Annotated in this window: 88 protein-coding genes and 1 tRNA gene (1 of these 89 running past the window's edge); 28 read left to right on the forward strand and 61 right to left on the reverse strand. The window is 70.6% G+C overall.

What is annotated here, in order from left to right; translation table 11 throughout:
• Positions 1-71 precede the first annotated feature (71 nt).
• The 13 genes from pgi to AB0G59_RS19045 all read right to left on the reverse strand — a co-directional run bounded on the left by pgi (position 72) and on the right by AB0G59_RS19045 (position 15,354).
• Positions 72-1,733, reverse strand: a complete 1,662-nt coding sequence (pgi, locus tag AB0G59_RS18985; protein ID WP_360912969.1) for a glucose-6-phosphate isomerase — start codon at positions 1,731-1,733, stop codon at positions 72-74.
• 117 nt (positions 1,734-1,850) lie between these two features.
• A complete protein-coding gene (locus tag AB0G59_RS18990; RefSeq protein WP_003957010.1) occupies positions 1,851-2,186 on the reverse strand; it encodes an RNA polymerase-binding protein RbpA in 336 nt (111 codons plus the stop codon).
• Positions 2,187-2,347: 161 nt separating this feature from the next.
• A complete protein-coding gene (secG, locus tag AB0G59_RS18995; RefSeq protein WP_079274375.1) occupies positions 2,348-2,584 on the reverse strand; it encodes a preprotein translocase subunit SecG in 237 nt (78 codons plus the stop codon).
• A gap of 129 nt (positions 2,585-2,713) precedes the next feature.
• Positions 2,714-3,490: a triose-phosphate isomerase gene (tpiA, locus tag AB0G59_RS19000; protein ID WP_360912972.1), complete on the reverse strand. Its 777-nt coding sequence runs from the start codon at positions 3,488-3,490 to the stop codon at positions 2,714-2,716.
• Between the two features lie 6 nt (positions 3,491-3,496).
• Positions 3,497-4,708, reverse strand: coding sequence for a phosphoglycerate kinase (locus AB0G59_RS19005; RefSeq protein ID WP_360912973.1), 1,212 nt, complete (start codon positions 4,706-4,708; stop codon positions 3,497-3,499).
• A 152-nt stretch (positions 4,709-4,860) separates the two neighbouring features.
• The gene (gap, locus tag AB0G59_RS19010; RefSeq protein WP_071964485.1) at positions 4,861-5,865 is read right to left on the reverse strand and encodes a type I glyceraldehyde-3-phosphate dehydrogenase; all 1,005 of its coding nucleotides are present in this window, start codon (positions 5,863-5,865) and stop codon (positions 4,861-4,863) included.
• Between the two features lie 159 nt (positions 5,866-6,024).
• The gene (locus AB0G59_RS19015; protein ID WP_360912976.1) at positions 6,025-8,367 is read right to left on the reverse strand and encodes a M14 family metallopeptidase; all 2,343 of its coding nucleotides are present in this window, start codon (positions 8,365-8,367) and stop codon (positions 6,025-6,027) included.
• Between the two features lie 203 nt (positions 8,368-8,570).
• Positions 8,571-9,578 carry a DNA-binding protein WhiA gene (gene whiA / locus AB0G59_RS19020; RefSeq protein WP_071964484.1) on the reverse strand — a complete coding sequence of 336 codons (1,008 nt, stop codon included), beginning with the start codon at positions 9,576-9,578 and terminating at the stop codon, positions 8,571-8,573.
• Positions 9,569-10,621, reverse strand: a complete 1,053-nt coding sequence (gene yvcK / locus AB0G59_RS19025; protein ID WP_360912978.1) for a uridine diphosphate-N-acetylglucosamine-binding protein YvcK — start codon at positions 10,619-10,621, stop codon at positions 9,569-9,571. Before yvcK ends, whiA begins: the two co-directional genes overlap by 10 nt.
• Positions 10,618-11,556 (reverse strand): RNase adapter RapZ, encoded by a 939-nt coding sequence (rapZ, locus tag AB0G59_RS19030; RefSeq protein WP_071964482.1) that lies wholly within the window; start codon positions 11,554-11,556, stop codon positions 10,618-10,620. The genes yvcK and rapZ overlap by 4 nt, the downstream gene beginning before the upstream one ends.
• A 142-nt stretch (positions 11,557-11,698) precedes the next feature.
• Entirely contained in the window at positions 11,699-13,681 is a 1,983-nt protein-coding gene (uvrC, locus tag AB0G59_RS19035; protein WP_360912981.1) for an excinuclease ABC subunit UvrC, read from the reverse strand.
• Between the two features lie 177 nt (positions 13,682-13,858).
• Positions 13,859-14,725 carry a hypothetical protein gene (locus tag AB0G59_RS19040; RefSeq protein WP_360913148.1) on the reverse strand — a complete coding sequence of 289 codons (867 nt, stop codon included), beginning with the start codon at positions 14,723-14,725 and terminating at the stop codon, positions 13,859-13,861.
• Positions 14,726-14,730: 5 nt separating this feature from the next.
• Positions 14,731-15,354 carry a papain-like cysteine protease family protein gene (locus AB0G59_RS19045; protein WP_360912983.1) on the reverse strand — a complete coding sequence of 208 codons (624 nt, stop codon included), beginning with the start codon at positions 15,352-15,354 and terminating at the stop codon, positions 14,731-14,733.
• A gap of 311 nt (positions 15,355-15,665) precedes the next feature.
• On the opposite strand from AB0G59_RS19045, the gene AB0G59_RS19050 reads away from it, so the two are divergent.
• Positions 15,666-16,607 carry a hypothetical protein gene (locus AB0G59_RS19050; RefSeq protein ID WP_360912985.1) on the forward strand — a complete coding sequence of 314 codons (942 nt, stop codon included), beginning with the start codon at positions 15,666-15,668 and terminating at the stop codon, positions 16,605-16,607.
• Between the two features lie 18 nt (positions 16,608-16,625).
• On the opposite strand, the gene AB0G59_RS19055 is transcribed toward AB0G59_RS19050, so the two are convergent.
• The gene (locus tag AB0G59_RS19055) at positions 16,626-17,060 is read right to left on the reverse strand and encodes a Rieske (2Fe-2S) protein (protein ID WP_360912987.1); all 435 of its coding nucleotides are present in this window, start codon (positions 17,058-17,060) and stop codon (positions 16,626-16,628) included.
• An 85-nt stretch (positions 17,061-17,145) separates the two neighbouring features.
• Here AB0G59_RS19055 and AB0G59_RS19060 point away from each other — a divergent pair, with 85 nt between their 5' ends.
• On the forward strand, positions 17,146-18,063 hold the full coding sequence (locus AB0G59_RS19060) for a carbohydrate kinase (protein ID WP_360912989.1): 918 nt from the start codon (positions 17,146-17,148) through the stop codon (positions 18,061-18,063).
• A gap of 160 nt (positions 18,064-18,223) precedes the next feature.
• On the opposite strand, the gene uvrA is transcribed toward AB0G59_RS19060, so the two are convergent.
• The gene (gene uvrA / locus AB0G59_RS19065) at positions 18,224-21,310 is read right to left on the reverse strand and encodes an excinuclease ABC subunit UvrA (protein WP_360912991.1); all 3,087 of its coding nucleotides are present in this window, start codon (positions 21,308-21,310) and stop codon (positions 18,224-18,226) included.
• A gap of 210 nt (positions 21,311-21,520) precedes the next feature.
• On the opposite strand from uvrA, the gene AB0G59_RS19070 reads away from it, so the two are divergent.
• The 3 genes from AB0G59_RS19070 (at position 21,521) to AB0G59_RS19080 (ending at position 24,307) form a co-directional block, all read left to right on the forward strand.
• Positions 21,521-22,207 carry a maleylpyruvate isomerase family mycothiol-dependent enzyme gene (locus tag AB0G59_RS19070; RefSeq protein ID WP_360912993.1) on the forward strand — a complete coding sequence of 229 codons (687 nt, stop codon included), beginning with the start codon at positions 21,521-21,523 and terminating at the stop codon, positions 22,205-22,207.
• A 10-nt stretch (positions 22,208-22,217) separates the two neighbouring features.
• Entirely contained in the window at positions 22,218-22,874 is a 657-nt protein-coding gene (locus AB0G59_RS19075) for an MBL fold metallo-hydrolase (RefSeq protein WP_360912995.1), read from the forward strand.
• 125 nt (positions 22,875-22,999) lie between these two features.
• Complete coding sequence (locus AB0G59_RS19080; RefSeq protein ID WP_360912997.1) at positions 23,000-24,307, forward strand: MFS transporter; 1,308 nt, start codon at positions 23,000-23,002, stop codon at positions 24,305-24,307.
• Positions 24,308-24,328: 21 nt separating this feature from the next.
• On the opposite strand, the gene AB0G59_RS19085 is transcribed toward AB0G59_RS19080, so the two are convergent.
• From AB0G59_RS19085 to uvrB, 4 genes are all read right to left on the reverse strand, one after another.
• Complete coding sequence (locus AB0G59_RS19085) at positions 24,329-25,348, reverse strand: TerC family protein (protein ID WP_360912999.1); 1,020 nt, start codon at positions 25,346-25,348, stop codon at positions 24,329-24,331.
• Between the two features lie 112 nt (positions 25,349-25,460).
• A complete protein-coding gene (locus AB0G59_RS19090) occupies positions 25,461-27,419 on the reverse strand; it encodes a TerD family protein (protein ID WP_360913001.1) in 1,959 nt (652 codons plus the stop codon).
• A gap of 128 nt (positions 27,420-27,547) precedes the next feature.
• Positions 27,548-28,126, reverse strand: coding sequence for a TerD family protein (locus tag AB0G59_RS19095; RefSeq protein WP_071961667.1), 579 nt, complete (start codon positions 28,124-28,126; stop codon positions 27,548-27,550).
• Positions 28,127-28,331: 205 nt separating this feature from the next.
• The gene (gene uvrB, locus AB0G59_RS19100; RefSeq protein WP_360913003.1) at positions 28,332-30,473 is read right to left on the reverse strand and encodes an excinuclease ABC subunit UvrB; all 2,142 of its coding nucleotides are present in this window, start codon (positions 30,471-30,473) and stop codon (positions 28,332-28,334) included.
• Positions 30,474-30,704: 231 nt separating this feature from the next.
• Here uvrB and AB0G59_RS19105 point away from each other — a divergent pair, with 231 nt between their 5' ends.
• From AB0G59_RS19105 to AB0G59_RS19120, 4 genes are all read left to right on the forward strand, one after another.
• The gene (locus AB0G59_RS19105; RefSeq protein WP_360913005.1) at positions 30,705-31,697 is read left to right on the forward strand and encodes a glycerophosphodiester phosphodiesterase family protein; all 993 of its coding nucleotides are present in this window, start codon (positions 30,705-30,707) and stop codon (positions 31,695-31,697) included.
• A 44-nt stretch (positions 31,698-31,741) separates the two neighbouring features.
• Complete coding sequence (locus AB0G59_RS19110) at positions 31,742-32,314, forward strand: methylated-DNA--[protein]-cysteine S-methyltransferase (RefSeq protein ID WP_360913007.1); 573 nt, start codon at positions 31,742-31,744, stop codon at positions 32,312-32,314.
• A 101-nt stretch (positions 32,315-32,415) separates the two neighbouring features.
• Positions 32,416-33,846: a WGR domain-containing protein gene (locus AB0G59_RS19115; RefSeq protein WP_360913009.1), complete on the forward strand. Its 1,431-nt coding sequence runs from the start codon at positions 32,416-32,418 to the stop codon at positions 33,844-33,846.
• 58 nt (positions 33,847-33,904) lie between these two features.
• The gene (locus AB0G59_RS19120; RefSeq protein ID WP_360913011.1) at positions 33,905-34,177 is read left to right on the forward strand and encodes a DUF6343 family protein; all 273 of its coding nucleotides are present in this window, start codon (positions 33,905-33,907) and stop codon (positions 34,175-34,177) included.
• A 36-nt stretch (positions 34,178-34,213) separates the two neighbouring features.
• On the opposite strand, the gene AB0G59_RS19125 is transcribed toward AB0G59_RS19120, so the two are convergent.
• From AB0G59_RS19125 to rpsA, 8 genes are all read right to left on the reverse strand, one after another.
• Positions 34,214-34,522, reverse strand: coding sequence for a hypothetical protein (locus tag AB0G59_RS19125; protein ID WP_360913013.1), 309 nt, complete (start codon positions 34,520-34,522; stop codon positions 34,214-34,216).
• A gap of 13 nt (positions 34,523-34,535) precedes the next feature.
• Positions 34,536-35,270, reverse strand: a complete 735-nt coding sequence (locus AB0G59_RS19130; protein ID WP_360913015.1) for a hypothetical protein — start codon at positions 35,268-35,270, stop codon at positions 34,536-34,538.
• A 6-nt stretch (positions 35,271-35,276) separates the two neighbouring features.
• A complete protein-coding gene (locus AB0G59_RS19135; protein ID WP_360913017.1) occupies positions 35,277-35,591 on the reverse strand; it encodes a type VII secretion target in 315 nt (104 codons plus the stop codon).
• Between the two features lie 35 nt (positions 35,592-35,626).
• Positions 35,627-36,217, reverse strand: a complete 591-nt coding sequence (locus AB0G59_RS19140) for a hypothetical protein (RefSeq protein ID WP_360913019.1) — start codon at positions 36,215-36,217, stop codon at positions 35,627-35,629.
• Between the two features lie 257 nt (positions 36,218-36,474).
• The gene (locus AB0G59_RS19145; RefSeq protein WP_360913021.1) at positions 36,475-36,846 is read right to left on the reverse strand and encodes a tetratricopeptide repeat protein; all 372 of its coding nucleotides are present in this window, start codon (positions 36,844-36,846) and stop codon (positions 36,475-36,477) included.
• Positions 36,847-36,947: 101 nt separating this feature from the next.
• Positions 36,948-37,541, reverse strand: coding sequence for a dephospho-CoA kinase (gene coaE, locus AB0G59_RS19150; RefSeq protein WP_360913023.1), 594 nt, complete (start codon positions 37,539-37,541; stop codon positions 36,948-36,950).
• Positions 37,542-37,566: 25 nt separating this feature from the next.
• A complete protein-coding gene (locus AB0G59_RS19155) occupies positions 37,567-38,511 on the reverse strand; it encodes a PAC2 family protein (RefSeq protein ID WP_360913025.1) in 945 nt (314 codons plus the stop codon).
• A 175-nt stretch (positions 38,512-38,686) separates the two neighbouring features.
• Positions 38,687-40,192 carry a 30S ribosomal protein S1 gene (gene rpsA, locus AB0G59_RS19160; RefSeq protein WP_360913027.1) on the reverse strand — a complete coding sequence of 502 codons (1,506 nt, stop codon included), beginning with the start codon at positions 40,190-40,192 and terminating at the stop codon, positions 38,687-38,689.
• A gap of 500 nt (positions 40,193-40,692) precedes the next feature.
• Here rpsA and AB0G59_RS19165 point away from each other — a divergent pair, with 500 nt between their 5' ends.
• Both AB0G59_RS19165 and hrpB read left to right on the forward strand, forming a co-directional pair.
• Positions 40,693-41,496, forward strand: a complete 804-nt coding sequence (locus AB0G59_RS19165; protein WP_360913028.1) for a class I SAM-dependent methyltransferase — start codon at positions 40,693-40,695, stop codon at positions 41,494-41,496.
• A 45-nt stretch (positions 41,497-41,541) separates the two neighbouring features.
• On the forward strand, positions 41,542-44,127 hold the full coding sequence (gene hrpB / locus AB0G59_RS19170; protein WP_360913030.1) for an ATP-dependent helicase HrpB: 2,586 nt from the start codon (positions 41,542-41,544) through the stop codon (positions 44,125-44,127).
• Positions 44,128-44,187: 60 nt separating this feature from the next.
• Here the strand turns inward: hrpB and AB0G59_RS19175 are convergent, their stop codons facing one another.
• The 4 genes from AB0G59_RS19175 to polA all read right to left on the reverse strand — a co-directional run bounded on the left by AB0G59_RS19175 (position 44,188) and on the right by polA (position 48,394).
• Positions 44,188-44,379 carry a hypothetical protein gene (locus tag AB0G59_RS19175; RefSeq protein WP_360913032.1) on the reverse strand — a complete coding sequence of 64 codons (192 nt, stop codon included), beginning with the start codon at positions 44,377-44,379 and terminating at the stop codon, positions 44,188-44,190.
• Positions 44,376-45,398, reverse strand: coding sequence for a DUF3068 domain-containing protein (locus AB0G59_RS19180; protein WP_360913034.1), 1,023 nt, complete (start codon positions 45,396-45,398; stop codon positions 44,376-44,378). Before AB0G59_RS19180 ends, AB0G59_RS19175 begins: the two co-directional genes overlap by 4 nt.
• Before the next feature lie 14 nt (positions 45,399-45,412).
• The gene (locus tag AB0G59_RS19185; RefSeq protein WP_360913036.1) at positions 45,413-45,547 is read right to left on the reverse strand and encodes an SPW_0924 family protein; all 135 of its coding nucleotides are present in this window, start codon (positions 45,545-45,547) and stop codon (positions 45,413-45,415) included.
• Positions 45,548-45,736: 189 nt separating this feature from the next.
• The gene (gene polA / locus AB0G59_RS19190; RefSeq protein ID WP_360913150.1) at positions 45,737-48,394 is read right to left on the reverse strand and encodes a DNA polymerase I; all 2,658 of its coding nucleotides are present in this window, start codon (positions 48,392-48,394) and stop codon (positions 45,737-45,739) included.
• Positions 48,395-48,609: 215 nt separating this feature from the next.
• On the opposite strand from polA, the gene AB0G59_RS19195 reads away from it, so the two are divergent.
• From AB0G59_RS19195 to AB0G59_RS19225, 7 genes are all read left to right on the forward strand, one after another.
• Complete coding sequence (locus tag AB0G59_RS19195) at positions 48,610-50,898, forward strand: FdhF/YdeP family oxidoreductase (protein ID WP_360913038.1); 2,289 nt, start codon at positions 48,610-48,612, stop codon at positions 50,896-50,898.
• Positions 50,899-50,965: 67 nt separating this feature from the next.
• Positions 50,966-51,439: a hotdog fold thioesterase gene (locus tag AB0G59_RS19200; protein ID WP_071964018.1), complete on the forward strand. Its 474-nt coding sequence runs from the start codon at positions 50,966-50,968 to the stop codon at positions 51,437-51,439.
• A 342-nt stretch (positions 51,440-51,781) separates the two neighbouring features.
• Positions 51,782-52,999, forward strand: coding sequence for a branched-chain amino acid ABC transporter substrate-binding protein (locus tag AB0G59_RS19205; RefSeq protein ID WP_360913152.1), 1,218 nt, complete (start codon positions 51,782-51,784; stop codon positions 52,997-52,999).
• Positions 53,000-53,119: 120 nt separating this feature from the next.
• Complete coding sequence (locus AB0G59_RS19210; protein WP_360913040.1) at positions 53,120-54,049, forward strand: branched-chain amino acid ABC transporter permease; 930 nt, start codon at positions 53,120-53,122, stop codon at positions 54,047-54,049.
• Between the two features lie 5 nt (positions 54,050-54,054).
• Positions 54,055-55,839 carry a branched-chain amino acid ABC transporter permease gene (locus AB0G59_RS19215; protein ID WP_360913154.1) on the forward strand — a complete coding sequence of 595 codons (1,785 nt, stop codon included), beginning with the start codon at positions 54,055-54,057 and terminating at the stop codon, positions 55,837-55,839.
• Between the two features lie 5 nt (positions 55,840-55,844).
• The gene (locus AB0G59_RS19220) at positions 55,845-56,741 is read left to right on the forward strand and encodes an ABC transporter ATP-binding protein (RefSeq protein WP_360913042.1); all 897 of its coding nucleotides are present in this window, start codon (positions 55,845-55,847) and stop codon (positions 56,739-56,741) included.
• Entirely contained in the window at positions 56,738-57,454 is a 717-nt protein-coding gene (locus AB0G59_RS19225) for an ABC transporter ATP-binding protein (RefSeq protein ID WP_360913044.1), read from the forward strand. Before AB0G59_RS19220 ends, AB0G59_RS19225 begins: the two co-directional genes overlap by 4 nt.
• A 65-nt stretch (positions 57,455-57,519) precedes the next feature.
• Here the strand turns inward: AB0G59_RS19225 and AB0G59_RS19230 are convergent, their stop codons facing one another.
• Positions 57,520-58,170, reverse strand: a complete 651-nt coding sequence (locus tag AB0G59_RS19230; protein WP_071964012.1) for a response regulator — start codon at positions 58,168-58,170, stop codon at positions 57,520-57,522.
• 95 nt (positions 58,171-58,265) lie between these two features.
• Between AB0G59_RS19230 and AB0G59_RS19235 the strand changes: the two genes are divergently transcribed.
• Positions 58,266-58,340, forward strand: a tRNA-Leu gene (locus tag AB0G59_RS19235).
• Between the two features lie 122 nt (positions 58,341-58,462).
• Here the strand turns inward: AB0G59_RS19235 and pyk are convergent.
• Entirely contained in the window at positions 58,463-59,899 is a 1,437-nt protein-coding gene (gene pyk / locus AB0G59_RS19240; protein ID WP_360913046.1) for a pyruvate kinase, read from the reverse strand.
• A gap of 132 nt (positions 59,900-60,031) precedes the next feature.
• Complete coding sequence (locus AB0G59_RS19245) at positions 60,032-60,742, reverse strand: SIMPL domain-containing protein (protein ID WP_360913048.1); 711 nt, start codon at positions 60,740-60,742, stop codon at positions 60,032-60,034.
• Between the two features lie 121 nt (positions 60,743-60,863).
• On the opposite strand from AB0G59_RS19245, the gene AB0G59_RS19250 reads away from it, so the two are divergent.
• The gene (locus AB0G59_RS19250) at positions 60,864-62,660 is read left to right on the forward strand and encodes a 5'-nucleotidase C-terminal domain-containing protein (protein WP_360913050.1); all 1,797 of its coding nucleotides are present in this window, start codon (positions 60,864-60,866) and stop codon (positions 62,658-62,660) included.
• On the opposite strand, the gene AB0G59_RS19255 is transcribed toward AB0G59_RS19250, so the two are convergent.
• The gene (locus AB0G59_RS19255) at positions 62,616-64,046 is read right to left on the reverse strand and encodes a SidA/IucD/PvdA family monooxygenase (RefSeq protein ID WP_360913052.1); all 1,431 of its coding nucleotides are present in this window, start codon (positions 64,044-64,046) and stop codon (positions 62,616-62,618) included. The two genes, AB0G59_RS19250 and AB0G59_RS19255, sit on opposite strands and share 45 nt — an antisense overlap.
• On the reverse strand, positions 64,043-65,461 hold the full coding sequence (locus AB0G59_RS19260; RefSeq protein ID WP_360913054.1) for an aminotransferase class V-fold PLP-dependent enzyme: 1,419 nt from the start codon (positions 65,459-65,461) through the stop codon (positions 64,043-64,045). The genes AB0G59_RS19255 and AB0G59_RS19260 overlap by 4 nt, the downstream gene beginning before the upstream one ends.
• Positions 65,462-65,707: 246 nt before the next feature.
• On the opposite strand from AB0G59_RS19260, the gene AB0G59_RS19265 reads away from it, so the two are divergent.
• Positions 65,708-66,262: a F0F1 ATP synthase subunit B gene (locus tag AB0G59_RS19265; RefSeq protein ID WP_360913056.1), complete on the forward strand. Its 555-nt coding sequence runs from the start codon at positions 65,708-65,710 to the stop codon at positions 66,260-66,262.
• 95 nt (positions 66,263-66,357) lie between these two features.
• On the opposite strand, the gene pepN is transcribed toward AB0G59_RS19265, so the two are convergent.
• The 3 genes from pepN to AB0G59_RS19280 form a co-directional block, all read right to left on the reverse strand.
• A complete protein-coding gene (pepN, locus tag AB0G59_RS19270; protein ID WP_360913058.1) occupies positions 66,358-68,871 on the reverse strand; it encodes an aminopeptidase N in 2,514 nt (837 codons plus the stop codon).
• Between the two features lie 420 nt (positions 68,872-69,291).
• The gene (locus AB0G59_RS19275) at positions 69,292-69,597 is read right to left on the reverse strand and encodes a chorismate mutase (RefSeq protein WP_360913060.1); all 306 of its coding nucleotides are present in this window, start codon (positions 69,595-69,597) and stop codon (positions 69,292-69,294) included.
• A gap of 16 nt (positions 69,598-69,613) precedes the next feature.
• Positions 69,614-70,504 carry an AraC family transcriptional regulator gene (locus tag AB0G59_RS19280; RefSeq protein ID WP_360913062.1) on the reverse strand — a complete coding sequence of 297 codons (891 nt, stop codon included), beginning with the start codon at positions 70,502-70,504 and terminating at the stop codon, positions 69,614-69,616.
• A gap of 133 nt (positions 70,505-70,637) precedes the next feature.
• Between AB0G59_RS19280 and AB0G59_RS19285 the strand changes: the two genes are divergently transcribed.
• Positions 70,638-72,434: a beta-galactosidase gene (locus AB0G59_RS19285; RefSeq protein WP_360913064.1), complete on the forward strand. Its 1,797-nt coding sequence runs from the start codon at positions 70,638-70,640 to the stop codon at positions 72,432-72,434.
• 46 nt (positions 72,435-72,480) lie between these two features.
• Here AB0G59_RS19285 and AB0G59_RS19290 read toward each other — a convergent pair whose 3' ends face one another.
• Positions 72,481-75,549, reverse strand: coding sequence for an endo-alpha-N-acetylgalactosaminidase family protein (locus tag AB0G59_RS19290; RefSeq protein WP_360913066.1), 3,069 nt, complete (start codon positions 75,547-75,549; stop codon positions 72,481-72,483).
• A gap of 221 nt (positions 75,550-75,770) precedes the next feature.
• Here AB0G59_RS19290 and AB0G59_RS19295 point away from each other — a divergent pair, with 221 nt between their 5' ends.
• On the forward strand, positions 75,771-77,042 hold the full coding sequence (locus AB0G59_RS19295) for an alpha/beta hydrolase (RefSeq protein ID WP_360913156.1): 1,272 nt from the start codon (positions 75,771-75,773) through the stop codon (positions 77,040-77,042).
• 71 nt (positions 77,043-77,113) lie between these two features.
• The gene (locus AB0G59_RS19300) at positions 77,114-77,512 is read left to right on the forward strand and encodes a VOC family protein (RefSeq protein WP_360913068.1); all 399 of its coding nucleotides are present in this window, start codon (positions 77,114-77,116) and stop codon (positions 77,510-77,512) included.
• Here the strand turns inward: AB0G59_RS19300 and AB0G59_RS19305 are convergent.
• The 5 genes from AB0G59_RS19305 to AB0G59_RS19325 all read right to left on the reverse strand — a co-directional run bounded on the left by AB0G59_RS19305 (position 77,509) and on the right by AB0G59_RS19325 (position 82,079).
• Positions 77,509-78,222, reverse strand: a complete 714-nt coding sequence (locus tag AB0G59_RS19305) for an MBL fold metallo-hydrolase (protein WP_360913070.1) — start codon at positions 78,220-78,222, stop codon at positions 77,509-77,511. The two genes, AB0G59_RS19300 and AB0G59_RS19305, sit on opposite strands and share 4 nt — an antisense overlap.
• Before the next feature lie 91 nt (positions 78,223-78,313).
• Positions 78,314-79,495, reverse strand: a complete 1,182-nt coding sequence (locus AB0G59_RS19310; RefSeq protein WP_360913072.1) for a histidine kinase — start codon at positions 79,493-79,495, stop codon at positions 78,314-78,316.
• Complete coding sequence (locus tag AB0G59_RS19315; protein WP_360913074.1) at positions 79,462-80,142, reverse strand: response regulator transcription factor; 681 nt, start codon at positions 80,140-80,142, stop codon at positions 79,462-79,464. The genes AB0G59_RS19310 and AB0G59_RS19315 overlap by 34 nt, the downstream gene beginning before the upstream one ends.
• A 149-nt stretch (positions 80,143-80,291) precedes the next feature.
• The gene (locus tag AB0G59_RS19320) at positions 80,292-80,969 is read right to left on the reverse strand and encodes a hypothetical protein (RefSeq protein WP_360913076.1); all 678 of its coding nucleotides are present in this window, start codon (positions 80,967-80,969) and stop codon (positions 80,292-80,294) included.
• Between the two features lie 309 nt (positions 80,970-81,278).
• Positions 81,279-82,079 carry a serine protease gene (locus tag AB0G59_RS19325; protein ID WP_360913078.1) on the reverse strand — a complete coding sequence of 267 codons (801 nt, stop codon included), beginning with the start codon at positions 82,077-82,079 and terminating at the stop codon, positions 81,279-81,281.
• Between the two features lie 194 nt (positions 82,080-82,273).
• On the opposite strand from AB0G59_RS19325, the gene AB0G59_RS19330 reads away from it, so the two are divergent.
• Entirely contained in the window at positions 82,274-83,146 is an 873-nt protein-coding gene (locus AB0G59_RS19330; protein ID WP_360913080.1) for a hypothetical protein, read from the forward strand.
• Between the two features lie 4 nt (positions 83,147-83,150).
• On the opposite strand, the gene AB0G59_RS19335 is transcribed toward AB0G59_RS19330, so the two are convergent.
• Positions 83,151-84,218, reverse strand: a complete 1,068-nt coding sequence (locus tag AB0G59_RS19335) for a hypothetical protein (RefSeq protein ID WP_360913082.1) — start codon at positions 84,216-84,218, stop codon at positions 83,151-83,153.
• A gap of 5 nt (positions 84,219-84,223) precedes the next feature.
• A complete protein-coding gene (locus tag AB0G59_RS19340) occupies positions 84,224-86,059 on the reverse strand; it encodes a polysaccharide deacetylase family protein (protein ID WP_360913083.1) in 1,836 nt (611 codons plus the stop codon).
• A 530-nt stretch (positions 86,060-86,589) separates the two neighbouring features.
• Here AB0G59_RS19340 and AB0G59_RS19345 point away from each other — a divergent pair.
• The 3 genes from AB0G59_RS19345 (at position 86,590) to AB0G59_RS19355 (ending at position 89,797) form a co-directional block, all read left to right on the forward strand.
• A complete protein-coding gene (locus AB0G59_RS19345; RefSeq protein WP_360913085.1) occupies positions 86,590-87,843 on the forward strand; it encodes a glycosyltransferase in 1,254 nt (417 codons plus the stop codon).
• Between the two features lie 98 nt (positions 87,844-87,941).
• Positions 87,942-89,135 carry a UDP-N-acetylglucosamine 2-epimerase (non-hydrolyzing) gene (gene wecB / locus AB0G59_RS19350; protein ID WP_360913087.1) on the forward strand — a complete coding sequence of 398 codons (1,194 nt, stop codon included), beginning with the start codon at positions 87,942-87,944 and terminating at the stop codon, positions 89,133-89,135.
• Positions 89,132-89,797, forward strand: a complete 666-nt coding sequence (locus AB0G59_RS19355; protein ID WP_360913089.1) for a calcium-binding protein — start codon at positions 89,132-89,134, stop codon at positions 89,795-89,797. Before wecB ends, AB0G59_RS19355 begins: the two co-directional genes overlap by 4 nt.
• Before the next feature lie 118 nt (positions 89,798-89,915).
• On the opposite strand, the gene AB0G59_RS19360 is transcribed toward AB0G59_RS19355, so the two are convergent.
• The 14 genes from AB0G59_RS19360 to AB0G59_RS19425 all read right to left on the reverse strand — a co-directional run.
• Entirely contained in the window at positions 89,916-91,376 is a 1,461-nt protein-coding gene (locus AB0G59_RS19360; RefSeq protein ID WP_360913091.1) for a glutamate synthase subunit beta, read from the reverse strand.
• Entirely contained in the window at positions 91,369-95,919 is a 4,551-nt protein-coding gene (gene gltB / locus AB0G59_RS19365) for a glutamate synthase large subunit (protein WP_360913093.1), read from the reverse strand. Before gltB ends, AB0G59_RS19360 begins: the two co-directional genes overlap by 8 nt.
• 308 nt (positions 95,920-96,227) lie before the next feature.
• Positions 96,228-96,959: a VIT1/CCC1 transporter family protein gene (locus tag AB0G59_RS19370; protein WP_360913097.1), complete on the reverse strand. Its 732-nt coding sequence runs from the start codon at positions 96,957-96,959 to the stop codon at positions 96,228-96,230.
• Between the two features lie 247 nt (positions 96,960-97,206).
• Positions 97,207-98,136 (reverse strand): prolipoprotein diacylglyceryl transferase, encoded by a 930-nt coding sequence (gene lgt / locus AB0G59_RS19375; protein ID WP_360913099.1) that lies wholly within the window; start codon positions 98,134-98,136, stop codon positions 97,207-97,209.
• A gap of 56 nt (positions 98,137-98,192) precedes the next feature.
• Positions 98,193-98,741, reverse strand: a complete 549-nt coding sequence (locus tag AB0G59_RS19380) for a hypothetical protein (RefSeq protein ID WP_360913101.1) — start codon at positions 98,739-98,741, stop codon at positions 98,193-98,195.
• 234 nt (positions 98,742-98,975) lie between these two features.
• Positions 98,976-99,578, reverse strand: a complete 603-nt coding sequence (locus AB0G59_RS19385) for an SMI1/KNR4 family protein (protein ID WP_360913103.1) — start codon at positions 99,576-99,578, stop codon at positions 98,976-98,978.
• A gap of 6 nt (positions 99,579-99,584) precedes the next feature.
• On the reverse strand, positions 99,585-109,862 hold the full coding sequence (locus AB0G59_RS19390; RefSeq protein ID WP_360913105.1) for a LamG-like jellyroll fold domain-containing protein: 10,278 nt from the start codon (positions 109,860-109,862) through the stop codon (positions 99,585-99,587).
• A 424-nt stretch (positions 109,863-110,286) separates the two neighbouring features.
• Positions 110,287-111,072, reverse strand: a complete 786-nt coding sequence (locus tag AB0G59_RS19395; RefSeq protein WP_360913107.1) for a thioredoxin domain-containing protein — start codon at positions 111,070-111,072, stop codon at positions 110,287-110,289.
• A gap of 85 nt (positions 111,073-111,157) precedes the next feature.
• Positions 111,158-111,973, reverse strand: coding sequence for a tryptophan synthase subunit alpha (gene trpA / locus AB0G59_RS19400; RefSeq protein ID WP_360913109.1), 816 nt, complete (start codon positions 111,971-111,973; stop codon positions 111,158-111,160).
• On the reverse strand, positions 111,973-113,217 hold the full coding sequence (trpB, locus tag AB0G59_RS19405; RefSeq protein ID WP_360913111.1) for a tryptophan synthase subunit beta: 1,245 nt from the start codon (positions 113,215-113,217) through the stop codon (positions 111,973-111,975). The genes trpA and trpB overlap by 1 nt, the downstream gene beginning before the upstream one ends.
• 259 nt (positions 113,218-113,476) lie before the next feature.
• Positions 113,477-114,286: an indole-3-glycerol phosphate synthase TrpC gene (gene trpC, locus AB0G59_RS19410; RefSeq protein WP_071964047.1), complete on the reverse strand. Its 810-nt coding sequence runs from the start codon at positions 114,284-114,286 to the stop codon at positions 113,477-113,479.
• A 146-nt stretch (positions 114,287-114,432) separates the two neighbouring features.
• Positions 114,433-114,873 carry a DUF2752 domain-containing protein gene (locus tag AB0G59_RS19415; RefSeq protein ID WP_360913114.1) on the reverse strand — a complete coding sequence of 147 codons (441 nt, stop codon included), beginning with the start codon at positions 114,871-114,873 and terminating at the stop codon, positions 114,433-114,435.
• Between the two features lie 112 nt (positions 114,874-114,985).
• Positions 114,986-115,216 carry an HGxxPAAW family protein gene (locus AB0G59_RS19420; protein ID WP_360913116.1) on the reverse strand — a complete coding sequence of 77 codons (231 nt, stop codon included), beginning with the start codon at positions 115,214-115,216 and terminating at the stop codon, positions 114,986-114,988.
• Positions 115,217-115,327: 111 nt separating this feature from the next.
• Positions 115,328-115,343 carry the 3' end of a TIGR02234 family membrane protein gene (locus AB0G59_RS19425; protein WP_360913118.1) on the reverse strand. 632 nt of this gene lie beyond the right edge of the window, so the window shows 16 of its 648 coding nt (coding positions 633-648); the start codon falls outside the window, past its right edge; the stop codon is at positions 115,328-115,330.

Below are 115,343 nucleotides of genomic sequence, written 5' to 3' on the forward strand. Positions count from 1 at the left end.
GCTGCATGTGCAGCCCGTCCGGCGTTTGAGGACAAAGGGGGCCTGGGGGCTTGCCCCCAGGCCCGGCGCGGCTAGCGCCCCCGCAGCTCGCGGTACCGCGACACAAGCGCCGCCGTCGACGCGTCCAGACCCGGCACGTCCGCGCCCTCCGTCAGCGCCGGCTCCACCCGCTTCGCGAGGACCTTGCCCAGCTCGACGCCCCACTGGTCGAAGGAGTCGATGTTCCAGATCGCGCCCTGGACGAAGACCTTGTGCTCGTACAGCGCGATGAGCTGACCGAGCACCGAGGGGCTCAGCTCGCTCGCCAGGATCGTCGTCGTCGGGTGGTTCCCCCGGAACGTCTTGTGCGGGACCAGCTCGGCCGGCACGCCCTCCGCCGCGACCTCCTCCGGGGTCTTGCCGAAGGCGAGCGCCTGGCCCTGAGCGAAGAGGTTCGCCATCAGCAGGTCGTGCTGGGCCACCAGCCCCGGCAGCAGGTCGTCCACCGGCTTGGCGAAGCCCAGCAGGTCCGCGGGGATGAGCTTGGTGCCCTGGTGGATCAACTGGTAGTACGCGTGCTGCCCGTTGGTGCCGGGGGTGCCCCAGACGACCGGGCCGGTCTCCCAGGTGACGCTCTGTCCGTCGCGGTCGACGGACTTGCCGTTGGACTCCATGTCCAGCTGCTGCAGATAGGCAGCGAACTTCGACAGGTAGTGGCTGTAGGGCAGCACCGCGTGCGACTGCGCGTCGTGGAAGTTGCCGTACCAGACGCCCAGCAGGCCGAGCAGCAGCGGCGCGTTCTCCTCCGGCGGGGCGGTGCGGAAGTGCTCGTCGACGAGGTGGAAGCCGGCCAGCATCTCGCGGAAGCCGTCGGGGCCGATGGCGAGCATGAGGGAGAGCCCGATGGCCGAGTCGAAGGAGTAGCGGCCGCCGACCCAGTCCCAGAACTCGAACATGTTGGCGGTGTCGATGCCGAAGTCGGCGACCTTCTCCTCGTTCGTGGACAGCGCCACGAAGTGCTTGGCCACCGCCTCCCCGCCCGCGCGCAGCTCGGTGAGGAGCCAGTTGCGCGCGGAGGTGGCGTTGGTGATCGTCTCGATCGTGGTGAAGGTCTTCGAGGCGACGATGAACAGCGTCTCCTCGGCGTCCAGGTCGCGCAGGGCCTCGTGCAGGTCCGCGCCGTCCACGTTAGAGACGAAACGGAACGTCAGATCGCGGGCGGTGTAGGCGCGCAGCGCCTCGTACGCCATCGCCGGACCGAGGTCGGAGCCGCCGATGCCGATGTTGACGACGTTCTTGATGCGCTTGCCCGTGTGCCCCTTCCAGTCACCCGAACGGACTCGGTCGCAAAAGACCTGCATCTTCATCAGAACGGCGTGCACGGCGGGGACGACGTTCTGCCCGTCCACCTCCACCACGGCCGACTCCGGGGCCCGCAGGGCGGTGTGGAGCACCGCGCGCCCCTCGGTGGTGTTGATCTTCTCGCCGCGGAACATCGCGTCCCGCAGCTCGGCGACGCCCGTGGCGGCGGCCAGCTCCCGCAGCAGGCGCAGGGTCTCGTCGGTGACGAGGTGCTTGGAGTAGTCCAGGTGCAGATCGCCCACGGTCAGCGCGTACTTCGCGGCGCGCTGCGGGTCGCGTCCGAACAGCTCCCGCAGGTGCACCTCCCCGAGTTCGTCGCGGTGCTTGGCCAGCGCGTTCCACTCGGGCGTCTGGTCGAGCCGGGTGCGGCTTCCTGCGTTCTTCTCGGACATCAGCCCACTTCTCCTCGGTAGCTGCCTCGCACAACCAAACCTAAATGATCGAAGCGGCCCGGCCGCACACCTGGTGGGGTGTACGGCCGGGCCGCTTCGATGTTCGATTGTCGCTGCTCAGATCTCCCCGCGGAGCTTGGCGAGCGCCTCGGCGAGGATCGCCTCGCCATCGGCGTCGCTGCGCCGCTCACGGACGTATGCGAGGTGCGTCTTGTACGGCTCGGTACGCGGCGGGTCCGGCGGGTTGTCCCGGTCCTGACCTGCCGGGAAGCCGCAGCGCGGGCAGTCCCAGGTGTCCGGCACCTGTGCGTCGCTGGCGAAGCTCGGCTGCGTCTCGTGCCCGTTGGAACACCAGAAGGAGATGCGGAGGCGCGGTGCCGACTCGCCCCGCTCGGCCTCCCCCATCGGCCCCGCTCCGACCCGGCTTCCTCGGATCGCGTTGCCACTTGCCACGGTCGTAACTCCCTGCGTGATGGTGCTGCACTGTGCCGGAATGAGCGGCTGCGCCGCGGGCGCCCCAGTCTACGTAAGGCCCAACGCGCGTCCAGTGGCAGGAGTTACAGCCCGCCCGGAAGAACGCGCGCCCCATCATAGGCCGCTGATACGACAGTACGTCAGCTGTCGAGCTTCATCAGCAGGCCGAGCGCGACAATGCAGGCGAACCAGAGCAGACCGACCACGATGGTGATCCGGTCGAGGTTGCGCTCGGCGACAGAGGAGCCGCCGACGGAGGACTGCATGCCGCCACCGAACATGTCGGACAGGCCGCCGCCCTTCCCCTTGTGCATGAGCACCAGCATCATCATCAGCAGGCTGAAGACGATGAGGGCGATCGAGAACCCGATGACCACGGCTGGACCAACTCTCTCGGACTGACTCGGATGGAGAACACTGCGGGGCCGGGGGGCGCCATGCGCGCCGGTCCCGGCCCCGACAGGGTACGACGGGGAGCACCCGTCGTCATAGCTGCTGCTGATCGTCTACTGGTCGCGGAAGCGAACGATCTTGACGAACTCCTCGGCGTCCAGCGCCGCGCCGCCCACCAGGGCGCCGTCGACGTCGGGCTGCGCCATGATCGCGGCGATGTTGCCGGCCTTCACGGAGCCGCCGTACTGGATGCGGACCTTCTCGGCCAGCTCCTGGCTGTAGAGCTCGACCAGGCGGGCGCGGATCGCACCGCAGACCTCCTGGGCGTCCTCGGGAGTGGCCACCTCGCCGGTGCCGATCGCCCAGACGGGCTCGTAGGCGATGACGACCGTCTCGGCCTGCTCGGCCGGGATGTCCTTCAGGGCGCCGTCGACCTGCGCGAGGGTGTGCGCGACCTGGTTGCCGGCCTTGCGGACGTCCAGGCCCTCGCCCACGCAGAGGATCGGGGTGATGCCGTGGCGGAAGGCGGCCTTGACCTTGGCGTTGCAGACCTCGTCCGACTCGCCGTGGTACTGGCGGCGCTCGGAGTGGCCGACGGCCACGTAGGTGCACTTGAGCTTGGCGAGCATCGTGCCGGAGATCTCACCGGTGTACGCGCCGGAGTCGTACGCCGAGAGGTCCTGGGCGCCGTACTTGATCTTCAGCTTGTCGCCGTCGACCAGGGTCTGCACCGAGCGCAGGTCGGTGAAGGGCGTCAGGACGGCGACCTCGGTGCCCTCGTAGTCCTTGTCGGCGAGCGCGAAGGCGAGCTTCTGGACGTGTGCGATGGCCTCGAGGTGGTTGAGGTTCATCTTCCAGTTGCCCGCCATCAGCGGGGTGCGTGCACTCACAGTGGTTCAGTCCTCCAGTGCGGCGAGGCCGGGGAGCGTCTTGCCCTCGAGGTACTCGAGGCTGGCGCCGCCACCGGTCGAGATGTGGCCGAAACGGTTCTCGTCGAAGCCCAGGATGCGCACGGCCGCGGCCGAGTCGCCACCGCCCACGACGGTGAAGCCGTCGCAGTCCAGCAGAGCCTGGGCAACGGCCTTGGTGCCGTTGGCGTAGTCGGGGTGCTCGAAGACGCCCATCGGGCCGTTCCAGAAGACGGTGCCGGCGTCGGCGAGCTTCGAGGCGTAGAGCTCGCGGGTCTTCGGGCCGATGTCCAGGCCCTCCTTGTCCGCCGGGATGGCGTCCGAGGCGACGAGCTCGGGGTTGGCCGGGGCCTTGGTCTTCAGGTCCGGGAAGTCGGCGGAGACCAGGACATCGACGGGGAGGACGAACTCCACGCCGCGCTTCTCGGCACGCGCCAGGTACTCCAGGCAGACCGGGATCTGGTCCTCCTGCAGCAGCGAGATGCCGACCTCGTGGCCCTTGGCCTTGAGGAAGGTGTACGACATGCCGCCGCCGATGAGGATGCGGTCGGCCTTCTCCAGCAGGTTGTCGATGACACCCAACTTGTCGGAGACCTTGGCGCCGCCCAGGACGACGACGTAGGGCCGCTGGACCTCGTCGGTGAGCTTTTTCAGGACGCCGACCTCGGTGGCGATGAGGCCGCCCGCGGCGTGCGGCAGGCGCGCCGGAAGGTCGTAGACCGAGGCGTGCTTGCGGTGCACCGCGCCGAAGCCATCGCCCACGTAGACGTCGGCCAGCGCCGCGAGGGCATCGGCGAAGGCGCCGCGCTCGGCGTCGTCCTTGCTCGTCTCGCCCGCGTTGAAACGGAGGTTCTCCAGCAGCGTGACCTCGCCGTCGCCGAGAGCGGCGACGGTGGCCTTCGCGCTGTCGCCGACCGTGTCGGTGGCGAACGAGACGTTCTTGCCCAGGATCTCGCCGAGCCGCGTCGCGGCCGGGGCGAGGGAGAACTGGGGGTCGGGGGCGCCCTTGGGACGGCCCAGGTGGGAGGCGACGATCACCTTGGCGCCCGCCTCGGCGAGCTTGGCGATCGTCGGGGCGACGGCACGGATGCGGCCGTCGTCGGTGATGGTGGTGCCTTCGAGGGGCACGTTGAGGTCGGCGCGGACGAAGACCCGCTTGCCCGCGACTCCGCCCTGGATGAGTTCGTCGATCGTCTTCATGCAGTGACTCCGGTTGGGGGCCCCTCCCAGCGGTGGCCGGGGGAGTCCGTGAGTGTCATGGAACGGGGCTCGTACGACGCTCCATCGCGTCGCACGAGCCCCGTCCCCTACATCCGTTGCCTGCGAACTATGCCAGTCGCGTCAGGCAGCGATCAGAGCTGGCCCCCGACGAAGACGGTCAGGTCCACCAGGCGGTTGGAGTAGCCCCACTCGTTGTCGTACCAGCCGACGACCTTGACCTGCTTGCCCTGGACCATGGTCAGGGAGGAGTCGAAGGTGCAGGAGGCCGGCCAGTTGACGATGTCCGAGGAGACGATCGCGTCCTCGGTGTACTCGAGGATGCCCTTGAGCTGACCCTCGGCGGCCTTCTGGAAGGCGGCGTTGATCTCTTCCTTGCTGGTCTCGCGGTCGAGCTCGAGGACCAGGTCGGTGACCGAGCCGGTGGGGACCGGGACGCGCATGGCGATGCCGTCCAGCTTGCCCTTCAGCTGCGGCAGGACCAGGGCGGTGGCCTTCGCGGCACCCGTCGAGGTCGGGATGATGTTCTCCGCGGCGGCGCGGGCGCGACGCAGGTCGGAGTGCGGGAAGTCCAGGATGCGCTGGTCGTTGGTGTACGCGTGGACCGTGGTCATCATGCCCTTGACGATGCCGAAGCTCTCGTCGAGGACCTTCGCCATCGGCGCCACGCAGTTGGTGGTGCAGGAGGCGTTGGAGATGACGTGGTGGTTGGCCGCGTCGTACTTGTCGTGGTTGACGCCCATCACGATGGTGATGTCCTCGTTCTTGGCCGGGGCCGAGATGAGGACCTTCTTCGCGCCGGCGGCCAGGTGCTTGGCCGCGTCCTCGCGCTTGGTGAAGATACCGGTGGACTCGATGACGATGTCGGCGCCGAGCTCGCCCCACGGGAGGGCGGCCGGGTCGCGCTCGGCCATCGTCTTGAACGTCTGGTTGCCGACGGTGATCGAATCGTCGGTGTGGCTGACCTCCTGCTTCAGACGACCCAGGATGGTGTCGTACTTCAGCAGGTGCACCAGGGTGGCATTGTCGGTCAGGTCGTTGACACCGACGATCTCGATGTCCGCACCCTGCTCCAGGAGCGCGCGGAAGTAGTTACGACCGATACGGCCAAAGCCGTTGATGCCTACGCGGATCGTCACGAACCGATCTCCTCGTTGGTGTGCCGGACTGTCCGCCGGCGGGCTGTATGGGATGTCCCCGACCACCACCGACCCTACCTCTAACAGGGGAGGTACGTGACATTGGCGGCGGGGTTCTCAAACCGTGCTCAGCCGTGCTCGAAGGCGCTCAACTGCAGGTCAGCCGCCGATGGCGCGCAGCGCGGCGCCGACCAGCCCGGCCCGCTCGCGGGGGTCGGACACGTGTTCAAGACCGAAGCCCAGCAGGACGGTGTCGCGGGTGGTGACGGCCGCCGTGGCGCGGGCGGCCCGCTCCCCCGGTTCGTCACCCTGTGTGACCGTCGGGCCGTACTCGCCGGCCGCGGCGCTGCGGAACTGCGGGAAGGCGTCGGGCGGCAGCTGGTCGGAGATCGGACTGTAGGCCCCGGCGAGCGGCAGCGGTCCCCCGCCGGCGCCGAGGGCGGCCGTGGTGCCCGTGAGCTCGCCGGCGCCGGTGAAGCGCGCGGCCCGGGCGAACTGGGTGCGGGCGCCCGCGCCGAGGTAGTACTGGGCGAAGTCGTCGGTGTCGGCCGGGCCGACCCGCGAGCTGCCGCCCGCCTTCACTCCGGCGGTGATCAGCTTGCCGCCCTCGTTGACGAAGTCGCGTACGGCCAGCAGGGTGGCGCCGTCGGGGCGGGAGGTGCCGGAGTACCACAGGACCGTGTCGAAGTGCGAGAGGACGCCCAGGGCCGCGGGAGCGCCCTTCTCGGCGACGTCCCAGAGGGCGGTCCCGCGGCCGTTGTCGGCCAGGGCCTTGGCGTAGACGCCCGCGTCGCGTGCCGGCGTCCTGCCGCCCTCGTCGGCGACGATCAGCGTGTCGGCGCGCGGTGTCCTGGCCACGGTGTAGGTGAAGGGCTCGCTGGCGGTCCGCTTGCCGTCGGCGGTGCGGCCGGTGAACCAGACGCTGACGGTGGAGCCGGGCCGGGCTCCTTCGACGGCCGCGCGGTACTGGTCGAAGCGGATGTTGTCCTCGCCGCCGTAGCGGTCGCCGCCGTCCCAGGCGCGCAGTTCCCCGGTGTGCGTGCGTCCGCCGTCGATGCGGTAGTTGAGGCGCTTGTCGCGGACGCTCTTGCGGGCGGTGACGGCGACGGTCTGGGCCTTGCCGCGGGCGTAGGAGGTGGTGAAGGCGTGCGGGGTGAAGTCGGGGGCGTCGAGGCCGACGGCGGAGGCGGGGCGGTCGCCGCGGGTGGCGGTCTCGGCGACGGACAGGGCGAAGGGGATGTTCTTCGTGAACTCCTGCTGGATCAGCTTCTCGTCGTCGGGGAAGTTGAAGTGGGACTGGCAGTCGGCCGGATTCCAGCGGTCGTCGGGATCGATCCGGGAGACGGTCTGGCAGGTCGACATCTCCGGCGTGAACATCATCGTGCCGTTGGCGTTGGCCGCGTGGCCGTCCGCCTCGCCATTGGTGGTGTAGAGCTCGGAGGAGAGCTGCGGGTGGTAGCCGGGGATCGCGGACTTCTCCGGGGTGCCGGCGAGGGCCTTGTAGAGGACGTCGTCGGGGGTGGGGGTGGCGACCTGCCAGCCGACGCCGTAGAGCAGGAGTTCGGCGGCGGAGTGGTAGTTGACGGCGTAGGTGAAGCGGTGGCGCTTCTCGAAGGCGTCCAGGGCCTTGGTCTCCGGCTCGGAGGAGGCGCTGGGGCCGCGGTAGGTCTCGGAGCCAGGCCGTGGGGAGGAACCCTCGTTGTCGTAGCCCCACTTGTAGGCGTAGTTGCGGTTGAGGTCGACGCCGTCGCCGGGGGTGATCTTCCCGTCGCCGTTGTTGTCCCGCAGGTTCTTGCGCCACAGCCGGTTGGCGGGGCTCTCGAAGGTGAAGTCGTAGCCGTCGGGGTTGGCGGAGAGCACGAACCACAGCTCGGTCCGGTCCACGATCCGGGTGATCCGCTCGTCCTTGCCGTAGCGGTCGAGGTAGTGGTGCATCAGCCGCCGGGTCATCTCCGGGGTGATCCACTCGCGGGCGTGCTGGTTGGACATGTAGAGCACGGCGGGCTTGGCGCCGTCGGGGCTCTTCGCCGCGTCCTTCGAGAGCTTGAGGGCGAGGATGTCCTGGCCGCGCACGGTCTTGCCGATGCTGACGACCTTGGTGAGGGCGGGGTGGGTGCGGGCGGTGTCGGTGATCTCCTGCCGCAGGCCGTTCTTTCCGCTGTACGGGCGGAAGACGCCGTCGCCCTGGGCCTTGAGGTTCTCGCGGACGCGTGGGGAGACGCGCTTCTCGGTGAGGTCGACGCCCTGCCGGCGCAGCTCGTCGGCCTGTGGTGCGGTGAGGTGGAGCTCGACGGATGCCTTCTTGCCGTCGGCTATGCGCTCGCCCAGCTCGTGGCCGTCGACGCCGGCCGCGAGCAGGAGCGGGACCTGCGCGGAGGTGACGTCCGCGGTCCATACGGACATCGTGTCCGGGCCGGCCTGTGCTCGCGCGGTGCCCGTGGCGGGTCGCGCCTGGGCGAAGGGTGCCGCGGCGAGCCCGCCGAGTAACAGCGAAGCCACCACGGCGCCCGTGTATGTCTTTCTCGCCTTGTGTCTCATGAGCCCCCCTTGCCATTGCCTGTCACGTCAGTGGATGCACGCCAGGCTGGTGACGCTGCATGATCATGTCAACGGTGCGTTTTGCGCCCCTCCCCCGCAGCACGACGCCCCCGCCGCCTTCACGGGCGACAGGGGCGAACGGGAACGAACGGGGCGCGGTGCCGGGCTCAGCCGACCATGCCCTCGGCCATCTCCTCGGACAGGTCCGAGAGGTCGGAGAGGTTGGACTCGGTGCCGGGGATGCCGAGGTCCTGGGCGCGCTTGTCGGCCATGGCCAGCAGGCGGCGGATCCGGCCGGCGACGGCGTCCTTGGTCAGCGGCGGATCGGCCAGGGCGCCCAGCTCCTCCAGGGAGGCCTGCTTGTGCTCCATGCGCAGCCGTCCGGCGGCGGCCAGGTGCTCGGGCACCTCCTCGCCGAGGATCTCCAGCGCCCGCTGGACGCGCGCGCCCGCGGCGACGGCGGCCCGCGCCGAGCGGCGCAGGTTGGCGTCGTCGAAGTTGGCCAGGCGGTTGGCGGTCGCCCGCACCTCGCGGCGCATCCGCCGCTCCTCCCAGGCCAGGACGGACTCATGGGCGCCGAGCCGCGTCAACAGCGCGCCGATCGCATCACCGTCCCGGACGACCACGCGGTCCACTCCGCGCACCTCCCGGGCCTTGGCGGCGATCTGGAGTCTGCGGGCCGCGCCGACCAGCGCCAGCGCCGCCTCGGGGCCGGGGCAGGTCACCTCCAGGGAGGAGGAGCGGCCGGGCTCGGTGAGCGAGCCGTGGGCCAGGAAGGCGCCCCGCCAGGCGGCCTCCGCGTCGCAGGTGGCACCGGAGACGACCTGCGGGGGCAGCCCGCGGATCGGACGGCCGCGGCCGTCGACCAGTCCGGTCTGGCGCGCCAGCTGGTCACCGCCCGCCACCACCCGCACCACGTACCGGCTGCCGCGGCGCAGCCCGCCGGGGGCCATCACCACCAGGTCGGAGGCGTGTCCGAAGATCTCGAGGATGTCCTTGCGCAGCCGCCTGGCGGCGATACCGGTGTCCAGCTCCGCCTCGATCACGATGCGCCCGCTGACCAGGTGCAGCCCGCCCGCGAACCGCAGGATCGCCGAGACCTCCGCTTTCCGGCAGCAGGTCCGGGTGACGGGAAGCCGGGAGATTTCGTCCTTCACCGCTGCCGTCATCGCCATGGGCCGATCCTTCCATGCATCCGAAAAATACGGTCGTACGCGGCGGCCAACAGCTCCGGGTCGTGCGTCGGGCAGCCGTCGGGCGAGGCGACCGGCGCCAGCTCGACCGTTGCCCCGAGCCGCTTGGCGGCATCGGTGAGGCTGTCCCGGTCGGGCACGGCGGCCTCGTCGGCCAGCACCACGTCCAGGGCGAGTTTAGGGGCGTGTCGGGCCAAAACCTCCAAATGACGCTGCGGGGAGAAGCCATCGGTTTCCCCGGGCTGTGGTGCGAGGTTCAACGACAGCACCCGGCGGGCCTTGGTCTCCTGCAGCGCCTGCAGCAGCTCGGGCACCAGCAGGTGCGGGATGACGGAGGAGAACCAGGAGCCCGGGCCGAGCACGACCCAGTCCGCGTCCAGCACCGCCTCCACGGCCTCGGGCACCGCCGGCGGGTCCTCCGGGACGACGTGCACGGACTGCACCTCGCCGGGGGTGAGCGCCACGGTGGCCTGGCCGCGCACGGTGGTGACCTCGTCGGGGGCGGCCGGGTCGTGGCCGCGTACGAGCGCCTGGAGCTCCAGCGGGACCGCCGACATGGGCAGCACCCGGCCGTGCGCGCCCAGCAGCTTGCCGACCAGGTCCAGGGCCTGCACATGGTCGCCCAGCTGTTCCCAGAGGGCGACGATCAGGAGATTGCCGACGGCGTGGCCGTGCAGCTCGCCCCGGCTCTCGAAGCGGTGCTTGATCACGCGCGCCCAGGTCTGGCCCCAGTCGTCGTCGCCGCACAGCGCCGCCAGGGCCTTGCGCAGGTCGCCCGGGGGCAGCACGCCCAGCTCGTCGCGGAGCCGGCCGCTGGAGCCGCCGTCGTCGGCGACGGTGACGACGGCCGTCAGGTCGCCGGTGATCCGGCGCAGCGCGGCGAGGGAGGCGGACAGCCCGTGGCCGCCGCCGAGGGCGACGACCTTGGGCTGCGCGCCGCGGGCGGGACGGCCCTCGGCGCCGCTGCGGCGGCGGCTCGGGACCAGTCTGCCGACGCGGCGCATGCGGGGGGTGCGGCCGGTCACTCGCGCCCCATGTCCCGGTGGACGACGACGGTCTCGACACCCTCCGAGACGAGACGGTGGGCGAGCTTCTCGGACATGGCGACGGAGCGGTGCTTGCCGCCGGTGCAGCCGACCGCGATCGTCACGTAGCGCTTGCCCTCGCGGCGGTAGCCGGCGGCGATGAGCTGCAGGAGCTCGGTGTAGCGGTCGAGGAACTCCTTAGCGCCGGGCTGGTTGAAGACGTAGCCCGAGACCTCCTCGTTCAGGCCCGTGAAGGGACGCAGCTCCGGCACCCAGTGCGGGTTGGGCAGGAAGCGGCAGTCCACGACGAGGTCGGCGTCGACGGGCAGGCCGTACTTGTAGCCGAAGGACATGACAGTGGCGCGCAGCTCCGGCTCCTCCTCGCCCGCGAACTGGGCGTCCATCTTGGCGCGCAGCTCGTGGACGTTGAGGCTGGAGGTGTCGATGACGAGGTCGGCGTCGCCCCGCAGCTCGCGCAGCAGGTCGCGCTCGGCGGCGATGCCGTCGACGATGCGCCCGGAGCCCTGCAGGGGGTGCGGGCGGCGCACCGACTCGAAGCGGCGCACCAGGGCGTCGTCGGACGCCTCCAGGAAGATCACCCGCCGCTTGACCTTCTTGGCGGCGAGGTCCGCGAGGGACTCGCGGAGGTTGTCGAAGAACCGCCGGCCGCGTACGTCCACGACCACGGCGATGCGCGCCACGTTGCCCTGGGAGCGGGCGCCGAGGTCCACCATGGTGGGGATCAGTGCGGGCGGCAGGTTGTCCACGACGAACCAGCCGAGGTCCTCCAGACACTTGGCGGCGGTGCTGCGGCCCGCCCCCGACATGCCGGAGATGATCACCAGCTCGGGGATGCCCGCCGCCTCGCCGGTCGCGTCCGCCGCCGTCGTCGTGCCCGTACTCACCTTTGCTCCGTCCCGGTCGGTCACGTTCATGCTGTCTTCCCCCGTTCTGCCGACGACGCCTTCGGCGCCGTCCTCTCTTCCATACTGCGGCTTTCCCGGGCCCACGGCCCGGGCCGCGGGCGGCGCCGGTCCGTGCGCCGTCCGCGGGAGCCGTCCTGTGCGGCCAGGTCCATCATTCCTCCGCGTCGTCCATGATCTCGCCCGTCGCCGTGTTGACGGCCGGAGCCGGGGGCGCCGCCCCGGCGAGCGCCGCGGCGATGGTCTCGGCCGTCTTGCGGCCGATGCCGGGCGTCTCGCAGATCTGCTCGACCGTGGCGGCGCGCAGCCGCTTGAGCGAGCCGAAGTGCTTGAGGAGCGCCTGCTTGCGGGTCTCGCCGAGGCCGGGGACCGCGTCGAGCGGTCCGGCCTTGAAGCTCTTGGCGCGCTTGCTGCGCTGGTAGGAGATGGCGAAGCGGTGCGCCTCGTCGCGGACCCGCTGCAGGAAGTACAGGCCCTCGCTGGTGCGCGGCAGGACCACCGGGTCGTCCTCGTCCGGCAGCCAGACCTCCTCCAGCCGCTTGGCGAGGCCGCAGACGGCCACATCGGTGACGCCGAGCTCGTCCAGGGCCCGCTTGGCGGCCATGACCTGCGGCTTTCCTCCGTCGACCACGACCAGCTGCGGCGGGTAGGCGAAGCGCTTGGGCTTGCCGTCGTCCTCCGGGAGCGGCTCGTCACTCTCGTCGCCGGGGGCCTCCTCGGTCCACTCCCCCGTCTTCATCTTCTCCTGCAGGTAGCGCCGGAAGCGCCGGCCCACCACCTCGTGCATGGAGCGGACGTCGTCCTGCCCGGCGAAGCCCTTGATCTGGAAGCGGCGGTACTCGCTCTTGCGGGCGAGGCCGTCCTCGAAGACCACCATGGACGCCACCACGTCCTGGCCCTGCAGATGGGAGATGTCGAAGCACTCCACGCGCAGCGGCGCCGAGTCCAGGCCGAGGGCCTCGCTGATCTCCTCCAGGGCCCGGGAGCGGGTCGTGAGGTCGGAGGCGCGCTTGGTCTTGTGCAGCACGAGCGCCTGCTGGGCGTTGCGCTGGACCGTGGCCATGAGGTCCTTCTTGTCGCCGCGCTGCGGGATGCGCAGGTCGACGCGGGAGCCGCGGCGCGCGGCCAGCCACTGGGCGACGGGCTCGGCCGGGTCGGGCAGGGCGGGGACGAGGACCTCCTTGGGGACGGCGTCGCCGCTCTCCTCGCCGTAGAGCTGCTGGAGGGCGTGCTCGACGAGGCCCGCGGTGTCGACGGCCTCGACCTTGTCCGTCACCCAGCCGCGCTGGCCGCGCACGCGCCCGCCGCGGACGTGGAAGATCTGCACGGCCGCTTCGAGTTCGTCCTCGGCGACCGCGATCAGGTCGGCGTCGGTGGCGTCGGCGAGGACGACGGCGTTCTTCTCCATGGCACGTCGGAGCGCCTCTATGTCGTCCCGCAGCCGGGCCGCCTTCTCGTACTCCATCTCTTCGGCGGCATCATGCATCCGCTGTTCCAAACGGCGGATGTACGCGCCCGTACGCCCGGCCATGAAGTCGCAGAACTCCTCGGCCAGTTCGCGGTGCTCCTCGGCGCTGACGCGGCCGACGCAGGGGGCGGAGCACTTGCCGATGTAGCCGAGCAGGCAGGGGCGTCCTATCTGGGCGGAGCGCTTGAACACACCGGCCGAGCAGGTCCGTACGGGGAAGACCCGCAGCATCAGGTCGACCGTCTCGCGGATGGCCCAGGCGTGGGCGTACGGGCCGAAGTAGCGCACGCCCTTCTTCTTGGGGCCGCGCATGACCTGGACGCGGGGGAACTCCTCGCCCAGCGTGACCGCGAGGGAGGGGTAGCTCTTGTCGTCGCGGTACTTCACGTTGAAGCGCGGGTCGTACTCCTTGATCCAGGAGTACTCGAGCTGGAGCGCCTCGACCTCGGTGGAGACCACGGTCCACTCCACGGACGCGGCCGTGGTGACCATCGTCCGCGTGCGCGGGTGCAGACCGGCGAGGTCCTGGAAGTACGAGGAGAGCCTCTGGCGCAGGCTCTTCGCCTTCCCGACGTAGATCACGCGGCCGTGCTCGTCACGGAACCTGTAGACCCCGGGCGAGTCGGGGATCTGTCCCGGCTTGGGTCGGTAGCTGCTGGGGTCGGCCATGTCACACACCCTACTTGCGGGCAGTGACAATCCGTCGTCCGGCGGCCGGTACGGGCCCGGGGCCGTAAGGCGCACCGCGGCCCCGGCAGCGGTGGCTGCCGGGGCCGCGGCGAAGGGGCGGACCGCCGGGTCCCGCTGAGGACCCGGGGCCCTCACCGGGGGGGGTGGCCCGGCCGGTCAGCGGCGCCTCGGCCTGCGCACCGCCACGGTGCCCAGGCCGAGGGCCAGGGCCGTCGCCCCTCCCGCCGTCGCGAGGGAGGCCGCGGCCGGCGAGCCGGCGTCGCCGCGTGGCGCCGCGGTCGCCGTCCGGTCCGCGCCGGCCTCCCCTGCGGCGGAGCTCCCGCCGTTCGGTGCGCTCTCCTCGAAGCCGCCGGCCGTGCCCTTCTTCGCATAGGCGGAGCCGGGCAGCTTGTCGCCGTAGGCCTGGTGCACGCGGGTGCGGTAGGCGTCGACGGTGGTTCCCTGCTTGCCGATCGCGCGGACGGCGTCCTCGTCGAGCGGCAGGACCTTCTCGCCCCGCTGCACGTACCAGGCGTTGATCTGCGGTTCGCGGAAGACGGTCCCGCCCTCCAGCGTGCGCGCCCCTTCGGCCGCGTAGCGTGTCTCGTCGTCACCGGTGGCGATGTTGACGACCTTCCAGCCGTCCCCGGTGCGGGCGGTCCACACCGAGGCCTTCTGCCCGTCGGCCGCCACCGCCGCGCTGGCGAGGAAGTCGAACGAGGCGATGGCGGCCCCGTCCCTGCCCGCCACGAACTCCGGGGCGAGCGTGTAGACGGGCACCGTCGCGCCCTCGATCCTCGGCCGTGCGCCCGCCGTGGTGAGGGCGCCGTCGCGGGCGAAGAAGCGCGAGAGGGTGGTGAGCGTGGCGGGTGCCGTCGCCGCGTCGTGGGCCTCGGCGACCCCGGCCGCCGGCGGCGGGGCGGGGAGGGGCGGCGGCGCGGCGTGCGCGAGCGGGGCGAGGCCGAGCAGCGCGGCGGTCAGGGCGCCGGCGGCAGCGGCGCGGGCCGCGCTCCGGCGCGAGCGCGAGTGGTCGTGGTGCGTCATGGCCCTCACGCCCCGATCCGGTAGAGCGAGTGGGTCCAGGAGAACTGGTTGTTGTCGACGTACCAGCTGTGCGCCGCCCAGTTGTAGCGGTTGCTGGAGGGCCAGGGATCGCCCCAGTAGACCATGCTGCCCGAATCGTCGTACCCGTAGATGACGTGCATGTGGCCGCCGCCGGACTGCCATCCGATGCGGGTCTCCACGGGACGGCCCGCGTCGATCTCGGCCTTGACGGTCGCGTAGCGCAGCCAGCCGCTGACGTACGAGCCCTGGTTGATGCCGGCCCAGGCGAGGGCGTTCTGCACATTGCCCAGCGTGGCCTGGTTGTTGGGGCAGGTGGTGCCCTGTGTCCGGTTGAACGCGGCGTTGCAGAACTGGTTCTGGCTGTACTTGCGGCCCATCCAGGTGGCGATGGTGTTGCCGGACGCCGCCCAGCACCAGTTCGTCTTCTCCTGTGCCTGCATGCTGATGTTGAGCTTGTTCGTCGCACGCACAGCGACCTGTTCGCCGGTCGCCGCGTTCGCCGTTGTGGGGACGACGAGCAGGGCGCAGGCGACGAGGGTGGCCAGGGACAGCCGTCTGCCGCGTATGCGGGACTTCTCTCTGTGTGCCGATGCCGAAGCACGGGTCATGTGGCGTTCCTCCCGTGGCGGGGGGTTGGTGGTGGAGGAGCGCATCCGGACGCGTGTGGGGAGCATCGGGTGTTGTCGGGAACTGGTCAACCGGCTTCAATACCGCGTGGGGCCACGGTGTGAACAGATCGAATCGGATGTGAACGGCGGGTGCCCGTCCAGGAGGAATGCGACGCTCCCGGCCACCGGCGCCCCCGACGGCATAGGTGAACGTTCACATTCACACAGGGCTTTGCACGGCCTTCGCGGCGGGCGCCGCGCGGGGGGCGGCACAGGGAGCTCGGCGCGGAGCATCACGAAGGAGCGAACGGATGGCACGCAGCACCCCACGCGCTGCCGAAGCCGAACTGGCGCAGGCGCTGCGCACGGGCCCGTTCCACCTGGCGTTGCGCATGGCGTTGTCGGCGCGCGGGCTCGCCCTGCACCGGGTGCAGCACCGGCTGGCGCAGCGCGGGGTGAAGGTCGGTGTGACGAGCCTGAGTTACTGGCAGCAGGGCGCCCGGCGGCCCTGCCGTCCCGAGTCGCTCCGGGCGGTGCGGGTGCTGGAGGACGTCCTGGACCTGCCCGCGCACGCCCTGACCCGGTTACTCGCGGAGCCCCCCGCGCGGACGGCCCCGGACCGGCCGGCCGCGCGCTCGTACCGCTCGCTGGTGGAGGAGTCCCGGGTCCTGGAGCGGCTGCTGGCCGATCTGGAGTCGCCGGAGGACGGCGGCCTGCACACCGTCTGCCAGCTGGAGCGGGTGCTGATCGGCGCGCACCGTGAGCTGCGCGCCCGTGACTCGCACCATGTGGTGCGGGCGCATCGCGACGGGGTGGACCGCTATGTGGCCATTCACCACGGCGACCCGGGCTGCGACCCCGGGCAGGTGGCCGTGCGGGCCACCGAGAACTGCCGGGTGGGCCGGGTGCGGTGGCACACCGCGGCCGGCGTGCTCGTCGCCGAGCTCCTCTTCGACACCCGGCTGCGCGCCGGGGAGACCCATGTCTTCCGCTACGGCTTCGACGACGGTACGGGCGGTACGAGCAGCGAGTACGTGCGGGGCTTCAGCTTCGCGGGCGGGCAGTACGTGCTGCAGGTGCGCTTCGACGACGCCGCGCTGCCGGTCCGCTGCCGCCGCTTCACCCAGGCGTCGGCGGGCGCGCCGCGCGGCGGGCAGCAGGAGCTGACGCTGGCGGGGCGCCACCGGGGGGTGCACCTGGTGGAGCAGGGGGTGCGGCCGGGGATCCTGGGGATCGCCTGGGACTGGTCGTAGGCGCGCCTCCCGCGCGGCTCAGGCCTCCGGGCCCGCGATCAGCTTGCCGCCGTCCGCCTTGACGGGAACGGCCGGCAGGGCCACGCTCGCCGGGCCCTGGAGGACCTTGCCGGTGGTGGCGTCGAACGTGCTGCCGTGGCAGGGGCAGCTGACCTTGCCGTCCTCGACCTTGTCGACGACGCAGCCGGCGTGCGTGCACACCGCGCTGAACGCCTTGTACTTCCCCGCCGCGGGCTGCGAGACGACCAGCCGCTGCTCGCGGTAGAGCCGGGCCCCGCCGACGGGGACCTCGCCCGCCGCCCCGAGGTCCACGGGCGCGGTCGGCACCGCGGGTCCCTTGGGGCCGCCCGTACCGCCGGAGCAGGCGGTGACGCCGAGCCCTGCGGCACCGGCCAGGGCGGCTCCGCGCAGCACGGTGCGGCGGGACGCCGGCGAAGCAGTGGGGCTGGACATGGGGGCTCCAACGGGGAAGGGCGGCGATGCGACACAGCGACAATACCGGCACTGGTTGCTCCGCTTACCGAGAGGACTCCACCCCATGATCGTCGTCGCCGGAGAAGCCCTGATCGACCTCGTGCCCGACGGTCCCGGGGGCGACGGCGGCCTGCCGGCATTGCTGCCGCGGTGCGGTGGCGGCCCCTACAACACCGCTCTCGCGCTGGGCCGGTTGGGCACGCCCACCGCCTTCTGCTCCAGGGTGTCGGCGGACGGCTTCGGCGAGGCGCTGCTGGGCGGCCTGCGGGTGGCGGGCGTCGACCTCTCCCTGGTGCAGCGCGGCCCGGAGCCCACGACGCTGGCGGTGGCGGCCATCGGCGCGGACGGCTCGGCGGGCTACGGCTTCTACGCGGGCGGCACGGCGGACCGTCTCTTCGCACTGCCGGACGCGCTGCCGGAGGGTACCGAGGCGCTGTGCCTGGGAACGTGCTCCCTGGTGCTGGAGCCGGGTGCGAGCGCGTACGAGGCGCTGCTGCGGCGCGAGGCCCGGCGCGGGGTGTTCACCCTGCTCGACCCCAACATCCGTCCGGAGATCATCGGGGACGCCGCCGCGTACCGCCGGCGCTTCCTGTCGTGGCTGCCGGACGTGACCTTGCTGAAGCTGTCGGCGGAGGACGCGCGGTGGCTGGGTGGCGAGGTCACCGACTGGCTGGCGTCAGGCCCCGCCGCCGTCGTCGTGACCGGGGGCGAGGAGGGCCTGTCCGTCCATACCCGGGAGGGGCGGACGTACGCCGTCCCGGCACGACGGGTGGACGTCGTGGACACGATCGGCGCGGGCGACACCGTGAACGCCGCCCTTCTGCACCGCCTGTCCCGCCTGACCGCCCTCTCCCCCGACGCCCTGGCCACCCTGGACGGCCCCACCTGGCAGGACACCCTCACCTTCGCGGCCCACGCGGCGTCCACAACCTGCTCCCGAGCGGGAGCCCAGCCCCCGTTCGCGGCGGAGGTGGGGGCGTAGGGCTGGCCCAGCCCGCCCCGGGGGCCCGGGGCGGAGCCCCCGGTTTCGGGAAGGGGCGGGACTGGGGAACTCCTCCCCGCCGCAACGGCGAGGCGCCCGACGGCGGAGTCCGGCGGTGCCGAACCCTCCGCAGCCGGGCGCCGACGCGCACCGGACCGGCTCAGGCCTTGCGGGCCTTGGCCGCCACCGCCTTCTTCGCCGCCGTAGCGGTCTTCTTCGCGGTGGCGGTCTTCTTCGCCGAAGCAGCCGTGGCCGTCTTCTTGGCCGCCCCCGCGGCCTTGGTCCGCGCCGAGACCGTCTTCTTCGCGGCCCCCGCCACCGTCGCCGCAGCGACCGTCTTCTTCGCCGGCGCCCGCTTCGCAGCCTTCCGCGCCGACGGCGCGGGCGACGCGGCCGCGTCGCTGACGCGGTCACCCAGCATGTCGCGCAGGAACTTGCCCGTATGGCTGGCCGGCACCGACGCGACCTCCTCCGGCGTGCCCTCGGCGACGACGAGGCCACCGCCCGCACCACCCTCGGGGCCCATGTCGACGACCCAGTCGGCAGTCTTGATCACATCGAGGTTGTGCTCGATGACGATCACGGTGTTGCCCTTGTCGACCAGCCCCGACAGCACGGAGATCAGCTTGCTGATGTCCTCGAAGTGCAGACCGGTCGTCGGCTCGTCGAGGACGTACACCGTCCGCCCCGTCGACCGCTTCTGCAGCTCGCTCGCGAGCTTCACGCGCTGCGCCTCGCCACCGGAGAGGGTCGGCGCGGACTGCCCGAGCCGTACGTAGCCCAGACCCACCTCGTGGAGCGTGCGCAGGTGACGCGCGATCGTGGGCACCGCCTCGAAGAAGCCGAGCGCCTCCTCGATGGGCATGTCCAGGACCTCGGCGATGGACTTGCCCTTGTAGTGGACCTCCAGGGTCTCCCGGTTGTAGCGCGCACCGTGGCAGACCTCGCACGGCACGTACACGTCCGGCAGGAAGTTCATCTCGATCTTGATCGTGCCGTCGCCGGAGCAGTTCTCGCAGCGGCCGCCCTTGACGTTGAAGGAGAAGCGGCCCGGCAGATAGCCGCGGACCTTCGCCTCCATCGTCTCCGCGAAGAGCTTGCGGACATGATCGAAGACACCGGTGTACGTGGCCGGGTTGGAGCGCGGCGTACGGCCGATGGGCGACTGGTCGACGTGGACGACCTTGTCGACCAGGTCGTCGCCGTCCACGCGCGTGTGCCGGCCGGGAACGGCCCGGGCGCCGTTCAGCTCGCGCGCCAGGTGGGTGTAGAGGATGTCGTTGACCAGCGTCGACTTACCGGAACCGGAGACACCGGTGACGGCCGTGAGCACCCCGAGCGGGAAGGACACGTCGATGTCGCGCAGGTTGTTCTCCCGGGCCCCGCGCACGGTCAGACGACGCGAACCGTCGACGGGCCGGCGGATCTCGGGGGTGGGGATGGAGCGCTTGCCGGACAGGTACTGCCCGGTCATCGACGCCTCGGTCTTCAACAGCTCCTTGAGCGGACCACTGTGGACGACCTTGCCGCCGTGCTCACCGGCGCCGGGGCCGATGTCGACGACCCAGTCGGCGACCTTGATGGTGTCCTCGTCGTGCTCGACGACGATCAGGGTGTTGCCCATGTCGCGCAGGCGCACGAGCGTCTCGATCAGGCGGTGGTTGTCGCGCTGGTGCAGGCCGATGGACGGCTCGTCCAGGACGTAGAGCACGCCGACAAGGCCGGAGCCGATCTGCGTGGCGAGGCGGATGCGCTGCGCCTCACCGCCGGAGAGGGTGCCGGCGGCGCGGTTGAGCGAGAGGTAGTCCAGGCCGACGTCGACGAGGAACCTCAGGCGTTCGTTGACCTCCTTGAGCACCCGCTCGGCGATCTTCTTCTCGCGCCCGGTGAGCTTCATGTCCCGCAGGAAGTCGGCGCACTCGTTGATCGACATCGCGGAGACCTCCGCGATGGAGCGGCCCTGGACCGTGACCGCCAGGACGATCGGCTTGAGCCGCGTGCCCTCGCACGTGGGGCAGGGCACCTCGCGCATGTAGCCCTCGAAGCGCTCGCGGCTGGAGTCGCTCTCGGCCTCGGAGTGGCGCCGCTTGACGAACGGGACCGCGCCCTCGAAGGCCGTGGTGTACGCGCGCTCGCGCCCGTAGCGGTTGCGGTAGCGCACCTCGATCTGGGTGCGGTGGCCGTTGAGCAGCGCCTTCTTGGCGCGCTGCGGGAGGCCGGCCCAGGGGATGTCCGTGCGGAATCCGAGCTCGTCGGCGAGGGCGCCGACGAGACGGTTGAAGTAGTCCTTCGTGTGACCGTGCGACCAGGGGTTGATCGCGCCCTCGTCGAGGGACTTGTCCTCGTCGGGGACGATCAGCTCGGGGTCGACCTCCATGCGCGAGCCGATGCCGGTGCAGTCGGGGCACGCGCCGAAGGGCGAGTTGAAGGAGAAGGAGCGCGGCTCGAGCTCCTCGAAGGACAGATCGTCGTACGGGCAGTAGAGGTGCTCGGAGAACATCCGCTCACGCTCGGGGTCGTCCTCGGCGAGGTCGACGAAGTCGAGGATCACCATGCCGCCGGACAGGCCGAGCGCGGTCTCGACCGAGTCGGTGAGCCGGCGCTTGGCGCTCTCCTTGACGGTGAGGCGGTCGACGACCACCTCGATGGTGTGCTTCTCCTGCTTCTTCAGCTTGGGCGGGTCGGAGAGCTGAATGGTCTCGCCGTCGACCCGGGCCCGGCTGTAGCCCTTGGTCTGCAGGTCGGAGAAGAGATCGACGAACTCACCCTTGCGCTCGCGCACCAGCGGGGAGAGCACCTGGAAGCGGCTGCCCTCCGGCAGCTCCAGCACCCGGTCCACGATGGCCTGCGGCGACTGGCGGGTGATGGGCCGCGCGCACTCGGGGCAGTGCGGCTTGCCGATGCGGGCGAAGAGGAGGCGGAGGTAGTCGTAGACCTCGGTGATCGTGCCGACCGTCGAGCGCGGGTTGCGCGAGGTCGACTTCTGGTCGATGGACACGGCCGGGGACAGGCCCTCGATGAAGTCCACGTCGGGCTTGTCCATCTGCCCGAGGAACTGCCGTGCGTAGGAGGAGAGCGACTCGACGTAGCGGCGCTGCCCCTCGGCGAAGATCGTGTCGAACGCGAGGGAGGACTTGCCCGACCCCGAAAGCCCGGTGAAAACGATGAGGGAGTCACGCGGGAGGTCGAGCGAGACGTTCTTGAGATTGTGCTCGCGAGCGCCACGGACGATGAGACGGTCTGCCACGCCGGTCGGCACCTTTCTTGAGAGTCGGCTCTGGGGGAGCTGCGGGGTGCGCCGTGCCCCTCGATCCAGAGTACGGGGGGCCTCTGACAAAGCCCGGTTCACACGGATGCAGTAAGCGATGACCCTCCCGACCATATAGCACGCACATTCGATTTACGGGCGGGATCCACCTCCTTCACCCGAAGGAGTCACCGGACTATCGTCGGCGGCATGATTGATCATGTGCACGACCTGACCGCGGTACGTGAGGCGACCGACCGGCTGCTCGACGCGGTCGGCGAACTGGACAACGCGGCGGTCGCCGGGCCGTCACGGCTTCCCGGCTGGACCCGCGGCCACCTCCTGGCCCACCTCGCCCGCAACGCGGACGCCCTCGTGAACGTGCTCGAGGGCCGCCCCATGTACGCGAGCGCCGAGGCCCGCGACGCCGACATCGAGCGCGACGCCTCCCGCCCGCTCGACGCACACCTCGCCGACCTGCGCGAAAGCGCCGCCCGCTTCCAGCAGGCCACCGACGCGCCCGCCGACTGGACCCGCACGGTCACCCTGCGCAACGGCGTGACCGACCTCGCCGCCCGCGTCCCCTTCCGCCGCCTCGTCGAGGTGGAACTGCACCACGTCGACCTCGGCATCGGCTACGAGCCGGCGGACCTGCCCGCCGAATTCACCGCCCGCGAGATCGAGTTCCTCACCGAACGCTTCTCCGGCCACCCCGACGTCCCCGCCCTCCGGCTCACCGCGACCGACGGCGGCACCTGGAGCACCGGCCGCACGGAGGGCGAGCCCCTGACCGTCACCGGCACCGCCGCCGCCCTGATGTGCTGGCTCGCCGGCCGGCAGGGCGGCCCGGAACTCGAAACGGGTGGCGCTCCGCTCCCCGTTCTACCCCCGCTATAGGGTGATCCCCATGACGTACAGCGGAGCGGTAGAGGTCGGCGGACCTGCGGACGTACACGAGTTGGCCGATCTGATGATCTCGAAGGTCGCGGTCGGTCCGATGAACAACAACGCGTATCTGCTGCGTTGCCGGACCACGGACGAGCAGCTGCTGATCGACGCCGCCGCCGAGCCGCACACGCTGCTCACCCTGGTCGGCGACAGCGGCATCACCTCCGTGGTGACCACCCATCAGCACCCCGACCACTGGGGCGCGCTGCGCGAGGTGGTGGACGCCACCGGCGCCCGCACCTACGCGGGCCGCGAGGACGCCGACGGCATCCCGGTGCCCACGGACGTGCTCGTCGACGACGGCGACATCATCCGCGTCGGCCGGGTGGAGCTGACGGCCCGCCACCTGGTCGGCCACACCCCGGGCAGCATCGCGCTCGTCTACGACGACCCGCACGGCCACGCCCACGTCTTCACCGGCGACTGCCTCTTCCCCGGCGGCGTCGGCAACACCCACGACGACCCCAAGGCCTTCGTCAGCCTCATCGACGACGTCGAGACCAAGATCTTCGGCACGCTGCCGGACGAGACCTGGGTCTACCCGGGCCACGGCAACGACACCACCCTGGGCACCGAGCGCCCGCACCTCGCGGAGTGGCGCGAGCGCGGCTGGTGACCTCCCGGCACGACAAGGGGTAGCGCGCCTTCCGCACAGCAGGCGGAAGGCGCGATTCCTTTGCGCCCCCGGCAGCACTTCCGAGCGCCCCGTTTCCTGTGGGCCACCCGGAAGTTGGGCAGTACATGCATCGTGACCGTTCCCCGGCCATGTTCCGCCTGGCGGCCGCCTCCATGGCCGGCACCGCCATCGAGTTCTACGACTTCTTCGCCTACGGCACCGCGGCCGCCCTCGTCCTGGGCCCGCTGTTCTTCCCCACCGTCTCCCCCCTCCTCGGCACCCTGGCCGCCTTCGGCACCTTCGGCGTCGGCTTCATCGCCCGCCCGCTGGGATCCGTGCTCTTCGGCCACATCGGCGACCGGCTCGGCCGCCGCCCGGTGCTCATCTCCTCCCTGCTGCTGACGGGCATCGCGACCGTCACGGTCGGCCTCGTGCCCACCTACAAGGACATCGGCATTGCCGCCCCCGTCCTGCTGCTCCTCCTGCGCTTCCTGCAGGGCCTGGGGGTGGGCGGCGAGTGGGGCGGCGCCGTCCTGCTGACGGCCGAGCACGCACCCGCCCACCGCCGCGCACTGTGGGCGAGCATCCCCCAGATCGGCCCGACCCTGGGCTTCCTGCTCGCCAACGGCATCACCCTGACCCTGTCGACCACCCTCACCGACGCCCAGTTCCTGTCCTGGGGCTGGCGCGTACCGTTCTGGGCGGCGGGCGTCCTGGCGGCCGTCGGACTCCTGCTGCGCGCCCAGCTCACCGAGACACCGGACTTCCGCGCACTGACCGCGAACGACACCCGCTCCTCGCGGCCCTTCGCCGAGGTCGTACGCGGTCACTGGCGGCTCGTCCTGCTCACCGCCGGCGGACTGTCCATGGGCTACTCCGTCTTCTACACGGTCACCACCTGGTCCCTGGCCTACGGCACCGAACAGCTCGGCATCGACCGCACGGTCATGCTCGGCTGCATCATGGTGGCGGTGGCCGTCTCGGGCGCGGCCGCTCCCCTGGCCGCCGTGCTGGGCGACCGCTTCGGGCGCCGCCCGATGTGCCTGGTCGGCTGCACCGCCGTCGCGCTGTGGATGTTTCCGCTGATCGGTCTGTTGCGCACCGGCCGGCCCGCCCTGATGGTGCTGGGCTTCGTCGTCGCGATGCTGTCCTTCATGACCGCGTTCGGCGTCGTCGGCGCCTATCTGCCCGAGCTCTACGACGCCAGGGTGCGCTGCACGGGAGCGGCCGTCGGCTACAACCTGGCGGGGGTGCTGGGCGGCGCCCTCACCCCGCTGGTCGCGACCGCCTCGGCCCGGGGCGACGGGCCGCCCTGGGGCGTCGCCGTCTATCTGACCGGCATCGCCCTGGTCAGCCTGGCGTGCTTCCTGCTGCTTCCCGAGACCCGCCCCAGGGTCGCGGTGGCGGCGGCCCCCGACGCGGCACCCGCCTGAGCCGGAGGGAGCGCCCGCCCGTCAGACGCGGGCGCTCTCCCGCTCACCCTCCACCGCACCGGCCTCCGCGACGGCCGCCTCGGCCGCCTCGGCCCGCGCCTGCTTGGCGGAGGCCCGCAGGCTGGTGACGGTCGTGACGACCAGCACCGCGCAGATGACGCCGAGCGAGACCGGGATGCTGATCTCGGGGACCGCGACGCCGTTCTCGTGCAGGGCGTGCAGGACGAGCTTGACGCCGATGAAGCCGAGGATGACCGACAGGCCGTACGAGAGGTGGACCAGCTTCTTCAGCAGGCCGCCGATGAGGAAGTACAGCTGCCGCAGGCCCATGAGCGCGAAGGCGTTGGCGGTGAAGACGATGTACGGGTCCTGGGTGAGGCCGAAGATCGCCGGTATGGAGTCGAGCGCGAACAGCACGTCCGTGGTGCCGATCGCCAGCATGACGATCAGCATCGGGGTCATCAGCCGCTTGCCGTTCTCGGTGATGAACAGCTTGGTGCCGTGGTAGCGGTCGGTGGAGGGGAAGCGCCGCTCCACCAGCTTGAGAAAGCGGTTCTCCTCGAACTCCTCTTCCTCCTCGTCCGCCCGCGCCTCCTGGATGAGCTTCCACGCCGTCCAGACGAGGAAGGCGCCGAAGATGTAGAAGACCCAGGAGAAGTTGGCGATGATCGCCGCGCCCGCGCCGATGAAGCCGGCCCGCAGGACCAGGGCTATGAGCACGCCGACCATGAGCACCCGCTGCTGGTACACCGACGGCACCGCGAACTTCGCCATGATCAGGACGAACACGAAGAGGTTGTCGACGCTCAGCGACTTCTCGGTGATGAAGCCCGCGAAGAACTCGCCGGCCGGCTGTCCGCCGCCGAAGACCAGGAGCCCCAGCCCGAAGAGCCCGGCCAGGGCGACCCAGACCGCCGTCCAGATACCGGCCTCCTTGAGGGAGACCTCGTGCGGCTTGCGGCCCCCGATGAAGAAGTCGGCGGCCACGAGGGCGCACAGACCGAGGATGGTCAGGACCCACAGGGTCAGGGAGACGTCCACTGTTCCTCCGGTACGTCGTACGGGCGTACGGCAGTCCTCAGAACAGTACAGGAAAACCCAAGGAACAGTAAAGAGAAACCCAAAACCCCAGTTCAGACGGCGTGTCGTCGCGTCAGATGCCGTACGCCTTCCGCACCTGGCCGACCTGCCACAGCACCTGCCGCACCACATCGCTGCCCACGGGCACCGACGGGGGCTCGTACGTCCACGCGTGCCCCACCCACGGGTCGGCGAGGTGGTCGTCGGGCACCGGCGTGATCCGCAGCAAGGAGCGCCACAGCGGGTCCAGGACCGGCCCGTAGGCCCGTGCGTCCTCCCGGTCGGCGACCATCAGCAGGTGCACGCCCACGGACGGCCCCTCGTCCGCCAGGTAGCGCAGCTGCGTGACGGCGCGGTCGTCGAAGCCGTGCGGGAAGTCGTTGACGATCAGCAGCTGCTCGGAGGTGTCGAGGTCCGCCGGAAGCGAGTCCAGCGCACCGCTGCGGACCGCCATCTGCACCAGGTCCACGCGCCGCGTCAGCCGCGCCAGCACCTCGGTGACCCCGCGCGCCCCGGCCGCCGGCGGCTCGCGCAGCGCCCCGTACTCCAGCAGCGGGGCCAGCGCGGCCCCGGCCGTGCCGGCGGGGTCGATGACGTGCACCGAGTAGTCGCCCACGGGGTGGACGGCCAGGAGCCGCACGGCGTGGGCGACCGCGCAGTCCATCGCGAGCCTGCGCACCTCGGACGAATCCAGCAGACCGGCCTCGACACCGCCCTGGGAGCGCCCCGCGTCGACCCACAGCCCGCGCTCCAGCGGCAGCCGCACCAGCATGGGGATGCGCAGGTCCTTGCGCTCCGGCAGATGCAGGTCTCCCAGCCGCAGCGCCATGGGCCTCTCCAGCGGCACCTGGTAGCCCTGCCAGACGGGGCTGTCCCAGCGCGCGAAGGCGGGCGGCAGGGCGTGCTCGACGACCTCGGCCTCGGCGGCGAGCTGGGTCAGGTCCCGGTCGAGCGCGGCCCGCGCCTGGTCCACCAGCTGCGCCTGCTTGGCCCGCGCCTCCTGGCGGACCGCGTCGGCGGCGGGGCCGACGCGGGTGGCCGGGTCGGACAGCACCCGGTCCAGCTCCTGCTCCAGGCGCGACTCCGCGAAGTCGACCGCACTGCGGTAGGCGGCGGTCGTCCGGGCCAGGTCCTCGAACATGCCCCAGACCTGGTTGTAGAGCCGCTCGTCCATCGTCCAGCCCGTGGCGTCGCCCGCGACCGGCCGGGGCGGCTGCCCGGGCTCGGCGGGCGCGGCGACGGGGGCCGGGTCGGGAGGCGTGGAGGTCCGCCGGCCGGGGTGCCGGTAGCTGATCGGGCCGTCACCGGCAGAGGGCTGCGACGCGGCCGCCACGGAGTCGCCCGGCACGGGCCCCTGCGCGGCGTCCTGGCCGTGGCCGGCCGGACCCGCCACCGTATGGGCGTCCGCCGCCGCGCCGCCCCGGCGGGCCGCGCTCTCGCCCCCGGCGCGCTGCGCGGGCGGCACGGCGACCGCCTGGGCCATGCCCCGGGCGACGGCCTCCTCGATGCTCGCCGCCATCTCGACCGCACCGGGCAGCCCCTGGTCGTGCAGCATCGCGGCCAGGCCGTCCGCGTACCCCTGGCCGACGGCGCGCACCTTCCACGCGCCCTGCCGGCGGTACAGCTCCAGGGCGACCACCGCCGACTCGGCGCCCAGGTCGGTGATGGTGTAGCTGACGACCTCCTCGCCGTCGACGCCAGTGACCGCGAGGAACGGGGCCGCCATCGCGCCGAAGCGCGCCGCAGTGCCCGCGCCGGACGGCAGGGCGAGCAGCACGTTGACCCGGTGGGCGCCCTCGGGGAGGGCCTCCAGGTCGACGGCCAGCCGGTGCTCGGCGGCGGCCTGCCGGGACACCTCCAGGCCCGGGAGCCGCGGCGAGGCGGGGTGCGCGACCCACTCGGCGCCGGGGACCCTGCCGTCCGCGTCGCCGAGCGTCGCGCCCGCCACCACCGGTCGGCCCGCCGAGACCCGGATCTCCAGTCGGGTACCGGACAGCGGGTGGTTCTGCCCCCGCACCAGCTCGGCCGTCATCGCCGCTTCCCCCTTGTCATGTCGGCTCACTGTGCCGCGGGCCCGGCGGATGCCGCTCCGCCGGGCCCGGCTCGTACTGCTCTTGGGTCCGTACCGCTGTCGCCCTGGCCGGAGCCGGGACCGCTCGGCTACAGGGTGGCCTGGATCTCCGACAGCAGGTCCTGGAAGGTGCGGCCGTTGGCCGGCGTGCCGATCGCCGTCATCTGCCAGCCGTTGCCGACCCGGTGCACCTTCGCCATGATCTGCGCGGTGTACGGGCCGCCGCCGTCCAGGGTGTAGCGGGCCAGCTCCTGGCCCGTGCCCTCGTCGACCAGGCGGCAGAAGGCGTTGCGCACCTCGGCGAACGTCTGGCCGGTGAAGGAGTTCACCGTGAAGACGATCTGGTTGACGTGCACGGGCACGCGCTGCAGGTCGACGAGGATCGACTCGTCGTCACCGCCCTGGCCCGCGCCGCCGACCAGGTTGTCGCCGGTGTGGCGCACCGAGCCGTCCTTGCTCACCAGCTGCTGGAAGAAGGCCACGTCGACCGGCTGCTTGTCGGCGAAGAGCACCGCCGAGGCGTCGAGGTCGATCTCCTTCGTCCGCGTCCCGAACAGCCCGCGGCGAGGGGCCGCCTGCCAGCCCAGCCCCATCCGCACCGCGGTCAGGGTGCCCCCGTCGGCCTTCTGCAGGCTGATGCCCTGGCCCTTGGACAAGTTGACCGTCACGCGCAGTCCCTCTCTCGTTCGTTCGTCCCCGCGGCCACGCGTGCGCGTGGCCTCCTTGAACGACCCTATGCACTGCCGGGGAGCGGGTACTCACCCGAGGGGGGTTTGTGGCGGTCTTGCAACATGCCCGCTCACCGTCGCGTACCCTGCCCCGCCCACCCCCTTCGCCCCGCACGTCCCGCGTGCGGGCCCAACCGCCCGGCCGTCAGGCCAGGCCCGCCTCCCGCATCTGCCGCAGCTCCTTCTTCAGCTCGCCCACCTCGTCGCGCAGCCGCGCCGCGACCTCGAACTGCAGCTCCGCGGCCGCGGCCCGCATGCGGTCGGTCATCTCCTCGATGAGCTGCGCCAGTTCCGCGGCAGGCCGGTCCGTCGCGACCACCGCTTCCTTCGCCTTGCCCTTGGCCTTCGCCTTGCCCTTGGCGCCCGCGCCGGACGCCACCGTGGGCACGGGGGCCTTGCCCTTGTCCTTGCCGGTCTGGCGGAAGCCCGAACCCAGGAGTTCCTGGGTGTCGATCTCCTCGCGGGCGAGCGTGGCGACGATGTCGCCGATCTTCTTGCGGAGCGGCTGGGGGTCGATCCCCCGCTCCGTGTTGTACGCGATCTGCTTCTCGCGGCGGCGGTTGGTCTCCTCGATGGCCTTCTCCATCGCGGGAGTGATCTTGTCGGCGTACATGTGCACCTGGCCGGAGACATTGCGCGCCGCGCGGCCGATGGTCTGGATCAGGGACGTCCCGGATCGCAGGAAGCCCTCCTTGTCGGCGTCCAGGATGGCCACCAGGGACACCTCGGGGAGGTCGAGGCCCTCACGGAGCAGGTTGATGCCCACCAGGACGTCGTACTCGCCGGCCCGCAGCTCGCGCAGCAGCTCGACGCGGCGCAGCGTGTCGACGTCGCTGTGCAGATAGCGCACCTGGATGCCCAGCTCCAGGAAGTAGTCCGTGAGGTCCTCGGCCATCTTCTTGGTCAGCGTGGTGACCAGGACGCGCTCGTCGCGCTCGGTCCGGGTGCGGATCTCGTGCACCAGGTCGTCGATCTGGCCCTCGGTCGGCTTGACGACGACCTCGGGGTCGACCAGGCCGGTGGGACGGATGATCTGCTCCACGAAGCCGTCGCCGCGCGAGAGCTCGTACTTGCCGGGCGTCGCGGAGAGGTAGACGGTCTGGCCGATGCGCTCGGTGAACTCCTCCCACTTCAGCGGGCGGTTGTCCATGGCCGACGGCAGGCGGAAGCCGTGCTCGACGAGGGTGCGCTTGCGCGAGGCGTCGCCCTCGTACATGGCGCCGATCTGGGGGACGGTGACGTGCGACTCGTCGATGACGAGGAGGAAGTCCTCGGGGAAGTAGTCGAGGAGGGTGTTCGGCGGGGAGCCCGGCTCACGGTCGTCCATGTGCAGCGAGTAGTTCTCGATGCCGGAGCAGGAACCGACCTGACGCATCATCTCGATGTCGTAGGTCGTCCGCATGCGCAGCCGCTGCGCCTCCAGGAGCTTGCCCTGCTTCTCCATGCGGGCGAGGGTCTCCTCCAGCTCGGCCTCGATCCCCGCGATGGCCTTCTCCATGCGCTCGGCACCGGCGATGTAGTGGCTGGCGGGGAAGACGTACAGCTCCTGGTCGTCGGAGATGACCTCACCGGTGAGCGGGTGGAGCGTGGACAGCGCCTCGATCTCGTCGCCGAACATCTCGATGCGGACGGCCAGCTCCTCGTAGACCGGGAAGATCTCGATGGTGTCGCCGCGCACGCGGAACGTGCCCCGGGTGAAGGCCATGTCGTTGCGCGTGTACTGGATCTCCACGAAGCGGCGCAGCAGCTGGTCCCGGTCGATCTCCTGACCGACCTTGAGCGGCACCATGCGGTCCACGTACTCCTGCGGCGTGCCCAGGCCGTAGATGCAGGACACGGACGCCACCACGACGACGTCGCGCCGGGTGAGCAGCGAGTTCGTCGCCGAGTGGCGCAGCCGCTCGACCTCTTCGTTGATCGAGGAGTCCTTCTCGATGTACGTGTCCGACTGCGGGACGTACGCCTCGGGCTGGTAGTAGTCGTAGTACGAGACGAAGTACTCGACCGCGTTGTTGGGCAGGAGCTCGCGGAACTCGTTGGCCAGCTGGGCCGCGAGCGTCTTGTTGGGCGCCATGACGAGCGTCGGCCGCTGGAGCTTCTCGATCATCCACGCGGTGGTCGCCGACTTTCCGGTGCCGGTGGCACCGAGCAGGACGACGTCCTTCTCCCCCGCCCGGATGCGCTGCTCGAGCTCGGCGATGGCCGTGGGCTGGTCGCCGCTGGGCTGGTAGGAGCTGACGACCTCGAAGGGCGCCACCTTGCGTTCGATCTTGGATACGGGCCGCATGAGACCACCGTACGGCCCACCACTGACAACGGCCTCGCCCCTGGGGTTCCGCCCCTGTTTTCCGGGGCGAACGCCCGGCGAAAAGTCGGCAAAGGGTGCCGTCTGCGGGTGCCCCGCCCGTCGCGGCCCAGTAGGAGTTTCGTGTACGACTTTCCGTGCACGCCGTACGACTTTCCGTACACGAGGCCCGGGGCGCCGCCGGCCCGGGCCCGGACGCCGCGAGGAGCCCTTATGCGCATCCGCACCGTCTCCGCCGTGACCAGCGCACTTCTCGGCCTGTCCCTCACGACGCTCGCCTCCGCGTCCACGGTCGGCCTCGTCGCCACTCCCGCGCACGCCACGGCCGGCGATCCGGCCGTACCGGTGGCCATCGGGCACCGGGGGGTGCCGGTCCAGGCGCCGGAGAACACCCTGGCCTCGATCGACAGAGCGGCCCGGCTGGGCGTCGAGTGGGTGGAGAACGACGTCCAGCGCACCAAGGACGGCGCCCTGGTCGTCATGCACGACACCACCCTGGAGCGCACCACCGACGTCAAGCGCCGGTATCCGCGGCGCGCGCCCTGGAAGATCGCGGACTTCACGCTCGCCGAGATCGAGAAGCTGGACGCGGGCAGCTGGTACGGCCGGCGCTTCGCCGGCGAGCGGGTGCCCACCCTCGGCCGCTATCTGCAGCGGGTCGACCGCAACGGCCAGAAGCTGCTGCTGGAGGTCAAGGCCCCGGAGCTGTACCCGGGCATCGAGCGGCAGATGGTGGCGGAGCTGCGGCGGGCGGGCTGGCTGGACAGCCGGCACGTCAAGAGCCGACTCGTCGTCCAGAGCTTCGACGCCTCGTCCCTGAAGACGCTCCACAAGCTCCGCCCGGACATCAAGAAGGGCTTCCTGGGCGCCCCGAAGCCCGCCGAGCTCCGCACGTACGCCGCCTTCGCCGACCAGATCAACCCGAACCACAAGAGCGTCACCGCCGCCTGGGTACGCTCCGTGCACGCGCTCAAGGGCCCGCACGGACGGCGTCTGGAGGTCTCGGCATGGACCGTCGACGACGGCGACCGGGCGGTCTCCCTGGCCCACATGGGCGTGGACGGCATCATCAGCAACGCCCCCCACGTCGTCGCCGACGCGCTGGCCGAGGACGCCGGCGACCCGACGTTCCTGTCGGACCCCTCCGAGCTGTCCGGCTTCCCCGGCCTGACCGAGGCGGCCGCGGTCCTGGACTCCACCCTCTGAACCGCCCCGGAGACACCGGCAGGGGACGCTCTACGCTGGATGACGTGACGGAATCCGAGCGCCCCCTGCCGGCCACCCCCCGGGCGTGGGCCTGGACGACGATCGATACGCCCGTGGGCCCCCTGGGACTGGCCGCGACCGCGGACGGCCTGCTCAACGTCGTCTTCCACGCCGACGCCCCTCTCGCCGCCCGCTGCGTCGACCGGCTGACCGGCGTCCTGGGCTCCGCCCCCGCCGCCCCGCCCTCCCCCTGCCACGACGTCCTGGCCGAGGCGACGGCGCAGCTGCGGGCCTATTTCGACGGCCGTCTGCACACCTTCACCCTGCCGTTGGACTGGTCCCTGACCTCCGGCTTCAACCGCCGCACTCTCCGCGAGCTCCTCGACCACGTCCCCTACGGCACCCTGGTCGCCTACCAGGACCTGGCCGACCGGGTGGGCGAGCCCGGTGCCGCCCGGGCCGTGGGCGCGGCCATGGGCAGCAATCCGCTGCCCGTCGTCGTGCCCTGCCACCGGGTCGTCGAGAGCAACGGCGGCCTGGGCGGCTTCGGCCCCGGCCTGGAGGCCAAGCGCACCCTCCTGGCACTCGAAGGCGTCCTTCCGCAACCGCTGTTCTGACGGCTCCGGCGCCTGGGCCGGAGCTGATTGTCAGTGGCACGTCCTAGCGTTCCCCTCACTGCAGACCGGTCGCCGCGACCGGCGGGGAGAGGGGCATTGCCATGTCGTCGGACACCACGTATCTGGAGCTGTCCCAGGACGGCGGCGGGGCGCACAAGTTCTACGAAGTCGCCGTCGACGGCACGACGGTGACGGTGCGCTACGGACGGATCGGCGCGGCCGGGCAGGTCCAGACGTCCGCGTTCCCGACCGTGGAGAAGGCACGGGCCGCCGCCGCCAAGAAGGTGGGCGAGAAGGTCCGCAAGGGCTACGCGCCCGCCGTGCGGGGCGGCCGCGCGGCCCGCGCGGTGACGCGCCGCCAGGTCGCCTCCGCGCCCTCCACCGCCCGGGCCGTGGCACCGGTGCTGTGGCGGTTCCGCACGGGAGCGGCCGCGTTCGGCATCCACATCGGCGAGGACCGCTGCTGGGTCGGCAATCAGTCCGGCGACGTCTACACCCTCGGCCACGACGGCGAGGTACTGGCCCGCTACCAGCTGCCGGACGGCGTGAAGTGCCTGGTGGCCGACGACTTCTGGATCTACGCGGGCTGCGACGACGGCACCGTCTACGACCTCTCCAGCAAGCTGCCGTTCGCCGCCTACGAGATCGCCTCCGACGTCGACATCTTCTGGCTCGACATCCACGAGGGCATCCTCAACGTGGCCGACCGCGACGGCGGCCTGACCGTCATCGACCACGAGGACGAGTACCAGTGGTCGCGCAAGAGCACCGGAAACCACGCCTGGATGGTGCGCCGGGACGAACGCGCCGTCTACCACGGCCACGGGCGCGGCGTGACGGCCTACGCCCAGGACGGCGGCCGCGAGCTGTGGCACACCCCGACCAACGGCTCCGTGCTCTTCGGCTGGCAGGAGGACCACTCCGTCTACGCCGGCACCCACCACAACGTCGTCCAGCGCCTGTCCAAGGCCAGTGGCGCCGTCGAGGCGACGTACCGCTGCGACGCCGCCGTCTACTCCTGCGCCACCGCCCCGGGCGGCCGCTACGTCTTCGCCGGCGACTCCGCCTCCTCCGTCTACTGCTTCGCCGCCGACGGCACCCGCCTGTGGAAGCTGGGCACGGGCGGCGGCTCGGCCCTGTCCATGCAGTACCTCGGCGAGAAGCTGTACATGGTCACCACGGACGGCTCCCTGGTCTGCGTCGACGCCACGGAGGCCGCCATCACCGCCGCCCAGTCCGGCACCGTCCCCGTCCCCCTGGACGTCAAGTCCGCCGCCGCCCTGCCCACGTACGCCCCGTCCGCCACCGTCCGGACGGTCGCCACCCCGCCCGCCTCGGGCATCGTGGTCGAATGCGTCCAGGAAGCCGGCCGCCTCCGCGTCCACGTCGTCTCGGGCGGCTACGACCCCACCTGGAACGTCCAGTTCCCCCGCCACATACGCCAGCCCGGCGCCCGCTACGTCGTCGAGGCTCTCTCCCCCGCCGCGTCCGGCTTCTACCGCGTCCGCGGCGAGATCCAGCGCCTGCTCTGAACCGGGCCAGCCCCCTCCCCCGGGAAGGGTGGATCCTGGGAGGAGGAGATGGTGCGCCATGCGTACGGGCAACGAACCGATCACCGCCCGCAGCCCCCTACGGCTGCGCTGCGCCCTGGCCTCCTTCGGCCTCGTCTGGGCCCTGGCCGGAACCCTCCTCTTCACGGCCGCCGGCCACCCGGGGTGGGCGATCGCCTGCGGGGTGCTGGCAGCGGTGGCGGCCACCGACCTGGCCCTCGTGATCCGGCACATCCGGCAGGGCCCGCACTACCAGCCGGGGCGGGACGTCCCGCCGTACGAGCCGGTCAAGGACAAGAAGCCCGAGCGGTAGGGCCTGGGGTCTGGGCGGCAAGCCGGCGGGCCCCGCTCAGGACTCCTCGGCGTCCAGGGAGCTACGGGCGTCCGCCAGGCAGCGTCGGCGTTCCTCTTCGGGCATGCCCTCCCACGCCTTGTGCGCCACGTGGGCGTGCTCGCCCAGCGCGTCCGCGTAAGCCCCCACCCGCACGGCCTCGCGCAGGCCGACCCGGCCGGAGAGGACGTCACGCGCCATCTCCTGGAGGACGTCGCCCGCCCCGCCGGCGGCCAGATGCTGCAGGGCCTTGTGGACGACTCGGGCCTGCTCGCGGTCCCTGCCCGGAGCCAGGAACTCTTCGAACCCCACCTCTTGTTCAGGCATGCGCCCTCCTGTCTCAGACCGCCGGGTGGTCATAGCCCGCCCGTGGCAGTGGAAACGCGTTGAGTTTCGCCATGACTTCGCCGCCGATATGTCCCATGACCGCGTAACCGCTGTTCACGGCCAGCTGGGCGGCGCTGATGAGCCGGGTCATCCGCTGCCACTCCTTGAGAATGACCTGGGCTTCCATCGCCCCGATGGCGTAGCCCATCGCTGCGGCGCACCCGGTCCAGCCGAGCGCTGCGGTAGCCGCTGCCGTGATGGACATGGTCACCAGGGCATCGACCATCGCGCTGATGCATCCTCCGATCGCCTGACCGGTAAGCGAGATCGACTGCGCGACGGCGCGGTACTCGTCGCCCATCCTGTCCAGCGCTTCCCGCACGTCCTCGAGGTTCTTCCGCAAGGCGTCGAAGTAGAGGAGTGCGGCTTCGGCGGCGTTGCCGTCCCACGTCCTGGCGATGCCTCTGCCGCCGGACTCGACGTTGCGCGCCACAGCGCCGCATGCCTGGCCCATGCGCTGCCACGACTCGGCGCATTTGGCGTAGGCCGCCCAGTCTCCGGCCAGCTGCTCCTGGGCCCATTCGACGGGGTTCCTCGGCAGCATCAGCTCGGCCAGCTTGAGAAACCACCCACCCGGACTCAAGAAATCACAGACCGCGTTGACCGACAGCAGCGGATCGGTGAACTCCTCCGGCTTCCGCGGCGGAACGAGATACTCCGTAGGCTGCACCACATCGGTGAATTGCACGGCAGGTCAGCGCCTCTCCCGCGCGTACCCGGCGTCCAGGGAAGCGGCCACAGCGTGATCGGTGCGGCGGTAGTAAGTGGCAGCGGCACGCAGCTCTTGTGAGGACTCCGTCAGGATGCCGGAGAGATGCTTCAGAGCCTGCAGTACCTCGTGGCGTAATCCGTCGTGACCATCGACGGCAAAGGCGAAGAGCCCATTCTGCCGGGCGGTGATGCGCGTGAACTTCCCGGCATAGTTCAGCACTTCCCGTGAGTCTTCGGCACCCCGGTAGATCTGACGCGCGAAGGCTTCCAACTGTCCTGAGTCAACCCGCAGTTCCATCCGATCACCCTCCCGGCGCGAAGCATGCCGATCCATCAGTGAGAAATGAGCGCCAGTACGACGCACAGCACCAGGCCCGCGAGCCCTACCCTCCGCAGCCACCTGAGACAGTCCGCGACCGCCGGCTGCATACGCAGCAATGACTTGACTGCATCGAGTTCCTGCAGCGTTTTCGCATGAATCCCGACGATGGCGGTCACCATCCCCAGGCAGACAAGAAGAGCCCCGCCGAAGGCGCAGGCCAGCCAGATCCAGAACACACGCCAGCCGATGACGTAGTACTCGGAGTCCTCGCGGTACACCCGTACTCGCTCACCTGGCACGTAGAAGCCCTTGAGCTCGGCATCGTCGCGTACGGTCCGCCCGTTCTCCGCCCGGTAGAGGCCGACGCACACGTCCCGGTCGCCGTCACCGTGCCGCGCATGCGTGGTGCGCACCCAGCAGCGCTCCACGGTCAGGGTGCCCTTGTCGGTCACGTACCCTGCGGCTTTCTCCGCCTGCGCGACCGAGAGGGCGGCTGACAACAGGCCGAGGAGCACCCAGCTCCCGCCCAGGGCCCGGGCCTTGTACCGGGGCCCGGACGGGGGCGCGACGGGGCTGACACCGAGCAGTTCCGGCATGGCCATGGACGGTCTCCTGGGGGCGGCCCGACAAGCAAGATCGAGACGGCCACGCTATGCACGGACGAGCGGGGCAAGCGCACACCGCTCCCCCTGCGACCCCGCCCCGCACAGGACCCTCAGCCCCAAAACACCTGTATGCAGCGTTTCTCCAGAGGCAGCACGCGGCAAAGGAGCCCCTCACACCCCTCACCCGATAGGACGAACCGATCAGTCCACCGGCCGCACACCGCACCCCTGCCCGAGCCGGGATCGGTCCGAGCTCAGCCCCTCTCCCCGAACCGGGCCGCCGCCACGAAGTCCGGGCGGGGGTCCAGGGCCGCGGCGAGGCGGAAGTGGCGGAGGGCTTCGGTGGGGCGGGCGGCGCGTTGGAGGGTACGGGCCAGGGCGAAGTGGGCGAAGGCGTTGTCCGGCTCGCGTTCGAGGACGAGCTGGAATTCGAGCTCGGCGGGGCGGAGTTGCGCGCTCGCGAAGAAGGCGCGGGCGCGCAGCAGACGGGCCGCGGTGTTCTCGGGGTGGACGGAGATGACGGAGTCGAGCAGCTTGATGGCGCCGCGCGGGTCACCGGCGTCCAGCAGGTGCTCGGCAGCCCGGAAGTCGATCACGTGGGTCTCAGGCGTCGTCCGCTCGGTCACGTCCGTGTCCTTTCACCGCAGAATCCACTACAGCACACACTGCAGAGCCGGCCGCAGCCTCGCTACAGCACGCAGCAGCACTGCGCCACAACGTCTGCGCGCTACGACCTATTCCGCAGTTCCTCCCACACCGCCCGGACCCTGGGCTCCAGCTCCTCCAGCGGGCCGTCGTTGTCGATGACCAGGTCGGCGACGGCCAGCCGCTGCTCGCGGGTGGCCTGGGCCGCCATGCGGGCGCGGGCCTCGTCGGGGGTCATGCCGCGCATGCGCACCAGCCGGTCGAGGCGGGTCTCGGTGGAGGCGTCCACGACCAGGACGAGGTCGTACAGGGGCGCCAGCGCGTTCTCGGCGAGCAGGGGGACGTCATGGACGACGACGGCGTCCGGGCCCGCCGCGGATTCCAGCTCGGCGGAGCGGGCCCGCACCAGGGGGTGCACGATGGCGTTGAGGGCGGCGAGCCGGTCCGTGTCGGCGAAGACGATCGCGCCGAGCTTGGGACGGTCGAGCGCGCCCTCGGAGGTGAGGACCCCGGGGCCGAACTCGGCGACCACCGCCGCCAGTCCGGGCGTGCCCGGCGCCACCACTTCCCGTGCGATCTTGTCGGAGTCGACGAGCACCGCTCCGTAGGAGACGAGGAGCCGCGACACCTCGCTCTTGCCGGCGCCGATTCCGCCGGTGAGGCCCACCTTCAGCATGGGCCCCACGCTATAGGGCCGGCGGTCAGCGACCGCCGTCGCCCTCCCTGTCGGCGAGGAAACGCTCGAATTCCGCGCCCAGTTCATCGGCGGAGGGCAGGTCGACGGGCTCGGCGACGAGGTTGCCGCGGATCTCGGCACCGGCCACCGCGTCGTACTGGTGCTCGAGGCCCCGTACGAGCGCCACGAGCTCCTCGTCGCCCTCGGCGAGCTGACGCTCGATCTCCTCCTGGGTCCGCAGCGCCTCGGTGCGCAGGGCGTGCGCGGCGTTCGGCAGGACGAGGCCCGTCGCGGCGGTGACCGCTTCCAGTGCCGTCAGTGCCGCGTCCGGGTAGGGGGAGCGGGCGACGTAGTGGGGGACGTGGGCGGCGACGCCCAGAACATCGTGGCCGGCCTCGGCCAGGCGGTACTCGATGAGCGACTCGGCGCTGCCGGGCACCTGGGCCTCGTCGAAGTAGCTGCGATGGCCCGGCATCAGGTCGGTGCGGTTGCCGTGCGGGGTGATGCCGACGGGGCGGGTGTGGGGGACGCCCATGGGGATGCCGTGGAAGTTGACGGACAGGCGTACGCCGAGGCGCTCCACCAGCTCTCGCACGGCAACCGCGAAGCGCTCCCACTCCACGTCCGGCTCGGGGCCGGTGAGCAGGAGGAAGGGGGCGCCCGTCGTGTCCTGCACCAGACGGAGCTCGATCCTGGGGACCTCGTACGCGCTCCAGCGGTCGCGCTCGAAGGTCAGCAGGGGGCGGCGCGCCCGGTAGTCGATGAGCCGGTCGTGGTCGAAGCGGGCCACGACCTGGTGCGGCAGGCCGTCCAGCAGCCGTTTGACGATCTGGTCGCCCGTCTCACCGGCGTCGATGTAGCCGTCGAAGTGGTAGAGCATGACCAGCCCGGCCGTGTCCTGGGCCAGGGCCAGGTCGGCTACGGCGAGCCCCTTGGGCTCCCATTCGTACAAACCCTGCGGATCCAACACAGTGACCGTTCCTCCTCATGTTCCGTACGGAAGAACGCCCTTGAAGGGCGCGGGCATTCCCCGTGCGGGCGGTCAAGAGGATCAATGCGGGGGTCACGCGGGCATGAGTAAGGCCCGCTCTCCAAGGAGAGCGGGCCTTACTTCAGTCAGCTGTCAGCTGCTGCCGGTCAGAGCCTCAGCTCTGGCCGCCGGCGAGCTTCTCGCGGAGCGCGGCGAGCGCCTCGTCCGACGCCAGGGCGCCGGACTGGTCGGCCGACTCCGAGGAGTACGAACCGCCGGAGACGGTGCCGGCACCCGAGGCGGCGGCCGGAGCGGCAGCGCCCTCGGCAGCGGCCTGCTCGTCGGCCTCGCGGGACTTGATGACCTGCGCCTGGTGCTGCTCGAAGCGCTGCTGCGCCTCGGCGTACTGGCGCTCCCACTCCTCGCGCTGCTTCTCGTAGCCCTCGAGCCAGTCGTTGGCCTCGGGGTCGAAGCCCTCGGGGTAGATGTAGTTGCCCTGGTCGTCGTAGGACGCGGCCATGCCGTACAGGGTCGGGTCGAACTCGACCACGGACGGGTCGGCACCGAAGGACTCGTTGGCCTGCTTCAGCGAGAGGCTGATGCGACGACGCTCGAGGTCGATGTCGATGACCTTGACGAAGATCTCGTCGTTGACCTGGACGACCTGCTCCGGGATCTCCACGTGGCGCTCGGCCAGCTCGGAGATGTGGACCAGGCCCTCGATGCCCTCGTCGACGCGCACGAACGCACCGAAGGGAACGAGCTTGGTGACCTTACCCGGGACGACCTGACCGATCTGGTGGGTCCGGGCGAACTGCTGCCACGGGTCTTCCTGGGTGGCCTTGAGCGACAGGGAGACGCGCTCGCGGTCCATGTCGACGTCGAGGACCTCGACGGTGACTTCCTGGCCGACCTCGACAACCTCGGACGGGTGGTCGATGTGCTTCCAGGAGAGCTCGGAGACGTGGACGAGACCGTCGACGCCACCCAGGTCCACGAAGGCACCGAAGTTGACGATGGAGGAGACGACGCCGGAGCGCACCTGACCCTTCTGGAGGGTGGTGAGGAAGGTCTGGCGGACCTCGCTCTGGGTCTGCTCCAGCCAGGCACGGCGGGACAGGACCACGTTGTTGCGGTTCTTGTCCAGCTCGATGATCTTGGCCTCGAGCTCCTTGCCCACGTAGGGCTGGAGGTCGCGGACGCGGCGCATCTCGACCAGGGAGGCCGGGAGGAAGCCACGGAGGCCGATGTCGAGGATGAGACCACCCTTGACGACCTCGATGACGGTACCGGTGACGATCCCGTCCTCTTCCTTGATCTTCTCGATGGTGCCCCAGGCGCGCTCGTACTGGGCGCGCTTCTTCGAGAGGATCAGGCGACCTTCCTTGTCCTCCTTCTGGAGAACCAGGGCCTCGATCTCGTCGCCGACCTTGACGACCTCGTTCGGGTCGACGTCGTGCTTGATCGAGAGCTCGCGGGAGGGGATCACACCCTCGGTCTTGTAACCGATGTCGAGCAGGACCTCGTCCCGGTCGACCTTCACGATGACGCCGTCGACGATGTCGCCGTCGTTGAAGTACTTGATCGTCTCGTCGATCGCGGCGAGGAAGGCTTCCTCGTTACCGATGTCGTTGACCGCAACCTGCGGGGTGGTGGCGGTGGTCTCGGTGCTGCTCGTCATGTGGGAAAGGGCTCCGGTACGGACATTGAAGTCGTAGGTACTGCTACGCCGTGGGCCGGTATCGCACCGCCGAAGCCGGACAGCCTTGGAGGCGCAGTTTCCGTAACGAGTCCGAAGACCCGATAGAAAACCGGAAGCGCCTCGACAACCGAGGGGACATACAACAAGTGCGAGCGCGACCTGCTCCGTCTGAGGCGCGCAGGCTCGCAGCGCAACTTGTAGCATACGGGGGCAGCCGGACACGGTCAATGCGCGAAGGCGCACACCCGGGATGAAATACCCGAAATCCGGCACAACTCAGGTTGTGCGAGGCCACGAGGGCCCCGCGACACCCCGTAGCGCCACGCCCGGGCCCCCGGAAGGACCCCGGCGAAATCCCGGCCGAGCGCCGCCGGACCCCGCGGCGACACGCTCCGGAGGGGACCTGTAAAGATCGAAAGACCTATTCAAGATCAAGAACCGCTCACCGCGGTTCCCTGGCCGAGGGCGCGACCGTCGAGATGACCCAAGAGTACGAGCCGGAAGCGACCCGCCGTGAGAGCGGCGGGACGGAGAGCAGCCGGGCCAGCCGCGGCTGGTGGGACCGCAACGCCGACGAGTACCAGAGCGAGCACGGCGGCTTCCTCGGCGACGACCGCTTCGTCTGGGGGCCCGAGGGCCTGGACGAGGCGGAGGCCGCGCTGCTGGGCCCGGCGAGCGGCCTCAGGGGCCTGGCCGTCCTGGAGATCGGCGCGGGCGCGGCCCAGTGCGCGCGCTGGCTGGCCGCCCAGGGCGCCCGCCCCGTGGCCCTGGACCTCTCCCACCGGCAGCTGCAGCACGCCCTGCGGATCGGCGCGGACTTCCCCCTGGTCGAGGCCGACGCCGGCGCGCTGCCCTTCGCGGACGGCTCCTTCGACCTGGCCTGCTCCGCCTACGGAGCGGTGCCGTTCGTCGCCGATCCGGTACAGGTGATGCGCGAGGTGCGCAGGGTGCTGCGGCCCGGCGGCCGCTGGGTCTTCTCCGTCACGCACCCCATCCGCTGGGCCTTCCCCGACGAGCCCGGCCCGGAGGGTCTGTCCGTCGCCGCCTCCTACTTCGACCGCACCCCTTATGTGGAGCAGGACGAGAACGGCCGGGCCGTCTATGTGGAGCACCACCGCACGCTCGGCGACCGGGTGCGCGACGTGGTCGCCGCCGGCTTCCGCCTGGTCGACCTGGTCGAACCGGAATGGCCGGCCTGGAACACCCAGGAGTGGGGCGGCTGGTCCCCCCTGCGCGGCCATCTGATCCCCGGCACGGCGATCTTCGTCTGCGAGCGCGACTGACACCGGGCCGCGGGGCCGCGCCGGGCCTCGGCGAGACTTGATCCCGTGATCCGCACCGAGGCCCTCGACCACCTGCCCGTACGCACCGCCCTGCCCGCGCTCACCCGTGCGCTGGACGACAGCGGCGCCGCCGTCCTGTGCGCGCCGCCCGGCACGGGCAAGACGACCCTGGTGCCGCTGGTCCTCGCCGGGCTCGTGGCGGCCGGCGATGGGGGCCCCGCGCCCGTACGCCGTGTGGTGGTCGCCGAGCCGCGCCGGATCGCGGCACGGGCCGCGGCCCGCCGCATGGCGTGGCTGCTGGGCGAGGAGGTGGGCGGCGCCACCGGCCGGGTGGGCTTCACCGTGCGCGGGGAGCGCCGGGCGGGGCCCGCGACCGTGGTCGAGGTGGTCACGACCGGTGTGCTGCTGCAGCGCCTGCAGCGCGATCCTGAGCTGGCCGGAGTCGACGTCGTGGTGCTCGACGAGTGCCACGAGCGGCATCTGGACGCCGACACGGCCGCGGCGTTCCTGCTGGACGTACGCGCCGCCCTGCGCCCCGAGCTGCGGCTGGTGGCCGCCTCGGCCACCACGGACGCCGAGGGCTGGGCGCGGCTGCTGGGCGGCGCGCCCGTGGTGCGGGCGCAGGGCGTCTCGCACCCGGTGGACGTGGTGTGGGCGCCGCCGGAGCGGGCGGTGCGGCCGCCGCACGGGATGCGCGTGGACCCCGTGCTGCTGGAGCACGTGGCCGCGGTGGTGCGGCGGGCGCTGCGCGAGCGCGACGGCGACGTGCTGTGCTTCCTGCCCGGTGTGGGCGAGATCGGGCGGGTGGCGGGCCTGCTGGGCGGGCCCGGGGCGCTGGGCGGCGCCGAGGTGCTGCAGGTGCACGGCAGGGCGCCGGCGGCCGTGCAGGACGCGGTGCTCGCCGGTGGCGGCGGTGCGCGGCGGGTGGTGCTGGCGACGTCGGTGGCGGAGTCGAGCCTGACGGTGCCGGGGGTGCGGATCGTGGTGGACGCGGGCCTGGCCCGGGAGCCGCGCATGGACCACGCCCGGGGGCTGAGCGCGCTCACGACCGTACGGGCGTCGCGGGCCGCGGCCCGCCAGCGTGCGGGGCGTGCGGGCCGTGAGGCGCCGGGAGTGGTGTTCCGCTGTTGGTCGGAGGCCGACGAGGTGCGGCTGCCGGCGTTCCCCGCCGCGGAGATCACGGTCGCGGACCTGACGGCGTTCGCCCTGCAGGCGGCCTGCTGGGGCGATCCCGACGCGTCCGGTCTCGCGCTGCTCGACGCCCCGCCTGCCGGCGCGCTGGCCGCGGCCCGTGCGGTGCTGGCGGCCACGGGCGCGACCGGCCCGGACGGGCGCCCCACGGACCGGGGCCGGCGCATGGCCCGGCTGGGGGTGCACCCCCGTCTGGCGCGCGCCCTCCTGGACGGAGCGCACGAGGTCGGCGCGCGCCGCGCGGCCGAGGTCGTGGCGCTGCTCAGCGAGGAACCGCCCCGGGAGTACGGCGACGACCTGGCCGCCGCCTGGAGGGCTGCCCGGCGCGGCGGCGACGCCTACGCGGCGCGCTGGCGCACCGAGGCCCGCCGCCTGGAGAGCGCGGTGCGGGGCGTCGCGGGCGACGGTTCGGACGGGGCGACGGGTGAAGGCCATGACCGCACCGGGGCCGCACAGGCCGACGACGCCGTCGCCGGGCTGATCGCGGCGCTGGCGTTCCCCGAGCGGGTGGCGCGCTCGCGCGGGGAGGGCTCGTATCTGATGGTGTCGGGGACGGGCGCCGAGCTGGGCGAGGGCTCGCGGCTGCGCAGTGCGCGGTGGCTGGCGGTCGCCGTGGCGGACCGGCCGGTGGCGGCCGCGTCGGCGCGGGTGCGGCTGGGCGCGGTGATCGACGAGGGCACGGCGCGGGCCGCGGCCGGGGCGCTGTTCGCCGAGGGCGAGGAGGTGCGCTGGTCGGAGGAGCGGCGCGATGTCGTGGCGCGCCGGGTGACGCGGCTGGGGGCGGTGGAGCTGGCCACGAGCACGCTGACCTCGCCGGACCGGGCGCTGGTGCGTACGGCACTGCTGGAGGGGCTGCGGCGCGAGGGGCTCGGTCTGCTGCGCTGGAGTGCGGAGGCCGAGGGGCTGCGGCAGCGTCTGGCGTTCTTGCACCGGGAGCTGGGCGAGCCGTGGCCACAGGTGTCGGACGAGGCGCTGCTGGCGCGTACGGACGAGTGGCTGGGCCTGGAGCTGGACCGGGCGCGCAGGCGCGCCGACCTGGAGCGGGTGAACGCCGGTACGGCCCTGGAGCGGCTGCTTCCGTGGGCGAGCGGGGACGCGGCGCGTCTGGAGGAGCTGGCGCCGGAGCGTCTGGAGGTGCCGAGCGGCTCCCGGATCCGGGTGGACTACGCCGGTGAGCAGCCCGTTCTGGCCGTCAAGCTGCAGGAGCTCTTCGGGCTGCGGCAGACGCCGCGCCTGGCGGGCGGCCGGGTTCCCGTGCTCGTCCACCTGCTGTCGCCGGCGGGCAGGCCCGCGGCGGTCACGGCGGATCTGGCGTCGTTCTGGCAGGACGGCTACCGCTCCGTGCGGGCCGAGCTGCGCGGCCGCTACCCCAAGCACCCCTGGCCCGAGGATCCGTCCACGGCCGTGGCGACGCGGCGCACCAACGCACGCCGCCCGTAGGACGTGCGCCCCGGGCGCGCGGGTGCGGCGTGCGCGCCCGGGTGGCGGTGTCCTGCCCTGTCAGGGGAGGTAGCGCTCGACCGCCGCGGCCCCCTCCTCCTCCATCAGGCGCTTGGCCCTCTCGATCCGTTCCGGTGTCACGTCGCGACCGGAGGCCATGACCAGGTCTTCGGGGTCGAAGGGCCGCTCGCCACCGGTGTACAGCCGGCGCGGCCGGGACGTGGTGGACGCGTCCTCGGGACTCTCCTTCACGGCGAGCCTCCTCTGCTCAGCGACCCCTCGTCGGGGGTCGGCCGTTCGGGTTTCCCTCCATCGTGTGCCACGTTCGCGGCGAGCGCACGACGATCTCGGGCCTCGAGGACGAGGGAGAGGGACAGCAGCGCGCCGCCGAGCGTCACGAAGCCCCAGGGGAGGTAGGCGGTGAGCAGCAGGACCAGCTGGCGCTGCGACTTCACCAGCGCGACCGTGTCCTCGACGTAGTCGGGCCGCATCTTCACATGGCCGGCGAAGGCGGTGATCGGCTTCTTGTCCGGCCGGCCGGTCCAGCGCATCTCCTCGCGGTGGTCCTCCTCGCCGTTGACGGGCGCGCCGGTGGTGGGGTCGACCCAGAACATGCGCCGGGTGGCGTACCAGCGCTCCAGGCCGAGCTGGCGGACGGTGTCGGGGGTGATGCCCAGCGGCAGGGTGCGGGGCAGGGGGACCTTGGTCCAGGGGATGGTCTGCTCGAAGTAGTAGACCTTCAGGCCGTGGAAGGTGCGGGTGCCCTTGTAGTGGATGGGCGCGGAGGTGCGGGTCATCAGGTCGAAGTAGCGGTAGTCGCGCTTTTCGACGAGGAAGGGCCACTTGTACTGGATGCCGTCGCGGCGCACCGGGGTGCCGTCGACGTGTTCGCCGCCCGCGTGAACGGGCTGCTGGCTGTGGGCGTCGAAGACGTAGCGCTCGGGTATCCGCGAGATCATGGCGCCGTCGGGGCCGGCGGCGTAGGAGAGGCCGTCCCAGACGACGACGTCGCGGCCGGTCGCGGTCTTGACCTTGCGGGCCTGCTCCACGTTGCCCTTGAGGGTCTGCACCATGGTGAGGCGGGAGACCTTCTTCGGGGTGAGCGTGGCGTAGTCGATGAGGGTGGCGTCCTTCGCCTCCAGGACGGCCGTCTGGTAGCGGCCGGCGGGGACCTTGGCCAGGCGGGGGAAGGCGTACCAGCGCAGCAGTGGCGACAGGGCGGTGAAGAACACCGCGAGGGCCAGCAGCACCAGGCTCGCTCTGCGGCGCATGAGGGGCCTCCCGGCTACGGGTGTGCGGGGGCGGTGGACAGCAGGGGCTCGGGCGAGGTCTCGCCTTCGGGCGGGCCGATGGCCGTGACGGTGAGGACCAGGGCGAGGGCCGCGGCCAGTCCGATGGCCGCGGCGGCCAGTGCGCGCATGCGTAGCCTCCTGGCAGCGTTCCCCGGATGTGACGAGGCGTCAGGAATGGGCACGGTAGCAACGCACACCGCGGATGAGAACCACACCGCCGACCACAACCGCACCGGCCCTCCTCCCCCCTCGGCTCACCGAAGGGAAAGAAGGGCCGGTCAACGCGTACGAGTCCGCAAACCGGACCCCGCGGGCGATCAGTGCGCGGCGGACTCCCAGTCCCGGCCGACACCCACCGACACATCCAGCGGGGCACGCAGCTCGACGGCACCGGCCATCTCACGGCGGACCAGCGCCTCGACCTTCTCGCGCTCACCCGGCGAGATCTCCAGCACGATTTCGTCGTGCACCTGGAGCAGCATCCGGGACGTGAGCGTCTCGGCCGCCAGGGCCTCGCCCACCCGCAGCATCGCGATCTTGACGATGTCCGCGGCAGTGCCCTGGATCGGAGCGTTCAGCGCCATCCGCTCCGCCATCTCACGACGCTGACGGTTGTCGCTGTTGAGGTCGGGCAGATAACGACGACGGCCGAGCATCGTCTCGGTGTAACCCGTGGCACGGGCCTCCTCGACCACACGCTGCAGATAGTCGCGCACCCCGCCGAACCGCTCGAAGAACGTGTCCATCAGACGACGCGCCTCATCGGGCGCGATGTTCAGCTGCTGCGAGAGCCCGAACGCCGACAGACCGTAGGCCAGACCGTACGACATGGCCTTGATCTTGCGGCGCATCTCCGCGTCGACCTCGCCCTTGGCGACGCCGAACACCTGGGAGGCCACCGTGGTGTGCAGGTCCTCACCCGACGCGAACGCCTCGATCAGACCCTCGTCCTCGGACAGGTGCGCCATGACCCGCAGCTCGATCTGGCTGTAGTCCGCCGTCATCAAGGACTCAAAGCCCTCACCGACGACGAAACCACGACGGATCGCACGACCCTCGTCCGTACGCACCGGAATGTTCTGCAGGTTCGGATCCGTGGACGACAGCCGGCCCGTCGCCGCCACCGTCTGGTTGAAGGTGGTGTGGATCCGCCCGTCGGGAGCGATCGCCTTGATCAAACCCTCGACCGTGGAACGCAGCTTGGACTGCTCCCGGTGCCGCAGCATGATCACCGGAAGCTCGTTCTCCGTCTGCGCGGCCAGCCAGGCCAGAGCGTCGGCGTCCGTGGTGTAACCGGTCTTCGTCTTCTTCGTCTTCGGCAGGCCCAGCTCCCCGAAGAGAACCTCCTGCAGCTGCTTGGGCGAGCCCAGATTGAACTCACGGCCCGCCGCCGCGTGCGCCTCGAGCACCGCCTGCTGCACCGCCGCCGCGAACTGCTGCTCCATCCGCTCCAGCCAGCCACGGTCCGCGGCGATGCCCGAGCGCTCCAGGTCGGAGAGCACCGCACTGGTCGGCAGCTCCACATCGGTGAGCAGATCCGCCGCACCCACCTCCCGCACCCGGCCCTCGAACGCGCCACCGAGGTCCAGGACCGTACGGGCCCGGCCCATCAGGGCGTCCGCCTCGGCCTGCTCGTCCGCGCCGAACGCCAGCTGCCCGTCACCGGCGGCGGCCGTGGCCAGCTCCCGGCCCAGGTACTCCACCGACAGCGTGTCCAGGGCGAACGAACGACGGCCCGGCTTGACCAGATACGCGGCCAGGGCCGTGTCCATCGTCACGCCCTCCACCGGCCAGCCGTGCTCGGCGAAGACCCGCATCGCGGCCTTCGCGTCGTGCATCACCTTCGGCCGCGCCGGGTCGGCGACCCACGCGGCGAACGCCCGCTCGTCGGCCTCGTCCAGCTCCGCCGGATCGAACCAGGCCGCCGGACCCTCGCCCGTCGCCAGCGCGATCTCCGCGACCCGGCCCGCGCCCTGCGCCCAGGTGTCGGTGATCGCCACACCCAGCGGGCCCGTACCGTGCCCGGCCAGCCACGGCGCCAGCTCACCCGCACCCAGCACCACGCCGTCCACCTCGGCACCCGCCTCCGGGGCCGCCTCCTCGGACGACTCCCCACCCGGGTCCGCGGCCAGCAGCCGGTCCCGCAGCCCCTGGTTGCGGATCTCCAGCTGCTCCAGGAACGCCACCAGCGCCAGCCGGTCGAACGCCTGGCGCTCCAGGTCGTCCGGGTGCGTGGACAGCTTCACGTCCCGCACCATCTCGGTCAGCCGGCGGTTGAGCTTCACCGCCTCCAGGTGATCCCGCAGGTTCTGCCCGGCCTTGCCCTTGACCTCGTCCACCCGCTCGACCAGCTCCGCGAACGAACCGAACTGGTTGATCCACTTCGCGGCCGTCTTCTCACCCACGCCCGGGATGCCCGGCAGGTTGTCCGACGGGTCGCCGCGCAGCGCCGCGAAGTCCGGATACTGCTGCGGCGAGAGGCCGTACTTCTCCACGACCTTCTCCGGCGTGAAACGCGTCAGCTCCGAGACGCCCTTCGTCGGATACAGCACCGTCACCGCATCGGTGATCAGCTGGAAGGAGTCACGGTCACCGGTGACGATCGCGACCTCGAAACCCTCCGCCTCCGCCTCCGTGGCCAGCGTCGCGATCACGTCGTCGGCCTCGAAGCCGTCGACCGCGAACCGCCGCACGTTCATCGTGTCGAGCATCTCGCCGATCAGCGCGACCTGCCCCTTGAACTCGTCCGGGGTCTTCGAACGCGTCGCCTTGTACTCCGGGAACTCCTCCGAGCGCCACGTCTTGCGCGACACGTCGAACGCCACCGCGAAATGCGTAGGCCGCTCGTCACGCAGCGTATTGGCCAGCATCGACGCGAAGCCGTACACCGCGTTCGTCGGCTGACCACCCGAAGTGGTGAAGTTCTCCGCGGGCAGCGCGAAGAACGCCCGGTACGCCATGGAGTGCCCGTCCATCAACAACAGACGGGGCCGGCCTCCCTCCGCAGATGCCTCGGTGCCGGTCGGTTCGTTCGTCTTCGATGCCTTTGCTGCCACGCCCCCGATCCTGCCACGGCCCACTGACAAACCAGGCCACGCAGCCCTCGCCACCGTCGCTGTCGGACCCCCATGACAGGATCGGCACCGTACGCACACACCCGCGTACCACCGACCGCTCAAGGGGGAGCGAGATGGCAGGCAAGCCGCCCACCGGCGATCCCGTACAGGACGCACCCGACGTCACCGCCCCGCAGCACGCAGCCGCCGGCCTGCCCGCCATCGCCCACACGCTGCGCATCGCCCACGACCAGATGGGCGTCCGACGCACCGCCCTCACCCTCCTCAAGGTCAACCAGAAGGACGGCTTCGACTGCCCCGGCTGCGCCTGGCCCGAGCCCGACAAGCGCCACGCCGCCGAATTCTGCGAGAACGGCGCCAAGGCCGTCGCCGAGGAAGCCACCCTGCGCCGCGTCACCCCCGCCTTCTTCGCCGAGCACTCCGTGCCCTCGCTCGCCGACCGCAGCGGCTACTGGCTCGGCCAGCAGGGCCGCCTCACCCACCCCATGTACCTCGCCGAAGGCGCCGAGCACTACGAGCCGGTGACCTGGGAGCGGGCCTTCGACATCATCGCCGGCGAGCTCACCGCCCTCACCGGCCCCGACGAAGCCGTCTTCTACACCTCCGGGCGCACCAGCAACGAAGCCGCCTTCCTCTACCAGCTCTTCGCCCGCGAATTCGGCACCAACAACCTGCCCGACTGCTCCAACATGTGCCACGAGTCCTCCGGCTCCGCACTCACCGAGACCATCGGCATCGGCAAGGGCAGCGTCCTGCTCGAAGACCTCTACAAAGCCGACCTGATCATCGTCGCCGGACAGAACCCCGGCACCAACCACCCCCGTATGCTCAGCGCCCTGGAAAAGGCCAAGGCCGGCGGCACGAAGATCATCACGGTCAACCCGCTCCCCGAAGCGGGCATGGAACGCTTCAAGAACCCCCAGCACGCCCGCGGCCTCATCGGCGGCGGCACCCCCCTCACCGACCTCTTCCTGCAGATCCGCCTCGGCGGCGACCAGGCCCTCTTCCGCCTCCTCAACAAACTCGTCCTCGACACCGAAGGCGCCCTCGACACCGCCTTCATCGACGAGCACACCCACGGCTTCGAGGACTTCGCACGCGCCGCCCGCACCGCCGACTGGGACCAGACCCTGCGCGCCACCGGCCTGCGCCGCGAAGAGATCGAAACCGCCCTGCGCATGGTCCTCGCCTCCCGGCGCACCGTCGTGTGCTGGGCCATGGGCCTCACCCAGCACAAACACGCCGTCCCCACCATCCGGGAAGTCGTCAACTTCCTCCTCCTGCGCGGCAACATCGGCCGCCCCGGCGCCGGCGTCTGCCCCGTACGCGGCCACAGCAACGTCCAGGGCGACCGCACCATGGGCATCTTCGAACGCCCCTCCACCGCGTTCCTCGACGCCCTGCAGAAGGAATTCGGCTTCGCCCCGCCCCGCGCCCACGGACTCGACGTCGTACGCGCCATCCGCGCCCTGCGCGACGGACAGGCCAAGGTCTTCTTCGCCATGGGCGGCAACTTCGTCTCCGCCACCCCCGACACCGACGTCACCGAGGCAGCCGTCCGCCGCGCCCGCCTGACCGTCCACGTCTCCACCAAGCTCAACCGCTCACACGTGATCACCGGCGCACGGGCCCTGATCCTGCCCACCCTCGGCCGCACCGAACGCGACCGCCAGCACAGCGGCGAGCAATTCGTCACCGTCGAGGACTCCATGGGCATGGTGCACGCCTCACGCGGCCGCCTCGCACCCGCCGGCCCCCAGCTGCTGTCCGAACCCGCCATCGTCTGCCGCCTCGCCCGCCGCGTCCTCGGCCCCACCAGCACCACACCCTGGGAAGAGTTCGAGAAGGACTACGCCACCGTCCGCGACCGCATCGCCCGCGTCATTCCCGGCTTCGAGGACTTCAACGCCCGCGTCGCCCGCCCCGGCGGCTTCACCCTCCCCCACGCCCCCCGCGACAGCCGCACCTTCCCCACCAAGACCGGCAAGGCCAACTTCACCGCCGCCGACGTCGAACACCCCCACGTACCCGAAGGCCGCCTGCTGCTGCAGACCCTGCGCTCGCACGACCAGTACAACACCACCATCTACGGCCTCGACGACCGCTACCGCGGCATCAAGAACGGCCGCCGCGTCGTCCTCCTCCACCCCGACGACGCCGCCGCCCACGGCCTCGCCGACGGCTCCTACGCCGACCTCGTCAGCGAATGGACCGACGGCAGCGAACGCCGCGCACCCGGCTTCCGCGTCGTGCACTACCCCACCGCACGCGGCTGCGCCGCCGCCTACTACCCCGAGACCAACGTCCTGGTCCCCCTGGACCACACGGCCGACACCAGCAACACCCCGGCCAGCAAGTCCCTCGTCATCAGGCTCGAGCCCCGGACCGACCACGACAGTTGACGCCGAAGCGGTCCAGCTGAAAAAACTTTCACCACACAACGACCAAAGGTGATCGGAGCCACGACGCATGGGCGAGCACAGCAAGACCACGTTCCCGCAGGACATCCTCGACCAGTGGGCCGACAGCGGGCTCGACCTCGGCGCCCTCTTCTCCGCGGGACACCTCGGCGAGCGCATGAGCGTCCACGTCGTCGAGGCCTCCCCCGAGCGCGTCGTCGCCACCATGCCCGTCGAAGGCAACACCCAGCCCTACGGCCTCCTCCACGGCGGCGCCTCCGCCGTCCTCGCCGAAACCATCGGCTCCGTCGGCGCCATGCTCCACGCCGGCCCCGGCCGCATCGCCGTGGGCGTGGACCTCAACTGCACCCACCACCGCGGAGTCCGCTCCGGACTGGTCACCGGCACCGCCACCCCCGTCCACCGCGGACGCACCACCGCCACCTACGAGATCGTCATCACCGACGAGCAGGACAAGCGCGTGTGCTCCGCCCGCCTCACCTGCCTCATCCGCGCGGCCGCCGACACCACCCCCGCCGCCTGAGAAAACCCACCGCACCACCCCACCGATGCCGCCCCCGGAACGCTTCCGGGGGCGGCATCGGTCTACTCAGCGCGACCCATACGCTCAACTCTGTTAAACAAACGCCCCCGAGTGACCTGCGGCATAACAAGACAGTCACATCATGGCCTGCACCTCTGCCCCTTAGTGCCGCACACCCCTAGAGTCACGGCCATTCACCACCCCGCCGGGCGGTTCGCACAAGGACTCTCCGCACCTCTCGAATTTCCCGTTCCGCCTTGCCTTCCTCCCGCCCGGCGGCGATACGGCACCTCCGCAGCGAGGGCCTCGCCAGGGAAAGGAAGCACCGTGCGACACCATTCCTTGCTCATCCTCACCACCGCGATCACCGCGGGAGCCCTCACCCTCAGCGCCTGCGGATCACGCGACGGCGACGGGGACAAAGACACCGACTCGGGCCGGAAGACCACCGTCACCATCGGCCTCGACGCCCCACTGACCGGCGACCTCTCCGCACTCGGCCAGGGAATCAAAAACTCCGCCCACCTCGCCGTCACCAACGCCAACAAAGCCAAAGAAGTCCCCGGCGTAACCTTCGAACTGACCCCCCTCGACGACCAGGCCCAACCCACATCCGGCCAGCAGAACGCCACCAAACTCGCCGGCGACAAAAAAGTCCTCGGCATCGTCGGCCCCCTCAACTCCAGCGTCGCCCAGTCCATGCAGCAGGTCGCCCAGGCCAACAACGTCGCCCTCATATCCCCCGCCAACACCACCCCCGACCTCACCCAGGGCAAGGACTGGAAACAGGACAACCGCAAACGCCAGTTCAGCACCTACTTCCGCACCGCCACCACCGACGAGATCCAGGGTGCCTTCGGCGGCCAGTACGCCTACGAACAGATCAAAGCCAAAACGGTCTACGTCATCGACGACCAGAAAACCTACGGCGTCGGCCTCGCCGCAGCCTTCTCCACCAAATTCACCTCCCTCGGCGGAAAAGTCACCGGCACCGAGCACGTCAACCCGGAAGACCGCGACTTCAAAGCCATCGTCTCCAAAGTGAAGACCGCCAACCCCGATCTCGTCTTCTACGGCGGCGAATACCCCGCCGCAGCACCCCTCAGCCAGCAACTCAAGGACGGCGGCGTCAAAGCACCCCTCATGGGCGGCGACGGCATGTACAGCGGCGACTACATCACCCTCAACAAAAAGTCCGCAGGCGACTACGCCACCTCCGTCGGCAAGCCCGTCGAACAACTCGACTCCGCCAAGAAATTCATCGCCGACTACAAGGCCGCCGGATACAAGGACCGCTACGAGGCCTACGGCGGCTCCACCTACGACGCCACCTGGGCCATCATCCAAGCCGTAAAGACCGTCGTCGCCGACAACGGCGGAAAACTCCCCGACAACGCCCGCACCAAGGTCGTCGAAGCCCTCAACAAGGTCAAGTTCGACGGCGTCACCGGCCCCGTCTCCTTCGACCAGTACGGCGACACCACCAACACCATGATCACCGCATACCAGGTCGACTCCGCCGCATGGAAAGCCCGCCACAGCGCCGAATACAAGCGCTGACCCCCACACACCCGCACACCACGCACCACACCCACCGGCCGGGCCGTACGAACCGACCACCCACCCCGCACGGCCCGCGCCGACCGCCCGCACCCCTTCCCATCCCACGGAGGCCCGGCGGTGCACGAACTGCCGCAACAGCTGGCGAACGGACTCATCCTCGGCGCGATGTACGGACTCATCGCGATCGGCTACACGATGGTCTACGGCATCGTCCAGCTCATCAACTTCGCCCACGGCGAGATCTTCATGGTCGGCGGCTTCGGCGCACTGACCGCCCACCTCATCCTCCCCGACAGCACCGGCCTGCTCCTCGCCCTCCCCCTCATGATCCTCGGCGGCATCATCGCCGCCACCGCCGTCGCCGTCACCGCCGAACGCTTCGCATACCGCCCCCTGCGCGGCGCACCCCGCCTCGCCCCCCTCATCACCGCCATCGGCCTGTCCATCGCCCTCCAGCAAGCCATCTGGAAGTGGTACCCCGACGCCAAGAAGGCCCGCGTCTTCCCCCAGTTCAAAGGCGAATCCCTCGACATCCTCGGCGCCACCGTCCAACGAGGAGAAATCTTCCTCCTCATCGCCGCACCCCTGTGCATGACCGCCCTCGGCCTCTTCGTCGCCAAAACCCGCACCGGCCGCGGCATGCAAGCCACCGCACAGGACCCCGACACCGCCAAACTCATGGGGATCAACACCGACCGCATCATCGTCATCGCCTTCGCCATCGGCGCCGCCTTCGCCGCCATCGCCGCCGTCGCCCACGGCCTCAAATACGGCCAAGTCGACTTCCGCATGGGCTTCATCACCGGCCTCAAAGCCTTCACCGCAGCCGTCCTCGGCGGCATCGGCAACATCTACGGCGCCATGCTCGGCGGCGTCGTCCTCGGCGTCGCGGAAGCCCTCGCCACCGGCTACATCGAGGAGATCCCCGGCATGACCCAATTCGGCGGCGGCTCCTGGAAGGACGTCTGGGCCTTCGTCCTCCTCATCCTCGTCCTGCTGCTCAGGCCACAAGGCCTGCTCGGCGAACGCGTCGCGGATCGGGCGTGATCACCATGACCGACACCCACCCCACCCCCCACCCACACCACGCCCTCATACCCCTGCCCCCCAACACCGCCCGCCTCCTCGCCATCACCGGCGCCACCCTCACCATCGCCTCCACCTTCACCGCCTGGACCTGGACCACCAAATTCCCCGGCAACCTCACCGTCACCGGATACCCGGGCGGCCTCCAGACCATCACCCTCGCCGGCGCCCTCCTCACCCTCCTCCACACCATCGCCGGACACGGCACCCCCGGCCTGCGCTGGCTCACCCCCGCCGGCGCCACCGCACCCACCCTCCTCCTCGCCCTCGGCACCTTCGCCACCACCTGGTACACCCTCGGCGCCATCGCCATCGACCTCGGCGGCCTCGCCAACCTCGAACCCGGCGGCTACCTCGCCGGAACGAGCACCCTCCTCACCCTCGCCGCGGTCCTCGCCCTCCCACCCGACCACCCCTACGACGACCACAACGGCACCCGGCCACCCACCCCCTGGCACCGCCTCCGCCACACCCTCACCACCCACCGACCACCCCGCCCCACCCCCCTCCCCACCTGGGCCGAAATCCTCATCATCGCCACCGCCTTCGGCCTCGGCCTCTACCTCTTCAGCTACGGCATCGACACCGAATACGGCGAACTCTTCGTCGGCTACCTCCTCCTGACCGGCTGCGCCCTCGCCGCCATCGGCCGATCCGGACTCACCACCCGCCTCACCACCCTCACCGCCAAACACCGCAACACCACACTCACCACCGCCTTCGTCGCCGCCGCCTGCTTCCCCCTCACCCAGACCAACGACGCCTACACCAACCTCGCCACCAGCATCCTGATCTTCGCCACCGTCGCCCTCGGCCTCAACGTCGTCGTCGGCCTCGCCGGCCTCCTCGACCTCGGCTACGTCGCCTTCCTCGGCGTCGGCGCCTACGCCGCCGCCCTCGTCTCCGGCTCCCCCGAATCCGCCATCGGCGTCCACTTCCCCTTCTGGGCCGCCGTCCTCACCGGCATCGCCGCCTCACTCGTCTTCGGCGTCCTCATCGGCGCACCCACCCTCCGACTCCGCGGCGACTACCTCGCCATCGTCACCCTCGGATTCGGCGAAATCTTCCGCATCACCATGCTCAACCTCAACGGCAAAACCGGCCCCGACATCACCAACGGCGCCATGGGAATCCCCAACATCCCCGAACTCAACATCCTTGGATTCAACTTCGGAAAAACACACGACATCCTCGGCACCCCCATCGGCCGATTCGGCAACTACTACCTCCTCATGCTCCTCGCCACCATCGTCGTCGTCCTCGTCTTCCGCCGCGCCACCGAATCCCGCATCGGCCGCGCCTGGATCGCCATCCGCGAGGACGAAACCGCCGCCACCGCCATGGGCATCAACGCCTTCCGGCTCAAACTCCTCGCCTTCGCCCTCGGCGCCGCGCTCGCCGGACTCGCCGGCACCATCCAGGCCCACGTCATCACCACGGCCACCCCCGACCAATACCAATTCGCCGGCACCGTACCCCCCAACTCCGCATTCCTCCTCGCCGCCGTCATCCTCGGCGGCATGGGCACCATCACCGGACCCATCGTCGGAGCAGCCCTGCTCTACCTCATACCGAGCAAAATGGACTTCATGCAGGACTACCAACTCCTGCTCTTCGGACTCGCCCTCATCCTCCTCATGCGATTCCGGCCCGAAGGCCTCGTCGCCGACCGCAGAAAACAACTCGAATTCCACGAACACGAGGACACCACCCCGGCCGGCGGCGCATCCCTCACCAAGGCGGAGGCGTAACCACCATGACGACCACCGCCACACCCAACCCGCCCACCACGCCCACCACGCCCGTACTCACCGCCACCGGCGTCACCATGCGCTTCGGCGGACTCACCGCCGTCCGCACCGTCGACCTCACCGTCGGACACCGCGAAATCGTCGGCCTCATCGGACCCAACGGCGCCGGAAAAACCACCTTCTTCAACTGCCTCACCGGCCTCTACACACCCACCGAAGGCACCGTCACCTATCAGGGCAACACCCTCCCGCCCAAACCCCACCTCGTCACCCAGGCAGGAATCGCCCGCACCTTCCAGAACATCCGCCTCTTCCCCAACATGACCGTCCTCGAAAACGTCCTCGTCGGCCGCCACACCCGCACCAAAGAAGGCCTCTTCTCCGCCCTCCTCCGCGGCCCCGGATTCCACCGCGCCGAACGAGCCTCCGAAGAACGCGCCATGGAACTCCTCACCTTCACCGACCTCGCCCCCAAACGCGACCACCTCGCCCGCAACCTCCCCTACGGAGAACAACGCAAGCTCGAAATCGCCCGCGCCCTCGCCAGCGACCCCGGACTCCTCCTCCTCGACGAACCCACCGCCGGAATGAACCCCCAGGAAACCCGCGCCACCGAAACACTCGTCCGCGCCATCAGGGAAAAAGGCACAGCCGTCCTCGTCATCGAGCACGACATGCGCTTCATCTTCAACCTCTGCGACCGCGTCGCCGTCCTCGTCCAAGGCCAAAAACTCCTCGAAGGAACACCCGACACCGTCCAGGCCGACGAACGCGTCATCGCCGCCTACCTCGGCACACCCTTCGAAGGCGCACCCGGACAGGAAGAAATAGCCGAAGTCGAAGCCGCAGAAGCCACAGCCGAAGCCGCCACCACGGCGGAAACGGAGGGAGACCAGCGATGACCCCCCTCCTCGAAGTCGAAAACCTCCGCGTCGCCTACGGAAAAATCGAAGCCGTCAAAGGAATCTCCTTCACCGTCCACGCGGGCCAGGTCGTCACCCTCATCGGCACCAACGGCGCCGGCAAGACCACCACCCTGCGCACCCTCTCCGGCCTCCTCACCCCCACCACCGGCACCATCCGCTTCGACGGCAAACCCCTGGGCGGCGTCCCCGCCCACGAAATCGTCGCCCGCGGCCTCGCCCACTCCCCCGAAGGCCGCCGCATCTTCCCCCGCCTCACCATCGCCGAGAACCTCCAGCTCGGAGCGTTCCTCCGCAAGGACACCGACGCCATCGCCCACGACATCCGCCGCGCCTACGAGCTCTTCCCGATCCTCGGCGAACGCGCCACCCAGAAAGCCGGCACCCTCTCCGGCGGCGAACAACAAATGCTCGCCATGGGCCGCGCCCTGATGTCCCGCCCCAAACTCCTCATGCTCGACGAGCCCTCCATGGGCCTCTCCCCGATCATGATGCAGAAGATCATGGACACCATCGCCGAGCTCAAGGCCTCCGGCACCACCATCCTGCTCGTCGAACAGAACGCCCAGGCCGCCCTCACCCTCGCCGACCACGGCCACGTCATGGAGATCGGCAAGATCGTCCTCTCCGGCACCGGCACGGACCTCCTCCACGACGAATCCGTCCGCAAGGCCTACCTCGGCGAGGACTGACCCCGCACACGCAGAAGGGGCCCGCCGTCCATACGGACGCGGGCCCCTTCTCCTGCCAAGGACGACTACTGCTCCTTGGCCGCCTTCTTCTCCTTGGCGTCCTCGATGACCGCCTCGGCCACCTGCTGCATCGACAGCCTGCGATCCATCGACGTCTTCTGGATCCACCGGAACGCCGCCGGCTCGGTCAGCCCGTACTGCGTCTGCAGCACGCTCTTCGCCCGGTCGACGAGCTTCCGCGTCTCCAGCCGCTGGGAGAGGTCGGCGACCTCCTGCTCGAGGGCCTTCAGCTCCGTGAAGCGCGATACGGCCATCTCGATGGCCGGCACGACGTCGCTCTTGCTGAACGGCTTGACCAGGTAGGCCATGGCCCCGGCATCCCGGGCCCGCTCCACGAGGTCGCGCTGCGAGAACGCCGTGAGCATCAGGACGGGGGCGATCGACTCGGCCGCGATCCGCTCGGCGGCGGAGATCCCGTCGAGGACCGGCATCTTCACATCCAGGATCACCAGATCCGGCTTGTGCTCCCGCGCCAGCGCGACGGCCGTCTCACCGTCGCCCGCCTCGCCCACGACGGAGTAGCCCTCTTCTTCGAGCATCTCTTTGAGGTCGAGACGGATCAGGGCCTCGTCCTCGGCGATCACGACACGGGTGATGTTCGGAGGGGTGTGCTGCGGCTCGTCGTCGACGGGCGGCTGGGGCTCGGCGGCGGTCACGGGTCTCCTCAGTAGGACAGGTGCTGCTGCACGAGCCTACCTAGGTCATGTAGTTTTGAGCACAGAGGGGGTATAGACTTCCCTTGGATTGCAAGGCCCCGGTAGCCCAATTGGCAGCAGGCGATGGATTCAAAACCCATACAGTGTCGGTTCGAGTCCGACCCGGGGCACTTCACCTTCGATTCAAAGGCCGAGTAGCACCTCCAGCGGTTGCGATCTTCGCTCGCCGCGGTGAACATTCCTTCGAATCCTGTCTTCCGCGGCGGCTTCCGGCCACGTACTAGTCAGCCGGCTAACCCTTCGGCGAATCGTCCTCCCCGATGTGGTGCACCCGCACCAGGTTGGTCGTCCCCGCCACCCCCGGCGGGGACCCCGCCGTGATGATCACCATGTCTCCCTTGCGGCACCGGCCGATCCGCAGCAGGTACTCGTCGACCTGGTCGACCATCTCATCCGTCGTCTGGACCATCGGGCCCAGGAACGTCTCCACCCCCCACGTCAGATTCAGCTGCGACCGGGTCGCCGGCTCGGGCGTGAACGCCAGCAGCGGGATGGGCGACCGGTACCGCGACAGCCTCCGTACCGTGTCACCGGATTGAGTGAAGGCCACCAGGAATTTGGCGCCGAGGAAGTCGCCCATCTCGGCGGCGGCTCGGGCGACGGCACCGCCCTGGGTGCGGGGCTTGCTGCGCTCGGTCAGCGGGGGGAGGCCCTTGGCCAGGACGTCTTCCTCCGCCGCCATCACGATGCGGCCCATGGTCCTGACGGTCTCGATGGGGTACTTGCCGACGCTGGTCTCACCGCTGAGCATGACCGCGTCGGTGCCGTCGATGACGGCGTTGGCGACGTCGGAGGCCTCGGCCCTCGTGGGGCGGGAGGCGTCGATCATGGAGTCGAGCATCTGGGTCGCGACGATGACCGGCTTGGCGTTGCGCTTGGCGAGCTTGATCGCTCGCTTCTGCACGATCGGGACCGTTTCGAGGGGCATTTCGACGCCCAGGTCGCCGCGGGCGACCATGATGCCGTCGAAGGCGGCGACGATGCCGTCGAGGTTCTCGACGGCCTGGGGCTTTTCGATCTTGGCGATGACGGGAAGGCGGCGGCCTTCTTCGTCCATGACGCGGTGGACGTCGTCGATGTCGCGGGCGCTGCGGACGAAGGAGAGGGCAATGATGTCGGCGCCGGTGGTGATGGCCCAGCGGAGGTCTTCGACGTCCTTTTCGGAGAGGGCGGGGACGGAGACGGCGACGCCGGGGAGGTTCAGGCCCTTGTGGTCGGAGACCATGCCGCCTTCGAGGACGACGGTCCTGACGCGGGGGCCGTCGACGTCGGTGACTTCGAGGGTGACGCGGCCGTCGTCGACGAGGATGCGTTCGCCCTTGGTGACGTCGGCGGCGAGGCCGTCGTAGGTGGTGCCGCAGCAGTGGCGGTCGCCCTCGGTCTCCTCGACGGTGATGGTGAATTCGTCGCCGCGTTCAAGGAGTACGGGGCCTTCCCGGAAGCGGCCGAGGCGGATCTTCGGGCCTTGAAGGTCGGCGAGGATGCCGATGTTGCGGCCGGTTTCCTCTGCGGCCTTGCGCACCCGCTGGTACCGGGCCTCGTGATCGACGTAGGTGCCATGGCTGAGGTTGAAGCGGGCCACGTCCATGCCTGCTTCGACGAGTGCCTTGATCTGCTCGTACGAGTCGGTGGCGGGGCCCAGGGTGCAGACGATTTTCGCTCGGCGCATGGCACGACCTTATGACCTACTGGTGGGTAGAGAATTGGCCCCTCGCAACTCCCCAACGTCCGTTGGGTAAAAGCTTGTTGACACTTTGTGAAACGTGCAAGGGGCCGCTCTGATGAGCGCCTCGCGGTCCTCTCAGAGCACCGGTGGGCTCATCGTAAATCGGGCGTTGACTTGTGCGTAGACGGTCTGGCGCTGGGGTTCGAGGTCGAGTGCGGGGGCCGGGGCGGGGGCGCCGCCGTAGCCGGCGGTTCGCATCATTCCGCCGGGGGCGGGCGGTGGGTATCCGGGGAGGCCGGTGTTCTCGGCTCCGGTGTCGGCGAGTTCGACGACGGAGGTGAGTTCGGCGCCGAGTGCGGCGGCGTATTCGCGGGCGCGCTGGACGGCTTCGCGTACGGCTTGTTGGCGGGCGTCCCGGTGGGCGGGCGAGTCGGGACGCAGGGACCACCAGGGGCCGTCGACCTGGGTGAGGTCGAGTTCGGCGAGGCGGGTGGCGAGTTCGCCGAGGGCGGTGAAGTCGGCGAGTGTGGCGGTGAGATGGACGGTGCCGTGGTAGGCGCGGATGCGTTCGTTGCGGCCTCTATCGGTGAGCTGGGGGGTGATGGAGAAGCGTCCGGTCTCGAGTTTTTCGACGGCGGTGCCGTAGGACTTGAGGAGGTCGAGGACGTGGTTGTTGCGGTGGGTGAGGTCTTCGAGAGTGTTTCGGCGGTCGGTGCCGCGGGCGTTGACGGTGATGCCGATGCGGGCGATTTCGGGGTCGACCTCGAGGCGGGCTTCGCCGCGGACGGCGACGCGTGGGGTGTCGGGGGTGCCGTAGGGCAGGGGTGCGGGTGCCGGTGTGGTCATGGGTTCAGCGTCTCAGGTGGTGGTGATGTATTCGCAACCTTGTGAGGGTGTTGGGGGGTGTGGTTGCTGGGCCAGAATCTACGCGCGTTGGTTCTGATGATGAATGGGGAGAACAGAACATATGCCGCTCAACCGTAGGAATTTTCTGGGGCGTACCGCTGCGACGGGTGCGGGTGTCGCATTGGCCGGTGCTGTGGGTGCCGCGCCGGCGGAGGCGGAGTCTCTCGTGGGCCGGAAGAAGCGGTACTCCTTCACCGTGATGGGCACCACGGATCTGCATGGCAATGTCTTCAACTGGGATTACTTCACGGATGCGGAGTTCGATGACAAGGCGCACAACGATGTGGGTCTTGCCAAGATTTCGACGCTGGTGAATCAGGTGCGTGCCGAGAAGGGTCGGCGCAATACTCTGCTGATCGATGCGGGTGACACGATCCAGGGTACGCAGCTGTCGTACTACTATGCGAAGGTCGATCCGATCACTGGGGCGAACGGCCCGGTGCATCCGATGGCGCAGGCGATGAACGCGATCGGTTATGACGCGGCGGCCCTGGGCAATCACGAGTTCAATTACGGCATTCCGACGTTGCGGAAGTTCCAGGAGCAGTGCCGTTTCCCGATCCTGGGTGCGAATGCTCTGGATGCGAAGACGTTGCGTCCGGCCTTCCCGCCGTATGTGATGAAGAAGGTGTGCACGCCGCACGGTCGTGATGTGCGGGTGGCGATCCTGGGGTTGACCAATCCGGGTATCGCTATCTGGGACAAGGCGAATGTGCAGGGGAAGATGGTGTTCCCGGGCCTGGAGGAGCAGGCTGCGAAGTGGGTGCCGAAGTTGCGTTCGCTGGGTGCGGATGTGGTGATCGTTTCGGCGCATTCGGGTTCGAGTGGTACGTCGTCGTACGGTGATCAGTTGCCGTACATCGAGAATGCGGCGGCTCTGGTGGCCGAGCAGGTGCCGGGTATCGATGCGATTCTCGTCGGGCACGCCCATACGGAGATTCCCGAGTACCGGGTGACGAACAAGGCGACGGGCAAGCAGGTGGTGTTGTCCGAGCCGCTGAAGTGGGGGCAGCGGCTGACGCTGTTCGACTTCGATGTGGTGTGGGAGCGGGGTCGCTGGCAGGTGGAGTCGGTGGCGGCGAAGGTGTTGAACTCCAACACGGTGGCCGAGGACCGGAAGATCACGGGCCTGCTGAGCGATGAGCATCGCAAGGTGGTGGCGTATGTGAATCAGGTGATCGGTACGTCGTCGGCGGCGATGAGTGCGGCGGAGGCGTCGTACAAGGACACGCCGATCATTGATTTCATCAATCATGTGCAGGCGGAGACGGTGCGGGCGGCGCTCGCCGGTACCGCGTACGCCGCCCTTCCTGTTCTCTCCCAGGCGTCGTGTTTTTCCCGTACGGCTGCCGTGCCGGCGGGGAAGGTGACCATCCGCGAGGTGGCGGGGTTGTATCCGTTCGAGAACACGCTGGAGGCGCGGGTGCTGACGGGTGCACAGCTGCGTGAGTATCTGGAGTTCTCGGCGCGTTATTACGTGCGGACGCCGGCGGGTGCGCCGGTGGATCCGGCGAAGCTGACGAACGCGGAGAGCATTCCGGACTACAACTACGACGTGGTGAGCGGCTTGTCGTACGAGATCGATGTCGCGAAGGCGCCGGGTTCGCGGATCGTGAATCTCTCGTTCGACGGGAAGCCGCTCGTGGATTCGGCGGAGTTTGTGTTGGCGGTGAACAACTACCGGGCGAGTGGTGGCGGGAATTTCCCGCATGTGGCGCGCGCCAAGCAGGTGTGGGCGAATTCGGAGGAGATTCGTAACACGATCATCGGTTGGGTGAAGGCGAAGCAGTCGATCGATGTGGGGGCTTTTGCGTCAGTGGACTGGAAGTTGACGCGGGATGGTGCGCCTGTTTTCTGAGGTGATGCCGGTGTGGGGCCGTGGCTGTGGTCGCGGCTCCAGGCCGAAGGTGGTGAAGGCGGTGCGCTGGGGCAGGGGGTAGTGGGTTTTTCCGGTGAGGGCGTTGAGGATGACGGCGCTGCGCCAGGCGGCGAGGCCGAGGTCGGGGGTGCCGATGCCGTGGGTGTGGGTTTCGGCGTTCTGGACGTGGATGGCTCCCTTGACGGAGGGGTCGAGGATGAGCCGGTGGTGTTCGTCGATGCGGGGGCGGCCGTTGGAGTCTCGGCGGATGTAGGGGTCGAGGGCGGCGAGGAGGGTGTCGACGCGGCGTTCGCGGTAGCCGGTGGCGAGGATGACGGCGTCGGTGGTGAGGCGGGAGCGGGCGCCTTGCTGGATGTGTTCGAGGTGGAGTTCGACGCGGGTGGTGCCGACGCGGCCGGCGGTGCGGACGAAGACGCCGGGGGTGAGGACGGTGTCGGGCCAGCCGCCGTGGAGGCTGCGGCGGTAGAGCTCGTCGTGGATGTCGGCGATGGTGTGGGCGTCGATGCCTTGGTGGAGTTGCCACTGCTGGGGCAGGACGTGGTCGCGTACGGCTTCGGGGAGGGTGCGGAAGTAGTGGGTGTAGTCGGGGGTGAAGTGTTCGAGGCCGAGTTTGCTGTATTCCATGGGGGCGAATGCGGGGCTGCGGGCGAGCCAGGCGAGTTTTTCGCGGCCGGTGGGGCGGCGGCGGAGGAGGTCGAGGAAGACTTCGGCGCCTGATTGGCCGGAGCCGATGACGGTGATGTGTTCGGCTTCGAGGAGTTTTTCGCGGTGTTCGAGGTAGTCGGCGGAGTGGATGACGGGGACGTTGTGTGCTTCGGCGAGGGGGCGTAGGGGCTCGGGGATGTGGGGTGCGGTGCCGACGCCGAGGACGAGGTTGCGGGTGTAGGCGCGGCCGAGGGCGTCGGCTTCGCCTTCGGGGTCGAGTTGGGTGTAGTCGATTTCGAAGAGGATGCGTTCGGGGTTCCAGCGGACGGCGTCGATGTGGTGGTTGAAGTGGAGTCCGCCCAGGTTTTCGCTGACCCAGCGGCAGTAGGCGTCGTATTCGGCGCGGTGGATGTGGTGGCGCTCGGAGAAGTAGAAGGGGTAGAGGCGTTCGCGGGATTTGAGGTAGTTGAGGAAGGTCCAGGGGCTGGTGGGGTCGGCGAGGGTGACGAGGTCGGCGAGGTAGGGGACCTGGAGGGTGGTGCCGTCGATGAGGAGGCCGGGGTGCCACTGGAAGGTGGGGCTCTGGTCGTAGAAGGCGGTGCGGAGGTCTGCTACGGGCTGGGCGAGGGCGGCGAGGGAGAGGTTGAAGGGGCCGATGCCGATGCCGACGAGGTCGAGGGGTTGGTCGGGGGCGGAGGCGGGGGGCTGGGGGTTGGTCATCGGGTCGTGTGGCCTTCCACGAGTTTCAGCAGGTGTCGGAGGTCGTCGGGGCGGGTGTGGGGGTTGAGGAGGGTGGCTTTGAGCCAGAGGCCTTGGGGGGTGGTGGCGCGGCCGAGGACGGCGTGGCCGGTGTGAAGGAGGCGGCGTCTGGTGTGGGCGGTGGTGTGGTGGTCGGCGCCTAGGGGGCGGAAGAGGACGGTGCTGATGGTGGGGCGGGAGTGGAGTTCGAGTGCGGGGTGGGCGTCGATGAGGTCGGCGAGGTGGTGTGCGGCGGCGCAGACGCGTTCGACGAGGTCGGCGATGCCTTGGCGGCCCAGGGCGCGGAGGGTGACGGCGATCTTGAAGATGTCGGGGCGGCGGGTGGTGCGCAGGGAGCGGTGGAGGAGGTCGGGGAGGCCGGCTTCGGTGTCGTCGGGGGCGTTGAGGTAGTCGGCTTGGTGGGCGAGGGGGTGCAGGGCGGTGGTGTCGGGGACGGCGAGGAGGCCTGCGGCGATGGGTTGCCAGCCGAGTTTGTGCAGGTCGAGGGCGATGGTGTGGGCGCGGTCGAGGCCGGTGAGGGCGGTCTTGAGGGTGTTGCTGAAGAGCAGTGGTCCGCCGTAGGCGGCGTCGATGTGCAGGCGGGCGTGGTGGGTGTCGCAGTGGTCGGCGATGGGGGGCAGGGGGTCGATGCGGCCGGTGTCGGTGGTGCCGGCGGTGGCGACGACGAGGGTGGGGGTGTCGTGGTGTGTGGTGAGGGCGGTGTGGAGGTCGTCGGGGTTGAGGGTGCCGGTGGGGGTGGGGAGGGTGTGGGGTTCGGGGAGGCCGAGGAGCCATGCGGCGCGGTGGATGCTGTGGTGGGCGTTGGCTCCGCAGATGATCTGTAGGGGTGTGGGGTGGTGGGTGCGGGCGGCTTCGCGGGCGAGGAGGAGGGCGAGCTGGTTGGACTCGGTGGCTCCGGTGGTGACGAGGGCGTCGGGTGCGGGGTGGTCGGGGTAGGCGAGGGCGGCGAGGGCTTGGGTGGTGAGGGCTTCGAGGGCGGTGGCGGAGGGGGCCTGGTCCCAGGAGTCGAGGGAGGGGTTGAGGGTGCCGGCGGCGAGGTCGGCGGCGGTGGCGAGGGCGAGGGGTGGGCCGTGCAGGTGTGCGGCGCAGTGGGGGTCGGCGGGGTCGGCGGCACCTTCGGCGAGGGCTTGGACGAGGGTGTGGAGGGATTCTTCGGGGCCGGTGCCGTGTTCGGGCAGGGCGGGGCCGGTGGTGGCTCGTATGCGGGCGGCGACGGTTTCGGGGCCGCCTGCGGGTAGGGGGCCGCCGCGGGCGGTGGCGCCTCGGGCGAGGGCGTTGAGGGTGATGTCGAGGAGGGGGCGCAGGGCGCGGGTTCCTTGGGCGCCGCCCGCGAGTGCTGTTGCGGGGGTGGGGTGGGGCGTGGGCGGCGCAGGCATGACTGTGTCCCTTTTGGGTTGGTTTTCTGTGCGTTCTTCCTGGGTGTGCTGGTGGGTCCGGGGCTGGCACCAACGGGCCAAGCTACCGGCTGTGCACGCTCGGTGACCTCGAGTGGAGGAGGGTTCGCCCGATGGTGGTACGGGGGTGTCGTCGCCTTGTGGCGGGGGCGAGTTGGGGGTTCGCGCGGGGGCGCGGGGTGGGTGCGGGTCGGTGGGTGGGCGGGGCCGCAAGGTAATGTGCACACCATGGCCATGACTTTTGCCCTCGACATTGGGCCCCTGAAGCCCGAGCCCGCTCCGCTGATCCTCGGGCTGGTGCTGTTCTTCATCGTTTTCGCCGTGATGGCGAAGGTGATCCTGCCGCGGATCAACAAGGTCCTCGTCGAGCGTGAGAGCGCCACCGAGGGTCGTTTCGAGGAGGCGGACGAGATCCGCGCCGAGGCGGCGCAGGTCCACGCCGAGTACCAGGCGCTGCTGGCGGAGGCCCGTCACGAGGCGGCGCGGCTGCGGCAGGAGTCGGTCGAGCAGGGTACGGCGATCATCGCCGAGCTGCGGGCCGAGGGTCAGCGTCAGCGTGAGGAGATCATCTCCGCGGGTCACGCGGTGATCGACGCCGAGCGTGCGGTGGCGGAGGCCGAGCTGCGGGAGCAGGTCGGTGCGCTGGCCACGGAGCTGGCGGGCAAGATCGTCGGCGAGTCGATGGCCGACTACGCCCAGGAGAGCGGCGTCGTCGACCGCTTCCTGGAGGAGCTGCGGACGGCTGAGCCGTCGCAGGCCGCGAAGGGCGACGCGCGCGACTGACCGTCGGTCCTGACGGTCGGCAGAGCCATGGGCCAAGGCTCCCGTACCCCCGGTGGGGGTACGGGAGCCTTTGTCGTGTCCGCGGCCTGCGTCGGCTAGGGGTGTGCCGCGCGGACGGCCAGGGCGCGGCGCAGGTCGTCGAGCTGGTCGGCGAGTTTGCGGCGCAGTGCGGGGGTGGGGTCGGCGTCGCGCAGGAAGTCCTGGCCGCGGCGCAGGGTCTCGTCCTCGATCAGGGTGTGGGGGAAGCCGTGGGTTCCGGCGGCGGCGGCGAGGGCGGGGCCGCGGCGGGTGGCGAGGGCGAGGGCGTCGGGGTAGTAGCGGTCGCGGTAGGGGCGCAGGAGGTCTGCTTGCTCGGGCTGCCAGAAGCCTTGGGCGGTGGCGGTGAAGAGGTAGTTGCTGAGCTGGTCGTCGGTGTAGAGGGTGTGCCAGGCGGCGGCTTTGGCGGCGGGGTCGGGGCGGGCGGCGCGGCAGCGGGCGGCGCCTTCCTGGCCGGTGGCGCTGGGGTCGCGGGTGAGTTCGGTGTCGATGTCGTGGGGTGTGGCGGCGCCGAGGGTGGCGAGGCGGGCGAGGGTGCGCCAGCGCAGTTCGGGGTCGAGGGCGGGGCCGCCGGGGGCGGTGCCGGTGTGCAGCCACTGCTGGAGGGTGTCGGGGGTGGTGGCGCTGTCGATGAGGGTGCGGGCGGCGGCCAGGCGCAGTCCTTCGGTGCCGGTGGTGCCGTGGGTGCGGTCGAGGAGGTCGTGGCAGAGGTCGGTGAGGGTGGCCAGGGCGTGGTGGCGCTGTTCGGGGGTGAGGTAGCGGTCGGCGATCTGGGTGCGGGTGAAGGCGAGGACGCCTTGGACGACGGCGATGTCCCTCTCGTGCGGTAGGTGGGTGCGGGCGGCGTCGAGGTAGGCGGTGGGGTCGAGCTCGCCGTCGCGGACCATGTCGCGGGCGGCGTTCCACAGCACGGCCCGGCTGAGGGGGTCGGGGATGCCGGAGAGGGTGGTGAGGGCGGTGTTCCAGGAGGTGGGGTCGAGGCGGACCTTGGCGTAGGTGAGGTCGCCGTCGTTGAGGAGGACGAGGTCGGGGCGGGGGCCGGGCAGGGTGAGGCTGTGGGTGCCGGGGCCGGCGGGGAGGTCGGTGGTGGTGCGCTCGCGGGTGGTGAGGGTGGCCCGGTCGCCGGGGGTGTGGTCGTAGAGGCCGATGGACAGGCGGTGGGGGCGGGTGCCGTCGTGGTGGAGGTCGAGCCGCCAGCCGTCGGGGGTGTCGCTGACGGTGGGGGTGAGGGTGTCGACGCCGCTGGTGCGCAGCCAGGTCCGGGCCCAGGCGGGGATGTCGCGGTCGGTGTTGCGGGCGAGGGAGTCGATGAAGTCGGCGAGGGTGGCGTTGCCGAAGCGGTGGCGGGCGAAGTGGTCGTTGATGCCGGCGAGGAAGTCCTTTTCGCCGAGCCAGGCGACGAGTTGGCGCAGGGCGCCGGCGCCCTTGGCGTAGGAGATGCCGTCGAAGTTCAGGAGGGCGGCGGCGGTGTCGTGGACGTCGTGGGGGGTGGGGGCGACGGGGTGGGTGGAGGGGCGTTGGTCGGCGTCGTAGCCCCATGCCTTGCGGGCGATGGCGAAGTCGGTCCAGGTGTCGTGGAAGCGGGTGGCTTCGGCGAGGATCTGGACGCCCATGTATTCGGCGAAGGACTCGTTGAGCCAGATGTCGTCCCACCATTGGAGGGTGACGAGGTCGCCGAACCACATGTGGGCCATTTCGTGGGCGATGGTAGTGCCGCGGCCCAGGCGTTGGGTGTCGGTGACGGCGGAGCGGAAGACGTATTCGTCGCGGAAGGTGACCAGGCCGGGGTTCTCCATGGCGCCGGCGTTGAATTCGGGGACGAAGGCCTGGTCGTAGGAGTCGAAGGGGTAGGGCTCGTCGAAGATCTCGTGGTAGCGGTCGTAGCAGTGGCGGGTGATGTCGAGGATCTCGTCGGCGTCGGCGTCGAGGTGGGCGGCGAGGGACTGGCGGCAGTGCAGGGCGAAGGGCAGTCCCGCGTGTTCGGTGCGGATGCTGTGCCAGGGGCCGGCGGCGAAGGCGACGAAGTAGGTGCTGAGGGGTTTGGTGGTGGCGAGCTGCCAGCGTCCTTCTTCGGGTGGGCCGAGACGGGTGGCTATGGCGTTGCCGAGGACGGTCCACTCGGGTGGTGCGGTGACGGTGGCGTCGAAGAGGGCTTTGAGGTCGGGCTGGTCGAAGGCGGCGAAGACGCGCTGGGCGTCGTCGAGGAAGGTCTGGGTGTAGAGGTAGGTGCGGCCGTCGGCGGGGTCGGTGAAGCGGTGCATGCCTTCGCCGGTGCGGGAGTAGCGCATGTCGGCCTCGACGCGTAGTTCGTGCTCGCCGGCGCTCAGGGTCAGCGGAAGGCGGTTGCCGTCGAGGTCGGCGGGGTCGAGGGGCTGTCCGTCGAGGGTGGCGCGGTGCAGGGTGGCGGGCTTGAGCTCGACGAATGTACGGCCGGCGGTGCGGGCGGTGAAGCGGATGACGGTGGTGGAGCCGAAGTGTTCCTCGCCGCGGGTGAGGTCGAGGTCGATCCGGTAGCGGTGGATGTCGAGGAGCCGGGCTCGGCTCTGCGCTTCGTCGCGCGTCAGTACGGGCATGCGGCCCATGCTGCCGTAACGCTGGGCGCTGGGCCTGGGCATATGGGGTGTGCCATGTGCGCGTGGCGTTGTACTTGGGGCTGCCGGTGCGGGCCGTTTGCGCGCCGCGCGCCGGTCCGGCACCGGCGGGCCGTGCCGTTGCGGCTGGGCACCGCGGCGGCGGGAAGAGGTGCCGCTGTCGCGGCGAACCGTTTGTGCGCCGCAACGGCGGGAATCCCCGCCGTCCGGCCCGGCGCTGCCGAAGCCGGCGCAAGCCTCCCCCGGGGGGGCGCTGGAGCGGCGGGAGTCGGCTGGGCGCCGCCGGAACGCGCCGTCCCGGCTGAGCACCGCTGCGGTGGGAAGTGGGTGCGGCAATCGCCGCTACGATGCCGCGCCACCCGGCGCCGGGAGCACCCGGCGTGAGCCGGGCCGGGGCCGGGGCTAGGCCCTGGCGATCGTTTCGTGGTGGCGGATGACCTCGGCGATGATGAAGTTCAGGAACTTCTCCGCGAACGCCGGGTCGAGCTTCGCGTTCTCGGCGAGTTCGCGCAGGCGGGCGATCTGGCGGGCCTCGCGGGACGGGTCGGCCGGGGGCATCTTGTGGGCGGCCTTGAGGTGGCCGACCTGCTGGGTGCATTTGAAGCGTTCGGCGAGCATGTGAATGACCGCCGCGTCGATGTTGTCGATGCTGTCGCGCAGGCGGCCCAGCTCGGCGCGTACGGACTCGTCGTTGGCACTGTTGTTCATCTCCACCCCACCGAGCCTATGCGGACGGGCGGGATCCGATGACCGGTGGGTGCTCCGGATCGGGGATCTCGTTGCTCCAGCCGCCGGGCACGGTGCGGCCGCAGCGCTCGCGGAAGCGGATGGGGGCGGTGCCGACCCGGCGGGTGAAGAGCCGGCTGAAGTAGGCGGGGTCGTCGTAGCCGACGCGGCGGGCGACGGCGGCGACGGGCAGCTCGGTGGCGGCCAGGAGCTCCTTGGCGCGGCCGAGGCGGATGCCGAGCAGGTAGTCCTTGGGGCTGCAGCCGGCGCCGCGCCGGACGGCCAGGCGCAGCTCGGCGGGGGTCATGCCGTGGCGGGCGGCGTGCTGGGTGACGGACAGCGGGAGGAAGGCGTCGCGGGCCAGGGCGCGCAGGACGGGGTCGGTGTCGGTGGCGGAGTCGGCGCGGGCCCGGCGCAGGGCGACGAGGAGTTCGTGGACGGCGGCGGAGGTCTCGACCTCGAGCAGGGGGTTGCCGCGGCGGGCGGCGCGGGCGATGCGGGCGACGGCGGTGCGGGGGCCGGTGGTGTCGGTGAGGGGGATGAGGGGCCGTTCGGGGTCGATGTAGCCGAGTTCGGTGTAGGCGGCGACGGCGCTGCCGGTGAAGTCGACGAAGGCCTCGTCCCAGCCGGCGTCGCGGCCGGCGCCGTAGTGGTGGGGGACGCCGGGGGTGAGCCAGAGCAGGGCGGGGGCGGTGACGGGGTGGGTGCGGGCGTCGGGGGTGCGGTACCAGCCGGTTCCGGCGCTGATGACGACGGCCACGTGGTGGTCGAGGACGCGGGGGCCCACGGCGGGCAGGGCGCCGTGCTGCAGGCCGACGCCGAGGCAGACCAGGCCGAGCCGGTGGTGGACCGGGCCGGGGGTGAAGTAGCGCATCCATGTGTGATACACGCGTCCTGCCTTCCGCGGCGCCGTCGGCTCCGTCCAAACAGGGCCGATCTTTGTCCATGGCTTGCTCCCCCGCCAGAGGGCGAGGATGGCCGGGGTCGTGTCGGGGACCGGGTCGAGGGCGGGAGGCGGGCGCGTGCCGGGGTTCGTGGTGGGGGACGAGGGTTTCGAGCTGGACGGGCGGCCGGTGCGGCTGCTGTCGGGGGCGCTGCACTACTTCCGGGTGCACGAGGGGCTGTGGCGGCACCGGCTGGGGATGCTGCGGGCGATGGGGCTGAACTGTGTGGAGACGTACGTGCCGTGGAACTGGCACGGGCCGGCCCCGGGACGGTGGCGTGATGTCGGGGCGCTGGGCCGGTTCCTGGACGCGGCGGCCGGGGAGGGACTGTACGCCGTGGTGCGCCCGGGTCCGTACATCTGTGCGGAGTGGGAGAACGGTGGACTGCCGTCGTGGCTGACGGGTGAGCTGGGGTGCCGTGTGCGGACGCGGGAGGGGAGGTTCCTGCGGGCCGTGGACGAGTGGTTCTCGGTCGTGGCGGGCGAGGTGGTGGGCCGGCAGGTGGACCGGGGCGGTCCGGTGGTGCTGGTGCAGGTCGAGAACGAGTACGGGTCGTACGGCAGTGACCGGGTTTATCTGCGGCATCTCGCAGAACGGTGGAAGGCACTCGGTGTGACGGTGCCGCTGGTCACCTCGGACGGGCCGGAGGAGCACATGCTGTCGGGTGGTGCGGTGCCGGGTGTGCTGGCGACGGTGAACTTCGGCTCGGGGGCGCGTGAGGCGTTCGAGATGTTGCGGCGGTACCGGCCTTCGGGCCCGCTGATGTGCATGGAGTTGTGGTGCGGCTGGTTCACGCACTGGGGCGGGCAGGCGGCGTCCCGGGAGGCCGCGGAGGCGGCGCGGGTGCTGCGGGATGTCCTCGAGTGCGGGGCGTCGGTCAACGTCTACATGGCGCACGGGGGTACGAACTTCGGCGGCTGGGCGGGGGCGAACCGGGCCGGGGACGACCATCGCGGGGCGCTGCTGCCGACGGTCACCTCCTACGACTACGACGCGCCGGTCGACGAGTTCGGTCGCCCTACGGAGAAGTTCTGGGCGTTCCGCGAGGTGCTGGCGGAGTACCGGCAGGCCGCCGGCCCGCTGCCCGCCCTGCCGCCGGCGCCGCCCGTGCTGGGCTCCCCCGTGGTGGCCCGGCTCGGCGAGTGGGCGCCGCTGGGCGAGGTGGTGGACGCGCTGGGGGACGAGGAGCGGCAGGACGCGGTGCCGCCGGCGTTCGAGGAACTGGGCGTCGAGCGCGGGGTGGTGCGGTACCGCTTCGAGGTGCCGGGGCCGCGCGGGCCGTATCCGCTGCGGCTGGCGGGGCTGCGGGACGTGGCGACGGTGTACGTGGACGGGGTGCGCGCGGCTGTCGCCGGGGATGTGGACGGCGGTGGCGTGGTGCCGGCCGGTGAGGTGGCGGGGCCGGCGTCGGTGGAGGTGTGGGTGGAGTCGCTGGGCCGCGTCAACTACGGCCCTCGCCTGGGCGAGTCCAAGGGCGTCACGGGGGGCGTGCTGCACGAGCGGCAGTACGTGCACGGGGTACGGGCGCGGGCGCTGCGGCTGGATGCCGTGGAGGAGCCGGGTGCGTCGCGGAAGGTGCCGTGGCGGGCGTGGGACACGACCGGCGGGGCCGGTGGCCCCGGTCTGTACCGGGGGGTGTTCGCGGTGGTGGGTGCCGGTGACGCGACGCTGGAGCTGCCGGGGTGGGTGCGGGGCTTCGTGTGGGTCAACGGCTTCTGTCTGGGCCGGTACTGGGACCGGGGACCGCAGCGTGCCCTGTATGTGCCGGGGCCGGTGTTGCGTGAGGGGGACAACGAGCTGCTGGTGCTGGAGTTCGACCGGGCCGGTGGGCCGGCGCTCCCGGTGGGGGCGGTGGCTGAGCTCCCGTCCCGCTGATCACCGGCCGATGACGGTGACCAACGGGACGGAACCCCGTGGATGTCTATTGCCCGACTGCATGCACGGTGAAGCCATCCAGAGCGAACTCAGCGGTCCCGTTGTCTCCGACCTTCCGCAGCCCCACCCACGCCTCACCCGTATCGGGTGCGGTGAACTCGTAGGTGTGCGTCGCCGGGGCGGTGGCCGCGGGCAGGGGCGTACGGATCAGTTCGCGTTCCCCGGGCTCGTCCACCGCCGTGATCCACGCGTACTGCTCCGCCCGCTCGTTCTCGTAGCGGAACGTCACGCGGTAGCGGCGTCCGGGGGTGAAGCGCACGGTGTGCGGGACGGTGCGGTAGACCAGGCCGGGGTTCTCGCCGCGCGACTTCAGCGACTGGGTGCCGTCGATGACGTCGTCGATCGCCTTGCCGTTCCAGCCGCGCTGGGTGTAGGGGGCGTGCCGCTGGGCGATGTGGGTGCGTGGGTCGGTCACGCCGCCCGCGTCGCCCTTGACGAACGGGCCCCAGCCCTGCGGCACGTTCTCGAAGTCCTCGAGGACCAGGGCCCCGGGGGCGGTGGCCCGCCGTGCGGGGACGACGCGCACCGCGTCGAAGCGGACCCGGGCCTGCCCGGCCGCCGCGGTCAGCGCCAGGGTCACGGGGCCGCCGCCGGGCGGCACGGTGAAGTAGGTGAACATCCGCTGGAAGCGCGTGCCGTGCTTGTGGTCGGCGGCCATGTGGTTGACGGCGGTGGAGGTGTCCGTCCAGTTCGTGGCGGTGACCCCGTCGGCGGTGCGGACGGTGAGCGCGGCCCGTCGGCGCTCCCCCGCCGTGCTGCCGACCTCGACCTGGACGGAGGCCGCGTAGGTGCCGGGCGCCAGCCGGGCCAGCTTCTGGCTGACGGTGGCCGCTCCCCCGGCGCCGACGACCAGTTCCCAGTCGCCCAGCGCGCTGCGTACGGCCCGGGCGGGGCCGCCGGCGTGCCAGGCGTCGAGGGTGCCGGAGAGGAAGTGCGGGTCGCGTACGGGGGTGCCCTCGCCCCAGCGGGGGTCGGGGCGGTACCGGTCCCGGGTGCGGGTGAGGACGTAGGGCTGTGCGGGTGCGGCGTCGAGGGTGACGCGGCTGTCGCGCACCGGCACGTCGGTGGCGTCGGCCCGGCCCTGGTCGGTGAGGCGGTGCAGCACCACCGAGCGCAGGGCGGCCCAGGCCCGTGGCAGCTGCCAGGTGGTCCGGCCGCCGCGGGGGTTGTAGTGGTAGAGCTTGGCGGGGTCGGTGGCCCTGAGCGGTTCCCAGGGCAGGAGGTAGGCGCCGTCGTCGTGGACGAGGCGGCCGTCGGTGGTGATCTTCTTGGTGCCGTCGGCGTCCGAGACGTGGGTGGTGACGCCGTCGGGTGCGGCGAGGGTGATGTCGTGCTCGCCCCAGGTTTGGATCGCGAACGCCTGCAGATACTTCGCGGGAAGGTTCTCGGTCCACAGCAGGCGGTGGAACGAGGTCCAGTCGGTCTTCGCGCGCCAGCCCTCGAAGCTGCCGAGCTTCGCGGTGCCCAGAAGCGGCCACTTGTCGGCGAAGACGTCTTTTTGGTGGTGCCGGATGAAGCGGATGAGCCGGGAGTTGATGCCGCGTGAGGTGTCGGGGCCGTAGTCGGTCTCGGCGGCCCAGTGGGCCCACAGGCTGGAGCGCTCGAGGCCATGGCCCCATTCGGTGGTGATCTGCCAGCCCTGTTCGCGCAGGAGGCGCTGCAGTGCGTCGGAGGTCCAGCCGGACTCGCGGAAGACGTCGATGTAGAGGGTGTTCAGGGCCGGGTCGGTCTCCTGGCGCAGTCGCCGGAAGCGGCGGGCGATGTCGCCGGAGACCAGGTCGCGGCGGGCGTCGATGCGGTACGACTGGTCGAGCCAGTCCCACTGCCGGTTGTTCTTGTCCACGAGGGTCTCGGAGAAGGCGTGGGCGACCGGATAGGACTCGGTGGTGTTGACGTGCACGGCGAAGTCGCTGTTCCAACGCTTGCCGATGCGCAGCAGGGTGTTGAGGTCGGCCAGGCCGCCGGCGCGGGTGTTGTAGTTGCCGCCGTAGTCGGGGTGGGCGCTGTCGTGGCCCTCGGACTGGTAGCCCTTGAGGAGGGTGAACTGGCGCAGCCCGTCGGTGGCGAGGTGGATGCGCTTGATGTGGTCGAGGGTGGCGAGGAACGGGTTGGTGGCCTGGCTGGCGAAGTTGAACGGGATGTGCGGCACGACGCGCAGGTGCTGCTCCCGGGCGCCGAGGGGTTCGGTCATGATGTCGCGCATCGCGATGGCGGCGTCCTGCCAGTCGGCGGTGCCGTCGCCGTTGCGGTCGCCGGTGACGATGACGGTGGCGTAGGGCAGGGGTTCGGTGGCGGTCAGGGGGGCGGTGGCGGCGCGGTGGGTCCACTGGCCGCAGGTGAGCTGGGTCTTGGTGTAGCCGGTGCGGGTCAGGGTCTGCCGGCGGAGGCGGCCGTTCTCCCAGGAGGAGGTGGCGTCCGGCTTGTCGTGGACGGTGTTGGTCTCGATGGCGGCGGCGAGTTCGCCGGTGCTGACGACGGCGTAGGCGCAGCCGGTGGGGGCCGGGTCGGCGGGGGTGCGGGGGGTGGGTCGTACGAGGGTGTCGCCGTCGGCTGCCGCGTCCAGGTGGATGCGGGCGGCGAGAAGGGCGGCGTGGGGTTGGGTGCTGCGTACGGAGAGGAAGGCGAGCGTGGGGATGTCGAGGGTGCCCACGCGCAGGGCGGGGGTGTCGGCGATGCGGGTGACGCGCCAGTGGACGCGGGGGCCGTCGACGCGGATCTCGACGTCGATGCGGGTGGGGCCGAGGGTGAGGCGGTACGTGGCGTGGGCGGTGCCGGTGGAGGAGGTGACCTGGGGGGTGTGTTCGGCGCCGTCGATCAGCAGGGAGGTGACGGGGTCCTCCTGGCCGTACAGGACGGTGCCGTGGGCGCGGTCGGTGTAGGACAGGATGCGCGGGAAGCGGGTGTCGACGCGGACGTCGAGTGTGTCGGAGCGCAGTACGGCCTCGGTCGGCGCGGCGGCGGCGTGGGCGGTGGGGGCCAGGGCGGTGCCGAGGCCGGCGAGGGCGGTGGTGACGACGACGGTCCGTCTGCTGGGGCCCGTGGTTTCTGCGGTCACGGCGTCACTGTGGGGCGGATGTGGTGGGGGTGCCCATGGACAAAGGGGGGCGCTGTGTTGGACTAACGCGATCCGGTGGGGTGCGGGGGGCTTGGGCGGCGGGTGGGGTGGGGCGTCGTCTCGGCTGCGGGAACGATCCGTCCCCTAGGGGTGGGCCGGTGGGTGGCCCTTCTCAGGAAGGGGGCGCTCGCGGTGCGGTGCCGCTTAGGGTCGTGTCCATGATGATCAACGGCATCGGCAACGGGCGTTCGGGCAGGGGCAGTTCCATGGGGCGGCGGGGTGTGGCGGTCGCCACGGCCCTCGTCGTGGCGGCTCTGGGGGCGGCGCCCGCGGTGGCGGCGGAGTCCTCCGGGAAGGCCGCGTCCGCGCGGCAGCACGGCGAGCGGGGCACGCTGCTGTCGGTGACGCCCGTCACCGGTCTGAGCCGCGACGAGGTGGCCGCGTTCCTGGGCAAGGCGGAGATCGACGCGTCGCGGGCCGTCCATGGCGTACGGGCGTACCGGCTCACGTACCGGACGGTCACCGCGCAAGGTGCGCCCACGACCGCCACGGGCCTGTTCGTGCTGCCCGAGGGGGGCGGGCGCACGCTGTCGCTGGTCGCCGAGACGCACGGCACCATGGCCCACCGCGACTACGCGCCCTCGGTGGGCGAGGGCTTCGGGCGGCTGTCGCCGTATCTGCACGCCTCGGCGGGGCGTGCGGTGTCCGCCCCCGACTATCTCGGGCTCGGCAAGGGGCCCGGCCGGCACCCGTACATGGACACCGCGTCCTCCGTGACCGCTTCGCTGGACATGCTGCGGGCCTCGCGGACGGCCGCGCAGCGGCTGGGCCGGCCGCTGAACGGCGATGTGTACGGCACGGGCTTCTCCCAGGGCGGGCAGGTGGCCATGGCGCTCGGGAAGGCCCTTGCAGGCGGCGCCGACCGGCACTTCCGCCTCCGTGGCCTCGCGCCGGTCGCCGGTCCGTACGACCTCGAGAACGCGGAGATGCCCGGCATCTTCGACGGCAGGATCAACCAGACCAGTGCCGTCTTCTACCTCTCGTACTACCTCACGGCACAGAACCGGCTGCGCCCGCTCTACAAGGACCCGGCCGAGGCCTTCAAGCAGCCCTACGCGGGCGTCGTCGACACGCTCTTCGACAGCCGTCACACGGAGGAGGAGATCTTCAAGGCGCTTCCCGCGACGGTGGATCAGCTGATCACGGACGGGTTCCGGGAGAAGCTGCGGCATCCGTCGGGGGCCCTGCTGGAGGCGATGCGGGCCCAGGACGGCACCTGCGCGTGGAAGCCGGACGTGCCGGTGCTGCTGCACGCGGCGGGCGGTGACACGGATGTGCCGATCGCGAACTCGCGCAGCTGTGCCCGCCAGTTGGCGCGCAACGGTGTGAAGGTGCCGGTGATCGACCATGGCAAGGCCGACCACTTCGGCACGTTCAAGGAGGCGGAGCCGCAGATCGTCCGCTTCTTCGACGCGCTGGAGCGTCGTTCCTAGGCGCGGCTCGCCCGTGCGGGGGCGGCCCGGCCGTCGTTCCCCCGCGCTGTGCGGCACGGCATCATGAGTTCATGATCGCCACATTGCAGTGCACCGTCATCGACTGCCCCGATCCGTCGGCCCTGGCCCGCTTCTACTCCGCGATCCTCGGCTGGCGGGTCGAGGGCGACGAGGGCGACCCGGAGTGGGTCTGGCTGACCGACCCGGTCACCCGCCTGCGCATCGCCTTCCAGGGGGTGCGGGGCGAGTACCACCCGCCCCGCTGGCCCGACCCGGGTCACCCGCAGCAGATGCACCTGGACTTCGACGTCGACACGCGTGAGGACGTGGAGCGGGCGCAGGAGGAGGTCATCGCGCTCGGTGCGACGTTCCTCCACGACAGCGGCGGCCAGAAGAGCGGCTTCCGGGTCTTCGCCGACCCGGCCGGGCATCCCTTCTGCCTCTGCTACGGGCAGTCGTCCGCGGCCTAGGCCACGGGCTGCCCGGCCGCCGCCTCCCGCAGGGCCTCGCCCGCGCCGCCGACTATCGGCGCACCATGACCGAAACAGGCCGTTTGAACGTCGAGCTCGGCCTGACGGTGGAAGGACGCGAGGGCCTGGCGACGGTCGGTGTTGAAGACGCCCAGAATCACGTGCGGGTGATTGGCGATGGTGTCGCCCGTGAACAGCACGCCGGACGACGTCAGGTGCAGCGCGACACTGCCGTCGGTGTGCCCGGGCACGGCGAGGACCCGCACCTCCTCACCCCAGTCCAGGACGTCCCCGTCGGCGAGCTCGCGGTCCACCCGGCACGGCGCGGCGGGCGGCACGTCCCCCAGGCCGGCCTGCACGGAGTCCCACAGGGGCACCTCCCAGTCCTCCAGCACCGGCGGCGGCCCGGGAACGTCTCCGCGGATGACGGGCGCGTCGGGGGCGCCCGCCAGCACCCTGGCCCCGGTGGCCGCCGCCAGGGCGGCCGCGGACCCGCTGTGGTCCAGGTGGAAGTGGGTCAGCACGATGTCCTTGACGTCCTCGGGGCGGGCCCCCAGATCCGCCAGGGCGTCCAGGATCCGCTGCTCGTTGCCCGGCAGCCCGGCGTCGACCAGCGCCCAGCCGGCACCGTCCCGCATGCGCACCGCGTAGGCCTGGCCCGCGGTGAAGGTGAACATCCAGATGTGGGGGGTTACTTGTACGGTCTCCATGGCGTGAGGCTAGGCAGCGGCGCCGGCCCGCCCCAAGGCTTTGCGCCGTCGGCGGATTGAGCCCCCGGCGAACGCTGTCCGGCCGGCCCGGTCAGGCCGCCCGGTCCACCGGGAACAGCGCCGTCACCTGCCATCCGCCCTCCGGGGCGGGGCCCGCCGTCAGCGCGCCGCCCATGGCCTTGGCGCGCTCGGCGAGCCCGACGAGGCCGAATCCCCCGCCCCGGGCCTGCTCGGCCAGGCCCGCGGCCCGCTTGCCGTCGTCGGCGATGCGCAGCTCGACGCCCGCGGGGACGCCGCGCACCCCGATCCGTACGGCCGTGGCGTCGGCGGCGTGCTTGCGGACGTTGGTGAGGGCCTCGCGGACGACGCGGTGGACCCCGGCGGCGACGTCGCCGGGGATCCAGGTTTCCATGCCCCGCTCGATGTAAAGGGCGACGGGTGGTCCGGTGCGGGCGAACGCCTCGGTCAGTTCGCGCACCTCGGGGAGGCCGGCGACGGGCTCGGTCTCGGCCTCGCCCTCCCGCAGGACGCCCACCAGGCGGCGCATCGCGCCCAGCGCCTCGCTCGCGGAGGTCTCGATGCGTTCGAAGGCCCCGGTGGCGGCCGGGCCTTCCAGGGCGGTGAAGCGGGCGGCCTGGGCCTGCACGGCGATGCCGGTGATGTGGTGGGCGACGAGGTCGTGGAGCTCGCGGGCCAGCTCCAGGCGTTCGGCCGTGCGCACGGCGGCCATGTCGCGCACGCGCCGCGCGGACTGGCCGCGCAGCAGCAGGGAGTAGCTGCCCACGACGACGGTCAGGACCGTGAACAGGGCGGTGAACCACTCGGGGTTGAGGTCGCGCATGGGCGCGGCGACGATGGCGAGGGCGAGCATCGGGCCCAGGACGGCGGCGACGCGGCGGGAGGAGCGGCTGACGACGAGGGTGAGCAGGACGAGCAGGGCGACGTCCTCGCCCATGCCCCACACGATCGTGGGGTGCTGTCCGGCCATCAGGGCGGCGGAGGCGGTCCAGGAGACGGCCACGGCGATGGACGCCCGTACGTTCAGTGTGATCCAGCTGTAGGGCACGGCGCACAGGCAGACCAGGACGCCGGAGGCCAGGACGATGGCGTGCGGCCGGCTGGGCTGGCGGGCCAGGGCGATGCCCTCAAGGGCGACGAGGCAGAGCAGGACGACCCCGAGGCCGGCCTTGGCGGCTACCGTTCCCCGGGGGTGGCGGGCGGCCCATGCGGCCCATCTGTTCACGTGCCGCCCGCGGCCAGTCCGCTCTCCCATGCCCAGGCGGCGATCTCTACGCGGTTGCGGGCGTCGAGCTTGAGCTGCACGTTGGCCAGGTGGGTCTTGACCGTGGACAGGGAGACGAACAGTTCGCCGGCGATCTCGGCGTTGGTGGCCCCGCGGGCCAGGCAGCGCACGACGTCGGCCTCGCGGTCGGTGAGCGGTTCGGAGGGCTGCCTGACGGTGCTCGGGGCGGAGCCGGCCGGGGCCATGTCGCGCAGCAGCCGCACGGTGATCGCGGGTGAGATGAGGGAGTCGCCGACGGCGGCGGCGTGGACGGCCTCGACCAGCATGGCGGGGCTGGCGTCCTTGAGGAGGAAGCCGGAGGCGCCGTTGCGCAGGGCGGTGTGCACGTACTCGTCGAGGTCGAAGGTGGTGACGATGACGATGCGGGGGCGCTGGCCGTGCTCGGGGTGGGCGGCGGAGAGGGCGGACAGGCGGCGGGTGACCTCGAGGCCATCCAGCTTGGGCATGCGGATGTCGAGGAGGAGGACGTCGGGCCGGTGGTGCTCGACGGCCTCCAGGGCGGCCCCGCCGTCGACGACGTCGGCCACGACCTCGATGTCGGGCTGGCTCTCCAGGATCATCCGGAAGCCGGTGCGGACCATCTCCTGGTCGTCCGCGATGACCACGGTGATCGCCATGCTGTGCCCTCGCTCCTGTCAGGCTTCGGAGGTTCCCGGATAAGGGTTCGGTGCTCGCGGAGCCCCGCCCGTGCGGGCGTCCCTCCATGTCACCGGGGGTGTGCGGGTGCCGCAACCGCAGGGGCGGCACGGGGCGCGGCCGGCGCCCGTCAGTCCGCGGTGCGGCCGCTGCGGCGCAGCGCGACGCGTACGCCGTAGGCGCCGGCGCCGGCGGCCAGCAGGGCGACGCCGCCGGCGACGACGGGGGTGCCGACGTCGCCGACGTTGTGGCTGGCCTTGATCACCTGGCCGGCCTCGACGACGCGCTTGACGGGGTTGCCGGTCGAGTGGTGGGGCGGCTTGCCCGTGCCGGCCGTGCGGCGGGCATCGGTCTTGGTGTCGGCCTGCCCGGCGTCGGTGCGGTGGGCGGCCGTGGTGGCCGCCGCGGTGCTGCCGGCCGCCTCGGGGGTGTGGCGCAGGGTGCCGGAGGCGAAGTCGTAGTAGTGGGTCAGGCGGCTGCCGTCGAGCTGGGCGCGCAGGGTGGGGCGGGGGCTGTCGCCGCCGAGGATGCGCAGGTGGAGCCGGTCGAGGTCGGCGGTGGGGCGGCCGGTGTCGAAGGTGCGCTGCTGCTTGCCGTGGCTGGTGACGGTCACGCTCGTGCGGCCGTCGCCGGAGGTCAGGCTGGCCCGGCTGCCGTCGGGCAGCCGTACGTGCTGGACCGTGGTGTGCCCGGGGCGGTTGTCGTGGTCGCGCTGGTCCGCCGCGAAGGCGGTCGCCGTCGGGTACGCCACGGCCGCGACGGCGGCGGTGAGGACGGTGGCGGCGGCGATGCGGGACTTCACGGACACGGGAGGTGCCTTTCCGTAACGGTCGGCTCTGGCGGTGGCCGCCGGGCTTCCGGGGGCACGCCTTCACGTTACGGACGTTTATGTGCCGCACACCTCGACTGTCCGACCATTCTCGTCTCGGCCGAAAGGATGACCGGGGCCCGTCCGCGTCATACCAAAGTGCGGTGCCCGGCGGTCGGGGCCGGGGCGGGCGGGTGCGTGGACGGGCCGTCGGGGCCCGTACCGGGGCTGGGCCGTCCGGGTCAGCGGACGGCCTGCCGGGCCGGTACGGGCGGTCGGGTGCGGGTGGGGTACGGGCCGGGGGCGGGCTCAGCCGCCCAGGCCGGCGGCGGCCGACCTGATGGCCGAGGCGAAGGTGCTCACCTCGGTGTAGACACCGGGGTAGCCGGGGCGTGCGCAGCCCTGGCCCCAGCTGACGATGCCGACCTGGATCCAGGCGCCGGCGTTGTCCTTGCGGAACATCGGGCCGCCGGAGTCGCCCTGGCAGGTGTCCACGCCGCCCTTCTCCAGGAAGCCGGCGCATATCTCCTCGCCGGGGGTGAGGCTGCCGCCGTAGGCGCCCTCGCAGGTGGCGTCGTCGACGTAGGGGACCTCGGCCTTCTGCAGGTAGCGCTGCTGCGGGCCGCCCTCGCGGGTGGCGCCCCAGCCGGCGACGGTGAAGGTGCCCTCGTTGTAGGCGGCGGTGTCGGCGATCTTGAGGGTGGGCAGGTTGATCGGCTGGGCGAGCTTGATGAGCGCCCAGTCCTTGCCGACGCCGTTGTAGCCGGGGGCCTGCAGGACGCGGGTGGACTTGACCTTGACGGCCTGGGAGGACTGGAGGTCCACGACGCCCGCGGTGGCGGTGATGGAGGTGTTGGCGCCGCTGCCGTTCACGCAGTGCGCGGCGGTCAGGACGATCTGCTGGGTGTAGAGGGCGCCGCCGCAGCCCATGGACAGCCGCACCATGAAGGGGAACTCGCCCTGGGCGGCGTCCACGCCGCCGACGACGCTGGGGCCGGGCCGGGGCTCGGGGTCCTGGGCATGGGCGGAGGAGGGCTGGAGGCTGAACGCGGCGAGGGCGACCGCGCCCACTGCGGTGCATCTTCTGAGCACCTTGAGGTAGTTGCGCAACGGTCTTCCTTTCGTGGGAGGTTGTGCGCACCGCACGGCCGGACGGTGGGGGTCCTTGTAGGGCTCATGACAATGCGCTTGGCGATTATCGGGCCGGGTGACACCCGTGACCTAGCCGCGTTTTCGGCCAGTCGGCGAAGGCCCGCCGCCCGTACAGTGGAAGGGCACCGGCAACCGCACGGGGGTGGTCACGCGTGGGCTCGGACATCGCGATCGAGCACGGCTTCCCGCACCTGGAGGCCGTGCGGTCGGCGATCACGGCGCTGTACAAGCGGCTCTCCTACGACGGAGTGCGCTCCTTCGAGGCGAGCGTGCCGCCGGCCGGCGCCGCCTTCTCCGACGACGAGGACCCCTACCTGGGCGTCCAGCGCGTCGCCGGTGAGATGGTCCGGCACCTGCGCCTGCCCGACGCCCGAATGATCGTCAGCTTCCGGGAGATGCGGCACGCCGGAAGCGTCGAACTCGCGGCGGGACCGGAGTACTTCATCGAGCTCAACGCCCGCTTCAAGACCCACCGCCGCGACATCGGCGCCGCGCTCTCGCACGAGGTGATGCACGTCTACCTGCACCGGCTCGGCCTGGAGTTCCCCGGCACGCGCGACAACGAGATCCTCACCGACACCGCCGCCGCCTACCTCGGCGCGGGGTGGCTGCTGCTGGACGCCTACCGGGAGTCCTCGGTCTCGACGCAGAAGCTGGGCTACCTCACACCCGAGGAGTTCGGCTACGTCCTCGCCAAGCGCGCCCTCGCCTTCGACGAGGACCCCTCGCCGTGGTTCACCAGCCCGCAGGCCTACGACGCGTACGTACGGGGGCGGGAGCGCGCGCACCGGGACGCGCGCCGCCCCCCACTGGCGGCCGCCGGCCGGCTGGGGCACCACCGGTACGCCCGGGACCGGCGCGCACGCACCGCGCCCGCCGGTGCCGGGTACGCCTTCGAGGGCGCCGATCCGCTACGGGTCAGCTTCCCCTGCCCGACGTGCCATCAGCGCATCCGGGTGCCGGTGCGCGGGCGGCTGCGGGCGCGGTGCGCGCTGTGCCGGACGGTGCTGGAGTGCGACACCTAGCGGTTCACGAGCGCGCCCACCATTTGCGCAGGACCTTCTCCGCCGGCTTTCCGTGCGGCGTGTACGACAGCCTCTTCGCGGTCTCGCCGCTGTCCGGCCAGTCGTCCCACATCCACCAGCACACGCCCGCCCACCAGGGCTTGCCGTCGAACGCGGCGAGCAGCGCCTCGTACGCTGCGGCCTGTTCCTCCTCGCCGTCGCGCTTGCTGACCGTCCAGGAGAAGGGGGCGGTCGTCGTGCCGCGCTGGCTGACGTAACCGGCCTCGGTGAAGAGGATCTTGCGGTGCTGTCGCTGCGAGAAGGCGGCGAGCTCCTCGGTGATCGGCTGCCATGCCTGCCGCAGCCGCGCCGTGTCCGTCGTCGCCTTGTCCGCCAGCGGCCAGTACGCGTCGATGCCGATGACGTCGAGGTCCTTCCAGAAGGGGATCTTCTGGTACTCGTCGTAATTGGCGGCGTACGTCAGCGGGCCCTTGTAGCGCTCGCGGACCGCGGCGATGGTCCGGCCCCAGCGCTCGCCGTCCTGCGAGGTGCCCGCGAGTTCGGTGCCGACCGAGAACTGCTCGACGCCCGTGTCCTGGGCCAGCCGCGCGTAATGGGTGATGAAGCGCCGGTACGCGTCGAACCAGGCGTCCCGGTCGCGGGGGCGGATCTCGGCGCGGTCACCGCCCTTGGTCAGGTCCACATGGGGCTTGACCATGGCCTTGAGCCCCGCCTCGTGGGCGAGGCGGACGATGTGGCGCAGGCTGTCGTCGGCGGCGGTCTCGCCGGTGGTGCGCATGGCCGAGTCGGTGACGCGGTCCTGGTACCAGGTCGGCGTGAAGGTCACCCACCGGGCGCCGGTGGCGGCGATCTGGCGCAGATACGTTCCCGCCTGGGGACTGCTGTAGTCGTCGGTGTTCCACGAGGGAAGCGTGACGCCACGCACTCCGCTCACCTTCCTGTCGTCGGGCCGGCCGCTCCGGTCGCCGCCCGTGGGGCCGGGTCCGGGGTCGCCGTCACCGTCGCCGGACGAGGAGCACCCGGCGACGAAGAGGACGGCCACCGCCGCCAGCGCGGCGGCCGTCCTCCTCATCGCGTTCACTGGGTGAGAGCCGCGGGGGCCACGAAGGTGTAGCCGAGGGCACGGATGCCTTCGACCGTCTGCTTCAGCGGCTCCACGTCGTAGTACGGGTGGTAGAAGAAGCTGGCCACGCCGTCACGGACGGCCAGGTTGGCCTTGGCCGACGCGATGAGGTCGGCCGGCAGCCTCGCCGGATGGTTGTTGTAGGGCACGGGCTCGTAGTTGCCGATGTTCTCGGGGAGCACGGTCGTACCGTAGACGTCCTTGACCGCGTACGGGAAGAACTGCCCGATGTATCGGCTGGAGTTCACCGTTCCGCCGCTGAGCGTCCCGGCGAAGTACAGCGAACGCTCCAGCCGGGCGGTGTAGTTCTGGCCGAAGACCCGGTAGTCGGTGGCCGAGGCCGCGTAGTGCGGCGTCGTCCACAGCGTGGGCTTGGGCAGGCCCGCGGCCGTGAAGGCGGCGAGGGCGGACGTCACCCTGGACTGCGCCCAGATGGTGGAGTCCTCGGGGACCGGCCCGTCGTAGATGACGCTGTCGGCGGCGTCGACGTGGGCGCGGAAGAACTCGAAGTCGTCACCCGTGACCCCGGTGTAGGGGTTGTTGACGTTCTTGTACTGGTGCGTGTAGCCGTGGTTCATCAGGACGGCGCCGCGCTGGAGCATGTACTTCAGCGCCGAGACGACCTGCGGGGCCTGGGCCAGGGTGACCGTCTTGGGCACGCCGTTGTTGTAGGCGCCCTTGGGGTCGGTGTACACCGGGATGACGTTGATCCCGTAGGGGATCTTCTGCGAGTAGAGGTAATCGGCCATCGCCCGCAGCTTCGCCGGGTCGGCGTCGGGGCTGATGTCCTCCAGCCTCACGAACGCCCGGTGGCGCTCGGCGGTCGCGGGGGCCAGACCGTCGAAGAGCAGGTCCTCGAAGACGATGACGCGGTCGGCCTCGGAGACGTAGCTGAAGGGGATCTCCCCCACGTACGTGAGGTTGCCGGAGCGGAAGGCCCAGGGGAACGTCGCCCCGCTGTTGGCGTCCTTGGCCTGGGCGATCTCGGTGATGTCGGGGTAGTCCGGGCCGTCGGAGACCGCGGGGTGCAGCACGCCGCCGTCGAAGCCGGTGGGGATCTTCCGGGTCAGCGTCTGGTTCTTGTACGTGACCTGGTTGATGTTGCCGACGTTGCCGTTGGTCTCGTAGAACGAGTTGGTCGGGTCCCAGCCGTACTTCTTCTTGAAGTTCTCCACGCCGACCGCGTTGGCCATGCCCCAGATGTTGTCGCCGATCCAGTTGACGGGCTTGGTGGTCTTCAGCGCGTCCTGGTAGAAGGCGGCGGGGATGGCGTCGGGCAGCGTACCGCCGTAGTAGGTGGAACCGATGTAATAAGTGGAGGTGTACTGCTCCACCATGCCCGCGGTGTAGGCGGAGACCGGCTTGGCGGTGACGGTGCCGAAGTGGCCGGCGAGGTTGGAGACCGCCATGGCGTAGAGCTCGCCGAGATGGCCGTAGGGGCCGGTCGTGTCGTAGAGGACGAGCGCCGAGGGGCCGGCCGCGGCGGCGAGCGCCTGGGTGCCGGCGGCGGTGACGGTCGTCTTCGGGGCGGGCGCGGGGCTGATGGTCAGCGTGCCGGCGCGGCGCTTGCGGTCGTTCGCGAGACGGCTGCTCGCCCAGGCCTTGAGGTCGTTGGTGCTCGCCCCCGAGAGCGAGGCGGAGCTGATGCCCTTGAGTCCGTGCGGAGGCCGGGGTTTGTCGTCCCGGCCTATCGCGGCCTCGGCGCCCGTGGAAAGCGCGACGCCGCCCAGCAGGGCGGCGATGAGGGCCAGGATGAGCGAGAGCCGGGAAATCCCCGCTCTCCCTCGCATGTTTTCCATTGTTGTTCCCCCCTGGTTGACCAGCTGTTGTCGATTCCTTCCCCGTAGGGGCCAGGTCCCGACAGTTGGCTGATTCTTGTGGCCCTCTGGAGGGGGTGTCAATAGACAGCCCTGGCCCGGACCGTTCAATAAATGACAACCAAATTGGTGCAGACCAAAGATCCCATCAGTCACACCACTGTCTCCAGCAGGCATAACTACCGGTTGGTCCACAGAATTTACTGTTCCGATTCAACATCTCTCACCATGAAGGACTGAACAGGTCGCTCGGTCTGATACCTTCCCAGCGCACGCCTCAAGCGAGGCGGAATCCGGGGGGAACTCATGTACGGAAAACCCGCTCTGGGGACAGTCCTGCCTTTGGCCGGGCTGACGGCAGCCCCAGAAGTTATGCCGGGCATACCCTTTGCCAGGGGACTGCAGGAAGCGGCGGGGGCAGGTTTCCTGCTCTACTGCGCGATAGCCGCCGTACTTCTTTCGGCCAAATTCTGGTTCGTGCTCCGAAGCTCCGGTGACCGTTGATGATCACCGAAGTCCTGCTGTGGTCCAGCATCGCCATCATCGTGATGGCCGGGTGCTACAACAGCACCCTCTTCGTCCTCTCCAGACGTCGCGTCCGCCGCGACCGCGGCCCACGCGCCGAACGTCTCTACGTCTTCCTCCTCGCCTGTCTGAACGAGGAGAAGGTTCTCGCCGAGAGCCTGGCCCGCATCACCGCCCTGCCGGCCGGAAACTTCATGGCCCTGGTCATCGACGACGCCTCCGACGACCGCACGGCCGCCATCGCCCGCGCCGCCGACCCCGACCGGGTCCGGCTGCTGCAGCGCCACCTTCCCAACGCCCGCAAGGGCAAGGGCGCCGCCCTCAACGACGGCATCCGCCATCTGCGGGAGTCCGGCCTCCTCGACGGCCGCGATCCGAGCGACGTCATCGTCTGCGTCGTCGACGCCGACGGCCGGCTCGATCCTCATGTCGTCCAGGCGGTCGACCCCTACTTCGACGACCCGCGCACCGGCGCCACCCAGGTCGGCGTGCGCATGTACAACCGGCACAAAGGCCTGCTCGCCCGGCTCCAGGACATGGAATTCGTCATCTACGGCGACATCTTCCAGTCCGCCCGCCGCTACTTCGGCAGCGTCGGCATGGGCGGCAACGGCCAGTTCATGCGGCTCTCCGCGCTGGACACCCTCGGCGACGGAAGCGGCAGGGGACCATGGAGCGACTCCCTGACCGAGGACCTCGACCTCGGGGTGCGCCTCATCGCCCGCGGCTGGACCAACCAGCACTGCACCACCGCCGCGGTCTCCCAGCAGGCCGTGCTCGACGTCCGCCGGCTCGTGCGCCAGCGCTCCCGCTGGTTCCAGGGCCACCTGCAGTCGGCCGGGCTGGTCCCGCTGATCCTGCGCGAGGTGCCCACCAAGGCCGCCGTGGACCTGCTGTACCACCTCTCCAGCCCCGTGCTGATCCTGCTCACCTCACTGCTGCCGCTGTCCTTCCTCGTCGCCACGGCCGGCACCGTCATCGGCTCGATCCAGGCCGGACACGCGCTCATCTCGCCCATGTGGATCGCCGGCCCGTACGTGCTGTCCTTCACGGCGGCGTACGCCTACGGCTGGGTCTACTCCCGGCGCGAGCGAGGACTCGGGCTCGTCCGCGCGATTCTGCTCTCCCACGTGTTCGTCCTCTACGGCTACATCTGGTTCGCCGCCGGATGGTGGGGCCTGTGGCGGATGCTCACCGGCAAGCAGACCTGGCTCAAGACCGCGCGCACCTGACGCCGGCACCGCGCGCGCCGGAGGACCGGCGCGCGCCCACCTCAGGACCGGCAGCGCCCCCAATCATCAGCCAAGCAAAGGTACTTCTAGGGAGACCCATGTCCCCGAACGTCATCGCCACGCCCGTACGCGCCATGCTCGTGCTGGGCACCCGGCCGGAAGCCATCAAGCTCGCGCCGCTCGCCCGCGCCATGGCCGCCTCGCCGCTCTTCGACCCCATCGTCGTCACCACCGGCCAGCACCGCGAGATGCTCCACCAGATGCTCGAACTCCTCCAGGTCGAGGTGGCCGTCGAACTCGACGTCATGCGGGAGCGGCAGGAGCTGTCCACCCTCACCGCCCGCCTCGTGGACGGCCTGGGCGAGGTCGTCCGCGAGCAGCGCCCCGACGTCGTGGTCGTCCAGGGCGACACCACCTCCGCCCTGACCGGCGCCCTCGCCGCCTTCTACGAGCACATCCCCGTCGCCCACGTCGAGGCCGGGCTGCGCACCGGGGTGCTGGACAACCCCTTCCCCGAGGAGCTCAACCGGCGCCTCATAGGGCGCATGGCCCGCTGGCACTTCGCGCCCACCCCGCGCGCCGCCGGCCACCTGACCGCCGAAGGGGTGCCGGACGCCGAGGTGTTCGTCACCGGCAACACCGTCATCGACAATCTGCTGTGGGTCCTCGAACAGGACACCGGCACCAACCTCTTCCGCACCGACCTGCGGCGCGTCCTGGTCACCCTGCACCGCCGCGAGAACCAGGGCGACAAGATGCGGGCCATGGGCAAGGCCCTGCGGCAGCTCGCCGACCGCGGCGACGTGGAGCTCGTCCTGCCGCTGCACAAGAGCCCCGCCGTCCGCGAGGCCCTGCTGCCGGAGCTGACCGGCCACCCCCACATCCGCGTCGTCGAGCCGCTGGGCTACGTCGACTTCTCCGCCACGCTCGCCGGCTGCGACCTCGTGCTGACCGACTCGGGCGGCATCCAGGAGGAGTCCCCGAGCCTCGGCAAGCCGGCCCTGGTCCTGAGGACCACCACCGAGCGGCCCGAGGCCGTCGAGGCGGGAGCGGCCAAGCTGGTCGGCACCGAACCGCAGGCCATCCTCGACGCGGCCGTACACCTGCTGGACGACGAGGAGGAGTACCGGCGGATGGCGACGGCCGGCAACCCCTTCGGTGACGGTCGTGCCACGGAGCGCATCGTGGCGCAGCTGGCGGAGGACTTCGGTGCCGACGCCGGGGCGGTGGCCGTATCCGATGCCGTGATCGCCCCACAGCCCGATGGTCCGGGGTCATACTCGACGGCATGACGAGAGATCGCCGGCTTCTCGCCCTCGCCGTGCTCGCGGCCGCCGTGGTGACGGGTATCGCACTGGCCGTGAGCACCATGTGGGAAGACAGCGGAGAGCCGGCGAGGCCGTGGGCCGAGGGATCGGTCCACGGCCCCTGGCGGTCGGTCTTCGACGGCCACGGCGTGAACATCGGCCGCCACGACGGCCTGGCCCTCTCCCCCCAGCCCGCCAAGGTGCCGGAGGAGACCCACGCGGGGCTGATCGTCTCCACCGGGCACTACGGGGACGTCGACTACCGCGCGCGGATGCGCACGGAGGCCCAGCTGCGCACCCCCGAGCCCAACCCGTGGGAGGTGCCGTGGCTGGTGTGGGGCTACACCGACCCGGAGCACTTCTACTACATCACGCTCAAGCCCAACGGCTGGGAGCTGGGCAAGCGCGACCCCGCCTATCCCGGCGGGCAGCGGTTCCTGGCGACCGGCGCGGAGCGCTTCCCGGTGGGCAAGTGGTCGGACGTGCGGGTCGGGCAGCGCGGGGCCCGGATAGAGGTGAGCGTGGACGGGCGGGGGCTGGTGGCCTACGAGGACAAGGAGCGCCCGTATCTGCGGGGCAACGTCGGGGCGTACACGGAGGACGCCCGGGTGGTGTTCAGCGACGTGTCGGTGCGCTCCGCCGACTGACGATCCGGCGGTTCCCGCCGGGCTGTTGCGGACCATCGTGGAACGGCGCCTGCCTCGGCCGGGGAGGTGAGGCAGGCGCCGGGTAGGGCGGGCCGCGTGCTCGGCGGCCGGGGGGGGGTCAGACGCTGAGCGCGCGGTCCGTCGGCCTGACCGGGGCGGGCAGGGTGCTGGTTCCGGTCAGGTAGCGGTCCACGCCGCGGGCGGCGGAGCGGCCCTCGGCGATGGCCCAGACGATGAGCGACTGGCCGCGGCCCGCGTCGCCGGCGACGAACACGCCGGGGACGTTGGTGGCGTAGTCGGTGTCACGGGCGATGTTGCCGCGCTCGTCCAGGGCGAGGCCGAACTGCTCGACGAGACCGTTCTGTCGATCCGTCCCGGTGAAACCCATCGCGAGGGTGACGAGCTGGGCGGGGATGCGACGCTCGGTGCCGGGCTTCTGCTCGAGCTTGCCGTCGACGAACGCGACCTCGACCAGGTGCAGCCACTGGACGTTACCGTCCTCGTCGCCCTCGAAACGGGTGGTGGAGACGGAGTAGACCCGCTCCCCGCCCTCCTCGTGGGCCGAGGTGACCTTGTAGAGCATGGGGAAGGTCGGCCAGGGCTGGTTCGCGTTCCGCTCCTCCCCCGGCCGGGGCATGATCTCCAGCTGGGTGACGGAGGCAGCGCCCTGGCGGTGGGCGGTGCCGACGCAGTCGGCGCCGGTGTCACCGCCGCCGATGACGACGACGTGCTTGCCCTCGGCGGTGATCGGGGAGACCGTGAGGTCGCCCTCCTGCACCTTGTTGGCCAGCGGCAGGTACTCCATGGCGAAGTGGATGCCCGCCAGGTCGCGGCCGGGGACGGGCAGGTCGCGGGAGGTGGTGGCGCCGGCGGCGATGACGACGGCGTCGTAGCGCTTGCGCAGCTTCGCGGCGTCGATGTCGCGGCCGATCTCCACCTCGGTGCGGAACTTGGTGCCCTCCGCGCGCATCTGCTCGATGCGGCGGTTGATGTGGCGCTTCTCCATCTTGAACTCGGGGATGCCGTAGCGCAGCAGCCCGCCGATGCGGTCGGCGCGCTCATAGACGGCGACCGTGTGGCCGGCGCGGGTCAGCTGCTGGGCGGCGGCGAGTCCGGCGGGGCCGGAGCCGATGACGGCGACGGTCTTGCCGGAGAGGCGCTCGGGCGGCTGCGGGGTGACGTCGCCGGCGTCCCAGGCCTTGTCGATGATGGTGACTTCGACGTTCTTGATGGTGACGGGCTGCTGGTTGATGCCGAGCACGCACGCGGACTCGCACGGCGCGGGGCACAGCCGCCCGGTGAACTCGGGGAAGTTGTTGGTGGCGTGCAGCCGCTCGGAGGCGGCGCCCCAGTCCTCGCGGTAGGCGTAGTCGTTCCACTCGGGGATGAGGTTTCCGAGCGGGCAGCCGTTGTGGCAGAACGGGATGCCGCAGTCCATGCAGCGGCTCGCCTGCTTGGAGATGACGGGCAGCAGGGAGCCGGGGACGTAGACCTCGTTCCAGTCGCGGACGCGTTCGGCGACGGGACGGGTGCGGGCGACCTCGCGGTCGGTGGTCAGAAAGCCCTTCGGGTCAGCCATGGGTCGCCGCCTCCATCATCTTCTCGTGGGTCTCGGTCTCGGAGAGACCGGCTCGCTCGGCGGCGTCCTTGGCGGCGAGCACTGCCTTGTACGTGGTCGGCATGACCTTGCGGAAGCGGGTCACGGCCGTGTCCCAGTCGGCGAGGAGGGTCGCCGCGACGGTGGAGGCGGTCTCCTCGTGGTGGCGGCGCACCACGTCGTGCAGCCACTGCCGGTCGTCGGCGTCGAGGGTGTCGACGGCGGCGGCCAGCTCCTTGTTGACGTTGTCGGGGTCGAGGTCGACGACGTAGGCGACGCCGCCGGACATGCCGGCCGCGAAGTTGCGTCCGGTGGCTCCGAGGACGACGGCCCGGCCGCCGGTCATGTACTCGCAGCCGTGGTCGCCGACGCCCTCGGAGACGACGGTGGCGCCGGAGTTGCGGACGCAGAACCGCTCGCCGACGCTGCCGCGCAGGAACAGTTCGCCGCCGGTGGCGCCGTAGGCGAGGGTGTTGCCGGCGATGGTGGAGTACTCGGCGAGGTGGTCGGCGCCGCGGTCGGGGCGGACGACGATCCGGCCGCCGGAGAGGCCCTTGCCGACGTAGTCGTTGGCGTCGCCCTCCAGGCGCAGGGTGACGCCGCGCGGCAGGAAGGCGCCGAAGGACTGGCCTGCGGAGCCGGTGAAGGTGATGTCGATGGTGTCGTCGGGCAGTCCGGCGCCGCCGTACTTCTTGGTGACCTCGTGGCCGAGCATGGTGCCGACGGTGCGGTTGATGTTGCGGATGGGCACCTGGGCGCGGACGGGCTGGGCCTGCTCGGCGCCGACGGTGTTGAGGGCGTCGGCGGCGAGCTTGATCAGCTGGTTGTCGAGCGCCTTGGCCAGGCCGTGGTCCTGTGCGGTGGTGCGGTGGCGGACGGCGCCGGCGGGCAGGTCGGGCACGTGCAGCAGGGGCTCGAGGTCCAGGCCCTGGGCCTTCCAGTGGCCGACGGCCTTGGCGGTGTCCAGGAGCTGGGCCTGGCCGACGGCCTCCTCGAGGGTGCGGAAGCCCAGTTCGGCGAGGATCTCGCGGACCTCCTCGGCGATGAACTCGAAGAAGTTGACGACGAATTCGGCCTTGCCGTTGAAGCGCTCGCGCAGGACGGGGTTCTGGGTGGCGATGCCGACGGGGCAGGTGTCCAGGTGGCAGACGCGCATCATGACGCAGCCGGAGACGACCAGCGGGGCGGTCGCGAAGCCGAACTCCTCGGCGCCCAGCAGGGCGGCGATGACGACGTCGCGGCCGGTCTTGAGCTGGCCGTCGGTCTGCACGACGATGCGGTCGCGCAGCCCGTTGAGCAGCAGGGTCTGCTGGGTCTCGGCCAGGCCCAGCTCCCAGGGGCCGCCGGCGTGCTTGAGCGAGGTCAGCGGGGAGGCGCCGGTGCCGCCGTCGTGGCCGGAGATCAGGACGACGTCGGCGTGGGCCTTGGAGACGCCCGCCGCGACCGTGCCGACGCCGACCTCGGAGACCAGCTTCACATGGATGCGGGCGGCGGGGTTGGCGTTCTTGAGGTCGTGGATGAGCTGGGCGAGGTCCTCGATGGAGTAGATGTCGTGGTGCGGGGGCGGCGAGATCAGGCCGACGCCGGGGGTGGAGTGGCGGGTCTTCGCGACCCAGGGGTAGACCTTGTGGCCGGGCAGCTGGCCGCCCTCGCCGGGCTTGGCGCCCTGGGCCATCTTGATCTGGATGTCATCGGAGTTGACCAGGTATTCGCTGGTCACGCCGAAGCGTCCGGAGGCCACCTGCTTGATGCTGGAGCGGCGTGCGGGGTCGTAGAGGCGCTCGGGGTCCTCGCCGCCCTCACCGGTGTTGGACTTGGCGCCCAGCCGGTTCATGGCGATGGCGAGGGTCTCGTGGGCCTCCTGGGAGATGGAGCCGTAGGACATGGCGCCGGTGGAGAAGCGCTGGACGATGGCGCTGACCGGCTCGACCTCGTCGAGGGGGATGGCGGGGCGGTCGCTCTTGAAGGAGAACAGGCCGCGCAGGGTCATCAGCCGCTCGGACTGCTCGTCCACGCGCCGGGTGTACTGCTTGAAGATGTCGTAGCGGCGGGCACGGGTGGAGTGCTGCAGCCGGAAGACGGTGTCGGGGTCGAAGAGGTGCGGCTCGCCCTCGCGGCGCCACTGGTACTCGCCGCCGATGTCGAGGCGGCGGTGGCTGGCGGGGACGCCGGTGACGGGGTAGGCCTTGGTGTGCCTGGCCGCGACCTCGCGGGCGACGACGTCCAGGCCGGCGCCGCCGATCTTGGTGGCGGTGCCCTGGAAGTACGTCGCGACGAAGTCCTCGTCCAGGCCGACGGCCTCGAAGACCTGGGCGCCGCGGTAGGAGGCGACCGTCGAGATGCCCATCTTGGACATGACCTTCAGGACGCCCTTGCCGAGCGCCTTGATGAGGTTGCGGATGGCGTCCTCGGGGGCGAGGTCCGGCAGGAACGTCCCTGCCCGGACGAGGTCCTCGACGGACTCCATGGCCAGGTACGGGTTCACCGCCGCCGCGCCGTAACCGATGAGCAGCGCGACGTGGTGGACCTCGCGGACGTCCCCGGCCTCCACCAGCAGCCCCACCTGGGTGCGCTGCTTGGTGCGGATGAGGTGGTGGTGGATGGCCGAGGTCAGCAGCAGGGACGGGATGGGGGCGTGCTCGGCGTCGGAGTGCCGGTCGGAGAGCACGATGAGGCGGGCGCCGTCGGCGATGGCGGCGTCGGCCTCGGCGCACATCGCCGTGAGGCGGGCGGCCAGCGCCTCGCCACCGCCGGAGACCCGGTACAGGCCGGAGAGCGTGGCGGCCTTCAGGCCCGGCAGGTCGCCGTCGGCGTTGATGTGGATGAGCTTGGCGAGCTCGTCGTTGTCGATGACGGGGAACGGCAGGGTGACGCTGCGGCAGGACGCGGCGGTGGGGTCGAGGAGGTTGCGCTGCGGGCCGAGGGAGGAGATCAGCGAGGTGACGAGCTCCTCGCGGATGGCGTCCAGCGGGGGGTTGGTGACCTGCGCGAAGAGCTGGGTGAAGTAGTCGAAGAGCAGGCGCGGGCGCTCGGACAGGGCGGCGATCGGCGAGTCGGTGCCCATCGAACCGATGGGCTCGGCGCCGGACTTGGCCATGGGGGCGAGGATGACGCGCAGCTCTTCCTCGGTGTAGCCGAAGGTCTGCTGGCGGCGGGTGACCGAGGCGTGGGTGTGCACGATGTGCTCGCGCTCGGGGAGGTCGGCCAGGTCGATCAGGCCGGCCTCCAGCCACTCCTGGTAGGGCTGCTCGGCGGCGAGGGCGGCCTTGATCTCGTCGTCCTCGATGATGCGGTGCTGCTCGGTGTCGACGAGGAACATCTTGCCGGGCTGCAGGCGGCCCTTGCGGACGACCTTGGCGGGGTCGATGTCGAGGACGCCGACCTCGGAGGAGAGCACGACGAGGCCGTCGTCGGTGACCCAGTAGCGGCCGGGGCGCAGACCGTTGCGGTCGAGGACGGCGCCCACGACGGCGCCGTCGGTGAAGGTGACGCAGGCCGGTCCGTCCCAGGGCTCCATGAGGGTGGAGTGGTACTGGTAGAAGGCGCGCCGGGCCGGGTCCATGGAGGCGTGGTTCTCCCAGGCCTCGGGGATCATCATCAGCACGCTGTGGGGCAGCGAGCGGCCGCCGAGGTGGAGGAGCTCCAGGACCTCGTCGAAGGAGGCGGAGTCGGAGGCGTCGGGGGTGCAGACGGGGAAGATCCGCCCGAGGTTGCCGTCGGCGCCGAACAGCTCGCTGGCCAGCTGGGATTCGCGTGCCCGCATCCAGTTGCGGTTGCCCTTGACCGTGTTGATCTCGCCGTTGTGGGCGACGAAGCGGTAGGGGTGGGCGAGCGGCCAGCTCGGGAACGTGTTGGTGGAGAACCGGGAGTGCACCAGCGCGACGGCGGTGGCGCAGCGGCGGTCGGAGAGGTCCGGGAAGAACGGCTCCAGCTGCCCGGTGGTGAGCATGCCCTTGTAGACGATGGTGCGGGCGGACAGCGAGGGGAAGTACGTGTCCGCCTCGCGCTCGGCGCGCTTGCGCAGGGCGAAGGCCTTGCGGTCGAGGACGAGGCCGGTGTTCACGCCGTCGGTCACGAACAGCTGGCGGAAGGCGGGCATGGTGGCGCGGGCGCCGGCTCCGAGCAGGTCGGGGGCGACGGGCACCTCGCGCCAGCCGAGGACGGTCAGGCCCTCCTCGGCGGCGATCGTCTCGATGCGCGAGACGGCGGCGGCCGCCTCCTGGTCGTTCGCGGGGAGGAAGCCGATGCCGACGGCGTACGCGCCGGCCTCGGGGAGGGCGAAGGTGACGCTCTCGCGGAGGAAGGCGTCGGGGACCTGCAGCAGGATGCCCGCGCCGTCGCCGGAGTCGGGGTCGGAGCCGGTGGCGCCGCGGTGCTCCATGTTGCGCAGGACGGTGAGCGCCTGTTGCACGAGCTCGTGGCTCGCCTCGCCGGTGAGAGTCGCGACGAAGCCCACGCCACAGGCGTCGTGCTCGTTGCGCGGGTCGTACATCCCCTGCGGGGCGGGGTGGGATGCGTGGCGCATCGGCGCTCCCGTCGTCGTCTGGCAGTCATGTCAGAGGCATGTGCCGAGGGACGACGTTGGCCCTCGCTGAGAAGGTTGGTGCAAATTACATGATGGGGCGCTTCTCAAAAAGTGGAAGGGTCGGTCCATCATGTGGACATCGGTGTGGCGGGCGGGCGCTCCGGATCCCTGGGATCGCCAGGCCCGGCCGCGCCGAGAATCAGCACAGCACGGGCGGCGTTGCCCGCTGCGCTTCCGGATTGTGCCCTGTCCCCGAGGAACTGAAACCGCGGAGAAACACGCACGTTATGCGGAAGCGCGCATAAGAATTACCCGACGGCGGTGCCGAAGGCAATACCGAGGAGGTATGTCACACCCGCCGCGGCACCGCCCAGCACCAGCTGGCGCAGCCCGCTGAACCACCACGACCGGGCCGTCACCCGGGCCACGACGGCCCCACAGGCGAAGAGCCCCACCAGTGCCAGCAGCACCGCGGGCCACAGCTGGGTGGCCCCGAGGAGGTACGGCAGGAGAGGCAGCAGGGCGCCCAGCGCGAAGGAGCCGAAGGAGGACACGGCCGCGACGGCGGGCGAGGGCAGGTCGGACGGGTCGATGCCGAGCTCTTCGCGGGCGTGGATCTCCAGCGCCTGCTCGGGGTCCTTCGACAGCTGCCGGGCGACCTCGCGCGCCAGCTCCGGCTCGACGCCGCGCGACTCGTACAGCGCGGCGAGCTCCGCCAGCTCGTCGCCCGGGTGCTTGTGCAGCTCGTGCCGCTCCACGTCCAGCTCGGCCAGGACCAGTTCGCGCTGGGAGGCGACGGAGGTGTACTCGCCGGCCGCCATGGAGAAGGCGCCCGCCGCGAGGCCGGCGAGGCCGGCTATGACGATGGCGTGCGAGGAGGCGGTGCCGCCGGCGACGCCCGTCATCAGGGCCACGTTGGAGACGAGTCCGTCCATGGCCCCGAACACCGCGGGTCGCAGCCAGCCGCCGTTCACATCGCGGTGCGTGTGATTGTCGCGGTGGGCGGCGTGTGTCGCCGCGGCCGTATCCAGGACAGCCATCTCTTCGAGCGCTCCCTCTCCCAGGGGCCCGGGCCCTTCGCCCCACCCCTCCGTGACTCGAAGGTACGCACGAATGGCGGTGATCCGCTAGCAAGGAAGGCCGAACTTACCTCTCTGACCTGCGGCTTTGTGGTGAGGGCGGGGAGATTTCCGGTGAGCGGAAGGATCTATTCCGGCCAGGGGCGGCAAAAGGCCCCCACGGCGGGTGCCGTGGGGGCCAGAAGCGACGCGCCGCGTCAGACCTTCGTCAGACCTTCTTCTCCTTGGACGGCTTAGAGGGCGCGGCGGGCTTACGAGGCGAGCGCTCGGCGTCCGCGCTGTCACCCTCGGGGCTGTCGCCGTCCGCGGCCTCCTCACCGGCACCCGGCTCCACCACGAGCTCCCGCCCGGGGGCCTTCTTCGCGGAGATCACGATGTAGGCGACGGCGGCGAGGAAGAGGACGATGGACGTCCAGCCGTTGAGGCGCAGGCCCAGTACGTGGTGGGCCTCGTCGACGCGCAGGTACTCGGTCCAGAACCGCCCGACGGTGTAGGCGGCGACGTAGAGCGCGAAGGCCCGGCCGTGCCCGAGCTTGAAGCGGCGGTCGGCGAGGATCACCAGGGCGGCGACACCGAGGCACCACAGCGACTCGTACAGGAACGTCGGGTGGTACGTACCGGCGACGCGCCCGATCGCCGGGTCCGCGTCGATCTTCAGCGCCCACGGCAGGTCCGTGGGCTTGCCGTAGAGCTCCTGGTTGAACCAGTTGCCCCAGCGCCCGATGGCCTGGGCCACCGCGAGCCCGGGCGCGACGGCGTCCGCCCAGGCCGGCAACGGAATCCCCCGGCGCCGGCACCCGATCCACGCCCCGACCGCCCCGAGCGCCACCGCGCCCCAGATGCCCAGGCCGCCTTCCCAGATCTTGAAGGCGTCCACCCAGTTCCGGCCCGAGCCGAAGTACAGCTCGTAGTCGGTGATCACGTGATAGAGCCGCCCACCGACAAGCCCGAACGGCACCGCCCACACAGCGATGTCGGCAACCGTCCCGGCCCTGCCGCCGCGCGCTACCCAGCGCCGGTTGGCGAGCCAGACGGCGACGAAGACGCCGATGATGATGCAGAAGGCGTAGCCGCGCAGGGGGACCGGCCCGAGGTGGACCACTCCGGTGGAGGGACTGGGGATGTATGCGAGATTCATGGCAGCTACGAACCTACCTTGTGGCGGGGCGAAGGCCCAGGGTGGTCTCGGGGCCTTCAGACTCGCGTGAGGTGGCGATCCAGAAGGGCCCGGAGACGATCGGCGTCCGATGCGACCACCAGGCCACGCTTGGGTAGCGCCGCCATGTGTTCGGCACCCTTGTCCTTACCGAAGATCAGGAAGTGCACCGGGGTCTCCGCGTAGTACGGACACACCGACCACTCGAAACTGCTGCTCCCACGCTCGGCAGTGGCACGCACACCGTGCGCATCCACGCTGACGCGTGTCTGACCGTACTGCTCGGCGAGGCGGTACAAGGAGCGCGCCCGTTTCCGTCCGGAGAGGAAGGCGACCAGAGGACCGACGAGCGCCAGGCACCAGAGTGGGACAGCCGTGATACCGGACCCGCCCAGACCAATGATCACTGCCGTGAAGGCGGCCGCCATCACGGCAGATCCTATGAACAGCCGCTTGGCTCTGCGCCCGGAAGGCGTAAGACGCCACTGGGCACGTACGACTGCCGTCATGTCGTCCGGCGTGGGCTGGTAGACCAGCTCGATTGCCTGCTCGTCGACGGCTGCTTCGACTTCCTGGCCTGTGGCCACCGATCCGTTCCTCCTGGTTGGCGCTGAAGCGCGTGATCATACAGAGGAGGGCATCCGACCAGCCGCCGCCAGTGCCGAGTAGCCACGAGGCCAGGCGCCACAGGTGCCGCAGCCGGCACACGCCCGCCATTCAAAACACGACGTCCCACCCCGGCATGCCGGGGTGGGACGTCATTACGAGGCCATAACAGCACACGGCGAGCGGCTGAGCAGCCAACCCGCACAGTCAGGCTGTCACATGCCGCGATCCGGGCCGTACCAGACAGCTGTCTCGTCGCCGTAACTCATGGGTCGGCCTTCGAGCTTCACCGGCCCCGGGTAGAAGGCAGAACTGTTCGGGCCCGCCATGTCCTCACCGACCAGATATCGATAGAGCCACTCGGAGAAGCTAATCGAGTACTCGAAGAACTCCCCTTCCCCATCGTCGACGAAGAGGCGCCATTCCTGACCGCCAGCCCCTCTCGCCAGGAAAACAGTCTCTCCACGGTTGGTACTGGCGACAGGGGTCAGGCCATCGCTCGTTCCGAACCTCATCTCGCTTATACCGAGTGCGGGACGAGGGTCTCCATCGATATCGTCGCCCCAGGGGACCTCTTCCCAGGCCACCACCGTCTCGCGGATCCACTCCCCCAGGTTCCATCGGGCAGTAGCCGGATGATCCAGGTACAGATGACCGTTGAGCTGCACGGGCCCGTAGGCTTCAAGAATCTTCTTGTAGTCCGCGGGAAGCTCGAAGCCCAGGGAAGCTTCGAGGTCGGCCCAGGCTTCCGGACTCGCGCCGTACCCCCTCGCCTCGCCCAGCATGGCAACAACATCGCCAAGATAGTCGGAACTCATCACTCTCTACCTCCTCGGGCAATCTGGATCGCCTGTCGTGGTGCCACCGGTCGGTGACTGATGAACGAAGCAGTGTTTCGTTGTTCCATCCTCGATCATCGAGTACTTGTACTCGATGGTGGTCGGAATGCCGGAGTAGGCATTCCCGTAATGAGGAACAATGGAGAGCTGCAGATGTTTACCCGGCCGAATCCCCTTGCGCAAATCTTGCTCAACTCCGTAACTGATGTACGGGGCATTGGCTTTCTCGTACTCTGCAACGAGGTTCCTCAAGTCGATTCCTGAGCCACTCAGAGCAGCCGGCACAAGGTGGCCATTTGCAGGCTTGTGCCCCTGCGATGCGATCTCCCGCATACCCGGCGGTTGTGTCGAATCGTTGGTGTTCGTCCCGGGCTTCTTGCGCTTCGGGTTCTGGTCGCTGGAGTCGAAGACCCCATAGGTACCCGTGGCCCGGCACTGCTCGCCGCCTTCAAACGCATCGTAGTAGCGCTCGCGAGGCAGGTACGTAGCGTGACCGTTCGAGCTCCTTCCAGGCCCGTCATCGCACTTGCCGTCACTCCGCAAGCGACCGTTGTTCTTTCCCCCGTTTTTGTCTGTCTTCTCCTGGTTGGGGTCGATCCAACGTCCTTGCGCCGGGTCGTAGTTGTCACCGTTGAACAGGTCGAGGATGCGCGCCCCGGTAATGATCGCGTTGACCACGTCACCGGGCTTCCAACCACCACCCGGCTGCCAGTCCGGCTTCAACGGCAGGCGATTCGGCGCCGGCTTGGGATTCTTGCCGTTGTTCGGGTTCTGGTCGATCGGCGGGGGCGGAGGATGGACCGGCACGCGGGGGCGGGGGCGGGCTATCGTCCTGCCGTAGCCCCGGCTGGTCGTGGACCGGTAAGAGGGACGGTAAGGGCGGTAGTAGGTCGGTTCGTCATAGCCCCAGCCGTCGTCCTCGTCTTCCCAGAGGTTGCTGTTGTTCTCCTCGGCAGCCAGCCTGAGAAAGTTGTTGGCCTGGGCATTGATGCTGGAGGAAGAACTGCTGGTCCAGCCCTGAGACCACGAGTTGTCGTAGGAGCTGCTGCTCGAATGACCGTGCGAGCGGTTGCGATCCCATGTGTCGTAGACCGTAGCGCCGCCACCGACGACGATACTGCCGAGGACGCCCCAGCCGACCGCTTCTCCGATCGCCGCTCCGCCCCAGATGACGAGCGGGATGAAATGCCCGCTGGGGTCCGTCCCGCTGAGGGGTGATCCGTTGGCGTACAGGTAACGGTTCGCCTGAACCGACGGGCTCGGGTCCAGCTGCCACGTGTCACGGGCCGCGAAGCGTCCCGTGCCCGGCTGGTACCAGCGGGAGGCCATGTTGACATCGCCGCTCGCCGGGTCGGTCCAGCCGGACTGGTAACCCAGCGAGGATCGCGAGCCGGCCTTGGACCGGACCGTGCCGAACGGGTCGTACGAAGCGGACCCCACGACCTTCGTGCCGTCGGCCGACAGGCCGGCCACCACGTCGGTGTGCTGGTCGGTCACCGACCGCTGCGCGGTCGTACCGTCCGTGCTGCCGAGCAGTGCGCCGCCCGGCGTCCGGCTGTAGGTGCTGGTGCCGTCCGAGACGAGGTTGTTGGAGCCGCCGTCGTACGTGAAGGCGGTGTCACCGTGCCGGCTCACTCGGTCGAGCGAGTCGTAGGTGAACCTCGTGTCCCCGTCGGCGATGCGGCGCTCGAAGGCGTCATGGGTCAGCGAGCGCTTGCCACTGCCCGTGTCGACGGACGAGAGCGTGCCACGCGGCGTGTAGCCGTACCGGGTGGTGCCGTCCGTGAGCTGACGGTTGGCCTCGTCGAAGGTGGCGGCGACATCGCCGGCCTTGACGCGGTTGCCCGCGTCGTCCCACGCGTAGGTGGTGGTCTTGTCGCCGCTCGTCCAGGACGTCATGCGGCCGGACTTGTCGTACTCGTACGTCTCCTTTCCGGCGCCCGAGACGCCACTGGTGGTCTTCGTGGTCAGGAGGTTGTTGAGGTCGTAGGCGTACGCGGTCGACATGACCTGGGTCGTGCCGTCCGCACCGATGACCTTGGACTCGGTCAGACGGCCGAGCGAGTCGTAGGTGTAGTCGCGCTTGCCGCCGTTCTTCCAGTCGGTGGCACCAGCCGGCTTCGTGGCGTACTGCTCCTGCAGGACGCGACCCGCCGGGTCGTAGGCGGTCACCGTCTGGCCGCCGGTCACGGCGTCCTCGGTCCGGTTCAGACGGCCTGCGACGTCATAGCCGTACGTCGTCGTACCGGACTTGTCCGTCCGGGACGTCATGGCGCCGTCGGCGTCGTAGGCGTAGGTGGACTTGCCTCCAGGGCCGTTCGTGGTCAGCAGCTGGCCACGGTCGTTGTAGGTGTAGGTGTTGGGGTTGAGCACGTCACCCGAGCCGACCTTGGTCAGACGGCCCGCGAGGTCGTGCTCCAGGGTGCGGTCGGCCGTCTCGGCCTCGGCACCCGTGCCCGTCTCCTTGGTCAGGCGACCGTACGCGTCGAACGTGCTGCGCCGCTCGACGCCGCCGGGCAGCAGCTCGGCCACGTTCTGGCCCGCCGCGTCGTAGACCTTCGTCCACGTGCGGTCCGCCGGCTTCGGCTGGGCCGCGGTGGCGGGCTCGATCGTGGACTCGGGCAGGCCCCACGGAGTGAAGGAGTAGGTCGTGACGTTGCCACGGCCATCCGTCAGGCGCGTGCGGTTGCCCATCACGTCGTAGCCGAACGAGGTGGTGAGGGACTTGCCGTCCGCGACCGGCTCGGCCTGCTGCGTCATCCGGCCCAGGGCGTCGTACGCGAAGGTGGCCTTCGCGCCGGTCGCCGAGGTGGCGGAGACGCGGTTGCCGTCGGCGTCGTACTCCACCGCGGTGGACCGCAGAGCAGTGGTGCCCGTGCCGTAGTCGGCGGTGCCCACCACGCTGCCGAAGCCGTCGTAGCGCGTGACGCTCTTGCGGCCCGTGGGGTCCACGGTCTCGGTCTGGCGGCCCAGGACGTCGTAGTCGCGCTTCGTCGTCCCCCCACCCGGCATCGTGGCGGTCAGCACCTCGCCCGCCACGTTGTACGTGGCAGTCGCGACCCGGCCCGCCGGGCTGGTTGACGAGGTCTGGTGACCCGCGTCGTCCCAGGCGTAGCGCGTGGTGAGGTTCTGCACCGACGGGTAGCGCTCGACGTTCGTCGCCGTCAGCTGGCGGCCGAGCTCGTCGTAGGTGGCCTCGGTCCGCGCGCCGGTGGGTCCGGTGGCGGAGAGCTGGAGGCCCGTGGGCGTCCAGGAGAAACGATTCGCCTTGTCGTCGAGCGTCGACGGCTGCTGCAGGGTGCCGCCGTCGTTGTTCAGCAGGTTCGTCGCCGGGAGCGACTGCCGGATCAGGTGGCCGAGCTGGTCGTAGGTGTACGTCACGGTCCGGCCCAGCGGGTCGGTGGTCGTCGTCTTACGGCCCAGGGCGTCGTAGGAGGCCCGGGAGACGGCAGTGATCTTCTCCCCGCCCGGCGGGGTGTAGTCGGGCAGGGTCACGGCGGTGGCCCGGCCGAGCTTGTCGACCGCGGTGCGGGTCACCGACCCGTTCGCGGCACGGGCCTCTGTGGCCTCGCCGAAGGTGTTGTACCCCCTGAGGGTGGTCGGCTTGACGGCCTCGGGCTGCTGGCCCGGCTTCTCGGCCTGGACCTGCGGGGCGGTCTGCTCCACGATGCGGCCGAGGGCGTCATAGCGGTTGGTGGTGGTGAAGGCGGCGGTGTCCGCACCGGTCTCGGTGCCGCGCGGTGTGACGGCCGTGACGGGAAGGCCCCGCTGGTCGTACGTGAACTTGGCCGTGCGCGTGCGATCGCCGTCGACCGCGGTCTGGGTGAGCTTGTTGCCCGCCTTGTCGTAAGTGAAGCGCTGCGTGTTCAGCGCGGTCTTCTGCTCGACGGGCCGGTCGCCGTCGTCGTACGTGAACTCGGTCCAGCGGTTGAGGCCGTTGGGGTCGAGCACGCTGCGCTTGACGCGGCCGGTGGCGTCCACCTCGTTGGTGACGGTGGGGGTGCCTCCGGTGCCGGTCCGCTGGACGAGATTGCCCGCACCGTCGTAGGCGTTGGCCTCGAGCACGATGTCGTGCTTGCTGCCGTCGGCCTGGGTCACGCTCTTGGCCGTCTTCGACGCGAGCTTGCCGTCGTCGAAATAGGTGTAGGTGGTGGTGGCTCCCATCGCGTTGGCCGTCGAGGCCAGGCGGCCTGCCGGGTCGTAGGCGTTGGAGACCACTACCAGGTCCTTGGCGTCCCCGGAGGGGTCGCCCTTCCAGTCCTTGAGGACCGTTTCCGCAGGACGGCCGGCGGCCGTGTAGCGGAACTCGTAGGTCGCCCCGAGGGGGTCGGTTGTACGGACCTTACGGCCGAACGGGTCGTAGGCGACTACGGTCTCGTTGCCCTCGGCGTCGGTCGACTTGTCTTCCAGGCCGTGCTCGTCGTAGTGGTGGGAGACGGTGCGCTTGGCGTCGCCGCCGGTGGTGTCCTCCGTGGATTCGGTCAGCAGCTTGCCGTCGGGATCGAAGGCACGCGAAATCTTGGCGGTGTGGGTCGCGCCGGTGACCTCGTTCTTCACCGCGGCACCGGTCTCGGAGACGATCCGCGACATGGCGTCGTAGGCGAAGGTCGTGGTCACACCGTTCGGCTGGCTGTCGGAGACCTGGGTCTCGGACACCTTCCGACCGATGCCGTCGTAGGCGTAGCGGGTCACCAGACCCGAAGGGGCCGTGGCCTGGGCGAGGTCGCCCTGGGCCGTGTAGGCGTACTCCGTCACGGCGCCGCCGGGCGCGGTGATCGTACGGACCAGTCCGGCCGGGACACTTCCGCCGCCGATGGCGGCCTCGCTGCCCGTGGTGTACGCCGTGACGGACTTCCGCCCGTCGGCCAGCACCGTCGTGTCCGGCAGGCCGAGCGCCGTGTACGTCATGGACGTGCGGTAGCGGTCGTCGCGGGCGCTCGTGGACCGGGCGTCGCGCGTGGCCGTCGGCTTGTCGTTGCGCGGGTCGAGCGGGTCGCCGCTGTTGAGGTAGTAGTCCGTGAACGACGTCCAGCAGGAGTTCGCGTCACGGCAGGTGGTCTTGGAGACCGTGTTGCCGCGGGCGTCGTGCCCGGTGACGGCGGAGTGCCCGTTGGGGTCGGTCACGGTGTGCAGGAAACCGCCGCTGTCGTACGCGTAGGTGGTCCGACCGCCTTCCGCGTCCGTCGCGGTCACCGGGCGCTGGCCGCGTAGGGCATCGTACGTCGCGCTGCTGGTGCGGCCCGCCGGGTCGGTGACGCTGACGGTGGACGTCAGCGAGGACATCCCCGAGTGGCGCATGGCCCGGTAGTGCTCGGCTACCTGGTCCTCGCTCAGCTCCTTCGGGTAGAAGGCGGCTTCGTCGAGGTCACCCGTGAAGTAGCGGGTTCCGGGCGCCTTGCCGTCCCAGCCCTCGCTCGCGTAGCCGCCACCGAGGTAGGTGTGGGCCATCGTCTCGGGCTTGGACGGCTCGTTCAGGCTGCCGACCTTCGTACCGTCGAGGTAGAGGGACTGGCTGCTCGCACCGCCGGTGATCACGACGTGGTGCCACTGGTTGTCGGTGACGGCCGTGCCCGAGACGACCGGCTTTCCGGAGCCGCCGTGCCACAGCTGGCCCCGCAGCTTGCCGTCGGAGTCGATCAGCAGGCTGGGGTTCCAGTCGGTGGGGACCTTGCCCAGGTCCGCGTTCTGCAGACCGAGCAGGACGCCGCTCGCCTTGCCGGTACGGAACCACAGCTCCGCCGACATCGCGGGCGTGTTGCCCATGATGCCGTAGGGCAGTTCGACCGAGCCGTCCCCCGCCAGGGTCACGGCAGCGTTGTCGCCGGGCCCGAAGGCGCCGGTGGCAGCGAGCTTGGCCTTGCTGTACGTGCCGTCGCCGGGGTACACCGCGGTCTTGCTGCGGGCCTTGTCGCCGCTGGCCTCGTCGAGGCGCCAGTAGCCGGACGGTGCGTCAGCGGTGACCGTGCCGCGGTAGTGGGCACCGTCGCCGGAGACCAGGCCGGCGCGCGAGCGGTAGTGCTCGGCGACCGTGTCCTGCGTCAGCTCCTTGGTGTAGAAGGCCACCTCGTCGAGCTGACCGGTGAGGTAGCGGGTTCCGGCGCTCTGACCGTCCCAGCCCTCACTGGAGTGGCCCGCGCCGAGGTAGGCGTGGTCCAGAGTCTCCGGCTTGGCGGCACCCGCGAGGGATCCGGCCTTCGCACCGTCGAGATACAGCGCCTGTCCACTGGTGCCACCGGTCAGAACGGCATGGTGCCACTCATTGTCCGTGACCTTCTTCCCGGAGATGATCGGCTGCCAGGAGCCGCCGTGCCACAGCTGGCCCCGCAGCTTGCCGTCCGAGTCGACCAGCAGGCTCGGGTTCCAGTCGGTCGGCGTCTTGCCCAGCTCCGCGTTCTGCAGACCCAGCAGGACGCCCTGCTTCCCCGTGCGGAACCACAGCTCGAAGGAGAGCGAGTCGGCCCCCTTCAGCGGGTCCGTGGGGACCTCCACGGCACCCGCGGAGCCGTCGAGCGTCACCGAACCGTCGTCACCGTCGGAGAAGGCCCCGACCGCGCCGAGCATCACGCCGTCGCGGTACGAACCGTCCGCGCCGCCGGTGATCTCGTTGGACGCGGTGGAACCGCTGCGGTCACCCAGCCGCCAGTACTCGACGGGCCCGGAGGTACGGACCGTATCGGCGTACGCCGCCGAGCCGGCGGAATAGGAGGGCGCGGAGACCTTCCAGGTGCCGCCCTTGTCGTCCGTGGTCCCGGTGACACGACCCGTACCGGTGTCGTAGGCGACCTGGGCGTGGACGCGTCCCGACGGAAGGGTGACCTTGGTCAGCCGGCCCGACGCGGCACGTGCCCGGTGGTGCTCGGCCACGGTGGTGGCGTCCAGGGACTGCTGGTAGACGGCCACCTCGTCCATGAGGCCGGTGAAGTGCCGGACGCCGGCGGCCTGGCCGTCCCAGTTGGTGCTGGAGTAACCGGCACCAAGGTAGGTGAAGGACTGCTTGCGGTGGTCGATCGGTCCGGTCAGCGAGCCGACGAGGACACCGTCGAGGTACAGCGATTGCGTGGTGCCGGCGGCGGTGAGCGCCGCGTGGTGCCAGGTGTCGTCGTTGACGGCGGTGCCGCTGACGATGGGCTGGACCCTTCCGGTCCAGTACTGTCCGACCAGCTTGCCCGCGCTGTTCACGGAGAGGGCGGGGGTCCAGTCGTTGGGCTCGCCGTCGGCCAGCCGGCCGTCCTGGAAACCGACCAGCACGCCGGGCTTGGTGGTCTTGAACCACAGCTCGGTCGTCAGCGAGGTCGAGGTCCGGATGGTGTCCTCGGGCAGCTCCACGTACGAGTTGGTGCCGTCGAAAGCGGCGGCCTTGTCACTCGTGCCCGCCACGGCTCCGGCGGAGCCCAGCTTCACGTCCCGGTAGAGGGCCTGGTTGAGACCGGTGCGGGAAGGGGCTTCGCTTGCGGCGACGGCGCCTTGGGCCTCGCCCAGCCGCCAGTAGGAGACGGGGTTCTGGTCGAGGACCATGCTGCGGTAGAGCGAACCGTCGCCGTACTCGTAGACCGTGCACTTGTCGGTGACGCCCGGCGGGCAGACCTTGGTGAGACGGTCACCGGTGTAGGTGTACGCCCACGTCAGCCCGTCGGCGCCGGAGCCGGTTCCCTTGGCCGTGGCCGAGGCGACCTTGCCTCCGCTCCAGCTGAAGGCGAGCGAACGCCCCGACAGCATGTCGCTGGCATCGGTCAGCTTGCCGTCGGTGTACGTCAGGCGCTGTTCCCGGCCCGAACCGTCGGTGATCTTCGCCAGTCGGCCGGAAGGGTCGAAGGAGTACGTGGTGGCCGACTTGTCCCGCAGCGCCCAGCCGCCGCCGGTGACGGAGGTGAGGGTGGTCGGGCTGCCGGACGGGGCGGCGTAGGTTCCGTCGGTGTTCTTGCCGAAGCGGACCCGACTGCCGCCCGCGGTCGTCACCACGACGTTGCCGGTGCTCTCCGCGACGGCTCGCATGTCCCAGCGTGTGGACCAGCCACTGCCGAAGACGTTGTCGTCGCGTGGGTCGAGCGAGTTGTACGTGCGCACGACCGACAGCTCCGGGCCCACGGTGGGGGCGGACGCGTCGGTGGCGGCCGTGGCGTAGTTGCCCGACCGGCTGCCGAACTCACGGCCGCCGTCACCGCCGAGGTGGGCGGTCACAGCGGGCTGCGGCACCTGGGTGGTGAAGTACGCGGGTCCGGGACGGTTGGAGGTGTCCTTGCCGTCGTACACGTACGCGTACCAGGCGTAGCTCTTGCTCCAGGAGAGCCAGCCGTTGGGCACGGCCCACTGCTGGGAGGTTCCCCTGGGGCCGCTGCGGCAGTTCTTGCGGGCGTCCTTGCCCTCGACCTCGCAGACCTCGAACGAGTACTGCAGGGCGCCGGCCGGGGAGTGGTCCTCGTCCTTGCCGGATGCCCACAGAGTCGGGGTCAGGGAGTTGAGCATCCCCCCGCTGGCCGGGGACTCGGCCATGAGCTGCGGCGGCAGGTTCACCGCGGCGAACTTGATCGGTGCGCCGGGGACGCCCTCGCTGGTGAACCGGGGGCCGTCCAGGACGTCCATGGTCCACACCAGGGTGTAGGTGGCCGGCTGCAGTGCAGCGATCTTGGCGTCGAGAGTGACGCTCTGGCCCGGTGCGACGTCCTGCGGCATGGGCGTCCAGGCGACGTGCGCCGTGTCGTTGAACTCCTTGCCCGACTCGTCGTAGAGGTTGTAGCGCAGCTGGATCTTGCCACCCTTGGTCCAGGTGTCCTGGCCCTGGTTGGTGACGGTGACCTTCATGGAGCCCTGGGAGGTGGCCGTCACCGGCTTGGTGAAGTCGCCGACCTTGTAGGTGGCGCCGTACCGGGTCCAGGTGATGTCCAGGCTGGGCTTGCCGTTCGGGTAGTCGTCGGAGCCGAACTGCTTCCAGCTCTTGGTGTCCGACTCCGAGGCCTTGACGGCGAGTCCGTAGTTCTTCTTGCGTCCGTGGGTCCAGTCGCTCACCAGCTCACGGCCGGCCGAGCCGAGGCCTATGGACTCCCAGGCCGCGCCGCACGACCACGACTGGGTGTTCGGCGGTCGCCAGCCGTGCGCGAAGCTCTTCGAAGCCAGGGACGATCCGGTGTCCGGTCCCGGATAGGTCTTGGTCGAGGACTCGGACCAGTCGGACGTGATGGCGTGGACGGTCACCGGCCGTGCGTCGCAGGAGTACGACCAGGTGTTGTACAGCGACAGCTTCGCGTCGAGCACCCAGGCGTTCTTCAGCGAGCTCTCGACTCCGTCGAAGCGCAGGAAGGACGCGGCCTTGTGCGTGCCACCGTCGTAGGTGCCCGCCTTGAGGACCGTGTCGCTCGAGAAGTCGGTGTTGTAGGGGGACTGGACGTAGGTGCCGGACGTCGCGTCGACGCCCTTGACCGACGGGTCCACCTTCACCGGGAACACGCGCTCCGGCGCGTTCAGCCAGTCCTTGTCGAGGGTGACAACGAGGACCTGGCGGCCCTTGTCCGTGGCGAGGCCGTAGCGGACGCCCGTGGAGATCTCGCCTTGGTTGGCGTTCTCCGCGAGGTGGGAGTCCTCCATCCAGCCGGCCGGTATCCGGGCACGCTGCCGGCCGGCCTTGTCGGTGAACTCCACCCCGCCCTGGTCGTCCAACTTGGCCGTCAGGCCCTCGGTGCCGAGCGGGAAACGCCATTCGGTGGGCGCGTCCTTGCTCTTGAGGACGAGGGTCTCCTTGACCGTGTCGTTGCTGGCGATGTACTGCAGGTCGGCGGAGGGACGGGCGTCGGGGTAGGTGATGACGCTGCCGTCCACCGTGCCTGTCGCACGTGAGGCGCCCTCGAGCCCGTAGGCCAGCGCGATCCCGTCGCCCAGGCCCATGCGCAGCACCGGGTCCGCGTCGGCGGTGGCGGAGAAGCGGATGGCGACGGCGGTCGATCGGGTCTCCCAGAGGGGAGCGGCCTCGCCCGCCGAGCGCGTGGCCTTCTGCTCGGGACGGGTCAGCGTGGGGTCGATCTGCTCCCACGTGCCGTCAGCGGCGCGGCGGTTGACCGGCTCGTTGTAGTGCCGGGTGGTGTAGGTGCCGTCCTCGTTGCGGAAGGTGCGCTGCCGCTCCTTGCGCTCGGCGGGCAGCTCCTTGCTGTCCTTCTCGGAGAAGCCCTGTGGTGCCGGGAGAACGGGAGCCTCGGCCGGCTCCGCCGGGCCCATCTTGGGTGCCTGCGGGCGACCGCCCAGTTCCTGACCGCTGAGCTTGTGCTCGGCCGGCAACTGTCCGGGGGCCTCCAGCGCGCCGCGGCGGCCGCCATCGGCCGCCGCCTCCGTGGCACCACCGGGTGCCCGGTGGTCACGGCCCGCGGCTGATCCCCAGCGCTGGTCGGGAGCTCCGGGGCTGGATGAACTTCGATTCCATTGATCGACTGCCAGCGCAACCTGTTCGGTTCCGCATAGCAGGGCCATGACAAAAGCCATGGCGAATGCTATCTGCCGTATAAAGCGCACGAGTTTCCCTCATGGGTGAACAAAATCGATCATTATTACTACCTGACACGATCTTTATTCAACCCAAAGCGGGCACACTCGATCATGAAGTGGCGTATGTCATGCCCGCTTTGACGTAACATCAATGCGCATTGAGGGACTTACACCGCAGCTCCGGGCAAGTCGCATCTGATACGAACCAGGGATCGGGCCCCTACTTCTGCGCCTCCGCCACCAGCGACCGCAGCTTGTCCGGCGTCAGCGGCTTCGTCGGGTCGTCGTAGAGGCTCTGGCCGTTCAGCTGGACCGTGGGGGTGCCGCGCAGGCCCGAGGTGCTGAAGTTGTCCTGGGACTTCTGGACCCAGCTGTCGTGGGTGCCGTCGTTGACGCACTTCTCGAAGGGCGCCGTCTTCAGGCCCTCGACCTTGCCGGCCAGTTCCAGCAGGCGGGACTTCTTGCCGTAGGTGTCGTCCGTCTCCGGCGGCTGGTTCTTGTAGAGCTCGTCGTGGTAGGCGGGGAACTTCCCGGCGTCCTGGGCGCAGGCCGCCGCGTTGGCCGCGTTCAGGGAGCCGGAGCCGCGGAGGTTTTTGTCGATCAGGGCGACCAGGTGGTACTCGGCCTTGAGCTGGCCCTTGTCCTGCAGGTCGTGGATGGTCTCGCGGAAGCCGTTCTCGAACTGGCCGCAGCCGGGGCAGCGGAAGTCCTCGTACACCACGAGGGTGGCCTTGGCGGCGGGGTTGCCGACCGGGATGGCGAGGGCGTCCTTGCCGATGGCGCCCTGAGGGGCGACGACCGGGCCGGACGTGTGCTGCTTGTTGTCCTTGCCCTGCTGGGAGCCGGCCACCAGGGCCGCGATCCCGGCACCCGCGCCGAGGACCGCCACCACCACGACGCCCGCGATCAGGGTCCGCTTGCGCTTCGCGCGGGACTCCTCCCTCTGGCGCTGTTCCTGCAGGCGCTCACGGGCGCCGCGCTTACCGTCGCTGTTCTTCTGGCTCACGTCCGGGTACAACGAACCGGGGGTGCGCCCATGCGCGCCCCCGGTCCGCGTTTCCTTCAAACGAGGTACGTGACCCCCGGCGGAGTTACGCGCGCTTGCGCACGCCCTGCGCCAGCTCGCCCGCCAGGGCGCGGACCGCCGCAAGGCCCGTCTCCAGGTCCGGGGCGTCCAGCAGGCGCTTGACGAAGGCGGAGCCGACGATGACGCCGTCGGCGAACTGGGCGACCTCCTCGGCCTGGCGGGCGTTGGAGACGCCCAGGCCGACGCAGACGGGCAGTTCGGTCACGGCGCGGGTGCGGCGGACCAGCTCCTGGGCCTCCTGGCCCACCGACTCGCGGGTGCCGGTGACGCCCATCAGGGAGGCGGCGTAGACGAAGCCGCTGCCCGCCGCGGTGATCTTGGCGAGGCGCTCGTCGCGGCTGCTCGGCGCGACCACGAACACCGTGGCCAGGCCGTGCTGTTCGGCGGCCTTGCGCCAGACCTCGGACTCCTCGACCGGGAGGTCGGGCAGGATGCAGCCCGCGCCGCCCGCTGCCGCGAGGTCGGCGGCGAAGCGCTCCACGCCGTAGGCGTCGACCGGGTTCCAGTAGGTCATCACCAGTACGGGCGCACCGGTGATCTCGTGCGCCTCCTTCACCGTGCGGATGACGTCGGTGATCTTGATGCCGCCGCGCAGGGCGATGTCGTCCGCGGTCTGGATGACGGGGCCGTCCAGGACCGGGTCGCTGTGCGGCAGGCCGACCTCGACGACGTCGCAGCCGCCGTCGAGCATCGCGGTGATGGCCCGTACGCCGTCGTCGACGGTGGGGAAGCCGGCCGGGAGGTAGCCGACCAGTGCGGCGCGGTTCTCCGCCTTGGCCGCGGCCAGGACCGAGCTCAGCAGTTCGATGTTGCCCGCCATTATTCGGCCCCCTCGGCAGCGTTGTCGTACAGCCCGAAGTAGCGGGCCGCCGTGTCCATGTCCTTGTCGCCGCGCCCGGAGAGGTTGACCAGGATCAGCCCGTCCTTGCCGAGCTCGCGGCCGAGCTCCAGGGCGCCCGCGAGCGCGTGGGCGCTCTCGATAGCGGGGATGATGCCCTCGGTGCGCGAGAGCAGGCGCAGCGCCTGCATGGCCTCGTCGTCGGTGACGGCGCGGTACTCGGCGCGGCCGATGTCCTTGAGGTACGAGTGCTCGGGGCCGATGCCGGGGTAGTCCAGGCCCGCCGAGATGGAGTAGGGCTCGGTGATCTGGCCGTCCTCGTCCTGCAGGACGTAGCTGCGGGAGCCGTGCAGGATGCCGGGGGTGCCGGCGGTGAGGGTGGCCGCGTGCTCGCCGGACGCCACGCCGTGGCCGCCCGGTTCGCAGCCGACCAGGCGTACGCCCTCGTCGGGGAGGAAGGCGTGGAAGAGGCCGATGGCGTTGGAGCCGCCGCCGACGCAGGCGACGGCCACGTCCGGCAGCCGGCCGGCGCGCTCGAGGATCTGGCGGCGGGCCTCCACGCCGATGACCCGGTGGAAGTCGCGGACCAGCGCCGGGAAGGGGTGCGGGCCGGCGACCGTGCCGAAGAGGTAGTGGGTGCGGTCGACGTTGGCGACCCAGTCGCGGAAGGCCTCGTTGATGGCGTCCTTGAGCGTGCGGCTGCCGGACTTCACGGCGATGACCTCGGCGCCGAGCATCCGCATGCGGGCGACGTTCAGCGCCTGCCGCTGGGTGTCGACCTCGCCCATGTAGATGGTGCACTCGAGGCCGAAGAGGGCGCAGGCGGTGGCGGTAGCGACGCCGTGCTGGCCGGCGCCGGTCTCGGCGATGACGCGGGTCTTGCCCATGCGCTTGGTGAGCAGTGCCTGGCCCAGCACGTTGTTGATCTTGTGTGAGCCGGTGTGGTTGAGGTCCTCGCGCTTGAGGAACACCCGCGCGCCGCCCGCGTGTTCGGCGAAGCGGGGCACCTCGGTCAGGGCGCTGGGGCGGCCGGTGTAGTTGACCATCAGGTCGTTGAGCTCGGCGGCGAAGGCGGGGTCCGCCTTGGCCTTCTCGTACTCGGCGGCGACCTCGTCGACGGCGGCGACGAGGGCCTCGGGGATGAACTTGCCGCCGAAGTCGCCGAAGTAGCCGGAGGCGTTGGGTACGTGGCCTTCGGGGTCGGGAACGAAGAAGTCAGAGGACACTGAGGTACTCCTCGAACAGGTCTGTGAGGGTTCCGGGTGACGGGTGGACAGGAAGGCCCACCGCGGGCGCGACGGCGCCGCACCCGGCGATGACGGGAGACTAGAGCGCGGCGCGGCCGCGCCATCGCATCCCGTTGATCTGTCCCGGCTCACAGCCGATGTGGTACCGCACGCGGCGCCCGAGGACGCGGCGTGCGGGCGCACGGCAGCCACGCGGCCTGCAGCCGCGGGCGAGCCGTGCGTACGCGCTCATGGCGGGTCAGCCCCGCCCGTGCCGCAGCGCGGGGTGCGCGCCCGCGGCGACCAGGTCGGCGACGGCGCCCTTAGGGTCCCGCCCGGTGACCAGGGACTCGCCCACCAGGACGGCGTCGGCGCCGTCGTTGGCGTAGGCGATGAGGTCGTGCGGGCCGCGCACACCGGACTCGGCGATCTTGATGATGCCGTCCGGGATCTCGGGGGCGACGCGGGCGAAGGTGTCGCGGTCCACCTCGAGGGTCTTGAGGTTGCGGGCGTTGACGCCGATGACGCGGGCGCCCGCGTCCACCGCGCGCTGGACCTCCTCCTCGTCGTGCACCTCGACCAGGGGGGTGAGCCCGATGGACTCGGCCCGCTCGATCAGGGAGACGAGGGCCTCCTGCTCCAGGGCCGCGACGATCAGCAGGGCCAGGTCGGCGCCGTAGGCCCGCGCCTCCCACAGCTGGTAGGCCGTGACGATGAAGTCCTTGCGCAGGATCGGGATGTCGACGCGGGCCCGGACGGCCTCGAGGTCGGCGAGCGAGCCGCCGAAGCGCCGCTGCTCGGTGAGGACGCTGATGACGGCCGCGCCGCCCGCCTCGTAGTCCGCGGCGAGTCCGGCCGGGTCGGCGATGGCGGCCAGGGCGCCCTTGGAGGGGCTGGACCGCTTGACCTCGCAGATCACGCTGACGTTCTCGCCGCGCAGGGCGGCGGCGCCGTCCTTGGCCTGGGGGGCCTTGGCCGCGCGCTCCTTGAGCTCGTCGAGGCTGACGCGCGCCTGCCGTTCCGCGAGGTCGGCACGGACTCCGTCGATGATCTCGTCGAGCACACTCACGCGAGCGGCCCCCTTCCGGACTCGGATGGTCTGGGCTGGTGCGGCGGGATATCACCTCACCAGGCACTGCGATGGTACTTGCCGGAGGGCGAAGGTTTCGCATCCGGTTGACGCAGGTCCCACCAGGCGGACCCCCGTCTGGACGCTCATGGCGCGAGCGCGGACCCGAACGGCAGGTTCCGCACCACGGTGAAGACGAGCACGACCCCGGCCAGCACCCACCAGTGTTTTGCCCGCAATTCGACCGGCATACCCCCGCCTGTCCGCAGTGCCCGGACCAGCCACAGCACCCAGAGCACGGCGAACGCGGCGTAACCGGCGACGGCCAGGGCGTTGGCGCCCAGCGCGGCGACAAGGTCGCCGTGGACCAGCGCGTGCAGGCCCCGCAGACCGCCGCAGCCCGGGCAGTACAGCCCCGTCCAGCGCAGCAGCGGGCACGCGGGGTAGTGCCCCGGCAGACCGGGGTCGACCGCGCCCACCCAGGCGACGGCGGCGCCCAGCGCGGCCGCGACGCCCAGCGGCGCCCCGGCCCGGCGGACCGCGGCCACCGGGCGGCCGGCCCGCCGGTCGTGTGCTTGCTCCCTCACCCTGCCGAGTGTGGGCCGCACAGCACGAAGGCGCAGCTCAAACCTTGCGTACGGGCGTCCGTACGGGTCCGGGCCACGCCTTGGCGCGAAGGGGCCGCAGAAGCGGTCCAGGTCAGCTCTGGGCCTGGGCCTGCGTCCGCGTGCCGCCCTTGGGGGCCTGGCCCATGCCCATGGAACGCATGATCAGGCCGACGACGCCGCCGAGGGCGACCACGACCATGCCGGCCCAGAAGCCGGCGGGCTTCGCCATCACGACGAACGCGCCCGAGATGCAGAAGCCGATGAAGGCGATGGTGACGCCGGTCCAGGCGGCAGGGGTGTGGCCGTGGTCGCTAGCCGACATGAGTTGACTCCTCGTTGCTGTATCGCGCCTGCGGGCGCAGAGATCGCTCGGGGACATTGTCCCCGACGCCGTGGGCCGCGCCGATCTGGGGTGCGCGTGTCCGGCGGCGGGTCACTTCCCGGTCCCG

It is taken from the genome of Streptomyces sp. NPDC021096 (assembly GCF_040641275.1).
Taxonomy (GTDB): domain Bacteria; phylum Actinomycetota; class Actinomycetes; order Streptomycetales; family Streptomycetaceae; genus Streptomyces.

What these genes read in the sequence shown, in the direction of transcription:
- pgi (WP_360912969.1), bottom strand. Translation starts at nt 1,733, where the DNA reads ATGTCCGAGAAGAACGCAGGAAGCCGCACCCGGCTCGACCAGACGCCC.
- AB0G59_RS19005 (WP_360912973.1), bottom strand. Translation starts at nt 4,708, where the DNA reads ATGAAGACGATCGACGAACTCATCCAGGGCGGAGTCGCGGGCAAGCGG.
- whiA (WP_071964484.1), bottom strand. Translation starts at nt 9,578, where the DNA reads ATGGCGATGACGGCAGCGGTGAAGGACGAAATCTCCCGGCTTCCCGTC.
- rapZ (WP_071964482.1), bottom strand. Translation starts at nt 11,556, where the DNA reads ATGAACGTGACCGACCGGGACGGAGCAAAGGTGAGTACGGGCACGACG.
- uvrC (WP_360912981.1), bottom strand. Translation starts at nt 13,681, where the DNA reads ATGGCCGACCCCAGCAGCTACCGACCCAAGCCGGGACAGATCCCCGAC.
- AB0G59_RS19040 (WP_360913148.1), bottom strand. Translation starts at nt 14,725, where the DNA reads ATGACGCACCACGACCACTCGCGCTCGCGCCGGAGCGCGGCCCGCGCC.
- AB0G59_RS19045 (WP_360912983.1), bottom strand. Translation starts at nt 15,354, where the DNA reads ATGACCCGTGCTTCGGCATCGGCACACAGAGAGAAGTCCCGCATACGC.
- AB0G59_RS19050 (WP_360912985.1), top strand. Translation starts at nt 15,666, where the DNA reads ATGGCACGCAGCACCCCACGCGCTGCCGAAGCCGAACTGGCGCAGGCG.
- AB0G59_RS19055 (WP_360912987.1), bottom strand. Translation starts at nt 17,060, where the DNA reads ATGTCCAGCCCCACTGCTTCGCCGGCGTCCCGCCGCACCGTGCTGCGC.
- AB0G59_RS19060 (WP_360912989.1), top strand. Translation starts at nt 17,146, where the DNA reads ATGATCGTCGTCGCCGGAGAAGCCCTGATCGACCTCGTGCCCGACGGT.
- AB0G59_RS19070 (WP_360912993.1), top strand. Translation starts at nt 21,521, where the DNA reads ATGATTGATCATGTGCACGACCTGACCGCGGTACGTGAGGCGACCGAC.
- AB0G59_RS19075 (WP_360912995.1), top strand. Translation starts at nt 22,218, where the DNA reads ATGACGTACAGCGGAGCGGTAGAGGTCGGCGGACCTGCGGACGTACAC.
- AB0G59_RS19080 (WP_360912997.1), top strand. Translation starts at nt 23,000, where the DNA reads ATGCATCGTGACCGTTCCCCGGCCATGTTCCGCCTGGCGGCCGCCTCC.
- AB0G59_RS19090 (WP_360913001.1), bottom strand. Translation starts at nt 27,419, where the DNA reads ATGACGGCCGAGCTGGTGCGGGGGCAGAACCACCCGCTGTCCGGTACC.
- uvrB (WP_360913003.1), bottom strand. Translation starts at nt 30,473, where the DNA reads ATGCGGCCCGTATCCAAGATCGAACGCAAGGTGGCGCCCTTCGAGGTC.
- AB0G59_RS19105 (WP_360913005.1), top strand. Translation starts at nt 30,705, where the DNA reads ATGCGCATCCGCACCGTCTCCGCCGTGACCAGCGCACTTCTCGGCCTG.
- AB0G59_RS19115 (WP_360913009.1), top strand. Translation starts at nt 32,416, where the DNA reads ATGTCGTCGGACACCACGTATCTGGAGCTGTCCCAGGACGGCGGCGGG.
- AB0G59_RS19120 (WP_360913011.1), top strand. Translation starts at nt 33,905, where the DNA reads ATGCGTACGGGCAACGAACCGATCACCGCCCGCAGCCCCCTACGGCTG.
- AB0G59_RS19125 (WP_360913013.1), bottom strand. Translation starts at nt 34,522, where the DNA reads ATGCCTGAACAAGAGGTGGGGTTCGAAGAGTTCCTGGCTCCGGGCAGG.
- AB0G59_RS19135 (WP_360913017.1), bottom strand. Translation starts at nt 35,591, where the DNA reads ATGGAACTGCGGGTTGACTCAGGACAGTTGGAAGCCTTCGCGCGTCAG.
- AB0G59_RS19140 (WP_360913019.1), bottom strand. Translation starts at nt 36,217, where the DNA reads ATGGCCATGCCGGAACTGCTCGGTGTCAGCCCCGTCGCGCCCCCGTCC.
- coaE (WP_360913023.1), bottom strand. Translation starts at nt 37,541, where the DNA reads ATGCTGAAGGTGGGCCTCACCGGCGGAATCGGCGCCGGCAAGAGCGAG.
- rpsA (WP_360913027.1), bottom strand. Translation starts at nt 40,192, where the DNA reads ATGACGAGCAGCACCGAGACCACCGCCACCACCCCGCAGGTTGCGGTC.
- AB0G59_RS19165 (WP_360913028.1), top strand. Translation starts at nt 40,693, where the DNA reads ATGACCCAAGAGTACGAGCCGGAAGCGACCCGCCGTGAGAGCGGCGGG.
- AB0G59_RS19180 (WP_360913034.1), bottom strand. Translation starts at nt 45,398, where the DNA reads ATGCGCCGCAGAGCGAGCCTGGTGCTGCTGGCCCTCGCGGTGTTCTTC.
- AB0G59_RS19185 (WP_360913036.1), bottom strand. Translation starts at nt 45,547, where the DNA reads ATGCGCGCACTGGCCGCCGCGGCCATCGGACTGGCCGCGGCCCTCGCC.
- polA (WP_360913150.1), bottom strand. Translation starts at nt 48,394, where the DNA reads ATGGACGGGCACTCCATGGCGTACCGGGCGTTCTTCGCGCTGCCCGCG.
- AB0G59_RS19195 (WP_360913038.1), top strand. Translation starts at nt 48,610, where the DNA reads ATGGCAGGCAAGCCGCCCACCGGCGATCCCGTACAGGACGCACCCGAC.
- AB0G59_RS19200 (WP_071964018.1), top strand. Translation starts at nt 50,966, where the DNA reads ATGGGCGAGCACAGCAAGACCACGTTCCCGCAGGACATCCTCGACCAG.
- AB0G59_RS19215 (WP_360913154.1), top strand. Translation starts at nt 54,055, where the DNA reads ATGACCGACACCCACCCCACCCCCCACCCACACCACGCCCTCATACCC.
- AB0G59_RS19220 (WP_360913042.1), top strand. Translation starts at nt 55,845, where the DNA reads ATGACGACCACCGCCACACCCAACCCGCCCACCACGCCCACCACGCCC.
- AB0G59_RS19225 (WP_360913044.1), top strand. Translation starts at nt 56,738, where the DNA reads ATGACCCCCCTCCTCGAAGTCGAAAACCTCCGCGTCGCCTACGGAAAA.
- pyk (WP_360913046.1), bottom strand. Translation starts at nt 59,899, where the DNA reads ATGCGCCGAGCGAAAATCGTCTGCACCCTGGGCCCCGCCACCGACTCG.
- AB0G59_RS19245 (WP_360913048.1), bottom strand. Translation starts at nt 60,742, where the DNA reads ATGACCACACCGGCACCCGCACCCCTGCCCTACGGCACCCCCGACACC.
- AB0G59_RS19250 (WP_360913050.1), top strand. Translation starts at nt 60,864, where the DNA reads ATGCCGCTCAACCGTAGGAATTTTCTGGGGCGTACCGCTGCGACGGGT.
- AB0G59_RS19255 (WP_360913052.1), bottom strand. Translation starts at nt 64,046, where the DNA reads ATGACCAACCCCCAGCCCCCCGCCTCCGCCCCCGACCAACCCCTCGAC.
- AB0G59_RS19260 (WP_360913054.1), bottom strand. Translation starts at nt 65,461, where the DNA reads ATGCCTGCGCCGCCCACGCCCCACCCCACCCCCGCAACAGCACTCGCG.
- AB0G59_RS19265 (WP_360913056.1), top strand. Translation starts at nt 65,708, where the DNA reads ATGGCCATGACTTTTGCCCTCGACATTGGGCCCCTGAAGCCCGAGCCC.
- pepN (WP_360913058.1), bottom strand. Translation starts at nt 68,871, where the DNA reads ATGCCCGTACTGACGCGCGACGAAGCGCAGAGCCGAGCCCGGCTCCTC.
- AB0G59_RS19275 (WP_360913060.1), bottom strand. Translation starts at nt 69,597, where the DNA reads ATGAACAACAGTGCCAACGACGAGTCCGTACGCGCCGAGCTGGGCCGC.
- AB0G59_RS19295 (WP_360913156.1), top strand. Translation starts at nt 75,771, where the DNA reads ATGATCAACGGCATCGGCAACGGGCGTTCGGGCAGGGGCAGTTCCATG.
- AB0G59_RS19300 (WP_360913068.1), top strand. Translation starts at nt 77,114, where the DNA reads ATGATCGCCACATTGCAGTGCACCGTCATCGACTGCCCCGATCCGTCG.
- AB0G59_RS19305 (WP_360913070.1), bottom strand. Translation starts at nt 78,222, where the DNA reads ATGGAGACCGTACAAGTAACCCCCCACATCTGGATGTTCACCTTCACC.
- AB0G59_RS19310 (WP_360913072.1), bottom strand. Translation starts at nt 79,495, where the DNA reads ATGGGAGAGCGGACTGGCCGCGGGCGGCACGTGAACAGATGGGCCGCA.
- AB0G59_RS19315 (WP_360913074.1), bottom strand. Translation starts at nt 80,142, where the DNA reads ATGGCGATCACCGTGGTCATCGCGGACGACCAGGAGATGGTCCGCACC.
- AB0G59_RS19335 (WP_360913082.1), bottom strand. Translation starts at nt 84,218, where the DNA reads ATGAGGAGGACGGCCGCCGCGCTGGCGGCGGTGGCCGTCCTCTTCGTC.
- AB0G59_RS19340 (WP_360913083.1), bottom strand. Translation starts at nt 86,059, where the DNA reads ATGCGAGGGAGAGCGGGGATTTCCCGGCTCTCGCTCATCCTGGCCCTC.
- AB0G59_RS19345 (WP_360913085.1), top strand. Translation starts at nt 86,590, where the DNA reads ATGATCACCGAAGTCCTGCTGTGGTCCAGCATCGCCATCATCGTGATG.
- wecB (WP_360913087.1), top strand. Translation starts at nt 87,942, where the DNA reads ATGTCCCCGAACGTCATCGCCACGCCCGTACGCGCCATGCTCGTGCTG.
- AB0G59_RS19355 (WP_360913089.1), top strand. Translation starts at nt 89,132, where the DNA reads ATGACGAGAGATCGCCGGCTTCTCGCCCTCGCCGTGCTCGCGGCCGCC.
- AB0G59_RS19360 (WP_360913091.1), bottom strand. Translation starts at nt 91,376, where the DNA reads ATGGCTGACCCGAAGGGCTTTCTGACCACCGACCGCGAGGTCGCCCGC.
- gltB (WP_360913093.1), bottom strand. Translation starts at nt 95,919, where the DNA reads ATGCGCCACGCATCCCACCCCGCCCCGCAGGGGATGTACGACCCGCGC.
- AB0G59_RS19370 (WP_360913097.1), bottom strand. Translation starts at nt 96,959, where the DNA reads ATGGCTGTCCTGGATACGGCCGCGGCGACACACGCCGCCCACCGCGAC.
- lgt (WP_360913099.1), bottom strand. Translation starts at nt 98,136, where the DNA reads ATGAATCTCGCATACATCCCCAGTCCCTCCACCGGAGTGGTCCACCTC.
- AB0G59_RS19385 (WP_360913103.1), bottom strand. Translation starts at nt 99,578, where the DNA reads ATGAGTTCCGACTATCTTGGCGATGTTGTTGCCATGCTGGGCGAGGCG.
- trpA (WP_360913109.1), bottom strand. Translation starts at nt 111,973, where the DNA reads ATGGCGGGCAACATCGAACTGCTGAGCTCGGTCCTGGCCGCGGCCAAG.
- AB0G59_RS19420 (WP_360913116.1), bottom strand. Translation starts at nt 115,216, where the DNA reads ATGTCGGCTAGCGACCACGGCCACACCCCTGCCGCCTGGACCGGCGTC.